114 protein-coding genes, 1 tRNA gene and 1 pseudogene (2 of these 116 only partly in view) are annotated in these 112,251 nt (G+C 70.1%); 82 read left to right on the top strand and 34 right to left on the bottom strand.

The window, feature by feature from the left end; all coding sequences use genetic code 11:
- A protein-coding gene (locus tag HZF19_RS02375; protein ID WP_208027137.1) for an ATP-binding cassette domain-containing protein crosses the window boundary here: on the bottom strand, window positions 1–369 show its beginning. Its footprint begins 672 nt before the window's first position; 369 of the gene's 1,041 nt are visible here — the first part of the coding sequence; it begins with the start codon at window positions 367–369; the stop codon falls past the left edge of the window.
- 132 nt (window positions 370–501) lie between these two features.
- Between HZF19_RS02375 and HZF19_RS02370 the strand changes: the two genes are divergently transcribed.
- From HZF19_RS02370 to HZF19_RS02360, 3 genes are all read left to right on the top strand, one after another.
- Window positions 502–990, top strand: coding sequence for a MarR family winged helix-turn-helix transcriptional regulator (locus HZF19_RS02370; RefSeq protein WP_208027136.1), 489 nt, complete (start codon window positions 502–504; stop codon window positions 988–990).
- A 145-nt stretch (window positions 991–1,135) separates the two neighbouring features.
- Window positions 1,136–1,357: a type II toxin-antitoxin system VapB family antitoxin gene (gene vapB / locus HZF19_RS17050; RefSeq protein WP_208027135.1), complete on the top strand. Its 222-nt coding sequence runs from the start codon at window positions 1,136–1,138 to the stop codon at window positions 1,355–1,357.
- Complete coding sequence (locus HZF19_RS02360) at window positions 1,348–1,761, top strand: PIN domain nuclease (RefSeq protein ID WP_235979172.1); 414 nt, start codon at window positions 1,348–1,350, stop codon at window positions 1,759–1,761. Before vapB ends, HZF19_RS02360 begins: the two co-directional genes overlap by 10 nt.
- Window positions 1,762–1,848: 87 nt before the next feature.
- On the opposite strand, the gene HZF19_RS02355 is transcribed toward HZF19_RS02360, so the two are convergent.
- Window positions 1,849–1,920: transfer RNA gene (locus HZF19_RS02355), tRNA-Arg, on the bottom strand.
- A gap of 82 nt (window positions 1,921–2,002) precedes the next feature.
- Between HZF19_RS02355 and argS the strand changes: the two genes are divergently transcribed.
- The 6 genes from argS to apgM are packed head-to-tail and all read left to right on the top strand — an operon-like array spanning window position 2,003 to window position 11,913.
- A complete protein-coding gene (gene argS / locus HZF19_RS02350; RefSeq protein WP_208027133.1) occupies window positions 2,003–3,610 on the top strand; it encodes an arginine--tRNA ligase in 1,608 nt (535 codons plus the stop codon).
- A complete protein-coding gene (gene lysA / locus HZF19_RS02345; RefSeq protein ID WP_208027132.1) occupies window positions 3,610–4,911 on the top strand; it encodes a diaminopimelate decarboxylase in 1,302 nt (433 codons plus the stop codon). Before argS ends, lysA begins: the two co-directional genes overlap by 1 nt.
- Window positions 4,908–7,991, top strand: coding sequence for a glycoside hydrolase family 2 TIM barrel-domain containing protein (locus HZF19_RS02340; RefSeq protein ID WP_208027131.1), 3,084 nt, complete (start codon window positions 4,908–4,910; stop codon window positions 7,989–7,991). Before lysA ends, HZF19_RS02340 begins: the two co-directional genes overlap by 4 nt.
- A 9-nt stretch (window positions 7,992–8,000) precedes the next feature.
- Window positions 8,001–9,305 carry a homoserine dehydrogenase gene (locus tag HZF19_RS02335; RefSeq protein WP_208027130.1) on the top strand — a complete coding sequence of 435 codons (1,305 nt, stop codon included), beginning with the start codon at window positions 8,001–8,003 and terminating at the stop codon, window positions 9,303–9,305.
- A gap of 13 nt (window positions 9,306–9,318) precedes the next feature.
- Window positions 9,319–10,716 carry a threonine synthase gene (thrC, locus tag HZF19_RS02330; RefSeq protein ID WP_208027129.1) on the top strand — a complete coding sequence of 466 codons (1,398 nt, stop codon included), beginning with the start codon at window positions 9,319–9,321 and terminating at the stop codon, window positions 10,714–10,716.
- Between the two features lie 51 nt (window positions 10,717–10,767).
- A complete protein-coding gene (gene apgM, locus HZF19_RS02325) occupies window positions 10,768–11,913 on the top strand; it encodes a 2,3-bisphosphoglycerate-independent phosphoglycerate mutase (protein ID WP_208027128.1) in 1,146 nt (381 codons plus the stop codon).
- 186 nt (window positions 11,914–12,099) lie between these two features.
- Here apgM and HZF19_RS02320 read toward each other — a convergent pair whose 3' ends face one another.
- The 4 genes and pseudogenes from HZF19_RS02320 to HZF19_RS17355 form a co-directional block, all read right to left on the bottom strand.
- A complete protein-coding gene (locus HZF19_RS02320; protein ID WP_208027127.1) occupies window positions 12,100–12,891 on the bottom strand; it encodes an ABC transporter permease in 792 nt (263 codons plus the stop codon).
- Complete coding sequence (locus tag HZF19_RS02315) at window positions 12,888–13,628, bottom strand: ABC transporter ATP-binding protein (RefSeq protein ID WP_208027126.1); 741 nt, start codon at window positions 13,626–13,628, stop codon at window positions 12,888–12,890. The genes HZF19_RS02320 and HZF19_RS02315 overlap by 4 nt, the downstream gene beginning before the upstream one ends.
- Before the next feature lie 129 nt (window positions 13,629–13,757).
- The gene (locus HZF19_RS02310) at window positions 13,758–14,108 is read right to left on the bottom strand and encodes a DUF4397 domain-containing protein (protein ID WP_208027125.1); all 351 of its coding nucleotides are present in this window, start codon (window positions 14,106–14,108) and stop codon (window positions 13,758–13,760) included.
- A 55-nt stretch (window positions 14,109–14,163) separates the two neighbouring features.
- Window positions 14,164–14,553 (bottom strand): annotated as a pseudogene (locus HZF19_RS17355) (DUF4397 domain-containing protein); the annotation flags it as partial.
- Between the two features lie 393 nt (window positions 14,554–14,946).
- On the opposite strand from HZF19_RS17355, the gene rho reads away from it, so the two are divergent.
- The 5 genes from rho (at window position 14,947) to prmC (ending at window position 19,966) form a co-directional block, all read left to right on the top strand.
- Window positions 14,947–16,680 carry a transcription termination factor Rho gene (rho, locus tag HZF19_RS02300; RefSeq protein WP_208027124.1) on the top strand — a complete coding sequence of 578 codons (1,734 nt, stop codon included), beginning with the start codon at window positions 14,947–14,949 and terminating at the stop codon, window positions 16,678–16,680.
- An 82-nt stretch (window positions 16,681–16,762) separates the two neighbouring features.
- On the top strand, window positions 16,763–16,972 hold the full coding sequence (gene rpmE / locus HZF19_RS02295; protein WP_208027123.1) for a 50S ribosomal protein L31: 210 nt from the start codon (window positions 16,763–16,765) through the stop codon (window positions 16,970–16,972).
- Between the two features lie 58 nt (window positions 16,973–17,030).
- Window positions 17,031–17,987: a hypothetical protein gene (locus HZF19_RS02290; protein ID WP_208027122.1), complete on the top strand. Its 957-nt coding sequence runs from the start codon at window positions 17,031–17,033 to the stop codon at window positions 17,985–17,987.
- A 21-nt stretch (window positions 17,988–18,008) separates the two neighbouring features.
- Entirely contained in the window at window positions 18,009–19,082 is a 1,074-nt protein-coding gene (gene prfA, locus HZF19_RS02285; protein ID WP_208027121.1) for a peptide chain release factor 1, read from the top strand.
- Entirely contained in the window at window positions 19,079–19,966 is an 888-nt protein-coding gene (prmC, locus tag HZF19_RS02280) for a peptide chain release factor N(5)-glutamine methyltransferase (protein WP_208027120.1), read from the top strand. The genes prfA and prmC overlap by 4 nt, the downstream gene beginning before the upstream one ends.
- Here prmC and HZF19_RS02275 read toward each other — a convergent pair.
- Both HZF19_RS02275 and HZF19_RS02270 read right to left on the bottom strand, forming a co-directional pair.
- Window positions 19,956–20,609: a hypothetical protein gene (locus HZF19_RS02275; protein WP_208027119.1), complete on the bottom strand. Its 654-nt coding sequence runs from the start codon at window positions 20,607–20,609 to the stop codon at window positions 19,956–19,958. The two genes, prmC and HZF19_RS02275, sit on opposite strands and share 11 nt — an antisense overlap.
- Window positions 20,610–20,760: 151 nt before the next feature.
- Entirely contained in the window at window positions 20,761–21,807 is a 1,047-nt protein-coding gene (locus HZF19_RS02270) for a zinc-binding dehydrogenase (RefSeq protein WP_208027118.1), read from the bottom strand.
- 75 nt (window positions 21,808–21,882) lie between these two features.
- On the opposite strand from HZF19_RS02270, the gene HZF19_RS02265 reads away from it, so the two are divergent.
- Window positions 21,883–22,311 carry a Crp/Fnr family transcriptional regulator gene (locus HZF19_RS02265; protein ID WP_208027117.1) on the top strand — a complete coding sequence of 143 codons (429 nt, stop codon included), beginning with the start codon at window positions 21,883–21,885 and terminating at the stop codon, window positions 22,309–22,311.
- Window positions 22,312–22,329: 18 nt separating this feature from the next.
- Here the strand turns inward: HZF19_RS02265 and HZF19_RS17045 are convergent, their stop codons facing one another.
- Window positions 22,330–23,811 (bottom strand): acetyl-CoA acetyltransferase, encoded by a 1,482-nt coding sequence (locus tag HZF19_RS17045; RefSeq protein ID WP_208027116.1) that lies wholly within the window; start codon window positions 23,809–23,811, stop codon window positions 22,330–22,332.
- Window positions 23,812–23,873: 62 nt separating this feature from the next.
- Between HZF19_RS17045 and HZF19_RS02255 the strand changes: the two genes are divergently transcribed.
- Genes HZF19_RS02255 through atpC form a run of 14 tightly spaced genes read left to right on the top strand, consistent with a single transcriptional unit; the run spans window position 23,874 to window position 34,954 of the window.
- Window positions 23,874–24,485, top strand: coding sequence for an arsenate reductase/protein-tyrosine-phosphatase family protein (locus tag HZF19_RS02255; RefSeq protein ID WP_208027115.1), 612 nt, complete (start codon window positions 23,874–23,876; stop codon window positions 24,483–24,485).
- A gap of 14 nt (window positions 24,486–24,499) precedes the next feature.
- Complete coding sequence (gene glyA, locus HZF19_RS02250) at window positions 24,500–25,744, top strand: serine hydroxymethyltransferase (protein ID WP_208027114.1); 1,245 nt, start codon at window positions 24,500–24,502, stop codon at window positions 25,742–25,744.
- Between the two features lie 15 nt (window positions 25,745–25,759).
- On the top strand, window positions 25,760–26,926 hold the full coding sequence (locus HZF19_RS02245; RefSeq protein WP_208027113.1) for a glycosyltransferase family 4 protein: 1,167 nt from the start codon (window positions 25,760–25,762) through the stop codon (window positions 26,924–26,926).
- Window positions 26,927–26,966: 40 nt separating this feature from the next.
- Window positions 26,967–27,221, top strand: a complete 255-nt coding sequence (locus HZF19_RS02240; RefSeq protein ID WP_208027112.1) for an AtpZ/AtpI family protein — start codon at window positions 26,967–26,969, stop codon at window positions 27,219–27,221.
- Window positions 27,214–27,663, top strand: coding sequence for an ATP synthase subunit I (locus tag HZF19_RS02235; RefSeq protein ID WP_208027111.1), 450 nt, complete (start codon window positions 27,214–27,216; stop codon window positions 27,661–27,663). Before HZF19_RS02240 ends, HZF19_RS02235 begins: the two co-directional genes overlap by 8 nt.
- Window positions 27,660–28,424 (top strand): F0F1 ATP synthase subunit A, encoded by a 765-nt coding sequence (atpB, locus tag HZF19_RS02230; protein ID WP_208027110.1) that lies wholly within the window; start codon window positions 27,660–27,662, stop codon window positions 28,422–28,424. The genes HZF19_RS02235 and atpB overlap by 4 nt, the downstream gene beginning before the upstream one ends.
- A gap of 37 nt (window positions 28,425–28,461) precedes the next feature.
- Complete coding sequence (gene atpE / locus HZF19_RS02225) at window positions 28,462–28,746, top strand: ATP synthase F0 subunit C (protein ID WP_268962711.1); 285 nt, start codon at window positions 28,462–28,464, stop codon at window positions 28,744–28,746.
- 22 nt (window positions 28,747–28,768) lie between these two features.
- Window positions 28,769–29,329 (top strand): F0F1 ATP synthase subunit B, encoded by a 561-nt coding sequence (atpF, locus tag HZF19_RS02220; RefSeq protein WP_208027109.1) that lies wholly within the window; start codon window positions 28,769–28,771, stop codon window positions 29,327–29,329.
- Window positions 29,330–29,349: 20 nt separating this feature from the next.
- Window positions 29,350–29,907 carry a F0F1 ATP synthase subunit B gene (locus HZF19_RS02215; RefSeq protein WP_208027108.1) on the top strand — a complete coding sequence of 186 codons (558 nt, stop codon included), beginning with the start codon at window positions 29,350–29,352 and terminating at the stop codon, window positions 29,905–29,907.
- Window positions 29,904–30,428: an ATP synthase F1 subunit delta gene (gene atpH, locus HZF19_RS02210; RefSeq protein WP_208027107.1), complete on the top strand. Its 525-nt coding sequence runs from the start codon at window positions 29,904–29,906 to the stop codon at window positions 30,426–30,428. Before HZF19_RS02215 ends, atpH begins: the two co-directional genes overlap by 4 nt.
- Window positions 30,429–30,439: 11 nt before the next feature.
- A complete protein-coding gene (atpA, locus tag HZF19_RS02205) occupies window positions 30,440–32,083 on the top strand; it encodes a F0F1 ATP synthase subunit alpha (RefSeq protein WP_208027106.1) in 1,644 nt (547 codons plus the stop codon).
- 3 nt (window positions 32,084–32,086) lie between these two features.
- On the top strand, window positions 32,087–33,067 hold the full coding sequence (locus HZF19_RS02200) for a F0F1 ATP synthase subunit gamma (RefSeq protein WP_208027105.1): 981 nt from the start codon (window positions 32,087–32,089) through the stop codon (window positions 33,065–33,067).
- 40 nt (window positions 33,068–33,107) lie between these two features.
- Window positions 33,108–34,556, top strand: coding sequence for a F0F1 ATP synthase subunit beta (gene atpD / locus HZF19_RS02195; RefSeq protein WP_208027104.1), 1,449 nt, complete (start codon window positions 33,108–33,110; stop codon window positions 34,554–34,556).
- Entirely contained in the window at window positions 34,556–34,954 is a 399-nt protein-coding gene (atpC, locus tag HZF19_RS02190) for an ATP synthase F1 subunit epsilon (protein WP_208027103.1), read from the top strand. Before atpD ends, atpC begins: the two co-directional genes overlap by 1 nt.
- Window positions 34,955–34,960: 6 nt before the next feature.
- On the opposite strand, the gene HZF19_RS02185 is transcribed toward atpC, so the two are convergent.
- Window positions 34,961–35,788: a PPK2 family polyphosphate kinase gene (locus tag HZF19_RS02185; protein WP_208027102.1), complete on the bottom strand. Its 828-nt coding sequence runs from the start codon at window positions 35,786–35,788 to the stop codon at window positions 34,961–34,963.
- Window positions 35,789–35,840: 52 nt separating this feature from the next.
- Window positions 35,841–37,502, bottom strand: a complete 1,662-nt coding sequence (locus tag HZF19_RS02180; RefSeq protein ID WP_208027101.1) for an ABC transporter substrate-binding protein — start codon at window positions 37,500–37,502, stop codon at window positions 35,841–35,843.
- Window positions 37,503–37,615: 113 nt separating this feature from the next.
- On the opposite strand from HZF19_RS02180, the gene HZF19_RS02175 reads away from it, so the two are divergent.
- Complete coding sequence (locus tag HZF19_RS02175) at window positions 37,616–38,566, top strand: MBL fold metallo-hydrolase (RefSeq protein WP_208027100.1); 951 nt, start codon at window positions 37,616–37,618, stop codon at window positions 38,564–38,566.
- Between the two features lie 28 nt (window positions 38,567–38,594).
- Here the strand turns inward: HZF19_RS02175 and HZF19_RS16180 are convergent, their stop codons facing one another.
- From HZF19_RS16180 to HZF19_RS02160, 3 genes are read right to left on the bottom strand one after another with little or no spacing between them, the layout of a single operon-like run.
- Window positions 38,595–39,899 (bottom strand): alpha/beta hydrolase, encoded by a 1,305-nt coding sequence (locus HZF19_RS16180; protein WP_208027099.1) that lies wholly within the window; start codon window positions 39,897–39,899, stop codon window positions 38,595–38,597.
- Window positions 39,900–39,957: 58 nt separating this feature from the next.
- On the bottom strand, window positions 39,958–41,418 hold the full coding sequence (locus tag HZF19_RS02165) for a class I adenylate-forming enzyme family protein (protein WP_208027098.1): 1,461 nt from the start codon (window positions 41,416–41,418) through the stop codon (window positions 39,958–39,960).
- A 34-nt stretch (window positions 41,419–41,452) separates the two neighbouring features.
- Window positions 41,453–42,601 (bottom strand): thiolase C-terminal domain-containing protein, encoded by a 1,149-nt coding sequence (locus HZF19_RS02160; RefSeq protein ID WP_208027097.1) that lies wholly within the window; start codon window positions 42,599–42,601, stop codon window positions 41,453–41,455.
- A 117-nt stretch (window positions 42,602–42,718) separates the two neighbouring features.
- Here HZF19_RS02160 and HZF19_RS02155 point away from each other — a divergent pair, with 117 nt between their 5' ends.
- The 4 genes from HZF19_RS02155 to HZF19_RS02140 all read left to right on the top strand — a co-directional run bounded on the left by HZF19_RS02155 (window position 42,719) and on the right by HZF19_RS02140 (window position 45,984).
- Entirely contained in the window at window positions 42,719–43,177 is a 459-nt protein-coding gene (locus tag HZF19_RS02155; protein ID WP_208027096.1) for a MaoC family dehydratase, read from the top strand.
- Window positions 43,178–43,327: 150 nt separating this feature from the next.
- The gene (locus tag HZF19_RS02150; RefSeq protein ID WP_208027095.1) at window positions 43,328–44,515 is read left to right on the top strand and encodes an acyl-CoA dehydrogenase family protein; all 1,188 of its coding nucleotides are present in this window, start codon (window positions 43,328–43,330) and stop codon (window positions 44,513–44,515) included.
- Between the two features lies 1 nt (window position 44,516).
- On the top strand, window positions 44,517–45,299 hold the full coding sequence (locus HZF19_RS02145) for an SDR family oxidoreductase (RefSeq protein ID WP_208027094.1): 783 nt from the start codon (window positions 44,517–44,519) through the stop codon (window positions 45,297–45,299).
- A gap of 37 nt (window positions 45,300–45,336) precedes the next feature.
- Window positions 45,337–45,984, top strand: coding sequence for a DUF7674 family protein (locus HZF19_RS02140; RefSeq protein WP_208027093.1), 648 nt, complete (start codon window positions 45,337–45,339; stop codon window positions 45,982–45,984).
- A gap of 3 nt (window positions 45,985–45,987) precedes the next feature.
- On the opposite strand, the gene HZF19_RS02135 is transcribed toward HZF19_RS02140, so the two are convergent.
- Genes HZF19_RS02135 through HZF19_RS02115 form a run of 5 tightly spaced genes read right to left on the bottom strand, consistent with a single transcriptional unit; the run spans window position 45,988 to window position 49,826 of the window.
- The gene (locus tag HZF19_RS02135) at window positions 45,988–46,266 is read right to left on the bottom strand and encodes a hypothetical protein (RefSeq protein ID WP_208027092.1); all 279 of its coding nucleotides are present in this window, start codon (window positions 46,264–46,266) and stop codon (window positions 45,988–45,990) included.
- A 7-nt stretch (window positions 46,267–46,273) separates the two neighbouring features.
- Window positions 46,274–47,461, bottom strand: coding sequence for a lipid-transfer protein (locus tag HZF19_RS02130; protein WP_208027091.1), 1,188 nt, complete (start codon window positions 47,459–47,461; stop codon window positions 46,274–46,276).
- Window positions 47,461–47,910 carry a Zn-ribbon domain-containing OB-fold protein gene (locus tag HZF19_RS02125; RefSeq protein ID WP_208027090.1) on the bottom strand — a complete coding sequence of 150 codons (450 nt, stop codon included), beginning with the start codon at window positions 47,908–47,910 and terminating at the stop codon, window positions 47,461–47,463. Before HZF19_RS02125 ends, HZF19_RS02130 begins: the two co-directional genes overlap by 1 nt.
- Before the next feature lie 11 nt (window positions 47,911–47,921).
- A complete protein-coding gene (locus HZF19_RS02120) occupies window positions 47,922–48,989 on the bottom strand; it encodes a hypothetical protein (protein ID WP_208027089.1) in 1,068 nt (355 codons plus the stop codon).
- A 9-nt stretch (window positions 48,990–48,998) separates the two neighbouring features.
- Window positions 48,999–49,826 (bottom strand): SDR family oxidoreductase, encoded by an 828-nt coding sequence (locus HZF19_RS02115; RefSeq protein WP_208027088.1) that lies wholly within the window; start codon window positions 49,824–49,826, stop codon window positions 48,999–49,001.
- Between the two features lie 105 nt (window positions 49,827–49,931).
- Between HZF19_RS02115 and HZF19_RS02110 the strand changes: the two genes are divergently transcribed.
- The 5 genes from HZF19_RS02110 to HZF19_RS02090 are packed head-to-tail and all read left to right on the top strand — an operon-like array spanning window position 49,932 to window position 54,671.
- Window positions 49,932–50,690, top strand: a complete 759-nt coding sequence (locus tag HZF19_RS02110; protein ID WP_208027087.1) for an enoyl-CoA hydratase family protein — start codon at window positions 49,932–49,934, stop codon at window positions 50,688–50,690.
- Window positions 50,691–50,704: 14 nt separating this feature from the next.
- On the top strand, window positions 50,705–51,565 hold the full coding sequence (locus HZF19_RS02105) for a CoA transferase subunit A (RefSeq protein WP_372443426.1): 861 nt from the start codon (window positions 50,705–50,707) through the stop codon (window positions 51,563–51,565).
- A complete protein-coding gene (locus HZF19_RS02100) occupies window positions 51,565–52,374 on the top strand; it encodes a CoA-transferase subunit beta (protein WP_208027086.1) in 810 nt (269 codons plus the stop codon). The genes HZF19_RS02105 and HZF19_RS02100 overlap by 1 nt, the downstream gene beginning before the upstream one ends.
- Window positions 52,374–53,456, top strand: a complete 1,083-nt coding sequence (locus HZF19_RS02095) for an NAD(P)H-dependent flavin oxidoreductase (RefSeq protein WP_208027085.1) — start codon at window positions 52,374–52,376, stop codon at window positions 53,454–53,456. Before HZF19_RS02100 ends, HZF19_RS02095 begins: the two co-directional genes overlap by 1 nt.
- A gap of 60 nt (window positions 53,457–53,516) precedes the next feature.
- Window positions 53,517–54,671, top strand: a complete 1,155-nt coding sequence (locus tag HZF19_RS02090) for an MFS transporter (protein WP_208027084.1) — start codon at window positions 53,517–53,519, stop codon at window positions 54,669–54,671.
- A 106-nt stretch (window positions 54,672–54,777) separates the two neighbouring features.
- Here HZF19_RS02090 and HZF19_RS02085 read toward each other — a convergent pair whose 3' ends face one another.
- Complete coding sequence (locus HZF19_RS02085; RefSeq protein ID WP_208027083.1) at window positions 54,778–55,977, bottom strand: amidohydrolase family protein; 1,200 nt, start codon at window positions 55,975–55,977, stop codon at window positions 54,778–54,780.
- Between the two features lie 87 nt (window positions 55,978–56,064).
- Here HZF19_RS02085 and HZF19_RS02080 point away from each other — a divergent pair, with 87 nt between their 5' ends.
- From HZF19_RS02080 to HZF19_RS02070, 3 genes are read left to right on the top strand one after another with little or no spacing between them, the layout of a single operon-like run.
- Complete coding sequence (locus HZF19_RS02080; RefSeq protein WP_208027082.1) at window positions 56,065–57,231, top strand: acyl-CoA dehydrogenase family protein; 1,167 nt, start codon at window positions 56,065–56,067, stop codon at window positions 57,229–57,231.
- Window positions 57,232–57,234: 3 nt separating this feature from the next.
- Window positions 57,235–58,302, top strand: a complete 1,068-nt coding sequence (locus HZF19_RS02075; protein ID WP_208027081.1) for an acyl-CoA dehydrogenase family protein — start codon at window positions 57,235–57,237, stop codon at window positions 58,300–58,302.
- Complete coding sequence (locus HZF19_RS02070) at window positions 58,295–59,446, top strand: acetyl-CoA C-acetyltransferase (protein WP_208027080.1); 1,152 nt, start codon at window positions 58,295–58,297, stop codon at window positions 59,444–59,446. Before HZF19_RS02075 ends, HZF19_RS02070 begins: the two co-directional genes overlap by 8 nt.
- 9 nt (window positions 59,447–59,455) lie before the next feature.
- On the opposite strand, the gene HZF19_RS02065 is transcribed toward HZF19_RS02070, so the two are convergent.
- Genes HZF19_RS02065 through HZF19_RS02045 form a run of 5 tightly spaced genes read right to left on the bottom strand, consistent with a single transcriptional unit; the run spans window position 59,456 to window position 63,509 of the window.
- Complete coding sequence (locus tag HZF19_RS02065) at window positions 59,456–60,154, bottom strand: sulfate/molybdate ABC transporter ATP-binding protein (protein WP_208027079.1); 699 nt, start codon at window positions 60,152–60,154, stop codon at window positions 59,456–59,458.
- Window positions 60,151–60,810 (bottom strand): molybdate ABC transporter permease subunit, encoded by a 660-nt coding sequence (modB, locus tag HZF19_RS02060; RefSeq protein WP_208027078.1) that lies wholly within the window; start codon window positions 60,808–60,810, stop codon window positions 60,151–60,153. Before modB ends, HZF19_RS02065 begins: the two co-directional genes overlap by 4 nt.
- Window positions 60,810–61,616, bottom strand: a complete 807-nt coding sequence (modA, locus tag HZF19_RS02055; RefSeq protein ID WP_208027077.1) for a molybdate ABC transporter substrate-binding protein — start codon at window positions 61,614–61,616, stop codon at window positions 60,810–60,812. The genes modB and modA overlap by 1 nt, the downstream gene beginning before the upstream one ends.
- Window positions 61,613–62,611, bottom strand: a complete 999-nt coding sequence (locus tag HZF19_RS02050; protein ID WP_208027076.1) for an XRE family transcriptional regulator — start codon at window positions 62,609–62,611, stop codon at window positions 61,613–61,615. The genes modA and HZF19_RS02050 overlap by 4 nt, the downstream gene beginning before the upstream one ends.
- 58 nt (window positions 62,612–62,669) lie before the next feature.
- Window positions 62,670–63,509: an LLM class F420-dependent oxidoreductase gene (locus HZF19_RS02045; RefSeq protein WP_208027075.1), complete on the bottom strand. Its 840-nt coding sequence runs from the start codon at window positions 63,507–63,509 to the stop codon at window positions 62,670–62,672.
- Window positions 63,510–63,573: 64 nt separating this feature from the next.
- Between HZF19_RS02045 and HZF19_RS02040 the strand changes: the two genes are divergently transcribed.
- Entirely contained in the window at window positions 63,574–64,485 is a 912-nt protein-coding gene (locus HZF19_RS02040) for an SDR family oxidoreductase (protein ID WP_208027074.1), read from the top strand.
- Window positions 64,486–64,555: 70 nt separating this feature from the next.
- Here HZF19_RS02040 and HZF19_RS02035 read toward each other — a convergent pair whose 3' ends face one another.
- Window positions 64,556–65,773, bottom strand: coding sequence for an acetyl-CoA C-acetyltransferase (locus HZF19_RS02035; protein ID WP_208027073.1), 1,218 nt, complete (start codon window positions 65,771–65,773; stop codon window positions 64,556–64,558).
- 139 nt (window positions 65,774–65,912) lie between these two features.
- Between HZF19_RS02035 and HZF19_RS02030 the strand changes: the two genes are divergently transcribed.
- Genes HZF19_RS02030 through HZF19_RS02020 form a run of 3 tightly spaced genes read left to right on the top strand, consistent with a single transcriptional unit; the run spans window position 65,913 to window position 68,409 of the window.
- The gene (locus HZF19_RS02030) at window positions 65,913–66,911 is read left to right on the top strand and encodes an LLM class flavin-dependent oxidoreductase (protein WP_208027072.1); all 999 of its coding nucleotides are present in this window, start codon (window positions 65,913–65,915) and stop codon (window positions 66,909–66,911) included.
- 21 nt (window positions 66,912–66,932) lie between these two features.
- Window positions 66,933–67,772, top strand: a complete 840-nt coding sequence (locus HZF19_RS02025) for an LLM class F420-dependent oxidoreductase (protein WP_208027071.1) — start codon at window positions 66,933–66,935, stop codon at window positions 67,770–67,772.
- A 4-nt stretch (window positions 67,773–67,776) separates the two neighbouring features.
- On the top strand, window positions 67,777–68,409 hold the full coding sequence (locus HZF19_RS02020; protein WP_208027070.1) for an isochorismatase family protein: 633 nt from the start codon (window positions 67,777–67,779) through the stop codon (window positions 68,407–68,409).
- On the opposite strand, the gene HZF19_RS02015 is transcribed toward HZF19_RS02020, so the two are convergent.
- Window positions 68,390–68,869: a COG4315 family predicted lipoprotein gene (locus HZF19_RS02015; RefSeq protein WP_208027069.1), complete on the bottom strand. Its 480-nt coding sequence runs from the start codon at window positions 68,867–68,869 to the stop codon at window positions 68,390–68,392. The two genes, HZF19_RS02020 and HZF19_RS02015, sit on opposite strands and share 20 nt — an antisense overlap.
- 115 nt (window positions 68,870–68,984) lie before the next feature.
- Here HZF19_RS02015 and HZF19_RS02010 point away from each other — a divergent pair, with 115 nt between their 5' ends.
- The 10 genes from HZF19_RS02010 (at window position 68,985) to HZF19_RS01965 (ending at window position 76,743) form a co-directional block, all read left to right on the top strand.
- Entirely contained in the window at window positions 68,985–69,659 is a 675-nt protein-coding gene (locus HZF19_RS02010) for a TetR family transcriptional regulator (RefSeq protein WP_235979202.1), read from the top strand.
- 30 nt (window positions 69,660–69,689) lie between these two features.
- Window positions 69,690–70,559: an LLM class F420-dependent oxidoreductase gene (locus HZF19_RS02005; RefSeq protein WP_208027067.1), complete on the top strand. Its 870-nt coding sequence runs from the start codon at window positions 69,690–69,692 to the stop codon at window positions 70,557–70,559.
- 99 nt (window positions 70,560–70,658) lie between these two features.
- Window positions 70,659–71,564, top strand: a complete 906-nt coding sequence (locus tag HZF19_RS02000; RefSeq protein ID WP_208027066.1) for a TIGR03619 family F420-dependent LLM class oxidoreductase — start codon at window positions 70,659–70,661, stop codon at window positions 71,562–71,564.
- Between the two features lie 12 nt (window positions 71,565–71,576).
- Window positions 71,577–72,356, top strand: coding sequence for an SDR family oxidoreductase (locus HZF19_RS01995; RefSeq protein WP_208027065.1), 780 nt, complete (start codon window positions 71,577–71,579; stop codon window positions 72,354–72,356).
- 10 nt (window positions 72,357–72,366) lie between these two features.
- The gene (locus tag HZF19_RS01990) at window positions 72,367–72,852 is read left to right on the top strand and encodes a nuclear transport factor 2 family protein (protein WP_208027064.1); all 486 of its coding nucleotides are present in this window, start codon (window positions 72,367–72,369) and stop codon (window positions 72,850–72,852) included.
- Window positions 72,853–72,882: 30 nt separating this feature from the next.
- Window positions 72,883–73,239, top strand: a complete 357-nt coding sequence (locus tag HZF19_RS01985) for an EthD domain-containing protein (RefSeq protein WP_208027063.1) — start codon at window positions 72,883–72,885, stop codon at window positions 73,237–73,239.
- Complete coding sequence (locus HZF19_RS01980; protein WP_208027062.1) at window positions 73,236–73,997, top strand: glucose 1-dehydrogenase; 762 nt, start codon at window positions 73,236–73,238, stop codon at window positions 73,995–73,997. Before HZF19_RS01985 ends, HZF19_RS01980 begins: the two co-directional genes overlap by 4 nt.
- Before the next feature lie 4 nt (window positions 73,998–74,001).
- Window positions 74,002–74,829, top strand: a complete 828-nt coding sequence (locus HZF19_RS01975) for an SDR family NAD(P)-dependent oxidoreductase (protein ID WP_208027061.1) — start codon at window positions 74,002–74,004, stop codon at window positions 74,827–74,829.
- A gap of 75 nt (window positions 74,830–74,904) precedes the next feature.
- A complete protein-coding gene (locus HZF19_RS01970; protein ID WP_208027060.1) occupies window positions 74,905–76,110 on the top strand; it encodes a hypothetical protein in 1,206 nt (401 codons plus the stop codon).
- Window positions 76,111–76,254: 144 nt separating this feature from the next.
- Window positions 76,255–76,743 (top strand): type IV toxin-antitoxin system AbiEi family antitoxin domain-containing protein, encoded by a 489-nt coding sequence (locus tag HZF19_RS01965; protein WP_208027059.1) that lies wholly within the window; start codon window positions 76,255–76,257, stop codon window positions 76,741–76,743.
- 48 nt (window positions 76,744–76,791) lie between these two features.
- Here the strand turns inward: HZF19_RS01965 and HZF19_RS01960 are convergent, their stop codons facing one another.
- Window positions 76,792–77,595 carry a hypothetical protein gene (locus tag HZF19_RS01960; RefSeq protein ID WP_208027058.1) on the bottom strand — a complete coding sequence of 268 codons (804 nt, stop codon included), beginning with the start codon at window positions 77,593–77,595 and terminating at the stop codon, window positions 76,792–76,794.
- A 56-nt stretch (window positions 77,596–77,651) separates the two neighbouring features.
- Here HZF19_RS01960 and HZF19_RS01955 point away from each other — a divergent pair, with 56 nt between their 5' ends.
- The 4 genes from HZF19_RS01955 to HZF19_RS01940 are packed head-to-tail and all read left to right on the top strand — an operon-like array spanning window position 77,652 to window position 82,343.
- The gene (locus HZF19_RS01955) at window positions 77,652–78,857 is read left to right on the top strand and encodes an amidohydrolase family protein (RefSeq protein WP_208027057.1); all 1,206 of its coding nucleotides are present in this window, start codon (window positions 77,652–77,654) and stop codon (window positions 78,855–78,857) included.
- Complete coding sequence (locus tag HZF19_RS01950; protein WP_208027056.1) at window positions 78,854–80,323, top strand: aldehyde dehydrogenase family protein; 1,470 nt, start codon at window positions 78,854–78,856, stop codon at window positions 80,321–80,323. Before HZF19_RS01955 ends, HZF19_RS01950 begins: the two co-directional genes overlap by 4 nt.
- Window positions 80,324–80,349: 26 nt before the next feature.
- Window positions 80,350–81,414 (top strand): Zn-dependent alcohol dehydrogenase, encoded by a 1,065-nt coding sequence (locus tag HZF19_RS01945; protein ID WP_208027055.1) that lies wholly within the window; start codon window positions 80,350–80,352, stop codon window positions 81,412–81,414.
- The gene (locus HZF19_RS01940; RefSeq protein WP_208027054.1) at window positions 81,414–82,343 is read left to right on the top strand and encodes a cyclase family protein; all 930 of its coding nucleotides are present in this window, start codon (window positions 81,414–81,416) and stop codon (window positions 82,341–82,343) included. The genes HZF19_RS01945 and HZF19_RS01940 overlap by 1 nt, the downstream gene beginning before the upstream one ends.
- Before the next feature lie 52 nt (window positions 82,344–82,395).
- Here the strand turns inward: HZF19_RS01940 and HZF19_RS01935 are convergent, their stop codons facing one another.
- Window positions 82,396–82,674, bottom strand: coding sequence for an acylphosphatase (locus HZF19_RS01935; protein WP_208027053.1), 279 nt, complete (start codon window positions 82,672–82,674; stop codon window positions 82,396–82,398).
- Between the two features lie 37 nt (window positions 82,675–82,711).
- Between HZF19_RS01935 and HZF19_RS01930 the strand changes: the two genes are divergently transcribed.
- Window positions 82,712–83,041 (top strand): hypothetical protein, encoded by a 330-nt coding sequence (locus HZF19_RS01930; RefSeq protein WP_208027052.1) that lies wholly within the window; start codon window positions 82,712–82,714, stop codon window positions 83,039–83,041.
- Window positions 83,042–83,149: 108 nt separating this feature from the next.
- Window positions 83,150–84,694, top strand: coding sequence for a class I adenylate-forming enzyme family protein (locus HZF19_RS01925; RefSeq protein WP_208027051.1), 1,545 nt, complete (start codon window positions 83,150–83,152; stop codon window positions 84,692–84,694).
- A 52-nt stretch (window positions 84,695–84,746) separates the two neighbouring features.
- Here HZF19_RS01925 and HZF19_RS01920 read toward each other — a convergent pair whose 3' ends face one another.
- The gene (locus HZF19_RS01920; RefSeq protein ID WP_208027050.1) at window positions 84,747–86,366 is read right to left on the bottom strand and encodes a hypothetical protein; all 1,620 of its coding nucleotides are present in this window, start codon (window positions 86,364–86,366) and stop codon (window positions 84,747–84,749) included.
- Between the two features lie 170 nt (window positions 86,367–86,536).
- Between HZF19_RS01920 and HZF19_RS01915 the strand changes: the two genes are divergently transcribed.
- From HZF19_RS01915 to HZF19_RS01885, 7 genes are all read left to right on the top strand, one after another.
- Entirely contained in the window at window positions 86,537–87,448 is a 912-nt protein-coding gene (locus tag HZF19_RS01915) for an SDR family NAD(P)-dependent oxidoreductase (protein WP_208027049.1), read from the top strand.
- Window positions 87,449–87,478: 30 nt separating this feature from the next.
- Window positions 87,479–88,783: an acetolactate synthase large subunit family protein gene (locus HZF19_RS01910; RefSeq protein WP_208027048.1), complete on the top strand. Its 1,305-nt coding sequence runs from the start codon at window positions 87,479–87,481 to the stop codon at window positions 88,781–88,783.
- Between the two features lie 27 nt (window positions 88,784–88,810).
- Window positions 88,811–90,070, top strand: a complete 1,260-nt coding sequence (locus tag HZF19_RS01905) for a glycosyltransferase family 87 protein (protein WP_208027047.1) — start codon at window positions 88,811–88,813, stop codon at window positions 90,068–90,070.
- A gap of 97 nt (window positions 90,071–90,167) precedes the next feature.
- A complete protein-coding gene (locus HZF19_RS01900) occupies window positions 90,168–91,298 on the top strand; it encodes an LLM class flavin-dependent oxidoreductase (protein WP_208027046.1) in 1,131 nt (376 codons plus the stop codon).
- A 5-nt stretch (window positions 91,299–91,303) separates the two neighbouring features.
- A complete protein-coding gene (locus tag HZF19_RS01895; RefSeq protein ID WP_208027045.1) occupies window positions 91,304–92,959 on the top strand; it encodes an acyl-CoA synthetase in 1,656 nt (551 codons plus the stop codon).
- A gap of 17 nt (window positions 92,960–92,976) precedes the next feature.
- Entirely contained in the window at window positions 92,977–94,377 is a 1,401-nt protein-coding gene (locus tag HZF19_RS01890) for a WS/DGAT/MGAT family O-acyltransferase (RefSeq protein ID WP_208027044.1), read from the top strand.
- Window positions 94,374–95,096: an alpha/beta fold hydrolase gene (locus tag HZF19_RS01885; protein ID WP_208027043.1), complete on the top strand. Its 723-nt coding sequence runs from the start codon at window positions 94,374–94,376 to the stop codon at window positions 95,094–95,096. Before HZF19_RS01890 ends, HZF19_RS01885 begins: the two co-directional genes overlap by 4 nt.
- 61 nt (window positions 95,097–95,157) lie before the next feature.
- On the opposite strand, the gene HZF19_RS17040 is transcribed toward HZF19_RS01885, so the two are convergent.
- Window positions 95,158–96,393 carry a cytochrome P450 gene (locus HZF19_RS17040; protein WP_208027042.1) on the bottom strand — a complete coding sequence of 412 codons (1,236 nt, stop codon included), beginning with the start codon at window positions 96,391–96,393 and terminating at the stop codon, window positions 95,158–95,160.
- A gap of 164 nt (window positions 96,394–96,557) precedes the next feature.
- On the opposite strand from HZF19_RS17040, the gene HZF19_RS01875 reads away from it, so the two are divergent.
- The 9 genes from HZF19_RS01875 to HZF19_RS01835 all read left to right on the top strand — a co-directional run bounded on the left by HZF19_RS01875 (window position 96,558) and on the right by HZF19_RS01835 (window position 106,414).
- Window positions 96,558–97,703, top strand: a complete 1,146-nt coding sequence (locus HZF19_RS01875; protein WP_208027041.1) for a CaiB/BaiF CoA transferase family protein — start codon at window positions 96,558–96,560, stop codon at window positions 97,701–97,703.
- 159 nt (window positions 97,704–97,862) lie between these two features.
- Window positions 97,863–99,032, top strand: coding sequence for an acyl-CoA dehydrogenase family protein (locus tag HZF19_RS01870; protein WP_208027040.1), 1,170 nt, complete (start codon window positions 97,863–97,865; stop codon window positions 99,030–99,032).
- An 8-nt stretch (window positions 99,033–99,040) separates the two neighbouring features.
- Entirely contained in the window at window positions 99,041–100,159 is a 1,119-nt protein-coding gene (locus HZF19_RS01865) for an acyl-CoA dehydrogenase family protein (RefSeq protein WP_208027039.1), read from the top strand.
- A gap of 109 nt (window positions 100,160–100,268) precedes the next feature.
- Window positions 100,269–101,660, top strand: coding sequence for an ABC transporter substrate-binding protein (locus HZF19_RS01860; protein WP_208027038.1), 1,392 nt, complete (start codon window positions 100,269–100,271; stop codon window positions 101,658–101,660).
- Between the two features lie 9 nt (window positions 101,661–101,669).
- On the top strand, window positions 101,670–103,724 hold the full coding sequence (locus HZF19_RS01855; protein ID WP_208027037.1) for a branched-chain amino acid ABC transporter permease: 2,055 nt from the start codon (window positions 101,670–101,672) through the stop codon (window positions 103,722–103,724).
- On the top strand, window positions 103,705–104,439 hold the full coding sequence (locus HZF19_RS01850; RefSeq protein ID WP_208027036.1) for an ABC transporter ATP-binding protein: 735 nt from the start codon (window positions 103,705–103,707) through the stop codon (window positions 104,437–104,439). Before HZF19_RS01855 ends, HZF19_RS01850 begins: the two co-directional genes overlap by 20 nt.
- Before the next feature lie 10 nt (window positions 104,440–104,449).
- Window positions 104,450–105,175, top strand: a complete 726-nt coding sequence (locus HZF19_RS01845; RefSeq protein WP_307781117.1) for an ABC transporter ATP-binding protein — start codon at window positions 104,450–104,452, stop codon at window positions 105,173–105,175.
- Window positions 105,176–105,242: 67 nt separating this feature from the next.
- Entirely contained in the window at window positions 105,243–105,644 is a 402-nt protein-coding gene (locus HZF19_RS01840; protein ID WP_208027034.1) for a hypothetical protein, read from the top strand.
- A 2-nt stretch (window positions 105,645–105,646) separates the two neighbouring features.
- Complete coding sequence (locus tag HZF19_RS01835; RefSeq protein ID WP_208027033.1) at window positions 105,647–106,414, top strand: SDR family NAD(P)-dependent oxidoreductase; 768 nt, start codon at window positions 105,647–105,649, stop codon at window positions 106,412–106,414.
- A 66-nt stretch (window positions 106,415–106,480) separates the two neighbouring features.
- Here the strand turns inward: HZF19_RS01835 and HZF19_RS01830 are convergent, their stop codons facing one another.
- Window positions 106,481–107,224: an acetoacetate decarboxylase family protein gene (locus HZF19_RS01830; protein WP_208027032.1), complete on the bottom strand. Its 744-nt coding sequence runs from the start codon at window positions 107,222–107,224 to the stop codon at window positions 106,481–106,483.
- A gap of 39 nt (window positions 107,225–107,263) precedes the next feature.
- On the opposite strand from HZF19_RS01830, the gene HZF19_RS01825 reads away from it, so the two are divergent.
- The 4 genes from HZF19_RS01825 (at window position 107,264) to HZF19_RS01810 (ending at window position 110,305) form a co-directional block, all read left to right on the top strand.
- Entirely contained in the window at window positions 107,264–108,028 is a 765-nt protein-coding gene (locus tag HZF19_RS01825; RefSeq protein WP_208027031.1) for an SDR family oxidoreductase, read from the top strand.
- Between the two features lie 63 nt (window positions 108,029–108,091).
- Window positions 108,092–108,886 (top strand): crotonase/enoyl-CoA hydratase family protein, encoded by a 795-nt coding sequence (locus HZF19_RS01820; RefSeq protein ID WP_208027030.1) that lies wholly within the window; start codon window positions 108,092–108,094, stop codon window positions 108,884–108,886.
- Window position 108,887: 1 nt separating this feature from the next.
- Complete coding sequence (locus HZF19_RS17035) at window positions 108,888–109,544, top strand: PaaI family thioesterase (protein ID WP_208027029.1); 657 nt, start codon at window positions 108,888–108,890, stop codon at window positions 109,542–109,544.
- Between the two features lie 89 nt (window positions 109,545–109,633).
- Window positions 109,634–110,305: an ABC-2 transporter permease gene (locus tag HZF19_RS01810; RefSeq protein WP_208027028.1), complete on the top strand. Its 672-nt coding sequence runs from the start codon at window positions 109,634–109,636 to the stop codon at window positions 110,303–110,305.
- Window positions 110,306–110,327: 22 nt separating this feature from the next.
- On the opposite strand, the gene HZF19_RS01805 is transcribed toward HZF19_RS01810, so the two are convergent.
- Window positions 110,328–111,779, bottom strand: a complete 1,452-nt coding sequence (locus HZF19_RS01805; RefSeq protein WP_208027027.1) for an aldehyde dehydrogenase — start codon at window positions 111,777–111,779, stop codon at window positions 110,328–110,330.
- Between the two features lie 54 nt (window positions 111,780–111,833).
- A protein-coding gene (locus HZF19_RS01800) for an acyl-CoA synthetase (RefSeq protein ID WP_208027026.1) crosses the window boundary here: on the bottom strand, window positions 111,834–112,251 show its 3' portion. The gene runs 1,217 nt beyond the window's last position; only the last 418 of its 1,635 coding nucleotides appear in the window; its start codon lies beyond the right edge, outside the window; it ends in the stop codon at window positions 111,834–111,836.

Below are 112,251 nucleotides of genomic sequence, written 5' to 3'. Positions count from 1 at the left end.
GAACCGGAGGTTCTGCTCGGCGCTCAGGTAGGTGTCGAGGGTCGTGTCCTGGAACACCAGACCGATGTGCCGGCGGACCTCCCCACGGTCGGTGACCACGTCGTGACCGGCCACCCGAGCGTGTCCACCGGTCGGCTCCGCCAGCGTGCAGAGGATCTTGATGGTGGTGGACTTGCCGGCACCGTTGGGCCCCAGGAACCCGAAGGTCTCGCCGGTGCCCACGTCGAGGTCGATGCCGTCGACCGCCCGGATCGACCCATAGGACTTCTCGAGCCCGCGGACGAGCACCGCCGAGCGGCCGGCGTCATCGGGGGTGGGGAGGGCCGTGCCGGCCGGCCGGTCGTGGGGACTGCGTCGGGGCGCGGTCATCGGTTGCTCTGGGCCGTGTCGGCGCGATGCGGGACGGGCGGTGCCATCTGAGAGCTCCTGCCGATCAGATCGTTGGTTCACCAAACGATGAGATATCAGAACTCTAGCAAGGGTGGGGGCTACGCTGGCTCCGTGGGGCGCGAGCGGTCCCGATCGGGCGAGACGGATGCCAAGGCCGGCGCGGTGGTCGACCAGCTCACGTCGCTGACGCGCCTCGTGGGCCTGTTCCGCAGGGAGTTCGCCACCCGGGTGCTGGCCGAGGACTGGGTCGTCGAGTCGGGGGTGCGCCCTCCCACCTACGGGTTGTTGCGCGTGGTCGCCCACCGGGGCCCGATCTCCCAGCGTGAGGTGAGCGAGCTGATCGGGGTCCACCCCACCGATCTGGTGGAGGTCATCGACCGCGCCGAACAGGCAGGTTGGGTGCGGCGGGACCGGGATCCCGCCGACCGTCGCCGGCACCAGCTCACCCTCACCGATCGGGGCCGTGCAGCGCTCTGCCGCTACGACGCCATCGCCGCTGAAGCGGAGGACGCGGTGCTCGCGCCGCTCACCCCCACCGAGCGCGAGCGGCTCAGAGCCCTGGTGGCCAAGGTGGTCGACGCCCACGGCGAGCGGAGCTGATCCGCCCGCCGGCTCGAAGCGCGCCAGACCGGTCGTATCCCCGTTGGCGGGGCGGACGGCAGGATGCAGGCGCCCCGTCTGGCAGTCGTGAGTTCGGCCTGTCGGCCCTTGAGGTGATATCGTTAGATATCACCTGGAGGTGGAGATGACGGACATCTTGATCAGGGACGTGCCCGAGGAGGTCGTGGCGGCGATCGATGCCAAGGCGAAGCGATTGGGGCTCTCGCGAACCGAGTATCTGCGGAGGGCACTCGAGCGAGAACGTGTCCAGGATGAGGGAGCCGTCACGGTCGAGCAGCTCGAGCGGGTGGCTTCGTTGGCCCGCGATCTGGATGACCCCGAAGTCATGTCGGGCGCTTGGTCGTGACAGGCTGGCTGATCGACAAGTCGGCCATCGTTCGGCTGCACCTCGCGTCGAATGCAGGGGAGTGGGCGAATCGGATCGAGCGCGGTCTGGTGCGGATCTCGACGGTGACCCGTTTGGAGGTCGGCTACTCCGCCCGGTCGGCGTCCGACCATCGGTCGCTTCTGGGCGCGCCGCCGATCGCATCGATGCCTGTCGAATACCTGACGCCGAGGATCGAGGACCGCGCGGTCGAGGTGCAGGCCGTGCTGGCCGAGCGCGGCCAGCACCGGGCCCCGTCAGTACCCGACCTGTTGATCGCCGCGACGGCCGAGTTCGCCGATCTCACCGTGCTGCATGCCGACGAGGACTTCGAGCTGATCGCCGGCATCACCGGTCAGCGCGCGGAGCGGCTCGACACCACCTGAGGTGCGGAACCTCCGTGGTGGCCGTACGACGATCGGGAGCGCGGCCCGGTCGTGAACGAGAACCGGGAGGTCAGCCCGTGTCTCGAGCGCCCTCGGCAGGATTCGAACCTGCGCACACGGCTCCGGAGGCCGATGCTCTATCCCCTGAGCTACGAGGGCGGGAACCTGGATCGTAGCGGTGCCACGTGGCGTGGCTGCAACGGCTTCGAAGGAGCCGAGAGGCCACCGCTACGATCGCCCGGTGATCCGTGACCAGCTTGGCGAGGCCCTGCGACGAGCCCTGGCCACGCTCGAGGTGGAGCCCATGCCCGGCGAGATCCACCTGGAGCGGCCGGCCCGGCGGGAGCATGGCGACTGGTCCACCAACGTGGCCCTCGCCACGGCGAAGAAGGCCGGGTGGAAGCCCCGGGAGCTGGCCCAGGCCATCGCCCAGCGCTTGGAGGCCGACCGGCCGGCGCACGTGGAACGGGTGGAGATCGCCGGCCCCGGCTTCGTCAACTTCCACCTGGCGGAATCGTGGCTGCACGATCTGCTCGTGGAGGTCGTCGAGCAGGGCATCACCGGCTATGCCCGCCACGACGTGGGCGCCGGCACCCGGGTGAACATCGAATTCGTGAGCGCCAACCCCACCGGTCCCCTGCACGCCGGGCACGGGCGGGGTGCTGCCTACGGCGACTCCCTCGCCCGGGTGATGGCCCGCTGCGGCTACGAGGTCCACCGGGAGAACTACCTCAACGACCGCGGCACCCAGATGCAGCTGTTCGCTGCCTCCCTCGAAGCCCGGCGCCAGGGTCGGGAGGTGCCGGAGGGCGGCTATCAGGGTGAGTACATCGCCGAGTGGGCGGCCGAGATGCCCGAGGGGGTCGACGTACTCGAGTGGGGTGAGGCCCGCGCGGTGGAGGACCACCGCCACACGCTCGCCCGGATGCACGTGCACTTCGACACCTGGTTCAGCGAGCGTTCGCTCGTGGACTCCGGTGCGATCATCCAGACCCTCGCCGATCTCTCCGAGCGCGGCGTGATCTACGAGGCGGACGGCGCCACCTGGCTGCGCAGCACCGACTTCGGCGACGACAAGGACCGGGTGCTCATCAAGAGCGACGGTGAGTACACCTACCTCCTGCCCGACATCGCCTACCACCGCGACAAGTTCGCCCGAGGCTTCGACCTGCTCATCGACGTGTGGGGAGCCGATCACCACGGCTACGTGCCGAGGATGCGAGCCGCGCTCCAGGCGCTGGGCCACGACCCCGCCGAGTTCGACGTGGAGATCACCCAGCTCGTCAACCTCCTCCGGGGCGGTGAGCCGGTACGGCTCTCGAAGCGAGCGGGCGACATCATCGAGCTGCGGGACGTGCTCGACGAGGTCGGGCCCGACGCGGCCCGGCTCACCTACCTCCTGCAGTCGATCGACAGCCCCCAGACCTTCGACTTCGAGGTGGTCAAGAGCCAGGCCATGGAGAACCCGGTCTTCTACGTCCAGATGGCCTACGCCCGCATCCGCTCCATCAAGCGGGTCGCCGCCGAGCGGGGCGTCGATCGGGTGCCGCTGGCGGATGCCGACCTGTCGCTGCTCACCCACGAGCGCGAGCTGGGCGTCCTGCGGTCGCTGTCGGAGCTGCCCGACGCCGTGCTCGCCGCGTGCCACGACCGGGCCCCGCACCGGATCACGACCTGGGTGCGCGAGCTGGCCGGCGCGTTCCACGGCTTCTACCACGACTGCTACGTGCTCAGCGACCAGGTTCCCCCTGCGCTGACCCAGGCCCGACTGTGGCTCGTGGAGGCCGCCGAGATCGGGCTGGCGATCGGCTTGGACCTGCTCGGCGTGGACGCGCCGGAATCGATGTGATGGACACGTCGTCGGCGCCGTTGCCGTGGGCGCTGCTGCCCGACAACGCGTCGGTGGGTGGCGACGGCCAGCTCCTCATCGGGGGCTGCGACACGCTCGAGTTGGCTGCCGAGTTCGGCACACCACTGTTCGTCTACGACGAGGACCACCTGCGCGCCCGCTGTCGGGAAGCGGTGGCCGCGTTCGGCCCCGGGGTGAGCTACGCCACCAAGGCCTTCCTCTGCCGGGCCATGGCCCGGCTGGCGTTCGAGGAGGGCATGAGCCTGGACGTCTCGACCGGCGGTGAGTACCACGTCGCCCGCGCCACCGGGGTGCCGCCCGAGCGGCTGGTGCTGCACGGCAACAACAAGTCGGTCGAGGAGCTGCGGGTCGCGCTCGGCGAGGGCGTGGGCCGGGTGGTGGTCGACTCCTTCGACGAGATGGCCCGCATCGAGCAGCTGGTGGCGGGCGGCCTCGCCCCGCCGCGGGTGCTCATCCGCATCACCCCGGGGGTCGAAGCCCACACCCACGAGTTCGTCCGCACCGGCCAGGACGACTCGAAGTTCGGGTTCCCGGTGTACAGCGGCGACGCGGACCGGGCACTCGCCCGGGCGGCCACGTCACCGGCGATGGAGTTGGTGGGGATCCACGCGCACATCGGCAGCCAGGTGTTCGAAGCCCAGTTCTTCGAGCTGGCGGTTGACGCGGTGGCGGGCTTCGTCAACGCGCACGGCCTGCCGGAGCTCTCGCTCGGCGGGGGGCTGGGGGTGGCGTACGTGGAGGGCGAGACGGCGCCCACCATCACCGACTGGGCCGCCGCCATCCACCGCGCCTGCGAGGCGAACGGCATCACCGCCCGGGTCACCGCAGAGCCTGGCCGGGCCATCACCGCCGCCGCCGCGGTCACCCTCTACACCGTCGGCACCATCAAGGACCTTCCCGGCATCCGCACCTACGTGGCCGTCGACGGGGGGATGAGCGACAACCCCCGGCCGGTGCTCTACGGCAGCGGTTACGAGACCTTCCTGCCTCGCGCCGTGCAGGCACCCCGGCTGAAGCTGGTGACCGTGGTCGGCAAGCACTGCGAGTCCGGCGACCGTCTGGTCGTCGACGGCCGGGTGCCCGAGGACCTGCAGGTCGGCGACCTGCTCGCCACCCCCGTGACCGGCGCGTACGGGCACTCGATGGGGTCGAACTACAACAAGGTCCTGCGGCCGGCCGTGGTGTTCGTGCGTGACGGCGACGCCCGGGTCGTCGTCCGGCGGGAGACCCTCGACGACCTGCTCCGCCTCGACGTGCTCGATCCGCAGGGGAGCGAGTGACGGACCTGTCCTTCCTCGGGACCCCCACCTGGCAGGCGCCGGAGCTGACCGCCGTCAACCGGCTCCCGATGCGCCCCCCGCTCGTCCCGTTCCCCGACGAGGACCTCGCCCGGTCCGGTGAGCGGGAGGCGTCGCCGTGGTTCCGCAGCCTCGACGGCACGTGGCGGTTCAAGCTGTTCGCCTCACCCGAGGCCGTGCCCGCGGACGTGGCCGATCCGTCGCTGCACGACGGGCTGGGTAGCGGCTGGTCACCCATCGCCGTCCCCGGGTGCTGGACCACCCAGGGCTGGGACCGGCCCATCTACACGAACATCCGCATGCCGTTCCGGGCCGTGCCGCCGCACGTGCCGGCCGACAACCCCACCGGCGTCTACCGCACCGACGTCACCGTCCCCCGGTCCTGGAAGGGTCGGCGGATCGTGCTGCACGTCGGCGGGGCCGAGAGCGTGCTGTACGTGTACGTCAACGGCGAGCCGGTGGGCATGGGCAAGGACAGCCGGTTGCCGAGCGAGTTCGACGTCACCGAGCACGTGCGACTCGGCGCGAACACCATCGCCTGCGTGGTGGTGCGCTGGAGCGACGCCAGCTACCTCGAGGACCAGGACCACTGGTGGCACGCGGGCCTCGAGCGGGAGGTGTACCTCTACGCCACCGGGCACACCCGCATCGACGACCTGCGGGTGCGCGCCGGCCTGGGGGAGGAGGGAGTGGGCTCGCTCCGGGTCCGGGCCACCGTGGGCTTCGGCGAGCGGGCCGAGCGGGTCGAAGGGTGGCGGGTCGAAGCGGTGCTGGAGACGCTCGAAGGCGCACCGCTCACGGAGGCGCCTCTCCGCGGCACCGTGCCCCACGAGAGGACCCCCTACCTGTTCTGGGGGCACCACGTCGAGCTGTCGGCCACGATCCCCGGGGTCGAGGCCTGGTCGGCCGAACGCCCAGCGCTCTACCGCCTGCTCGTCTCGCTCGTCGACCCGCAGGGTGTCACCCGTGAGGTGCTCTGCCAGCGGGTGGGCTTCCGGACGGTGGAGGTCCGGGATCGGGAGCTGCTGATCAACGGTCAGCCGGTGATGATCCATGGGGTCAACCGCCACGATCACCATCCCGAGCGCGGCCGGGCCGTGACGGTCGAGGACATGCGGGCCGACCTGCTGGCCATGAAGCAGCACAACATCAACGCGGTGCGCTGCGCCCACTACCCGAACGACCATCGTTTCCTGGACCTCTGCGACGAGCTGGGCCTCTATGTGATCGACGAGGCCGACGTCGAGTCGCACGCCTTCATCACCAGCCTCTGCGACGACCCCCGCTATCGGGGTGCGATCGTGGAACGGGTGGCCCGGATGGTCGAGCGCGACAAGAACCACCCGTGCGTGATCGCCTGGTCACTGGGCAACGAGAGCGGCTACGGCGCGGCCCACGACGCCGCTGCGGCCTGGGTGCGGCGGGCGGATCCCACCCGCCCCCTGCACTACGAGGGCGCGCTGATGTTCGATCTGGACGCGCCGGCACCGGTCACCGACATCGTGTGCCCGATGTACGCCTCGGTGGACGAGATCATCGAGTGGGCGAGATCCCGGCGCGACCGGCGCCGTCCGCTCATCCTCTGCGAGTACTCCCATGCCATGGGTAATTCCAACGGCGGCCTGGCCGACTACTACGCGGCCTTCGAGCGCTACCGCGGCCTTCAGGGCGGCTTCGTGTGGGAGTGGAAGGACCACGGGCTGGCGCACCACGATGGTGCGCACGGGGCGTTCTTCGCCTACGGCGGCCAGTTCGGCGACGAGCCCAACGACGCCAACTTCGTCGCCGACGGCCTCGTCGGCCCCGACGGCACCCCACACCCGGCACTGACGGAGCTGGCGTACCTGGCCGCACCGGTGCGGGTGCGGGCGAGCAAGGCCGACCTGCGGGCCGGGCGGGTCACCGTCGAGAACCGCCAGTGGTTCCGGGACCTGTCGTGGCTGCGGGCCGTGTGGGAGGTCACCGTCGACGGGCGGGTGGTCGACCAGGGCGAGCTGGAGCTGCCGGAGATCCCGCCGCGGTCCTCGGTCACGGTCGCCGTGCCGATCGAGCCGCTCGAGCTGCACCCCGGCGAGGAAGCCCACCTCACCGTGCGCGCCCTCACCCGCCAGGACGAGCCCTGGGCGCCGGCGGGTCATCTCGTGGCCTGGGACCAGCTCACCCTGCCGGTCGCGGGGCCACGCCATCAGCTCCCTGGCCCGCCGCCGACCCCGCTCGACACCGAAGCCAGCATCGACCCGGAGTCCGGCGCGCTCGAGTCCCTGGTGGTCGATGGGTGGGCCGTGCTCGCCTCGCCGGTGACTGTCACCATGTGGCGATCCCCCACCGACAACGACGGGCTGAAGCTGTTGCGAGACCGCACCGACGGATGGACCGACGAGTCCGCCAAGCCGCTCACCCGCTGGCTCGATTGGCAGCTCGACACGGGAGCGGTCGTAGGCACCGCGGTGCAGCACACCCACCGGCGGTCCGATGGCGCGATCGTGCTGGAAGGCAGGGTGGAGGTGCCCGAGCCCTTCGACGACCTGCCGCGGATCGGGCTGACCTTCATGACCGCGCCCGGTTTCGAACGCCTTCGGTGGTTCGGCCTGGGCCCGCACGAGACCTACCCGGATCGCCAGGCCAGCGCGGTGGTCTCACGATGGGAATCGACGGTCGCGGACCAGCTCGTGCCCTACCTCGTGCCCCAGGAGCACGGCCTGCACCTCGGCACCCGCTGGATGGCGCTCGAGCAGGTCCCCGGGGGCGAGGACCCGCGAGGGGAAGCGGTGGGCCTGCTGGTGGTGGCCACCGGCGAGCTCTTCGGGTTCTCCGCCAGCCACCATCACGCCGACGACCTGTGGCGGGCCCGGCACCTCGTCGAGCTGCGGCCGCGGGCCGAGACAGTGGTCCACCTCGACGTCGCCCACCGCGGGCTCGGCACCCTGAGCTGCGGGCCGGACACCTCTCCCCGCTACCGTGTTGGTGCCGGCACCTATGAGTGGCGGTGGCTGCTGGCGGCGTACCGACCCGGCGAGGTCGACCCTGGAACCCTTGCCCGGGCGTTGATCCACCGGCAGTAGCCTCGGCACATGGACGGTTCCCAGGTGCGCGTCGGGCTGCTCGGCTGCGGCACCGTCGGCTCGGCCCTCATCCGCCTGCTGCACCAGCAGGCCTCGAGCATCGAGGCCCGCACCGGGATCGGGTTGGTCGTCCAGCGGGTGGCGGTGCGCAACGCCTCCAGGGATCGCGGGGTCGACCTCTCCCCCGACGTTTTCACCAACGATCCCCAGCAGGTGGTCGCCGCCGGCGACGTCGACGTCGTGGTCGAGGTGATGGGGGGCATCGAGCCGGCCCGCTCGCTCGTGCTCGAGGCGGTGAAGGCCGGCAAGCCGGTGGTCACCGCCAACAAGGAGCTCCTGGCCAACGTGGGCGCGGAGGTGTTCGCCGCGGCCGAGGCGGCAGGGGTCGACGTGCTCTTCGAAGCGGCGGTGGCAGGAGGTATCCCCCTCGTCCGGCCGTTGCGGGAATCGCTGCTCGGTGAGCCGGTCGACCGGGTGCTCGGCATCGTGAACGGCACCACCAACTACATCCTCACCCGCATGACCGAGGCCGGTGCCTCCTACGCCGAGGCGCTGGCGGAGGCGCAGCGTCTCGGGTTCGCGGAGGCCGACCCCACCGCAGATGTGGAGGGCTTCGACGCCGGCGCCAAGATCGCCATTCTGGCCAGCATCGCGTTCGGGGTGAAGGTGGTGGCGGGTGACGTCTACCACGAGGGCATCGCCACCCTCACCGCCGATGACATCGCCTACGCCGTCCGGAGGAGCTACGTGGTGAAGCTGCTGGCCATCGCCGAGCAGTTCGCCGGCGACGACCGTCAGGTCGCGGTGCGGGTGCACCCGGTGCTGCTGCCGAGCACCCATCCCCTGGCGTCGGTCCGGGAGAGCTTCAACGCGGTGTTCGTCCAGGGCGGGGCGGTGGGTGACCTCATGTTCTACGGACGGGGAGCGGGCGGCGACCCGACCGCCAGCGCGGTGCTGGGTGACCTGATCGACGCGTCGGTCAACCTACGCAAGGGAACCCACGCCGGTGTCGGCGCGCTGGCGCCGGCCCGCATCCGCCCCATCGACGACCTGGAGTGCGAGTACTACCTGGGCCTCGACGTGGTCGACCGTCCCGGAGTGCTGGCCGCGGTCGCCGGGGTGTTCGGTCGCCACGGGGTGTCGATCGCATCGATGGAGCAGGAGGGCCGGGGGGACGAGGCCCGCCTGGTGTTCATCACCCACACCGCGCGGGAGCGTGACATGCAGTCGACGGTGACCGAGCTGGGTGACCTCGACGCGGTCCGCCGGGTGGGCAGCCTCATCCGGCTCCTCGGCGAGGAGGGCGGGGCATGAGGGGCGGTCGGCGGTGAAGTACGTCAGCACCCGCGGTGCGGCCCCGGTGCTGGCCTTCGGTGACGTGCTGCTCACCGGGCTGGCCCGAGACGGCGGCCTGTACGTGCCCGAGAGCTGGCCGTCGCTGGGTCCGGGTGCGCTCGAGCGCTTCGCCGAGGCCGAGTATCCCGACACCGCGCTCGAGGTGATGTGGCCCTACGTGGAGGACAGCATCGAGCGCGACGCGTTCGAGGCGATCGTGCGCGACGCCTACTCGACCTTCGACACCCCCGAGGTCACGCCGCTGTACGACCTCGGCGACGGCCTGTGGCTCCTCGAGCTGTTCCACGGTCCGACCCTCGCCTTCAAGGACGTCGCCCTGCAGCTCGTCGGCCGGCTCTTCGACCACGAACTGCGCCGGCGTGGCGAGCGGGTGACCATCGTCGGTGCCACCTCGGGCGACACCGGCTCCGCCGCGATTGAAGCCTGCCGCGACCGGGAGTCCATCGAGATCTTCATCTTCCACCCCGCCGGCCGGGTCAGCGAGGTGCAGCGCCGGCAGATGACCACCGTCGGGTCGGCGAACGTGCACAACGTCGCCATCGAGGGGACCTTCGACGACTGCCAGGACCTGGTCAAGGCGCTCTTCGCCGACCAGGAGCTGCGCGACCGCCTGCATCTGGCCGCGGTCAACTCGATCAACTGGGCCCGGGTGATGGCCCAGATCGTCTACTACGTGGTCGCCGCCGCGAAGCTCGAGCGGGGCGCCGCCCCGGTGGCGTTCTCCGTGCCCACCGGCAACTTCGGAAACGTGTTCGCGGGCTATGCGGCCCAGCGCATGGGCGTTCCCATCTCGCAGTTCGTCGTGGGCAGCAACCGCAACGACATCCTCACCCGGTTCCTGGCCTCGGGGACGATGACCATCCACGAGGTCCACCCCACGCTCAGCCCGAGCATGGACATCCAGGTGTCGAGCAACCTCGAGCGGTTGCTGTTCGAGCTCTACGGCCGCGACGGCGCGCAGGTCGCCGAGCTGATGTTGCGCTTCCGGGCAGAGGGCACCGTGACCATCGACCCGGATCGGCTGGCGCTGCTGCGCGAGCACTGGTCGGGCGCCAGGATCGACGACGACGCCACCCTCCGGGTCATCGCGGACGTGCACCGGGAGCTCGGGCTCCTCATCGACCCTCACACCGCCGTGGGGCTGGGCGCTGCCCGGGTGCTGCGCCGCGATCGCTCCGTGCCCATGGTGGTGCACGCTACGGCCCACCCGGCGAAGTTCCCCGACGCGGTCGAGCAGGCGACCGGCGTGCGGCCGCCTCTGCCCGGTCCGCTGGCCGATCTGCTCGAGCGCCCAGAGCGTTACGAGATCCTCCCCGCGGAGCCCACCACGGTGAAGCGCTACCTCGAACAGGTGCTCGCCGCCCGTTGAGCCCCGAGCCTTCCCGCGCCGCCGAGCCCGTTTTCCTGGCATGATCGAGCGATGAAGTACGTTGTGTGCGTGCCGGACGGGTGCGCCGACGAACCGGTCGACGCGCTTGATGGACGTACCCCCCTCGAGGTGGCCGACATGCCTACGCTGCGGTCCCTCGCCGCCCGGGGCGAGCTGGGCCGGGCCGCGGTGATCCCACCGGGGTTGCCGCCGGGCAGCGACGTGGGGAACATGTCGATCTTCGGGTACGACCCCGCCCGGTACCACACGGGGCGAGCCCCCATCGAGGCCGCGGCGCTGAACCTGAAGCTGGGGCCCGACCAGGTCGCCTACCGATGCAACCTGGTGACGATCGGCGCTGACGGCACCATGGTCGACTTCGCCGGTGGCCATCCGTCCTCCGACGAGGCCCGCAAGGTGATCGAGGCCCTCGATGACGAGTTGGGCGGCAGCGGGCTCGAGTTCCACGCCGGGGTCGAGTACCGCCACATCATGGTGGCACCGGCCGCATGGTCCGATGCGACCTGCATCCCACCTCACGACCTGACCGACAAGCCGGCCGTCGGGCCGACCGGCCCCGCCGCGCCGGACCTGCAGGCGGTCATGGAGGCATCGCGCCGGATCGTGGGTCGCTTCGGGCTGGAGGCCAACCAGGTCTGGCTGTGGGGTCAGGGGTTCCAGCCCCAGATGCCACCGTTCACCGAACGGTTCGGGCTGGACGCCGCGCTGTGCAGCGCGGTCGACCTGGTGCGCGGGCTGGGGGTGCTCACCGGCATCGAGGTGGTGGACGTCGAGGGGATGACGCCCGGCTACGACACCGACTACGCCGCGCAGCGGGAGTGCGCGCTCGATGCCCTCGCCGACGGGGCGGACCTGTTCATCATCCACATCGAGGCCACCGACGAGGCCGGCCACGCGGGCGACGTCGAGGAGAAGGTGCGGTCCCTGGAGCGTTGGGACTCGCTGGTGCTGGGCGACCTGGTCGATGGTCTGGATCGGCTCGGGTCGTGGCGCTTGCTGCTGCTGCCCGACCACGCCACGCCGTTGCGACTCAAGACCCACACTCCCGATCCGGTGCCGTACCTCCTCGTCGACTCGGTCCGGCCCGGACCCGGCGGCACCTACAGCGAGCGGGCGGTGGCCGGCCTGCCGGCGGTTCCCGGCCACGAGTTGATGCCACGCCTCGTCGGCCTCTGACCCACCTGCGCGGGCAGCCCACCCGCGCGAACCACACCCGCGCCCGAACCCCACCTGCGCGAACCACACCCGCGCGAACCACACCCGCGCGAACCACACCCGCGCCCGAACCCCACCTGAACCCAACTGTTCAGCGATTCGCGGCTCGGGGCCGCGCCTCGGTGAACGATCCGGTCGATGGCCCGCTCAGCTGAACCGGGTCACGTAGCCGCGCCGGCGGAACACGGCCAGCATCCGGGTGAGGAAGAGCAACCCAAGCGCAGCCACGGCGATGCAACCGACGAGGGAGTAGGCGAGTTCGTCCCAGGGCATCGGGTCACCGTCGAGGAGGGTGCGGGCTGCATCGAACGCGTGTGTGGTGGGCAGCAGCCGGGCGACCGGCTGAAGGACCCCCGGGAGCGACTCGACGGGGTAGAAGACGCCCGAGAGCGGCATGACGACGAAGAGGATCCCCCAGGCGAAGACCTCGGCGCTCTGCCCGAATCGCAGCACCAACCCGATCACGAACAGCGAGATCGACCACCCGGCCACGAGCAGCAGCGCGCCGATGGGAAGCAGCCCCCAGCCGACGTCGAGGATGTTGAACGAGTAGAAGCCGACGGCGGCCAGCGCCACCACACCGATCCCGATCGCGAGCTTGGCCATGCCGAACAGGGCGACCCCGCAGGCGTATTCGATCTCCTTCAGCGGGGTGGCCATCAGGTTCAAGATGTTGCGGGACCAGGTCTCCTCGAGGAAGCCGGTCGAGACGGCGATCTGCGACTGGTAGATCACGTGGAACAGCAGGATGCCGGCGAGCAGGTAGGCCACGCCCGCCTGCGTGTCCCCGCCGGCCTGGCGAGCGACGAAGACCCCGAGCGACCCGAACAGGAGCGCGTCGACCAGAGGCCAGACGAGCACGTCGAACAGCCGGTGAGGGCTGCGCCACAACACGAAGGCGTGCCGGCGGGCCACTGCCCGGATCCGCAACCAGCTCACCGGCTGCCCTTGTCGTGTGGCGTGCTCGCCAACTCGAGGAACACGTCCTCCAGCGAGCCGTGGCCGTATGCCCCGGCGATCTCGGCCGGCGCCCCGTCGACCACGATCCGGCCCGCCGACATGAACAGCACCCGCTCGCAGAGGCGTTCCACCTCGACCATGTTGTGGCTGGTGACCAGCAGCGCGGTGCCCTCGTCGGCTGCGAGGTCCAGCAGGCCGGCCCGCACCCGCAACGCCACGTCCGGGTCCAGCGAGGCGGTCGGCTCGTCGAGCACCAGCAGGCCAGGGTGATGCAGGACGGCCTTGCAGATCCCGACCAGGGTGCGCTGGCCGGAGGAGAGCTCGGCGCACATGCGCCCGGCGAGGTGGCCGATGTGGAACCGCTCGAGCGCCTCGTCGATGTGTGGCCCGGTCTTGCGCAAACCGTAGAAGCGGCCGAACAGGTCGAGCGCCTCGCGCACCCGGAGCCGGTCAGGCAGCGGTAGGTAGCCGGCAACGAACCCGACGTGGGCCAGGGCCTGGCTGCGTTTTCTGGGCAGCGCCAGACCGTTGATGCTCACCGTGCCCCGGTCGGGCGTGATCGCCCCGAGGAGCATGAGCAACGTGGTGGTCTTGCCGGCCCCGTTTGGACCGAGCAGCGCCACCCGTTCGCCGCTGGCGATCGTGACGTCGACATGGTCCACGGCCACCATGCCCTTGTAGGCCTTGCTCAGACCCGTCGCCTCGAGGATCCCCACCGCCGCAGTCTGCCCGTGGGGCGGTGGTCACCGCGAGGCATTTCGGGATCGCATGGCTTGGCGCGCACCGCGGGCCGCCGGTGAGACCGGCGGCCCGCGGTGAGAAGTGCCCTTCGAGCTCAGGGATGCTCAGCCCGTGACCCGGGGCTGCGCGGTGTGCGCTTGCGCCCCGGCGGTGGTCGCCGGCCCGCTCGACGCCGAGCTCGTCGGGGAGCTCGAGATGGGGAGATCGACGACGTTGACCACGGTCTGGAAGGGATTGGTGCTGCTGGGGTCGGGCAATGCGCCGACCGCGAAGACCTGGAGCAGCTTGCCCGCTGGGACCTGCACGCCGGAAAGCGTGGTCACCGTCACCGATCCGTCGGCTGAGGTGACCGTGAAGTCGTAGGACCCCGCGGGCAGGTCGGCCGTCAGGACCTCTCTTTGAGCCAGATCGTCGAGCCCTGGGCCGCCGTTGACCAGGATGTCGACCGTGGGCATCGGCCGCGTGGTAGACCGCGACCCGGCCGGTGCCCGCTGGCACGGCACTCACATCGTTGGGGTAGACCGCTAGGTTGGGGCTGCCACCGGTCAGGTTCGCGACGACCGAGATGTTCGCCCCGGCGGGCACCTCTGCGCCGTTCAGGGTGATCAGCGTCGCGCCGTCGCAGGTACCCGGGGACGCCGCATGCACCGTCAGGTCGTAGGTCCCTGCGGCGACCTCGAGCGTGGCCACGGTGCCGAACGGCACGTCGGAGAGCAGCTCGATGGTCCCGTTCGCGCACACGTCCACCGCGCCCACGCTGGGGATACCGTGCACCACCTGGACCGTGGCCTGGGTCTGCGCACCGGATGGTGACGAGGGGAGCGCGACGAGCGTCGACGCCAGCCCGAGTGTGAGCGCGGCAGCGGCGGCCACGCCGAGGGTTCGAGTCCGTGTGGACATGGATCCTGAGTTAGTGCTAAATAGGTGCCTTCCAAAGCAGACTACGGAGGCGTGCGGGCTCGCGGATGACACCGCGCTCACGAGGCCGGTCCCCGCTGTGGGGAGGTTGCTTCGGGCTGGGGCAGGCCGGTACCATTTCTTGCGTCGCAAGGGGGCTGCATCCGCTCGGTCGAGCGAGGTCGGGTGAGCAGCTGCGGCAGCACCGCCGCTCACCGCATGTTCGTGAACCACGGCGAGGTCTTCCCGCTCCTCTGAGCACCGTGCCGAAACGGATGGCCGGTTTCACGGCGGTCGCACGTGCCCCTTGATCTCCTTCTCACGGCGGGTGGCGCCTGAGCACCCAGGCGGGCCTCCCGAGCAGATCCCCACTGACAGAAAGCGAGAGAGGTGCCCATGAGCGTGGACTCCCAGCAGCTCGAACGGACGGCGCTCGAGCGCAAGGATCGAGAGGAGCTGAGCACCATCGCGATCGCGCTGGGTGGCAAGCCGAGTTCCAGAGCCCGGAAGGCCGAGATCGTCGATCTCATCCTCGAGCTGACCGGCGTGACGTCTCCGGCGTCCGAGACGACCGGCAACGGATCCACCGAGGCCAAGCCGAAGCGCACCCGGAAGGCCAAGGCCGAAACCGCGGAGGAGCCTGGAGATGCCGAGCATCTGGCGGCTGCCGGCGAGGGTGAGCCCACCGTGGCGGACGCCGAGCCCGCCGGGGCGGCGACCCCTGAGGGGCAGGTCGACACCGCCGCGCCGTCGGCGTCGGCGGGCGAAGAGGATGCCGGCACCGCTCAGCGGAGCTCGCAGGAGTCGCCGGCGGCCTCTGAAGGGCAGGAAGGTCGGGCAGACAACGGTGATCGCGAACGGCGCGCACCAGGCCAGGGCAACCGCGGTGAAGGTCAGCGGGAGGAGCCGGAGCCGGGCAACCGCCGGCGCCGGCGTCGAGGTCGGGACCGCGATCGGGATCGGGGCGAGCGTCAGGAGGAGGCGTGGCAGGGCGAGCCGGTGGAGGTCGAGGGCTACCTCGATCTGCGCGACGAGGGGTACGGCTTCCTGCGCCTGCGCGGCTACCTGCCGAGCAAGGATGATGCCTACGTCTCGGTCAAGCAGGTCCGCCAGTTCGGTCTGCGCAAGGGCGACCACATCAAGGGTGCAGCCCGGCCCGCAGGCCGCAACGAGAAGAACCCCGCCTTGCTTCGCATCGATCTGGTCAACGGTGCCGATCCGGAGCAGGCGCGCCAGCGGCCGCGCTTCGAGGACCTCACCCCGCTGTTCCCCGACGAGAAGCTGCGGCTCGAGACCCCGAACGATCCGACCAACATGACGGCGCGGATCATCGATCTCATCGCCCCGATCGGCAAGGGCCAGCGCGGGTTGATCGTGTCACCTCCGAAGGCGGGGAAGACGACGGTGATGAAGCAGATCGCCCGCTCCATCGAGACGAACAACCCCGAGGTGCACCTGATCGTGCTCCTGGTGGACGAGCGACCCGAAGAGGTCACCGACATGCGCCGGTGGGTGAGGGGCGAGGTGGCAGCCTCCACGTTCGACCGTCCCTCCGACGAGCACACCATGGTCGCCGAGCTGACCATCGAGCGGGCCAAGCGGATGGTCGAAGAGGGCAAGGACGTCGTCATCATCCTCGACGGCATCACCCGCCTCGCGCGGGCCTACAACCTGGCGGCGCCGGCGACTGGTCGCATCATGTCGGGGGGCATCGACACTGGTGCGCTCTACCCGCCGAAGAAGTTCTTTGGCGCGGCTCGCAACATCGAAGAAGGCGGGTCGCTCACCATCCTCGCCACCGCGCTGGTGGAGACCGGATCGAAGATGGACGAGGTGATCTTCGAGGAGTTCAAGGGCACCGGCAACATGGAGTTGCGCCTCGACCGCAAGCTGGCCGAGCGGCGCATCTACCCGGCCATCGATGTCGACGGGTCCTCGACCCGGCACGAAGAGCTGTTGTTCGATCGCAAGCAGCTCCAGATGGTGTGGAAGCTGCGGCGGGTGCTCAGCGGCCTCGGCGAAGGCGGCGGCGGTGCCGGCCTCGAGATGCTCATCGACCGCCTCTCCACGTTCAAGAGCAACGACGAGTTCCTGGCCGAGGTGGCCAAGGCGCCGTCGGCTGGCGCGTAGGTGCGCCTGGACGGGAGTTGCTGGTTCCCGGCGATTCCCGGCACACTGACCCGTCCCCGTCTCCCCGACTGGAGCCCCTGCGATGAAGGCAGACATCCATCCCGAGTACGTCACCGCCACGGTGCGGTGCTCGTGCGGCAACACCTTCACGACCCGCTCGACGAAGGCTGATCTCCACGTCGAGCTCTGTAACGAGTGCCACCCCTTCTACACGGGCACCCAGAAGCTGGTCGACACCGGCGGCCGGATCGAGAAGTTCGAGAAGCGCTACGGCAAGCGCCGCAAGGGCTGACCGGGAGGCCACTGTTCCTCTCGATCCTGAGCAGAAGGCGCGCCTGCTCCAGGCCAAGTTGCGCGCCCTCCTCGCTGAGGCGGGCCTCGCCGATTCTGCGGGCGCCACGCCGGAGGCGGTCGGCTTCCCCGGAGGTGCCGCGGCCCGGCACGACGATCGAGCCTTCGTCCTCCTGGACGCGCCCCGCGGACGCGGGTTGGGCAAGGCGATCGCCTGGGCCGACCAGCAGGGCGCGGGAGAGGTCCACCTCCTGACCGAGGACCACGCCGGCGTGTTCGCCCGGCAGGCTCGATACTTCCGGTTGCCGGCGACGGTGTGGCAGGTCGACGGCCGATCGGTGGAGCGGGCCGAGCCCGAGCCCCTCCGGCCGCCGGCGGCTCCCCCCGAGGCGGCGCTCGATCTGGTGGGTCTGCTCGCGGCTGAGGGTGTCGATATCGTCATCGAGCACGGTGAGGTGCGCGGCGAGATCCTCGGTCTCGAGATCGCCCGCATCGTCGTCGACGGCGCCGATGCTCGGATCGAGGTGGGCGTAGGCCGCCACGACCGTGAGGCGTTCGCGCTCGTGCACGGTGACCTGCCCACCACGGACGCGCTGCGTAGCGTGGTCGACAGCGTGCGCCGGCAGCGCCGACCTGACGATCTCGGTCATCCGTTGGCCAGGCTGGCCGCCGAGCGATGGTTGCGGGCGGCGCTGATCACGGAGCCCCATCGGGTCGGCGCCCGTTCCCTCGAGCCGGTGGAGCCCACCGTGCCCCGCGAGAGCATCAAGGACACGGCAGCCGCGGTCGCGGTCGGGGTGGACCTCGACGGGCACCCGATCGTGGTCGCCTGCTCGGTGGGCATCGACCTCGACCTCGTCCCCGCGGCCGCCGACGCCCGGGCTGCGCACGCCCCGGGGGCGCGCCTGGTGCTCGCGCTGCCCGAGCGCGACGCCCATCCCGTGACGAGGCGGCTGGCCGGGGCCCTCCACGAACCGGCGGAGCTGGTCGAGGTCATCGGCGATTGGCGGGCCTGAGGCCCATCTACCCTGGGATCCATGCACGATCGCCTCGCCGACCTCGAGAAGGAGTACGTCGAGGTCGAGGCGCGCCTCGCCGATCCGGCCGTGCTCGCCGATCAGGTGCGCTACGCGGAGGTGGCCCGTCGTTACAAGGAGTTGGAGGAGATCGTCACCCGGTACCGGCGCCTCCGGGGACTCCGCAACGATCTCGAGGCAGCGCGCGAGCTGTACACCGAGGCCGATCCCGCCGACCGGGAGCTGCTCCGGGCCGAGATCGACGCGGTCGAGCGCGAGATCGCCGAGCTGGACGAGGCGATCAAGGTGCTGTTGTTGCCCCGCGATCCCAACGACGGCAAGAACGTGATCGTCGAGATCCGGGGAGCGGAAGGGGGAGAGGAGGCGAACCTCTTCGCTCGCGACCTGTTCGAGATGTACCGGGCGTACGCGGCTCGGATGGGGTGGTCCCTGGAGGTGCTCGGATCGAGCCCTTCGGATCTCGGCGGGTTCGCGGAGGTCACCTTCCTGCTCCGAGGTCCCGGTGTGTGGAGCCGGATGAAGCACGAGGCCGGCCCCCACCGGGTTCAGCGGGTCCCCGTCACCGAGTCCCAGGGGCGGATCCACACCTCCTCGGCGACGGTGACCGTCATGCCCGAAGCCGACGAGATCGACGTCGAGATCGACCCGAACGATCTCCAGGTCGACGTCTTCCGATCCTCCGGACCCGGTGGACAGTCGGTGAACACCACCGACTCGGCGGTTCGTATCACCCACAAGCCCACGGGGATCGTGGTGTCGATGCAGGACGAGAAGAGCCAGCTGCAGAATCGGGCCAAGGCGATGCAGGTCCTGCGGGCCCGGCTCCTGCAGCGGGAGCAGGAACGCCAGCACGCGGAGCAGTCCTCGGCCCGCAAGAGCCAGATCGGCGGTGGTGGCCGATCGGAGAAGATCCGCACCTACAACTTCAAGGAGAACCGGGTCACCGACCACCGCATCGGCCTGACGCTGTACAAGCTCGACAAGGTGCTCGGAGGCGAGCTCGACGAGATCGTCGACGCGCTGCTCGCCGAGGAGCGCAGCCGCCAACTCCAGGCGGCCGGCTCCGCGGCGTGAGCGAGCTGCAGCCGGCGCCCTGGCGCGACTTCCTCCGGGAGGCGGAGCGGCGGTTGGCGCAGGCCGGGGTCGGCTCGCCACAGGTCGACGCCCGCCGCATCGTGGAGCGGGCCGGTGGCTTCGAGCCCGTCGAGCTCCTCGGTGCGCTGGACCAGCCTGCGGGCCGGCGAGCCGTGGGGTTCTTCGATCAGATGCTCGAGCGACGGCTCGCCGGCGAGCCCTTGCAGTACGTCCTCGGCCGCTGGGGCTTCCGGACCCTCGATCTGCTGGTCGACCGGCGAGTGCTCATCCCACGACCTGAGACCGAGATCGTGGTCGAGCACGCCCTCGGTGAGCTCGACCGGTTGGCGGCCGCCAAGCAGGCACCTCTGGTCGCGGTGGACCTCGGTACGGGATCGGGAGCGATCGCGCTCTCGCTGGTCGCCGAGCGATCGCAGGTGGAGGTGTGGGCCACCGATGCCTCGGCAGCCGCCCTCGACGTCGCGGGCGCGAACCTCGCCGGGCTGGGGCAGCCGGCGCTGCGGGTGCACTTGGCGGCCGGGGACTGGTTCGAGGCGCTGCCCGGGGACCTGGCCGGCACGATCGACCTGGTGGTTAGCAACCCCCCGTACGTGGCGGAGGGGGATGAGCTCCCCGCGGAGGTCGCGGGCTGGGAGCCCCGGGCGGCCCTGGTCGCCGGCCCCGCAGGCACCGAGGCCCTCGAGCACCTCCTGCGCGAGGCTCCCCGCTGGCTGGCGCGCCCTGGGGTGATCGTGGTGGAGCTCGCGCCCTGGCAAGCCGAGCAGATGTGCCGGCTGGCGGTCGAGCTCGGCTACCCGGACACCCGCGTGGAGCGCGACCTGGCTGGACGGGAGCGGGTGCTCGTGGCTCGCCTCAACTCGTGAAGGTCATGCTCTTCACCAGCCGGTCGAAGGACGGGTGGTCCGCATACACCGACTCCGACTGGACGATGTAGAGCATCGTGCCCTTGAGGACGAGCAGCGCCTTGGCCGTCGCGAGCTCGCCATTGCGCTTGAGACCCTTGACGGTGACGACCAGCGCCGGCTGTCCACGGAACGTGGTCTCCTGCACGTCCTTCGAGAGGGTCCCACCCAGCGCGTCGGCCCAGGATCCGGCGAAGGTCCGGAGCTGCTCCTGCTTCGGGGTGCTCTCATCGAGGGGAACCTGGCTGTACGAGACGCTGAGGGTCGTCTCCGCTCCGATGTCGGTGTGGATGCGATCCATCCGACCGTCGTCGGCAGGTGGGTAGGGCTGGAACCCGTCGATCACCTCACCGGGCAACATGACCGTGAAGCCGCCGTCGGCGTCGTCGAAGGACTCCCAACCGTCGTATTCCTGCCCTTTGAGGGCCGGCACCTGGTCGCGTACCGTGTCGACGACCGCGGCGTCGTCGCCGGTCATCCCGAGCACGACCGCGATCACCGCGATGAGGGCCACCCCACCGAGGCCGATCAGCAGCACGGGACCGAGTCCTCGTTTCTTGCCCGCTGCCTGCCGCACGCTGACGCTCCCCGGGAGGGTCGGCATGTCGGTCATGCTGGCGCCGCACAACCGGCAGTGGGCGACCTCCTCCCTGTGGGCCGCTCCGCATGAGGGACAGCGGTACTTAGCCATGGAGGAAAACTAGTCGCGGCTCGCGGGCTCGGGGGCGGGACCGCAGCGACCCGGAGTGGTTCCCCTAGGCGGGCTCCACGAGGATCTTGGCGTGCTCGTCGGGGCTGGCGAGGGCCCGGAACGCCTCGGGCACCCCGTCGATGGCCACGTGGCCGGTGATCAGCGGCGCCACGTCGATGGTGCCTTCCGCGATCAGCCGCAGGGTGTCGGCGAACTCGACGGGGTCGTAGCCGAACGCGAACTGGATGTTGAGCTCCTTCACCACGCCACGCATCGGTCGGATGGTGTCGGGTTGCATGCACACCCCCACCACCACGATCTGGCTCTGGCGTGGAGCGGCGCGCAGCGCGGTGTCGAGCAGGCCGGGCACACCGACGGCTTCGTAGAGCACGAGCGGCTTGCGCCCGTCGAGACGGCGCCAGGTGTCGATGGGCTCCTCCTCGCGGGGGTCGACCGTGGCGTGCGCGCCCAGTCTGGATGCCAGCTCCCGGCGGCGGGGTGAGAAGTCAGCGGCCACGATGGGCTCCACCCCCTTCAGTCCGAGGGCGGCGATCGTCGCCAGGCCGACCGGTCCGCAGCCCAGCACGAGGGCGGCCGTCCCCGGGGCGGAGCGGGAGCTGTTCACGGCGTGCATCCCCACGGCCATCGGCTCGGTGAGCGCCGCCGATCGGGGGTCGAGCCCGTTGGGCACCTTGAGCGCCAGAGGGTCGGAGAGCACCATGAGCTCCCCGTAACCGCCGGGGTAGTCGTTCGAGTAGCCGATGGCGTGGAGGCCGGTGGGGTCGAAGGTCACGGGGATGGATACGACGACGTCACCAACCCGGCAGTTGCCGGTGTTGTCGCCCAGCTCGACCACCTCACCGCAGAACTCATGGCCCATGACGACGTCGCGAGAGGGATCCATCACCTTGGGCGCCGGCATCCCCGCCGGGGCGGCTCCGGTGGCTTCCGAGGCCATCTCGACCATCTCGTCCGCGTGGTCGAGGGTGTGCAGGTCCGAGCCGCAGATGCCGCATGCGAGCGTGCGGACGAGTACTTGCCCTGGTTCCGGCTCCGGATTGGCGATCTCATCGACGACCAGCTGGCCCTGGCGCATCACCGCAGCTCGCATGACCACCCCTTTCGTGTCGGGGTCACCGTACCCGCACCCAGGGCACCGGAGGGCCTGGTGCTCTAGAGTCGCACCATGTTCGGGAGCAGGAAGAAGGCGGTCGACGGGGTCGCGAAGCTCAAGGGTGTCTCGTTCTTCGACGGCTTCACCGACGAGGAGCTCCAGCGGGTGGCGGAGCTGGCCGACGACGTGGAGGCCGAGGCAGGTGCCGTACTGGTCGATCAGGGGCGGGTCGGGTTGGAGTGCTACGTCATCCTCGAGGGCAGTGCAGGCGTGTACTACGGGGACGAGCACATCGCCACGGTGGGCCCCGGTTCGATGGTGGGGGAGATGGCGCTCGTGGAGCACCGGCCACGCAATGCCACGGTCGTCGCCGAGACCCCGATGAAGCTGCTGGCGTTCGACACCAAGCACTTCAAGCAACTGCTCGAGGAGATGCCGAAGGCGCACGACCGGGTGATGGAGACCCTCGCGGCGCGTCTGCGTGCTCGCGGCGCTGGCTGACCCGCCCCCGGCGCCCGATCAGGCCAGCGCCAGGTCCCCGGCGGCGGAGAGCACCCCTTTGACCCCGACCAGATCCTCGGCGAGGAACGCTCGCATCGTGGAGGGGTCGGTCGTGGCGCCCCAGGTCCGCCGTCCCTCCGCGGTGAGGCAGGCTGCGAGGGCCCGTTCCGGTTGGCCGTCGCGATCGTGCATCACCGTGTAGGTCTCGATCGTCACCTCGCCGTCGTGGCCCTCCGCGAGTTCGCGGCTCGGGAGGGCGTCGACCTCGTCCTGGGGCTCCGCATGGCGGAAGCGGCCCGACGGAGGGGGCTCGGTGGAGTAGATGCCGAATGCGTGCTTGGTGACGTAGCCGCCGTTGGCGGTGCACATTCCGAGCGAACCCGGGTCGTCGCGCAGGACGTCGGCCATCGTGGCGATGGCGTGCATGACGTAGTTGTTCCACGGGCCCCCGGCGAAACTCATTCCTCCGGTCACGGTGAGCTGGCGCTGGAGGCTCAGCCCGAGCTCACGAGCGGCGACCTGCACCGCGGAGGGGAAGCAGCTGTAGAGGTCGACGTGGGCTACGTCGTCGATCGTCACGCCGGCCAGGTCGAGGGCCGCTCGACCGGCGATGCGGATCGCCGGAGAGGAGTGCAGGTCGGCCCGATTGGACAGGAACCAGTGATCGTGGGCATCGGCGCCCGCGTGGATGAAGACCCATCGGTCGGGGGTCACACCGAGTGCCCGGGCCCGCTCCACCGAGCAGAGGATCAGCCCTGCACCCTGCTCGACGTTGTTGTTCGAGTTCATCACCTTCGTGTACGGGAAGCCGATCATGCGGTTGTCAGGGGACGGAGTGGCGATCTCCTCGGCGGTGTAGGAACGCTGGATCCAGGCATAGGGGTTGCCTACTGCCACCTCGGAGAAGCGAGCCCACAGCTCGGCGATCTGGCGCCGGTGCTCGGCGATCGACAGGCCCCGCTCCGCCCGGAGGGCGATGTCGAACATCGGGTACACCTGGACGGGCAGGAACACGCCTCGGGACAGCTCGACGGGGTGGACCAGGTCGTGGTCGTCGCCGATCTGGAGCGGCGGAGGCGTGCCGGGCGGTTGGGTCGTCCAGCCGAGGTCGGCGCCGGCCTTCTTGGCCTGAGTGCGGGTCCGCCAGGCCTCTCCTCCGGTGAGCAGCACCAGGTCGTTGCGGCCGGCCTGGATGTCGAGGGCCGTGCGGTTGACCACCGTCTGCACGTAGTTGCCGCCCATCACCGTGTACTCGGTGGTGCGAGGCGCGGCGCCGATCCGCTGGGCGACCAGCGCGCCCGGATCGAGGTACCGCCACGACAGCTCGTTGATCACCCGGATGGAGTCCGCCCCCGCCAGGATCCCGTTGCTGCCCGCGTCGTGCTCGGCTCGCCGCAGTGCCTCGGCCATGAGGTCCACCGGCTCGAGCGCGTCGTCACCACGGTCGACCCGCTGGGTGATCTGACCCACACCGATCAGCACCGGCAACCGTGGATCCACCGTTCCTCCTCGCTCTGGGTATCGCTCTGTCACTCGTCTTGACCGGTCGGTCAAGAGTACCGGTGGCGAGGGTCCTCACTACAATCCGCAGCATCGACGTCCTCGTGGTCTGCACCGGCAACATCTGCCGCTCGCCGATGGCCGAAGCGCTCCTGCGGCACCGACTCACCGAGCGGGGGGTCGCGGCGCGGGTGTCCTCCGCCGGTGTGACAGCGGAGGGCCGGCCGCCGTCGAGCGCCGCGGTGGAGGTGATGGCCGACTTCGGCCTGGGCATCGCCGAGCATCGCAGCAGCCTCCTCAGCCCCGAGCGGGTGGCCGGCGCCGACCTGATCCTGGCCATGGCCCGAGAGCACGTGCGCGAAGCCGTGGTGTTGGTGCCCGACGCGTTCCCGAGGACCTTCACCCTCAAGGAGCTGGTGCGGCTCGGTCGCGAGCGGGGCCCCCGCGGCGAGGGGGAGAGCATGGCGGGCTGGCTGGCCCGCATGCACGCGGGGCGCACACCCTTGGCGCACCTCGGGTCCTCACCGGACGACGACGTCGCCGATCCCATCGGCCAGCGGATGGCCGTCTACGAGCGAACCGCCGACGAGCTGGCTGAGCTCGTCGACTCCCTCGTCGAGCTCGCGTGGCACAACGCCCCCGAGCCCGACGCCTCCCGCCTCGCCCCCATCTGACCCAGGAGACCGACATGAGCTGGCCCACCGAACGCGACACGGAGGTGTTCGGGCTGATCGACCGGGAGCTCGAACGCCAGAACACCACCTTGCAACTCATAGCCTCCGAGAACTTCACGTCGCCGGCGGTGATGGAGGCCACGGGCTCCGTCCTCACGAACAAGTACGCGGAGGGCTACCCGGGCAAGCGCTACTACGGCGGCAACCAGCTCGTCGACGAGGTCGAGGAGCTGGCTCGGGAACGGGCCAAGGAGCTGTTCGGTGCGGAGCACGCCAACGTGCAGCCGCACTCCGGTGCCAACGCGAACCTGGCCGTGTACCTGGCCGTGCTGGAGCCCGGCGACAAGGTCATGGGCATGAGCCTCGACCACGGTGGCCACCTCACGCACGGCTCGCCGGTGAACATCAGCGGCCGCTACTACGACTTCGTCTCCTACGGCGTCACCCCCAGCGACGAGCGCCTCGACTACGACCGGGTGCGGGAGGTGGCCAGAGCCGAGCGACCCAAGCTCATCATCGCCGGAGCCACCGCGTACCCACGGGTCATCGAACCTGCCCCACTGCGAGAGATCGCCGACGAGGTCGGCGCCCTCCTCATGTTCGACGCCGCCCATATCGCGGGGCTCATCGCGGGCGGTGTGCACCCGAACCCGGTCCCGCACGCGGACATCGTCACCTTCACCACCCACAAGACGCTCCGAGGGCCCCGAGGGGGCTGCATCCTGGCGCGGGCCGAGCTCGGGCCGGCCATCGACAAGGCGTTGTTCCCCGGCCTGCAGGGCGGCCCGCTCGAGCACGTGATCGCGGCCAAGGCCGTGGCCTTCCGCGAGGCGATGGACCCGAGCTTCGCCTCCTATGCCGCCCAGGTGGTGGCCAACGCCTCTGCCCTGGCCGAGGCGTTGGCCCACGAGGGCTTCCGCTTGGTGTCGGGCGGCACCGACAACCACCTGATGCTCGTCGACCTGCGCCCCTTCGACGAAGAGCTGACCGGCAAGGAGGCGCAGGCGGTCCTCGACCGGGCGGGCATCACGCTCAACAAGAACACGATCCCCGACGATCCGCGCTCGCCGTTCGTCACCAGCGGCGTGCGGATCGGGACCCCCGCGGTCACCACGCAAGGCATGCGGGAGACGGAGATGGTCGCCATCGCCGGCCTCATCGCCCGAGCGCTCCGCCACCGCACCGACGAAGGCGAGCTGGCCGCCGTCCGGGAGGACGTGGCCACCCTCTGCTCCAAGTACACCCCCTATCCCCACTGAGGCGAGCCCGGGCCCGTGCCGTCGTTCGAGGCCTACGTCGCGGTCCTGGCCGTCACCGTGGTGACCACCCTGGGCCTGACCCCACTGGTGCGCCGGCTCTCGGTGCGCCTCGGCGCGGTGGTCAAGCCTGACGAGCGCCGAGTACACGAGCGGCCGACGCCGACCCTCGGGGGGGTCGCGATGATGGGCGGGCTGGTCGCGGGGATGACGGTCGCCTGGCGACTCGATGGCTTCGACGAGGTCTTCGCCGGGAACACCGAGCCCCTCGGTGTGCTGGCGGCAGGTCTGCTGATCCTCGCCGTGGGAGTGATCGACGATCTGCGCGAGGTCTCGGCTCCCGCCAAGCTCGCCGGCATCGTGGTCTCGGCCAGCGTCCTGGTCATCTCCGGGGTGAGCCTGCTCGTGCTGCGCGTGCCGTTCCAGGGCACCTTCCTGCTCTCGCCGGACTGGAGCTACCTGGTCAGCGTGCTGTGGGTGGTGGGCATGACCAACGCCATCAACCTCATCGACGGGCTCGACGGGTTGGCTGCCGGGATCGTGGCCATCGCGGCGGGCACCTTCTTCCTCTACGCGCTCCAGCTCACCGACGCGGGCCTGCTGCAGGCGGGGAACGTCGGCCCCCTGCTGGCGGTGATCATCGTGGGCATGTGCCTCGGGTTCCTGCCATGGAACCGCCACCCGGCCCGGATCTTCATGGGCGACGGTGGCGCCCTGCTGCTGGGCCTGCTGATGGCGGCCTCGACCATGGTGGTGGGGGGACGTACCGACCAGCCCTTCAGCGGCCAGTCCTTCTTCTTCTTCGCCCCGCTGCTCATCCCGCTGCTGATCCTGGGGGTGCCGATCCTCGACACGCTGCTGGCCATCGTGCGGCGCGCCACCCGCCGTACCGGGGTGGCCACGGCAGACAAGGATCACCTCCACCACCGGCTGATGCGGCTGGGGCACGGTCACTGGCGCAGCGTGCTGATCCTCTGGGCGTGGACCGCGCTGCTGTCGGGGTTCGTGCTCTACCCCACGTACTCGGGCCGTGGCGATGGGATCGTCCCCATCGGGATCGCCGCCCTCCTGCTGGCGCTGTTCACCATCCTGCACCCGAGCCTGCGAGGCTCGCGACCCGACTCCCAGGCCGCCCCCGCCGGAGCCGGGGACCGGGGATTTGCGGAGCAGGGGCACCCCGAATAGTTTGCGAACTGCTTCACAAGCTCCGGATCAGGGTTGTCTGGTGGACGTTTCGCAACGGCGCGAAGTCACGCAGCAGATGTACAAGAGCAGCGGAGGGTTCGAGCTCGCGCTCAGCCCGGTGCTCCTCGCGTTGGTCGGCCTGCTCATCGACCGCTCGCTGGGGATCACCCCGATCCTCACCGTCACCTTCGCGGTCGTCGGGCTCGCGGGAGTGAGCGTGAAGCTCTACTACGGATACAAGCTCGAGATGGAACAGCACGAGGCCTGCGCGCCATGGGCCAAGCGTCATGACTGACGCCCTCACGACCACGCTCCACGGTCCTGCCCCCGAGGGGCAGCTCGTGCGCGACATGCTGCGCCGGGCCGCGTGGGCGGCCCCGGCGCTGATCGCCGTGTTCGGGCTGATCTGGGGCGTGCCGGGCGCGCTGTCGACCAGCTACGCGATCGGGTTGGTCTGCGTGAACTTCGTGCTCGCCGCCACCGCCATGACCTACTCGGCGAGGGTCTCGGTGGCCATGATGGGCGTCGCCGCGATGTTCGGCTTCCTGATCCGGCTCGCCATCATCTTCGCCGCCGTCCTGCTCGTGCGCGACGCCTGGTGGGTCGAGCTGGTGCCCCTCGGCGTGACCATCATCGTGACCCATCTCGGCCTGCTGTTCTGGGAGATGAAGTACGTCTCCGCCTCGCTCGCCTTCCCGGGCCTCAAGCCCAAGACCCAGGAGTACACCCCAACGTGATCTTCGGTCTCGAGTTCCCCGAGTTCAAGACGATCGTCGAATGGCCGAGCGCCTTCGGCGAGGGCACGTGGTACGGCTTCAACAAGATCGCGCTCATCAACGTGATCGCGGTGGTGGCCACGGCCCTGTTCTTCTTCCTCTCGCGCAAGGGTGAGCTCGTGCCCCGCGGGCCGCAGAACCTGGCCGAGTCCGCGGTCGGGTTCCTCAAGGACGGCATCATCATGCAGACCATCGGGCCCGACGGCATGCGGTACCTGCCCTACCTCGCGAGCCTGTTCTTCTTCATCCTGATCGGGAACCTGTTCGAGATCATCCCGTTCTTCCACATGCCGGCGAACGCCCGCATGGCCAACCCGGCCCTGCTGGCGATCATCACCTGGGTGTTCTTCATCGCCGTGGGCTTCAAGCACCAGGGGCCCCTCAAGTACTTCAAGAGCGCGCTGTTCCCGCCCGGGGTGCCGGCGGCGCTCTACCTGCTGGTGACCCCGATCGAGTTCATCTCCACGTTCATCGTGCGGCCCTTCTCGCTGGCGGTCCGGCTCTTCGCCAACATGCTCGCCGGCCACATCCTGCTTGTGACCTTCAGCGTGCTCTGCATCACCCTCTGGGTGCTCGGTCCGCTGCTGGCCGTCCTGCCCGCGTCGTACTTCATGCTCGTCGCGCTCACCGGCTTCGAGCTGATGGTGGCATTCCTGCAGGCCTACATCTTCACGATCCTCGCGGCCGTCTATATCGGCGGTGCCCTGCACCCTGACCACTGAGATCTCCAGCTCACCACACGAGGAGAGACACACGACAATGAGCACCCTGTCCACGCTCGGCATCATCGCCCAGGAGACGGCGCAGAACGCCGCCGACGTCAAGGCCGCAGCAGCCGCGCAGAGCGCCGGCTACGCCTACGGCCTCGCAGCCATCGGCCCGGGCATCGGCATCGGTTACCTGGTCGGGCAGTCCGTCCAGGCGATGGCCCGCCAGCCGGAAGCCGCCGGCATGGTCCGCACCACGATGTTCCTCGGCATCGCCTTCACCGAGGCGCTCGCCCTCATCGGCTTCGTGGTGTTCATCCTCCTCAAGTTCGTCTGATCACCGACCAAAGGAGCGTCACGTGGTCTTCGCCACGGCCCTCCGGGTCGCCTCCGAGGTCTCGCAGGCGATCCAGGAGGAAGAACTCGCCAACCCGATCCTCCCGGTCGGGAACGAGCTGTTCTGGGGTGCCGTCACCTTCGCGGTGCTGTGGATCCTCATGAAGTTCGTGCTGCTACCACCGGTCCTGCGGGGCATGGAGCGCCGGGAGGAGAAGGCACGCGCTGATCTCGCCGCGGCGGAGCAGGCCAGGGAGGCTGCCGCGGCCAAGCTCGCGGAGTACCAGGCGAGCCTGGCCAGCGCCAAGGCCGAGGCGGTGCGCATCCTCGAGGACGCCCGGGCCCAGGCCGAGGCGAAGCGCAAGGCGGTGATGGCCGAAGCCGAGGCCGACGCGGCAGCGGTACGGGCCCAGGCCGCGCAGGAGGTGGCTGCCGCCAAGGCCGCGGCCCGAGCCGAGCTTCGCGAGAGCTTGGCCGACATCGTCGTCGCGGCCGCCGGCGCGGTGGTGGAGAAGCCGCTCGACCGCCAGGCACAGCTCCAGATCATCGAGGACTACGTGAACCGCGCCGGTTCGCAGAACTGAGCAGGAAAGCAGGACACGACATGGTCAACCTCCTGGTTCTCGCAGCGGAAGGCGGCGGGCACGCGGGAAACGGCTTCATCCTCCCCCACGACTTCAATGAGGTGATCTGGGGCTCATCCGCGTTCTTGGTGGTCGCGGCCCTGCTCATCTGGAAGGGTGGTCCCGCGATCCGCAACCTCTGGAACGGGCGCATCGAGCGGCTGAGCAACGAGCTCTCCGAGGCCGCCACCGCCCGGATGGAGGCCGAAGCCGCGCTGGCCGATGTCGAGGGTCGGATCGCCAACGCCGATCAGGAACGGGCACGGATCCGCTCCGAGGCTCACCAGACCGCGGCCGCCCTCGCCGAGCAGATCGCGGCGCGGGCCGAAGCGGACGCCGCGGAGCTGCGGGCACGAGTGGCCGCGGACGCCGAGGCCTCGAAGGCCCAGGCTGCCGCGGATCTCAAGGCGGAGCTCGCCGAGCTGGTCGTGGGAGCGGCCGAAGCGGTGGTGGCCCGGAACCTCGACGGCCAGACCCAGGCCGAGCTCGTCGAGCGCTACATCACCAGCCTGCGGTCGTCGGGGGTGAGCGCCCGATGAGCGATCGAACCGCCCTGTACGCGGATGCGTTCCTCGATGTCCTGGCCGCTGAGGGAAACGTCAACGAGGTTCAGGACGAGCTCTTCCGCTTCGCCCGGGTGGTCGAGGGCAACGACGATCTCCGTCAAGCGCTCGGCGACCCGCACCTCCCGGTGGAGAAGCGCCAGCAGATCGTCGAGGACCTCCTCGGTGGCAAGGCCAGCCCGATCACCGTCGCGCTGGTGTCGCTCGTGGTGGGCACCGGGCGCATCCGTGAGCTCTCCGACATCGTCGACCGCCTGCTCGCGCGCACCGCGGCATCGGGCAACAAGTCGGTGGCAGAGGTGCGCTCCGCGGTGGAGCTCACCGATGACCAGAAGAAGCGGCTGGCAGAGTCCATCAAGGAAGCCACGGGACGGGATGTGGACATCGTCGTGATCGTCGATCCCAACGTCCTGGGGGGCATCGTGACCCAGATCGGCGACACCGTCATCGACGGCTCCGTCCGGTCCCGTCTCAGCAAGCTGCGCGAGTCGTTCTGAGGAGAACGCCAATGGCTGAACTCACCATCAACACCGCCGACATCACGGCTGCTCTGCAGAAGAACCTGGCGGGCTTCCGACCGGAGCTCGAGACCAAGCAGGTCGGCCGGGTGCTGGAGGTCGGGGACGGCATCGCGCGGGTCTCGGGCTTGCCTGACGCCGCCGTGAACGAGCTGCTCGAGTTCGAGGGCGGAACGGTCGGGCTGGCCCTGAACCTCGACGAGGACTCCATCGGTGCGGTGGTCCTCGGCGACGGCGAGCGGGCCGCGGCCATCGAGGAGGGCTCCGCGGTCCGGGCCACGGGCAACATCCTCCAGGTGCCCGTGGGCGACGCCCTGCTGGGGCGGGTGGTCAACGCGCTCGGCGAGCCGATCGACGGTCGGGGCCCCATCACCGGTGCGTCGATGCGCCGGATGGAGATCCAGGCCCCCGGCATCACCGGCCGCAAGCCGGTGCACGAGCCGCTCCAGACCGGCATCAAGTCGATCGACGCCATGACCCCGATCGGCCGCGGTCAGCGTGAGCTGGTCATCGGCGACCGCAAGACCGGCAAGACGACCGTCTGCATCGACACGATCCTGAACCAGAAGGGTCAGGGCGTGAAGTGCATCTACGTCGCCATCGGGCAGAAGAGCTCGACCGTCGCCCAGACCGTGAACACCCTCCGCGAGCACGGCGCGCTCGACTACACGGTGGTGGTGGTCGCGCCCGCCTCCGACCCCGCGCCGTTCAAGTACCTCGCCCCGTATGCCGGTTGTGCCATGGGCCAGCACTGGATGGACAGCGGCGAGCACGCGCTGATCGTCTACGACGACCTGTCCAAGCAGGCGGAGGCCTACCGCCAGCTCTCGCTGCTGCTGCGACGCCCGCCCGGTCGTGAGGCCTACCCCGGCGACGTGTTCTACCTGCACAGCCGCTTGCTGGAGCGGGCAGCCAAGCTCTCCGACGAGCTGGGTGCGGGGTCGCTCACGGCTCTGCCGGTGATCGAGACCAAGGCCGGCGACGTGTCCGCGTACATCCCCACCAACGTGATCTCCATCACCGACGGTCAGGTCTACCTGCAGGAGGACCTCTTCAAGTCGGGTGTCCGCCCCGCGGTCGACGTGGGCATCTCGGTGTCCCGTGTGGGTGGCGCCGCGCAGATCAAGGCCATGAAGAAGGTCTCCGGCACCCTCAAGCTGGACCTCGCGCAGTTCCGGGAGCTGGAGGCCTTCGCCACCTTCGGCTCCGAGCTCGACAAGGTCTCCGCCGCTCAGCTCGAGCGCGGCTACCGGCTCACCGAACTGCTCAAGCAGGGACTCAACTCGCCCATGCCCGTGGAGGAGCAGGTGGTGGTGATCTTCGCCGGCACCGGCGGCTACCTCGACGACATCCCCGTCGCGGACGTCAAGCGCTTCGAGAACGACCTGCTCGACTTCATGCGCGGCCGCCACCCGGAGATCCTCCAGACCATCCGCGAGACGGGCGACCTCCCCGAGGGCGACGCGCTGGCCGGCGCGGTGGCGGCCTTCAAGGACGAGTTCGTGCCCTCCGAGACCGTGGGAGAGCAGCCTGCGGGCGAGGAGGTCGGTGACGCCGAGCTGCGGCGGGCCGGCGGCCGGGCCGAGGCCACCCTGCCCGAGGACGAGATCCACCGCGCCGAGGAAGAGGGCTAGCCCATGGCGGGAGGCCAGGAGCGCATCCTTCGCCGGCGCATCCGCAGCGTCGAGTCCACCAAGAAGATCACTCGCGCCATGGAGCTGATCGCGGCCACCCGGGTCGTCAAGGCCCAGGAGCGCGCCGCCGCGGCCCGCCCCTACGCCGAGCAGATCACCGCGGTCATCCTCGACCTGGTGAAGGCCGGTGCGGCGAAGGACAGCCCGCTCCTGCGAACCCATCCCGAGGCGAACAAGGCCGCCATCGTGGTCATCACCAGTGACCGGGGCCTGTGCGGTGCGTACAACAACACGATCATCCGGATGGCTGAGCGCGAAGTGCAGGCCTACCGCGCCGAGGGGCTCGACTACGAGCTGGTGTGCGTCGGGAACAAGGCCATCAGCTACTTCACGTTCCGCAACTACCGCATCGCGGCCCGTTTCACCGGGGTCACGGACCAGCCCACCTACGATCAAGCCCGCGAGATCGCCGGGGCCATCCGGGGACCCTTCGAGAACGGGGAGCTGCAGTCGGTGGATCTCGCTTACTGGCGGTTCGCGTCGGCCGGCTCACAGGAGGCCGTGATCCGGCGATTCCTGCCGCTGCAGGTCGAGGAGGACGGCAACGGCACCCAGGGTCCGAGCGCGGATCTGGAGTACGAGCCGTCGCCGACGGTGATCCTCGGCGAGCTGCTTCCTCGCTACGTCGAGGCTCGCATCTACTCGGCGCTGCTCGACGCGTCAGCCTCCGAGCACGCCGCTCGCCAGCGAGCCATGAAATCGGCGACCGACAACGCGGAGGAGCTCAAGATCACGCTCACCCGGGTCATGAACCGGGCTCGCCAGGATGCCATCACCACCGAGATCATGGAGATCGTGGGTGGTGCCGAGGCCCTCAAGAAGGGCAAGGGCGAGAAGGAAGACATCCTCGTCGACCATCTGATGCCAGAGCACCTCTTCGACCAGCACCTCGATCGTCTCGACACGACCCGATCGCTCCACTGACGCCAGAACGCTCCCACGTACCACAGGAGACCAAGCACCGATGACCGTCACCGAGAACCAGCCGAGCACGGGACAGCATCTGAAGGATGGCCGAGTGGTGGCCATCGCCGGTCCGGTGGTCGACGTCGAGTTCCCCCGCGGCGCCCTCCCGGAGATCAACACCGCGCTCGAGATGACCGTCACCATCGACGGCAAGGACGTCACCGTGGTGTCCGAGGTCGCCCAGCAGATCGGTGACAGCCGGGTGCGAGTGGTGTGCATGAAGCCCACCGACGGCCTCAAGCGCGGCACGCCGGTCCGCAACACCGGGCGGGGTATCTCGGTGCCCGTGGGCGACGCGGTGCTGGGCCACGTCTTCAACGTCATCGGCGAACCGCTCGACACCCCGGAGCTGGAGGGCATCTCGGAGCGCTGGGAGATCCACCGCGAGCCACCCGCGTTCGACGCGCTGGAGCCGAAAGCCCAGATGTTCCCGACCGGCATCAAGGTCATCGACCTGCTCACGCCGTACCTCGCCGGCGGCAAGATCGGCCTGTTCGGCGGCGCCGGCGTGGGCAAGACGGTGCTCATCCAGGAGATGATCAACCGGGTGGCGACCGAGCACGGCGGCGTGTCGGTGTTCGCCGGTGTCGGCGAGCGGACCCGGGAGGGCACCGATCTCTGGCTCGAGATGCAGGAGTCGGGCGTGATCGAGAAGGCCGCCCTGGTCTATGGGCAGATGGACGAGCCCCCGGGCGTGCGCCTGCGGGTCGCGCTGTCCGCACTCACCATGGCCGAGTACTTCCGTGACGTGCAGGGCCAGGACGTGCTGCTGTTCGTCGACAACATCTTCCGCTTCGTGCAGGCCGGCTCGGAGGTGTCGACCCTGCTCGGGCGGATGCCGTCCGCCGTGGGGTACCAGCCCACGCTCGCCGACGAGATGGGCGAGCTGCAGGAGCGCATCACCTCGACCCGGGGCCGGTCCATCACCTCCCTCCAGGCCGTGTACGTGCCGGCCGACGACTACACCGACCCGGCGCCGTTCACGACCTTCACCCACCTCGATGCCACCACCGAGCTGTCGCGCCAGATCGCGTCGCTCGGCATCTACCCTGCCGTGGATCCGCTGGCCTCGACCTCGACCATCCTGGCGCCCGAGGTGGTGGGTGAGCGCCACTACAACGTGGCCCGGCGGGTCCAGGAGGTCCTCCAGCGCTACAAGGAGCTCCAGGACATCATCGCCATCCTCGGTCTCGACGAGCTCTCCGAGGAGGACCGCATCACCGTCGACCGGGCGCGCAAGGTGCAGCGGTTCCTCTCCCAGCCGTTCAACGTGGGCGAGGTCTTCACCGGCCTCAAGGGCGTCACGGTGCCCGTCGAGGACACGGTCGAGTCGTTCGAGCAGCTGGTCAACGGTGACCTCGACGATCTGCCGGAGCAGGCCTTCCTCAACGTCGGTGACGCGGACTCGGCCCGGGCCAAGGCGCGCGAGCTCGAGAAGAACGCCTGATGCCGCTGCACGTCGAGCTCGTCTCGCCGGAGCGCACGCTGCTGTCGGCCGAAGCGACGATGGTCCAGGCGCGCACCATCGGCGGTGGTGACATCGCCTTCCTGCCGGGTCACGCACCCTTCATCGGCGCCCTGGCGATCCACACCTTGTCGATCCGTCTGACGGACGGCCGGCAGGAAGAGGCGGCGGTGCACGGCGGGTTCATCGAGGTGTCGAACGACCAGGTGAAGATCCTCTCGGACATGGCCGAGCTGGGTAGCCAGATCGACGTGGAACGGGCCCGCCGGGCCCAGGAGCGGGCGGAGGAGGCCATCCGCCGCGGTGACGACGTCACCGCGCAGGCGGCCTTGCAACGGGCTCAGGCTCGCCTGGCGGCGGCCGGGCGTCCCATGGCCTGAGGGCCGTCAGTCCTCGATGGTGATGCCGTCGAGGTCGCCGGCCGGCCGAGGGTAGGACATGCCGAGCGACTCGAGGGCCTCGATCAGCACCGTCGAGACCACGAGGTTGCGGTACGACTTGTGGTCCGCGGGCACGATGTACCACGGAGCCTGCTCGGTGCTGGTACGGCTGATGGCCTCCGCGTAGGCGAGCTGGTAGTCGTCCCAGAGCTTGCGCTCCTCGAGATCCCCGTGCTGGAACTTCCACTGCTTACGGGGGTTGTGGAGCCGCTCCTCCAACCGCCGGCGCTGCTCCTGGCGTGAGATGTGCAGGAAGAACTTCCGGATGATCGTGCCCTCGTCGGCGAGCATCCGTTCGAAGTCCGCGATGTGACCGTAGCGGCGCCGCCACACCTCCTCCGGGACGAGTCGGTGGACCCGCGGCACCAGCACCTCCTCGTAGTGGCTGCGGTTGAAGATGGTCAGCCGGCCAGCTTCGGGCACCCGCTGGTGCACCCGCCACAGGTAGTCGTGGGCGGCCTCGGTGTCGTTCGGGCGCTTGAAGTTGATCGCGGTCACGCCGAGCGGGTTGATGGTCCGGAAGACGTGCTTGATCGTGCCGTCCTTGCCGGAGGTGTCCATGCCCTGGAGCACGACCAGCACCTTGTGCTGGGCGCCGGCAGCGAGCAGGTTCTGCAGGTCGGCGAGCTGCTCGTTCAACTCGGCCAACTGCCCGCTCGCGCCGTTCTTGTGACTCCCGTGATGCTCGTGCTCGGAGGTCGGCCAGCTCGCGAGGTCGACCATCGTGCCGGCGGGAACCCGGTACCGCTCGACATCCACACGGGGAGTGCTCACGGTCCCTCCTCGAACGCGCCGACGGGTCGCGCCGAGTCTGGCGCACGAGCGGTCAACTTCGCAGCCAGACCTGCCACAGCGGATGGCTCCCGCCGAGCAGCTCGATGCCCTTCTGGCCTCCCGGCAGCCGGTAGTTCACCACGTTGACCAGCCGGTTGCTGGCCACGATGGAGATCTGCGCGTGGTAGAGCCAGATGTAGGGGAGATCCTCGGCGAGGTACCGCTGCACCTGCTGGTAGAGCTCCTTCTCGCGAGCCGGGTCGGTGGTCTCCCGGGCATCGTCGAGTGCGGCACCGATCCGCTCGTCGCGGTTGCGGGCGAAGTTCAGCGCGACCTCGGGGATCGGTTTGGCCGTGTTCGGGTGCCACCAGACGGAGTCGCCGATCGGGTGAGGCGAATCGAACTGCCGCCAGATCGTCGCCTGGTAGTTGCCCGTGGCGACGTTGGTGATGAGCTGCGCCTGCTCGATCGGCTCGATCTGCACGTCGATGCCCGCTTGCTCCCATTGGCTCTCCAGGAGCTGGAGGGCGCTCAGGGAGGAGGCGTCCCCGCCGCCGAGGATCTTGAACGAGAAGCGGCCGTCGTGGCGTGCCTTGACCTCCTGGGCCGCCTTCTTCGCGGACGAGAGGTCGTAGCTGGGGTGGTCGGTCTCCGTGTACCACGGGGAGCCGGGTGAGAACGGGCCGCGGGCGACCTCGTAGAAGCCGTCGTGGAGAGTGTTCACGAAGGCCTGTGCGTCGGTCGCGAGGGCCAGAGCCCGGCGGGCCTCCAGGTCGTTGAACGGCGGAGCCATGGTGTTGAGCTGGATGAACACCTCGGCCGTCTCACCGCTGACGTCGTTGAAGACCTGGAACTTGCCCTGCTCGCCCAGTTCGGCGAAATGCTCGAGCTGGCGAGCGGTGGCGGCCTGCATGATGTCGATGTTGCCGGCTTCGAGGCTCGCAGCTCGCGAATCGTTGTCGGAGAGCGGGCGGAACTCGATGCGGTCCAGGTAGGGGTAGCGGGTGCCGGAGGGGTCCACCCGCCAGTAGTCCGGGTTCCGCTCCACGATCAGCCGCGCATCGGGCACCCACTCTTTGAACACGAAGGCACCGGTGCCGACAGGGTCGGTCTTCGACCCGCTGCGAAGCCAGTCCGGGTCGGCGACCACCCCGATCTGGGTGGTGAGGGCGTAGGGGTAGTTCACCCACGGTCGCTTCATGTGCACCAGCACCTCGAGCGGGCCGCGGACCTCGAACGACTCGATCGGCTCGAACGGCGCGGAGGTGAGCACCGAGGACTTGAGGAAGTCGAAGTTCTCCTTGACCAGGGCCGCGTCGACCCTTCTGCCGTTGTGCAACCTGACACCGGGGCGTAGGCGGATGGTCCATTCCGTGTAGGTGTCGTTCGGGACGAGTGCCTCGGCGAGATCGGGCTGCGCGTGGCCGTTCGCGTCGTAGGCGGCGAGGGTGTCGAAGAAGGTCCGAGCGACCTGGAGCCCTGCCGGGCCCCACTTGCTGTTCGACGGGTTCCAGCCGTCGGACTCGGCTTCGATGCCGTAGACGATCTGCCCGCCGGGGACGGCCGTGCCGTCGTCCTCGATGACGCCGGTGTTCTGGAGCTGCTCGGTCCGGGGCGTCCCGCCCGCTGACCCGCAGGCCGCCGCGACCACGGCTGTGGCCATCAAGACGACCATGACGATCGGGCCGGGTCGGGTCGGGCCAGCGTCGCTCATCCTTCTCCCCACTGATGACGGTGCCGGGATCGCTCCACGCTAGGGGGATGCCCGTGGTCCTGCCAGGTCACGCGTCGGGCACCGCAGCCTCCCGATCCCTAGGCTCGGCGATCGTGGAGCTCGTCGAGGTGGCACCCCACGTGCACGCCTGCCTGCAGCCCGACGAAGGTCTCGGCTACAGCAACAGCGGATTCGTCGACCGGGGCGGCGGGCTCGTCGTCGACACCTTCTGGGACTTGCCCCGCACCCGGCAGCTCCTCGCGCTCTACGGCTCGATCGACCCGCGCCCGCCGCGTCGGCTGGTCAACACCCATCACAACGGCGACCACTGCTGGGGCAACCAGCTCCTCGCGCAGCTCGGCACGGAGATCATCGGGCACCGGCTGTGCGCGGCCTGGATGGTCCGAGACGTCCGACCGGAGACCTTCGTCTCGCTGTGCGACGCGGACGACGCCAGCCTCGGCCCGATGGCCGAGTTCGTTCGAGCCCTGCGGCGGTTCGACTTCCGGGGGATCGATCCCGCCCCACCCACGACGATCATCGACCGCGACACCGAACTCGACCTCGGCGGCACCGTGGCCCATCTCCTCTACGTGGGGCCGGCGCACACCGCGGGCGATGTGGTCGTGTACCTTGCCGAGGAGGGGGTGGTGTTCACCGGCGACATCCTGTTCAACCGCTGCACCCCGATCGGCTGGGAGGGCACGTTCGCCGGCTGGATCGCCGCGCTGGAGCGTCTGGAGGCGCTCGAACCAGCGGTGGTGGTGCCCGGGCACGGACCGCTGGGAGACGTGTCCTCGCTCCGCCAGCAGCGGGAGTACCTGGCCTACGTCCACGGCGAGGCCCGGCGCTCCTTCGACCAGGGTCTGCCACCCCTGGAGGCGGCCAAGCGCATCGAGCTCGGCCCCTACCTCGGGTGGAGCGAACCGGAGCGGCTCGCCTTCCAGGTCGATCGCGCCTACCGCGAGCTTCGTGGCGAGCCTTGGGATGCGCCGGTCGACGCGGGCCGGGTGTTCGCGGAGATGGCCGCGCTGCGCCAGCACCTGGCGACGCGCTCGCCTTGACGACCCGGCTGGTGGCCCGTGAGGCCGGTCAGCCGCCGCTGCCGGTCTCGATCGCCGGGGCCGTGGTGACCGTCGTGGGCGGCTCGAGTGTCGTGGTCGTGGTGGCCTCGATGGTCGTCACGGTGGTCGGCGGCGGAGGGATCGTGCTGGACGACGTGGTGGTCGACGGCACGGTGGTCGTGCCACCCGCCGAGGCGGTCGTGGTCGTCGTGGGTCGGGTCAGCCGCCGGCGCTGCTCGAAGGTCGGTGGGGGTCCACCGGTGTAGTTCGGGGCGCTGGCCAGGTCGATCGACGACGCCTCCGCTGGCCGCGGCGGCCGTTGGGGGAAGCGGTCGTTCAGCCATCGGAGCACCTCCGATGCAGCCTGCTCGCCCAGCCTGCTCAGCCGCTTGCCGCCACTCGAGTCGAACCCGTGGCTACCGCCCTTGATCACCACGGTGGTCGCCTGCTGCCCAGCGGAGCGGAGCCGTTCGGCAAACTCGTTCTGGTGCTCGATGATGAGGTTCCAGTCCCGGTCGCCGGTGATGAACAGGGCCGGGCCTCGTGCCGCGCTCGCGCTGGCCATCGCGTCGGCGTGATCCCAACGGTCTCGCACCTGGGGATCCTTGCTGTCGTCGGGACCTCCGTAGTACTGGGTCGAGTACTGCATCGAGCCGTCGTAGGTGTGGTAGAAGCCGATGAACCCGTTCACCTCGTCGGAGATGTCGGGCCACAGCTCGGGCCCCTGGAAGTACGGCTCATCCGGGTGGGTGTAGGCGACCGATCCCAGGCGGGCCCCGGCCGACATACCCTGCACGACGATGCGCTCCCGGCGGATGCCGGTGGCGTTCGCGATCCCTCGCAGGTACTGCACCGCAGCCTTGATGTTCTGCTCGGGGCGGGGGAACACCGGACGCTCGCCGCCGGGTGTGAAGAGGTGGTAGGCGGGCATGAGCACCACGTAGCCCTCGGCGAGCAACCGGCTGGCCCAGGGGCGCATTCCGGTCGGTCCACCGCTCACGCCGCTGCCCCCGTGGACGACCATCACCGCCACGTCGCGCTGGTCTTTCTCGGGTCGGCACAGCTCGCCCTGAAAGGCCTGCGCCGCGGAGGGCGGAGTGTAGGTGACCTGCTTGCACTCCCCGGGAGCCACCCCGGGATCGGGGAGCGGATCGGGGCCCTGGTCGGGCGGGGCGTCAGAGCTGTTCGCCGCGGCCTGCTCCCCGCTCGCGCCGCCGGAGGACCCGCCTCGACCCGCGGCCTCGCTACAGGCCGCGGAGAGCAGGCTCAACGACGCCAGGATCGCAGCCAGCAGGAGCGCGGGAGATCTGCGGGTCGGGGGGACGGAGGGCACAGCGCTCACCATTCTGGCGTGCCGGCGAGCTCTGTCGGTCGCACGCCCGCTCCGGCGGTCACGGCGCATGGCGGTCGCGGGTGAGGCCCGCCACCCGGTGTGCGAGCGCCTGCCGGTCGAGCTTCTGCATGGCGGTGAGTGGCAGCTCCTCCACGATCTGGATCGCCTCGGGCAGCTTGTAGCTGGCGAGCTGCCGTCCAGCGAAGGCCTGCAGCTCCCGGAGGGTGGGTGGGCGCTCGGGATTCCGGGGCACCACCACGGCCACGCCGAACTCGCCCATGACGGGGTCGGGGGCCGGGGCCACGGCCACCTCGGCGACCTCCGGGTGGGAGGCGAGCACCCCCTCCACCTCCACCGGGTACACGTTGTAGCCGCCCCGGATGTACATCTCCTTCTTGCGACCCGCCAGATGCAGGCAACCGCGCTCGTCCAGCCAGCCGAGGTCGCCAGTGCGCAGCCATCCGTCGACGATGGTGGCCGCGGTGGCATCCGGGTCGCGCCAGTAGCCCCGCATCATGCACGGTGAGCGCAGATACACCTCGCCCACCTCGCCCGATGGGAGGACCCGTCCGTCGTCCGAGCGGATCTCGAGCTCGACCGAGCGGCGGGGGCGGCCCACGGTGTGGAGGGCCTCCTGGTCGTCGGCGTCGAACCCCGTGCCCGTGCCCACCCCACCCGACTCGGTCGACGAATAGCGGATCGAGTAGCTGGCGCCGATCCGCCGTCTGGCCTCCTCCACCAGCGCCGGTGGCGAGAAGGCTCCACCCATGACGATCGTCTGCACCGACGACAGATCGAAGGATTCGAAGTCGGGGTGTCGCAGCAGCAGCGCGAGCTGCGGCGCCACCCCGCCGATGCTGGTCATCCGGTGCTCACTCACCAGGCGCAGGACGTCCGCGGCCCGCCAGCGTTCGAGGAGGTGGGTGGTGGTGCCGAGCCGCAGGTACCAGGGGAGCTTGGTCATGAACCCCACGTGTGCGAACTGGGTGGCGGCGACCTGATGGCCGCCCCCTCCCCAGGTCTGGGGATCGTCCCAGCCGGGCACGTCGCTGCGGGCGATCGCGTCGAGCTCCCGCTCACCGAACACCGCGCCTTTCGGGGTGCCGGTGGTGCCGGAGGTGAACACGATGGCGACGACCCGCTCAGGATCCGGATCGAGTGCGGGCACCGGGTTGCCGGGTCGCGAGAGCCGATCGACGTCACCCTCGGCCAGGACGATGCGGGGCTCCGCGACGGCCAGCACCCGATCGCGCTCGGCGGCGGTGAGGCGGGGGTTGACCCCGGCGGTGATGGCGCCGACCTTGGTCGCGGCGGTGTAGGCGATCACGTAGTCGACGTCCGAGGGGAGGGTGAGCGCCACCACGTCGCCCTCGCCGATGCCGGCCGCGTGGAGGCCCGCGGCGAGCGAGTCGGAGCGGTGATCGAGCCCGGCATAGGTGAGGGCCGAGCCATCGGGTCTCACGAAGGCGGCGAGCTCGCCGAAACGGGCGCCTGCCGCCCGCACGATCTCCCGGAGCACGGGCAGCAGTTGTAGCCGATGGCCCGCCGGGGGATCACTCGACGCCGAGGATCAGCGTGCCGTTGGAGCAGAACCAGCCGCCGGTGCCACTCACACAAGCCAGCTTGGCATCAGGCACGAGGCGCTCGGGGGGGTGCTCCTGGCGGAGCTGGCGGGTCGCTTCGACCAGGAGGAACAGGCCGCGCATGCCGGGATGGCATGCCGAGAGCCCGCCGCCGTCCGGGTTGGTCGGCAACGAGCCACCGAGGCGGAGCGCACCGCTCTCTGCCAAGGCCCCACCTTCGCCCTTCCCGCAGAACCCGAGATCCTCGAGGGTTACGAGCACCATGTAGGTGAACGCGTCGTAGATCGTGCAGACGTTGATCTCCTCGGGCGTGACCCCTGCCCGCTCGAATGCTGCCTTGCCGGCGATCGCGGCCGGCGAGACCGTGAAGTCGGGCCACTCGCTCATGGTGGTGTGCGAGACGTGCTGACCGTGGCCGAGGATCCACACCGGCGCCTTCGCGGTGTCAGGCACCCGATCCTCGGCGGCGAGGATCACCGCGCATCCCCCGTCTGATCGGATGCAGCACTGCAGCTTGGTGTACGGGTCGGCGATCATCTCGCTGTTGAGCACGTCGTCGACCGTGATCGGATCCCGGTAGTACGCGTCGGGGTTGAACTGCGCGTTGTAGCGAGCCGAGACCGCCACCTCCGCGAGCTGCTCGACGGTGGTGCCGTACTCGTGCATGTGCCGACGGGCGGCCATGGCGTACTTGGCGATCAGCGTGTGCCCGTAGGGCACCTCGAACTGGATGGGGCCGCGGCCGCCGAAGGATAGGTTCGCCGTTCGCAGCCGCTTCTTGAGGTCGGCCCGGGTGGTGGAGCCGTACACCAGGGCCACCACCTCGGCATGTCCTTGGGCGATGGCGTCCGCGGCGTGACCGGCCATGACCTCCCACGTGCCCCCGCCCACCTGGGTGGAGTCGACCCACGTGGGCCGCAGGCCCAGGTACTCGGCCAGCTCGATCGGTTGCAGGGTGCCGATGCCGTTGGACGCCAGCCCGTCGATGTCCTCCTTGGCCAGCCCCGCATCGGCGATGGCCCGGCGGACGGCCTGGCCGTGCAGTTCCCAGTTGGTGCGGTCGTCGACACGCCCGGTGTCTGACAGCGCGACGCCCACGATGGCGACCCGTCGGGTCATCCGTCCTCCTCGTCTCGGCGGTGGCCGTACGGCCCGGGCGACAGACTATGACACGGATGTCAGGTCCGCCGGAGACAGGTGCCGGGCCTGCCTGCCGGGAGCGCGATGATCTCGCCCATGGCACGGACGACCTTCGACGGGCTGGACGCGCTGCGCGCCGCGGCCGGCCAGCACCTCGGCTACAGCGACTGGTTAGAGATCACCCAGGACCGCATCGACCTGTTCGCCGAGGCGACCGGTGACCACCAGTGGATCCACGTGGACCCCGAGCGGGCGGCGGCAGGCCCGTTCGGCGCCACGATCGCCCACGGGTACCTGACCCTCTCGCTGTCGAACGCCCTGCTTCCCCAGATCATGGAGGTCCGTGGCATCTCGATGGGGGTGAACTACGGGGTCAACAAGGTGCGGTTTCCGGCCCCGGTCAAGGTCGGCTCGCGTATCCGGGCCGGCGCCGAGCTGGTGGCGGTGGAGGAGATCGCCGGTGGTGTGCAGACGACGATCCTGGTGACCATCGAGATCGAGGGGGGCGAGAAGCCCGCCTGCGTGATCGAGTCCCTCAGCCGCTTCCTGGTCTGAAGACTCCCCCCACGAACTCCCTCCCCCCACGAACTGTTCATGGATTCGCGGTCGGAGGCCACGTGAGGCTGAGCAGTTCGGGGGAGGGGGTCCGGATCTGTGGCGCCACCTGGGATCTGACGGGTCGTCAGAGGTAGGCTCGGCGCTGCCATGGACCTCAGCTTCACCCCAGAGCAGGAGCGGTTCCGCAAGGAGGTGCGCTCGTACCTCGACGACCTGCTCCACGGGGAGTTCGCCGAGATCCGCGGGCGCGGCGGGCCCGGCGACGAGCACTCCTGCTTCGAAGAGCGGCTGGCCTGGGAGCAGCGGCTGGGCGCCGATGGCTGGACCTGCGTCGGCTGGCCGGCCGAGTTCGGTGGCCGCGGCCTGCCACTCCATCAGCAGGTCATCTACTTCGAGGAGTACGCGCGGGCGGGCGGCCCCGGACGGCTCGGGCACATCGGGGAAGGACTCATCGGGCCGACGCTGATCCACTTCGGCACACCCGAGCAGCAACGACGCTTCCTCCCCCCGATCCGCCTCGGCCAGGAGCTGTGGTGCCAGGGCTACTCGGAGCCGAACGCGGGATCGGACCTCGCCAACATCCAGACCCGCGCCGAGCTCGACGGCGACCGCTGGGTCATCAACGGTCAGAAGGTGTGGACCTCGCTCGCCACCTGGGCGCACTGGTGCTTCGTGCTGGCCCGCACCGATCGCGACGCGCCGAAGCATCGGGGCATCTCCTTCCTCCTGGTCCCCATGGACGCCCCGGGCATCGAGATCCGCCCGATCGTGCAGATCACCGGCTCGTCGGAGTTCAACGAGGTCTTCTTCTCGGACACCCCCACGCCGGCCGATCTGGTCGTCGGTGGGGTGAACAACGGCTGGAAGGTGGCGATGGGCCTCCTCGCCTTCGAGCGGGGGGCGTCGACGCTCGGCCAGCAGTTCGCGTTCATGCGGGAGTACCGCGAGGTCCTCGAGGCCTGCCGGCGCAACGGTCGAGCCGGCGATCCGGCGGTCCGCCAACGGCTGGCGGAGATGTGGAGCCGGCTGGAGATCATGCGGCTCAACACCCTGCGCATGCTCACCATGGCCGACCGGCCCGAGCTGAGCGGCCCCGCCTACATCTCCAAGCTCTACTGGGCCAGCCTGCACCGGGATCTCGGCGAGCTGGCGGTGGACGTGCTCGGTCCCGAGGCCATGATCGCGGCCAGCACCCCCTTCGAGCCGACGGCCGCGCAACGGCTCTTCCTCTACAGCCGGGCCGACACCATCTACGGCGGCGCCAACCAGATCCAGCGCAACATCATCGGCGAGCGTGCCCTCGGGCTCCCGCCTGAACCGAAGGTGAACGGCTGAGGTGCCCTCGTCCCCGCCACCGTACGTCCCTGCCCACGGCCTGCTCGACGGCAAGACCGCAGTGGTGACCGCGGCTGCTGGCACCGGCATCGGGTTCGCGGTCGCCAAACGCTGTGCGGAGGAGGGTGCCCGGGTCCTCATCAGTGACATCCACGAGCGCCGGTTGGCGGAGGCTGCCGAGCGGTTGGGAGAGGTCAGCGGCGAAGTCCCTCCCACCGTGGTGTGCAACGTGGCCGTCGAGCAAGACGTGCAGCGGCTGTTCGAGGTGGCGGTGGCTGAGCTCGGTCACGTCGACGTGATGATGAACAACGCGGGGCTCGGTGGTACCGCCAACCTCGTCGAGATGACCGATGAGCAGTGGTTCTCGGTGCTCGACGTCACTCTCAACGGGACGATGCGCACCACCCGCGCCGCGATGCGCCACATGATGCCGAGGGGGAGCGGGGTCATCGTGAACAACGCCTCGGTGGTCGGCTGGCGGGCCCAGGAGGGCCAGGCACACTACGCGGCCGCCAAGGCCGGGGTCATGGCCCTCACCCGCTGCGCGGCGCTGGAAGCGGCCCACGCCGGGGTGCGGATCAATGCGGTCGCCCCCAGCCTGGCCATGCATCCGTTCCTGGCCAAGGTGACGACCGAGGAGCTGCTCGAGCAGCTCGCGGCCCGCGAAGCGTTCGGTCGCGGTGCGGAGCCGTGGGAGGTCGCCAACGTGATGGTGTTCCTGGCGAGTGACTACTCCTCCTACATGACCGGTGAGGTGGTGTCGGTCAGCAGCCAGCATCCCTGAGGCCCGGGCGCTAGGCGAGTCCTAGGCTGCGCTGCGGATGCTTCGTCGCGACCAAGCTCTGGACCTGCTCATCGAGGCGTGCCCGTCGTTCCTCGCGGCCGATGACCTGCACGCCTTCAACCGCACCTTCGAAGAGCACGGCCAGCCAGATCTGTTCATCCGGGTGGTTGCCTTCTCACAGCATCTCGTCACGCTGGTCGAAGCGGGGGAGACGGCCGAATGGCCGGCAGTCGCCACGGCGGTCGACCAGGTACTCATGGAGGGTGACCCCGAGGCCGTGGAGCTCATCGAGCTCGGGCTCGTCGAGAACCTCCAGAACATCGTCTCCCACCACGACGTCACGGTCACTGGGGAGCGCATCGAGTCCCTCCTCGGTCCCCGGGGCCGCGAGTGCTGGCGACGGCGAGCAGAGCTCTGGGCGCAGGCGAGCGTGCACGTCGGGGACACCGCACCGACGGAGACGGACTACGACCGGGTCACCGATCCCGACCTGCGCCTCTACTTTCGAGCCAACACCCGGGCGCTGCCGGACGGCCGGCTGATCAGCGCCACCGACGTCCTGAAGCATGAGCAGCGCGCCCTGGACCGCTTGCGCACCCACCAACGACGCGCGCTGCGATGGCTGCTCGCGGGTGCGCTGCTGCTGGGCTTGGCACTCGTGCTGGCGACCTCCACGCTGCGCTGACGGTCAGCGACCCTGGTGCCGCCGGGCCTGCGCCAGGCCCCGTTCCCAGCCCCGGGCGATACCAGCTCCGGTGCCCACGGCCGACAGCACGACCACGCCGGTGAGCAGACCCTGCACCACCACCCGGAACCACCACCCGATCGAACCGGGTCGCCAGCCCAGGAGCAGGAGCTGGGGGAGGAACAGCACGACGCTGAGCAGGACCGCGGACCAGAAGACCGGATCGCGGCGAACCGGGCGGAGGAACCCTCGCCAGTGCCAGTCGGCTCCCCGGGAGGCCATCGGGCCGTCAGCGCTTGAGGATCACCGAGCTGCCGTGCCCGAACAGGCCCTGGTTCACGGTCAGCCCGACCCGGGCACCGTCGACCTGGCGTTCGCCGGCCTCGCCGCGCAGGTGCCAGGTGACTTCGCACACCTGCGCCAGCGCCTGCGCGGGGATGGCCTCCCCGAAGCAGGCCAGGCCGCCACTGGGGTTCACCGGTATCCGGCCGCCGATCGTGGTGTCGCCGTCGTTGAGGAGCCGCTCCGCCTCCCCTTCCTTGCAGAGCCCGATGTTCTCGTACCAGTCGAGCTCGAGCGCGGTGGACAGGTCGTACACCTCGGCCAGATCCAGGTCGTCGGGCCCGAGCCCCGCCTCCTCGTAGGCCGCGGCGGCGATGGCGTCGCGGAAGTGGCGTTCGGGCAGCGGGACCACCGCGGCGGAATCGGTGGCGAAGTTCGGCATCTCGATGATGGTCTGAGGATAGGTCGGGGTGACGGTCGAGACCGCCGCGATCCGCACCGGGCTCGTGGTGTGCCGGCGTGCGAACTCCAGGCTGGTGAGCACCACGGCCGCTGCGCCGTCGCTCGTGGCGCAGATGTCGAGGAGCCGGAGCGGATCGGCGACCACCGGGGACGCCATGACCTCCTCGACGGTCACCTCCTTGTGGTACCGGGCGTAGGGGTTTGACAGGCCGTGCCGCGCGTTCTTCACCTTCACCCGGGCGAAGTCTCCGCTCGTCGCCCCGTAGAGCTCCATGCGCCGACGGGCGTAGAGCGCGAAGTAGGTGGGGTTGGTGGCGCCGAGGAGGCGGAAGCGCAGCCAGTCCGGGTCGTCCTGGCGTTCGCCGCCCACCGGCGCGAAGAAGCCCTTGGGCGTGGTGTCGGCGCCCACCACGAGGGCCACGTCGCAGAACCCGGCGAGGATCTGGGCCCGGGCCACGTTCAGTGCCTGGGCACCCGACGCGCACGCCGCGTAGCAGCTCGCCACCCGGTTGCCCTTCCAGCCGAGGGCCTGGCTGAAGGTCGCCCCGGCGATGAAGCCGGGATAGCCGTTGCGGATGGTGTCGGCCCCGGCCACGTACTGCACGTCCCGCCAGCTCAGGCTGGCGTCGGCGAGCGCGGCCTGGGCGGCGTGCACCCCGTACTCGACGAAGTTGCGGCCCCACTTGCCCCACGGGTGCATGCCCACGCCGAGGACGGCCACCTCCCCTGTCATCAGCGGGCCCCCTCGGTCACCGGACGCCACTTCCAGACCAGGTATTCGTGCTCGTCGTCCTCGAACAGCGTGTCGATCACCAGTTCCACCTCGGTGCCGACGGCGAGGTCCTCCAGCCGGACCTCCGGGACGAGTTGTCCCAGCACCACCATCTTCTCCTCGGCCAGCTCCACCGCGGCGAGCGAGAAAGGCTCGAACGGGTCGGTGGTGGGCACGTAAGGCGGCGGGGGCTGGTAGCACGCATTGGTGTACGACCAGATGCTGCCCCTCCGGCTGAGCTCGACCTCTTCGAAGTCGCGCCCCGTGCAGTCGGGGTTCTTGCAGAAGCTGGTCTCGCGGGGGAACGAGTAGGTGCCACAGGTCGCGCAGCGGGTGCCGAGCAGGGCGGGACGATCAGGATCGGTGGTGAACCAGCCCTCGACCGCGGGCACTCGGGTCTTGTTGCTCACGGCTGGTCACGCTACTCGACCGCCCCGGATTCTGACGACTCGTCAGTTTCCTGGCCGAGGGTCGCCAGTCGGGCACGGATCCCGCTCGTCTCCCGGGACAAGCCGAGTGCCGCGCACTCGCGCCAGGCGCGTTCGTAGAGCCGCCGGGCGGAGAGCACGTGGCCGCGTGCCTCCGCGAGCCGGGCTTCCTCGAGCCGGGCCACCGCCGCGGCAGGACGTGCACCGAGCCGGTCGAGCTCCTGCACGGCCCGGATGGCGGCGGGCTCGGCGCGCTCGGCCTCGCCTTCCTCCCGCCACACCACCCCGCGGGCCAGGTCGAGCTGCGCCGACCAGTACGACCGTCCGGTGGCCACCACGGGGACGCCGGCCTCGACGAGGTAGCGCATGGCGGTCATGAGGTCGCCGCCCGCCGCGAGCAGCCGGGCCATCGTGGTCAGGAGCGCGGCCGCCACCGCGTTCGCCCAACGCTGCTCGGGTCCCCGGCCGGGCGCGGCGAGACGGGGCGCCACCTCCTCGGTGAATCCGACGGCTTCGAGCAGCCGGCCCTGTGCGGCGACGACGAGCGCTCGGTCGGCTTCCACCATCGCTGCCAGGGCACTGCTGTGTGCTCGCCGGGCCAGGTCGGCCGCGGCGTTCACGAGCAGGTGCGCGTCGTCGAAGCGCCCGCGTGCCGCGGCCAGCATGGCCTGTCCTCGGGTGGCGGCCAGCCGGCTGTCGAGCGGCTGCTCGGGGCGGGCCAACCAATCCAGGTAGACGGATGCCGAGTCCCAGCGTCCGGTCAGCAGATACAGGTCCGCGAGGAGCCGGTGGTGCCAGTGGCCGCCGGCGACCTCGGCGACCGACGCCGTGCCGGGCAGCCGGGCCAAGCCGTACTCGAGCCAGGCGATGGCGTCGGTGTAGAGCTCCTGCTCGGCCAGCGCGGCGCCCACGAGCAGGGCCGTTGCCGGCACCAGCTCCTGCTGGGTGGCGTCGGCCTCGAGGGTAGCCGCGACCGCCGGGCCTTCGCGGACGATCTGGTCGTAGGCACCTCGCCCGAACGCGGCCCGCAGGTCACGGTAGGTGCGCCCCGCGATCAGCATGCATCCTGTCTACCCGTCTCCCGGGGACGGTGATGCGCCGGTCACGCTGGTCGCGTCGGCGTTGGCAGCCGAGAGGAAGAGCGGTCGTTCGCCGCCACCGTGCACCACCAGGTTGGCGCCGCTGACGTAGCCGGCGAGCGAGGAGGCGAGGTACAGGCAGGCATCGCCCACGTCCACAGGTGTGCCCATACGCCGCAGGGGGATGGTGTCGGCCACCGCCGCCACCCCATCGGTATCGCCGTAGTGCAGGTGGGCCTGTTCGGTCTCGATGTAGCCGGGCGTGACCGCATTGACCCGCACCTTCGGTGCCCACTCGACCGCCAGTGTCGTCGTGAGGCTCAACAAGCCGGCCTTGGCCGCGCCGTAGGCGGCGGTGCCGGGCGAGGGGCGGAGCGCGCTGACGCTGGCGATGTTGATGATGGACCCCCCGCTCTCCTGTTCCTGCATCACGGCGTTGGCGGCCTGGGCAACGTGCAGCGGGGCCAGCAGGTTCAACCGGACGATCGACTCGGAGAATCGAGGCGAGGCGTGCGCGGCGTCCGCCCGCGGCGAGCCCCCGGCGTTGTTCACCACCACGTCGAGCCGGCCGAAGCGTTCCACCGCGAACGCCACGATGGCGGCAGCCTGTTCGGGGTCGCGCACATCGGCGGCCACGAAGGCCGCATGATCGCGCTCGACAGCCACCGGACTCTCGGGCTCGTTGCGGGCCGAGACCACCACTGCGGCGCCCGCCTGGAGGAAGCGGGCGGCGATGCCTCGACCGACCCCTTTGGTGCCGCCGGTGACGAGGACGACGGAGCCACTGAGATCCAGGGGGTTTCCGAGTGCGCCGGCCATGTCGAGCTCCTCCGGGGATTCGCAACGCAGGTGTTGATCGCCTACCTTGCCACACCGAGCTGACGCCCCATCAGAAACGGTGGGGCAGTGTCGGATGGAGCCGCCATGGGCATCACATCGTCGATCGAGGACGGCATCGCGGAAGTGGTCATGGAGCACCCACCGGTGAACGCGCTGACGGTCGCCGGCTGGTTCGAGCTGGCCGACATCGTGCGCGGGCTGGGTGAGGACCGCAGTGTGCGGGCCGTGATCCTGCGGGCCGAGGGCAAGGGCTTCAACGCCGGGGTGGACATCAAGGAGATGCAGGCCACCGAGGGCTTCGACGCCCTCATCGGCGCCAACCGCGGCTGCTTCGCGGCCTTCGCCGCTGTGTACGAGTGCGCGGTGCCCGTGATCGCGGCGGTGCACGGCTACTGCCTGGGCGGAGGCATCGGCCTGGTGGGCAATGCCGACATCGTGGTGGCGTCCAGGGACGCGTACTTCGGCCTCCCCGAGGTCGATCGGGGGGCGCTCGGTGCGGCGACCCACCTGGCCCGGCTGGTGCCCCAGCACAAGATGCGAGCCATGGTCTACACGGCCACCACCGCCACGGCCCAGGAGCTGCACCAGTTCGGATCGGTGCTACAGGTGGTCGAGCGGGAGGAGCTCCGCCCGGCGGCGATCGAGGTGGCCCGCCAGATCGCCACGAAGAGCCCGACGGTCATCCGGGCGGCCAAGGAGTCGTTGAACGGCATCGACCTGTGGGACGTGAAGCGCAGCTACCGCTTCGAGCAGGGCTTCACCTTCGAGCTGAACCTGTCGGGCGTGGCCGACGAGGCGCGCGACGCGTTCGTCGAGGGGCGCGACGCCGACTTCACCAAGTAGGAGTGCTGATGGCGCTGCCCGACAAGCGCATGACCGAAGAAGACGTGATCGCCGAGCTCCGTGACGGCATGACGATCGGCATCGGCGGCTGGGGGTCCCGCCGCAAGCCGATGTCATTGGTGCGGGCGATCCTGCGCTCGCCGTTGCGAGACCTCACGGTGGTGAGCTACGGCGGCCCGGACATCGGCCTGCTCTGCGCCGCCGGCAAGGTCCGCAAGGCGATCTACGGATTCGTCTCCCTGGACTCGATCCCCCTGGAGCCGCACTTCCGCGCTGCCCGCCAGGCGGGAGCCTTGGAGGCCATGGAGCTGGACGAGGGCATGTTGCTGCTCGGCCTGCAGGCCGCGGCCTGGCGGGTTCCCTTCCTCCCCACCCGGGCCGGCCTGGGATCGGACCTGCTCACGGCGATGCCCGAGATCCGCACGGTCCGCTCGCCCTACGAGGACGGCGAGGAGCTGGTGGCCATGCCGGCGATCCAGCTCGACGTGGCGCTCATCCACATGAACCGGGCCGACCAGGCCGGCAACGGGCAGTTCCTCGGACCGGACCTGTACATGGATGACTGGTTCAGCCTGGCTGCGGATCGCACGTTCCTGTCCTGCGAGCAGGTGGTGCCCACCGAGGACTTCGCCCGGTTCGGGTCGTTCCACACGCTGCGCATCAGCCGACTGAACGTCGACGGCGTCGTCGAGGCGCCCAACGGGGCGCACTTCACCGAGTGCCCACCCGACTACGGACGCGACGAGGCGTTCCAGAAGCAGTACGTGGCGGCGGCGTCCTCAGAGGAGACCTGGTCGGCGTTCGCCCGGGAGTGGCTCGAGTTCGAGTCGGAGGTCGAGTACCAGAAGGCGCTGGCGGCGAGGAGGCAGGGCTGATGGGTGGGTCGGTCGAAGCGGTCCCGGGGGCGACCAGGGCCGAGGTGTGCGTGGTCGCGGTGGCCGAATGCTTCCGCGGCGATGGTGAGCGGCTCTGCAACCCCATCGGCACCATCCCCATGATCGGCGGTCGCCTGGCCCGGGAGACCTTCGAACCCTCGCTGGTGATGACCGACGGCTTCGCCATGTTCACCTCCTCGTGCCTGCCTCCCGGCGTGAACCCCTACCGCAACGTCGACGGCAGGCTGGAGCTCGACGAGGTGGTCGAGAGCTGGAACCCCTACCCGCAGATGTTCACCGTGCTGTGGAACGGCAAGCGCCACGTGATGATGGGAGCGAGTCAGATCGACCGCTACGGCAACCAGAACATCGCCTGTATCGGTGACTGGCATCGCCCCCGAGCCCAGCTGCTGGGCTTCCGGGGCGCGCCGGGTAACACGATCAACCACACCACGAGCTACTGGGTACCGAACCACAACCCGAAATCCTTCGTCGAGAAGGTCGACGTGGTGAGCGGGGTGGGCTACGACCGGGCCGCCGCGCTGGGCCCGCGGGCGGCGCGGTTCCACGAGATCCGCCGGGTGGTCTCGAACCTCGGCGTGTTCGACTTCGAGACTCCCGACCATCGCATGCGGGTGCGCAGCGTGCACCCGGGCGTGTCGCTCGAGGAGGTCCAGGAGGCGACGGGCTTCGAGCTCGCGGTCGCCGAGGACCTCGACGAGACCCGGCTCCCCACCATGGAGGAGTTGAGGTTGATCCGCGATGTCATCGATCCTGCAGGGCTGCGCACGACCGAGGTCAAGAACTGATGTCGGCCTCGGCCGGCCCGCCGCCGGGTCGGCGAGCGCTGCACACCCGCGCCTGCGAGCTGTTCGGCGTGCGCTACCCGATCGTGCAGACCGGCATGGGGTGGGTGGCCGGGGCGCGGCTCACTGCAGCGACCAGTGCGGCCGGCGGTCTGGGCATCATCGCCTCGGCCACCATGACCTGTGCCGAGCTCGAGCGAGCCATCCGGGAGGTCAAGGCGCGCACGGACAACCCCTTCGGCGTGAACCTGCGCGCCGACCAGCCCGACATCGACGATCGGATCACCCTGCTCATCCGCGAGGGGGTCCGGGTGGCCTCCTTCGCCCAGGCTCCCCGGCGGGAGACCATCGCCCGGCTCAAGGATGCAGGCGTGGTCACCATGCCGACCGTCGGGGCCAGGCGGCACGCGGAGAAGGTGGCGGAGTGGGGCGTGGACGCCGTCATCGCCCAGGGCGCCGAGGGAGGCGGGCATACGGGCTCGGTGCCGACCTCGCTGCTGCTGCCCCAGGTGGTCGATGCCGTGGACATCCCGGTGCTCGGCGCCGGTGGCTTCACCGACGGGCGAGGGCTGGTAGCTGCGCTGGCGTGGGGCGCCGACGGCATCGCGATGGGCACTCGCTTCCTGCTCACCCGTGAGTCCACGGTGCCCGAGCTCATCAAGCAGATCTACCTGAGCAAGACCGTCAACGACACCGTGGTCACCAAGGCCATCGACGGGTACCCGCAGCGGGTGATCCGCACCGAGGTGGTCGACGAGCTCGAGCGCTCGTCAGTGCTCACCCGTCTCCCCAGGGCGGTGCGCAACGCGCTCGCCTTCCGCAGGCTCACCCGGACGAGCTACCGGGACCTGCTCCGAGAGGGCCTGGCGATGAAGCGCAACCAGGATCTCACCTGGAGCCAGCTCGTCATGGCCGCCAACGCGCCCATGCTGATCAGGGCCACCCTGGTGGACGGGCGCCCTGAGGTGGGGATCCTGCCCACCGGGCAGGGCATCGGCGTGATCGAGGACCTGCCCTCGGTGGCCGAGTTGATCGAGCGCATCATGGCCGAGGCCGGCCGGGTCCTCGCCACGCTGACGGGCTGAGAGAAGCGGGAGGGCCGGGCGGCGGTCGCCGCCCGGCCCTCCGTTCCAAGCTCACTGCAGGTGGGTCAGCAGAAGCGGAACCACTTGCAGAGGATCTTCACGATGATCGCCACGATGATGGCGACGATTCCTCCACCGCCGTCGCTGGGCGGAGCCGTGGTGGTGGTCGTCGGCGGAGCCGTGGTGGTGGTCGTCGGCGGAGCCGTGGTGGTGGTCGTCGGCGGAGCCGTGGTGGTGGTCGTCGGCGGAGCCGTGGTGGTGGTCGTCGGCGGAGCCGTGGTGGTGGTCGTCGGCGGAGCCGTGGTGGTGGTCGTCGGCGGAGCCGTGGTGGTGGTCGTCGGCGGAGCCGTGGTGGTGGTCGTCGGCGGAGCCGTGGTGGTGGTCGTCGGCGGAGCCTGGATCGCAGTGGTGTTCAGGACCTGGTTCGGGTCGGTCGGCGTGCAGTTCGCGGTGAGTGGCGTGGTGCCCAGCACCGCGTTCGACACGATGCTGCTGAACGTCTTCCACTGGATGGTCTGGCCGGCCGTACCGGGCTTGATCGTCTGCACGATCGTGGCCTTCGGGATCTGGATGGCCGTGGACGAGATCGGCCCCGTGAAGGTCAGAGACAGGTGCGTCGCGCTGACCGACCAGCTCGGGGTCACGTTCCCCCCGGTGAAGGTCACGCTGTCGACGCTCTGGACCTGCGAGGGGATCGGGATGTTGATGGTCGCGCTGTTGATCGTCACGGTCAGTGAGAGGGTCGGGAGCCCGGATTCGATGTCGAGGGTGACCTGCCCACCTGCCGTGGCGGGGTCGGGCGTATCGGTCACCGTCACCGGGACGGTGGCGCTGAGGTTGATGCCCAGGGCCGAGCAGTTCGCAGCCACGTTCGAGGTCTGCGAATCGGCGCCGGCCCCGCTGGGGGAGCGAGCGATCACCATCGCCGCGATCGCCAGCGCGGCGGCGGTGATGATCGCCAGTCTCCGGCGCGACAAGGCGCGCGACGGCATCGAAAAGGCGGTGTTCATGAAGCTTCCTCCCCGGTGGCCTCGGATCGCCCCAGCCACCCACGCTTGTATCGCCACCGTGCCAGCCCCCTGTGTTGGAGGTCACATAGGCACAATGACCTATCTAATGGGAAAGCCGTCTTTCCGCAAGGTTTTTCTCGCCGTCGGGGCAAAGTTCCCCGCAGGCACGCGCGTAGCGTCAAAAGAGACTCACGAAGGGTGGTGATATCGACCCGAAGATCGGCTACATGCGCACGTCAGGTGTCGTCCCGAACACTCCCTGCCTGCGAGGTCACGGACCGCGACCGGGACCTCACGGCGAGTCCCGCCGGTCAGTCGAAGTCGAGGCTGAGCATCTCGATGGCGTTGCCCCGGACGATCTTGTAGACGGTCTCGTCGTCGAGTCCCGCGAACATCGCCTCGGCGATCTGCTTGGTCTCCGGCCAGGTCGAGTCGGAGTGGGGGTAATCGGTCTCGAAGGTCACGTTGTCCACGCCGATCTCATCCAGGCTGCGCAGGCCGTGCGTGTCGCGGAAGAAGCAGCCGTACACCTGGCGCCGGTAGTAGGTCGACGGCGGCTCGGGCACGAGCGACCGATCGAAGGCCCAGCCACGGAACTGGTTCCACACGTCGTCGGCCCGCTCGAGGATGTAGGGCAACCACCCGATCTGACCCTCCGAGTAGGCCAGCTTCAGTCGGGGAAAGCGCACCAGCACGCCGGAGAACAGGAAGTCCGACAGCGAGCCCATCGCGTTGTTGAAGCTGAGGGTCGCCTGCACCGCTGCGGAGGCGTCGGGAGAGGTGGCCGGCATCTTCGAGGACGACCCGATGTGCATGCAGACCACCGTGTCGGTCTCCTCGCAGGCGGCGAAGAACGGGTCCCAGTAGCGGTCCCTGTCGTGGACACTCGGCAGGCCGAGGTGGTAGGGGATCTCGCTGAAGCAGACCGCATGGACCCCCCGGGCCGCGTTGCGGCGCACCTCGGCCGCAGCCTCGTGGACGTCCCAGAGCGGGACGATGCACAGGGGGATGAGTCGGCCGCCGGTCCCAGCCGACCACTCCTCGACCATCCAGTCGTTGTAGGCCCGCACGCACAGCCCGGCGAGCTCACGATCCTTGGCCTCCAGGAACGTCTGGCCGCAGAACCGCGGGAAGGTCGGGAACGAAAGCGAGGCCTCGACCCAGTTGATGTCCATGTCCTCGAGCCGGGCTTTCTGCTCGTAGCAGCCGGGTCGCATCTGCTCGTAGGTGATCGGCGTGAGGGTGACCTCGTCCTTCGGGTAGCCCGCCGCGGCGATGATGCGCCGGTGGGGGACGGTGAGGTCCTCGTAGACCCAGAAGTCGGTCTCGACACCGTCCTCGTCGTCGAGGTCCCAGGTGTAGGTGGTGCCGTTGAACTGGAGGTTGCTCACCTTCCTGCGCTCGACCCGAGGGCCGATGTCGAGGTAGCGGGAGGGCAACCGGTCGGTCCAGACGTTCGGCGGCTCGATCACGTGATCGTCGACACTGATGATCTTCGGTAGCTCGCGCACCAGCGGCCCTCCTGTGACGAGCAGCGGCGAGAGCCCAGTGTAGGCGAGGATCTGACGACTCGTCAGGTTCGGTGTCAGACTGGCCCCGTGGACCTGACGTGGAGCGAGCGCGAGGAGCGCTTCCGTGACGAGTGCCGAGCGTGGTTGGCGGCGAACGTCCCGCCCGAGCCCCTGCCGTCCGGTGACACCCGGGAAGGCTTCGCCCTGCACCTCGAATGGGAGCGCAAGCTCTACGAAGCCCGGTGGGCGGTGGTGTCCTGGCCCCCGGAGTACGGCGGCCGGGGTGCGTCCTTGTGGGAGTGGCTGATCTTCGAGGAGGAGTACTACCGGGCCGGCGCGCCGCAGCGGGTCACCCAGAACGGCGTCTTCCTGCTCGCGCCCACCCTGTTCGAGTTCGGGACCCAGGCCCAGAAGGACCGCTACCTCCCCCGCATGGCCGCGGCCGAGGATCTCTGGTGCCAGGGTTGGAGCGAACCGAACGCCGGCAGCGACCTCGCCGGCATCAAGAGCCGGGCGGTGCGGGACGAGGCAGCCGGCGGCTGGCGGCTGACCGGGCAGAAGACCTGGACCACCCGAGGTGCCTTCTGCACCCACCTGTTCGGCTTGTTCCGCACCGACCCCCAGGCCGAGCGCCATCGAGGCCTCACCTACTTCCTGGTCCCGTTGGACACCGATGGGGTGACCGTCCGGGGTGTTGGCCGGCTGGATGGGGACGAAGGCTTCGCCGAGGTGTTCTTCGAGGATGCCTTCGTGTCCGACGACTGCGTGCTCGGCGGGGTGAACGAGGGCTGGAACGTGGCCATGGCCACCACCTCCTCCGAGCGGGGGCTGACCTTGCGTAGCCCAGGCCGGTTCACGGCCACGGCAGCCCGGCTCGTCGAGCTGTACCACCAGCGCGCCCGCGAGGCTGACCCGAGTGTGCGAGACGACGTGATCCAGGGCTGGATGGATGCCGAGGCGTACCGGTTGTACACGCTGGCCGACGTGACCAACATCGTCGAGGGGCGCCCGCCGGGAGCGCGCTCAAGCCTCAACAAGATCTGGTGGTCCGAGCTGGACGTGCGGCTGCACGAGACGGCTCTGGCACTGCTCGGCGCGCACGGCGAGCTCGTGGCCGGCGCGCCGGAAGCGGTCGAGGGGGGAGCGTGGATGAAGGGCTACCAGTTCGCGCTCTCCGGGCCGATCTACGCCGGCACCAACGAGATCCAGCGCAACGTGATCGCCGAGCGGGTGCTCGGCCTACCGAGGAGGTGAGCGATGCGCTTCGCGTTCACCGATGAACAGCTCTGGTTCCGCGACGCGGTGCGCGACCTGCTCGACAAGGAATGCCCTCCGGAGGCGGTGCGGTACGCCTGGGTGAACCACGACGGCCGGGCCGACCATGCGTGGGAAGCCCTGGCTGAGATGGGGGTGATCGGTCTCACCGTCTCCGAGGCCTACGGCGGGTTGGGCCTCACCGACCTGGACCTGGTGCTGCTGCTGGAGGAGACCGGTCGGGTCGCGCTGCCCGAGCCCATCGTGGAGACCACTGCGGTCGCGGCGCCGTTGCTCGAGGCGGTCGGGAGCGACGATCTCAAGGCCGCGTGGCTGCCCAGGATCGCCGCCGGGGAGGCCATCGTGGCGGTCGGGTTCGTGGGCACCCCGTTCGTGCTGCACGCGAACGTGGCCGATCTGCTGGTGTTGGAGCGGGAGGACCGTCTGTTCGCCCTGCCAGCCGATCGGGCCACGATCGAGCAGCAGCCCAGCGTCGACGGTGCCCGCCGCCTCTACACCGTGGACTGGAACCGCAACGACGAGATCCCACTCGTGTCCGGTACGGAGGGATGGCACCAGGTCAACGCCGCCTTCGATCGCGGTGCGCTGGGCACCGCCGCCCAACTGCTCGGGCTGGCCGATCACTTGCTCGCCGTCACCGTCGACTACGTCAAGCAGCGTGAGCAGTTCGGCGTGCCGGTGGGCAGCTTTCAGGCCGTCAAGCACCACCTGGCCGACGCGCTGCTGCAACTCGAGTTCGCCCGCCCGGTCGTGTACCACGCCGCCTACTCGATGGCCCATGGCCTCGACACCCGGTCGCGCGACGTGTCGATGGCGAAGTGCTATGCGTCGCGCGCCGCATCCCTGGTGGCTCGCAAGGCACTGCAGTGTCACGGTGCCATCGGCTACACGGTCGAGTACGACCTGCACCTGTGGATGAAGCGGGTGTGGGCGCTCGCCGCGTCGTGGGGTGACGCCTCGTACCATCGCCGCCGGGTCGCGCTCGACGTGCTCGGCCCACCGACCGGCCCGAGCGGTCCGGAGCTTCGGAACAGGAGTGCCCATGCCTGAGGCCTACATCATCGACGCGGTCCGCACGCCGGTGGGCCGGCGTGGTGGCGGGTTGAGCCAGGTCCATCCCGCCGATCTCGGCGCGCATGCCATCCGGGCGCTGATCGATCGCACCGGCATCGATCCTCGCGGTGTCGATGACGTGATCTTCGGTTGCGTGGACACCATCGGGCCGCAGGCCGGCGACATCGCGCGCACCTGCTGGCTCGCTGCCGGGTTGCCCGAGGAGGTGCCGGGCACCACCGTCGATCGCCAGTGCGGCTCGTCGCAGCAGGCGGTGCACTTCGCCGCCCAGGCGGTGATGAGCGGCACCGCGGACCTCGTGGTGGCGGGCGGGGTGCAGAACATGAGTGCCATCCCCATCTCGTCGGCCATGCTCGTCGGTGAGCAGTTCGGCTTCCCCGACCCCTTCAGTGGCTCGGAGGGCTGGCGCGACCGGTACGGCACCCAGGAGATCAGCCAGTTCCGCTCGGCCGACATGATCGCCGAGCACTGGGAGATCTCCCGCGAGGACATGGAGGAGTTCGCGCTCGAGAGCCATCGCCGGGCCGTGCGAGCGATCGACGAGGGGCGGTTCGACCACGAGATCGTGCCCCTCGGCGAGGCCACGGTCGACGAGGGGCCTCGGCGCGAACCCGACATCGCCAAGATGAAGAGCCTCCCCACCTTGCAGGAAGGCGGTCGGGTCACCGCTGCGGTGGCCAGCCAGATCTCCGACGCCTCCGCGTGCCTGCTCATCGCCTCCGAGCAGGCGGTGGCCGACCATGGTCTCACGCCCCGAGCGCGCATCCACCACCTCTCGGTGCGCGGCGCAGACCCGGTGTGGATGCTCACCGCCCCGATCCCCGCCACCGAGCACGCGCTGCGCAAGACCGGCCTGACCCTCGACGACATCGACCTGGTCGAGATCAACGAGGCGTTCGCCTCGGTCGTGCTGGCCTGGGCCAAGGAGTCCGCCGCGGACCTGGCCAAGGTGAACGTCAACGGGGGTGCCATCGCGCTGGGGCATCCGCTCGGCGCCACCGGGGCTCGCCTGATGACCACTCTGCTCAACGAGCTCGAGCGGACCGGTGGCCGCTATGGCTTGCAGACCATGTGCGAGGGCGGCGGCCAGGCCAACGTCACCATCATCGAGCGCCTCTGACCCGGTGGCTCATGCGTCCTGATCCGGCGTGCGAGGCCGCCGACGTCGCTCGATCGCCGTGACGACCCCATGGTCGTAGGTGATGAGGGTGTCGGCCAGCTCGTCGGCCTCGGCGGGATCGTGGGTGACGAACAAGGCCGGAACGCCTGCGGTGTCGACGAGGTCGCGCACCAGGTGGCGCAGGTCTCGGCGGGTGGGCTGGTCTAGGGCGGAGAACGGCTCGTCGAGTAGCAGCAGTCGCGGCGTACGGGCCAGGGCCCGGGCGAGTGCCACCCGTTGGCGTTGCCCCCCGGAGAGCTGCCGAGGGTGCCGAGCGGCCAGCTCGGCGGCGCCCACCCGCTCCAGCCATGTCATGGCGGTCTGGCGCCGCGCCCGGCGATGGTCACCGGGCACCGCGAGGGCGACGTTGTCCACGGCGGTGCGGTGGGGTAGCAGGAGCGCGTCCTGGAACACCATGCCGACCCGGCGCTGCTGGGTGCGCACGTGCAACCCACGCCCGGCATCGGCGACGACCTGCCCGCCGATGTGGATCGTGCCCTGATCCGGCCGCTCGAGCCCGGCGATCAGAGCGAGGGTGAGCGACTTGCCCGCCCCGGACGGGCCGACGACCACGGCCAGGCCCGCCTCGACCGTGAAGCTCACCTCGAGCCGGAACTCGCCCAGGTCGCGGCGGACGGCCACCGCCAGCGCGCACCGGTCAGGGATCACGGCACGGTCGCCCGGCCGAGGCGACCCACGGCGAGCAGGGCGGCCACCGCGACCCCCGACAGGACGATCGCCAGGAGGGCGGCGCGGTCGTCGTTGCCGGCCTGGACCGCGTCGTAGAGCGCGATGGGCATGGTCTGGGTGCGGCCGGGGATGTTGCCCGCCACCATCACCGTGGCGCCGAAGTCTCCGAGGGCTCGGGCGAAGGCCAGGGTGATCCCCGCCAGCACCCCCCGCCGCGCTATCGGCAGGGTGACCTGGAGCGCCACTCGCCACTCGGGGAGGCCCACGGTGCGGGCTGCTTGCTCCACCCGGGGGTCGACCGCCTCGAACGCAGCCCTGGCGGCGCGTAGGCAGAACGGGAAGGAGGCCACCGTGGCGGCGATCACCGCGCCGGTGAGGGTGAACGCGATCGGCGACCCGAAGATCGACTCCCAGGCCCGCCCGATGGAGGAGTCGCGGCCCAGGGCGACGAGCAGGTAGTACCCGAGCACCGTGGGCGGCAACACGATCGGCAGGCTGGCCACGGCTTCGAGCAAGCCACGCCCGCGAAACCTCGCCTTCGCCAGCAGGTACCCGCCGGCCGTGCCGGTGACGGCCACGATGGCCGTCGCGGTCAGCGACACCCGCACCGAGAGCCACAGGGGTGTCCAGTCCATCAGCGGGCCTGCTCGCCGGGCAGGACGAACCCGTAGCGGTTCATGACCTCGCGGCCGGCCGGCGAGCCGACGAAGGCGGCGAACCGCCGGGCGGGCTCCGCCCGGGCGGGGTCGGTCGAGGTGACGACCAGGGCCTGCTCCAGGGGTCGGTGCAGGGCGGGGTCCACGAGGGCCCAGGTGCCGTCCTGACGGGTGACCACCAGCGACAGGGCGACGATCGCGGCGTCCGCGTTCCCACTGGTGGCCAGCCGGAGGGTGTCGGAGACGTTCTCACCCAGCACCAGCTTGGGGGCCACCCGCTCGTACACCCTGGCGGCGCGCAGCGCGTCCTCGGCGGCCACCCCGTAGGGGGCGTGCTCGGGGTTCGGGATCGCCACCCACTGGACGCCAGGAGCGGCGAGCCCGTCGAGGGTGGTCGGCCCGCTCGGCTCGGCGGTGTAGACGACGATGCGCCCGAAGGCGTACGTGGACTTGGTGGAGCGATCGGCCTTGCCTGCCGCGATCACGTCGTCGACGAGCTCCACGTCGGCGGAGGCGAACACGTCGAACGGCGCGCCGTTGCGGATCTGCTGGGCGAGCTGGACGGACGAGCCGAACGAGAAGGTCACCGCGGTACCGCTCTGGGCCTCGAAGGCCCTTCCCAGCTCCGCGAAGGCCAACCGCAGGTCTGCGGCGGCGGCCACGGTGATCGCCGACGTCGGGGTGCGGGAGCTCTCGCCCGCGGTGGCGGTGCTGCCGGTCGAGGCGCACGCCGGGAGTCCGAGCGCGACTGCCCCGGCGAGGATCAGGTGGCGGTACCAGCTCACGCCACGCGCCGGCCGAGCACGGCCACGTCGTAGCCGGGCAGGGAGCCGAGCCGGCGGGCGAACGCGGACGAGACCAGCTCGTCCAACACCGCAGCCAGGGGTTGCTCGGCGAGCAGGTCCCGCGGGCACCACAGCTGCACCGTGTGCTCCTCGAAGGCCTCGAAGCGAAGGCCCGCCGCGATCGCCGCGGGTTCGGTCGTGACCCCGGCGTTCGCGGCTCCGGCGGCGAGCAGTTGGCAGGCCGCGACGTGGCCGCCCACCCGTGGGCCCTTGGGCTGGCGCAGGCCCACCCGGTGCAGCCATCGGGTGAACGCCGCCTGGGAGGCTGCGGATCGCTCGCGCTGGGCCACGACCCCTCCGGCGCCGACGACGTCGGCAGCCGAACCGAGGTGGTGGTCGAACGCCAGCCCGACCCGCCACCTGGCCAGCTCGTACGCCTCGATGCCCTCGGTCGGGGTGGGGATCCGGTCCGAGCGCTCGTGGACCGTGGCGGCATGGGCTCGGCCGTCCAGCAGGGCCCGGCGGGCGTCGCCGCTCGAGGACCTGGCCCACAGCACGCCTGCCCGCTTCGGGGCCGTGCCGGCCAGTAGCCCCAGCGCGGGCTCGCATCCTGCCACCACTACCGCCGACGGCTGCGCGGCGGGCAGCAGCTCCACCCCCGAACCCGTCCAGCGGCCGTCGGGGACCACCCCGTCGAGCTCCTCCAGGGCAGCGACCGGTACCGCCGCCAGTCGGTCTCGCACCCGTCCCACCCGCACCGGGCCGATCGGCAACGAGTCACCGATCACCGCCACCGCGTCGAGGTGGGCCTCGTGGCCGCCGAAGAGGTGCTCGACGGGCATGCCCAGGACGGAGGCGATCGCCAGCGCCGCAGAAACGCTGGGCTCGTGCCGGCCCGACTCCACCGCGGACACCAGTTGGCGCGAGACCCCGGCCCGCTCAGCCAGCTGCGCCTGCGACCAGCCCAGCTCCATCCGGCGTTCCCGAACCCGCATGCTCGGATCCTAGCGAGCAGCCAGGATCCTGGATCGATCGGACGGGTCGGCAGGACCGTCAGCGCACGAGCAGCGCGGCCCAGCGGTCCAGGACCGGCAGCACCTCGTCGCGAGTGGCCGACGGCAGGCGGAAGACGCACTCGGTCACACCGATGCGCTCGAAGTGCTCGAGCTTGCCCGGGTCGGGGATGGACCCGAAGGGCACCACCTCGAGCTCCTCGGGGTCGCGCCCGGCCTCCGCCCACTGCGCCCGGAGCTGCGGCAGCGACGACGAGAGCCCGGCGCCGCCGATGGGGATCCACCCGTTCGCGTACTCGACGATGTGGGCGAACAGCTTCGGGCCGGCTCCACCTCCGAGGAGGATCGGCGGGTGCGGACGCTGCACCGGCTTGGGCCACGACCAGCTCGGGGCGATGCGGGTGAACTCACCCTGGTAGCCACCCACGTCCTGGGTCCACAGCGAGCGCATGGCCAGCACCCGTTCCCGGCACACGGCCCGGCGGTCGGCCATGGCCACCCCGTGGTCCTCGAGCTCGTCCTCGTTCCAGCCGAAGCCGATCCCGAACACGAACCGCCCCCCGGAGACGAGGTCGAGGGTGGCGATGGCCTTGGCGGTGACGATGGGGTCGCGCTGGGCAGGCAGGGCCACGCCGGTGCCGAGGCGGATCGACGAGGTGACCGAGGCTGCGGCAGCCAGCGCCACCAGCGGGTCGAGGGTGCGCGCGTACTCCTCGGGGAGCTCGGCATCCCCGGTCGGGGGCGGGGTGCGCCGGCTCACGGGGATGTGAGTGTGCTCGGGCAGGTAGATCGATCCGAAGCCACGGGCCTCTGCCTCGCGAGCCAGCTCGACCACGTCCATCGACCGGTCGGTGGCGAACATGGTGACCCCGAAGCGCATGGCGGCACTCTACGCGGGCGCTGGCAGATGTGATGACCCGTCAGATTTCGGGCATGATCGCTTCATGAGCGGAATCTGTGAAGGTCGGGTCGTCATCGTCACCGGCGCGGGGCGCGGTCTCGGCCGGGCGCACGCGCTGGAGTTCGCCCGGCAGGGAGCCCGGGTGGTGGTCAACGACCTCGGGGCGGAGATCGACGGCACGGGCAGCTCGACCGGGCCGGCCGGGGAGGTGGTGGAGGAGATCCGGGCCATGGGGGGTGAGGCGGTCGCCAATGGCGCCGACGTCGCCGACTGGGAGCAGGCGGGGGCGATGGTGGCCCAGGCGATCGAGACCTTCGGCCGGCTCGACGTGCTGGTGAACAACGCCGGGTTCCTGCGCGACCGGATGCTCGCCAACATCTCCGAGGAGGAGTGGGACGCGGTGATCCGGGTGCACCTGAAGGGCCACTTCGCCCCGGCTCGTCACGCCATCGCCCACTGGCGTGACCGGGCGAAGGCGGGTGAGCAGGTCGAGGGCCGGGTCATCAACACCAGCTCGGGCGCGGGTCTCATGGGCAGCGTGGGGCAGGGCAACTACTCGGCGGCCAAGGCCGGCATCGCCGCGCTCACGCTTGTCCAGGCGGCCGAGTGGGCCCGCTACGGGGTCACGGCCAACGCCATCGCCCCTGCCGCCCGCACCCGCATGACCGAGCAGGTGTTCGCCGAGACCATGGCCGCGCCGGCCGAAGGGCAGTTCGACGCCATGGCTCCCGAGAACGTCTCGCCGCTGGTGGTGTGGCTGGGCTCGGTGGACTCGGCCGGGGTGACCGGTCGGGTGTTCGAGGTCGAAGGGGGCAAGATCAGCATCGCCGACGGCTGGCAACACGGCCCGAACTTCGACAAGGGGGCACGCTACGAGCCGGCGGAGGTGGGTGCGGTGGTGAACGATCTCCTCGCCGAGGCCCCGCCGCCCGCGCCCGTCTACGGCGCGGGATGACCGGCCGGCGCGACGCGGGCGAGGGGTCCGCCGAGATCGAGCGGGGAAGCTGACCGGCGGGGCTCGCTGGTCAGCTCAGGCGCTCGATGATCATGGCCATGCCCTGGCCGCCGCCGACGCACATGGTCTCCAGGCCGATGGTCTTGTCGGCGTCCTGCAGGCCGTGGATGAGGGTGGTCATGATGCGGGCGCCGGTCATGCCGAACGGGTGACCGATCGCGATCGCGCCGCCGTTCACGTTGAGCTTGTCCCAGTCGATGCCGAGGTGGCGGGCAGAGGGGATCACCTGGGCTGCGAACGCCTCGTTGATCTCCACCAGGTCGACGTCGTCGATGGTCATGCCGGCACGCTTCAGCGCTTGCCGGCTGGCCTCCACCGGACCCATGCCCATGATCTCGGGGTTCAGCCCGCTGACCCCGCTCGACACCACCCGGGCCAGCGGCGTGATGCCCAACTCCGCGGCCTTGGTGTCGCTCATCACGATCACCGCGGCCGCCCCGTCGTTGAGCGGGCAGGCGTTGCCCGCGGTCACCCGGCCGTCGGGGCGGAAGGCCGGCTTCAGGTTGGCCAGCGCCTCCACGGTCGTTCCAGGGCGGATGCCGTCGTCCTTGGTGACCAGCACCTCGTTGCCTTCGATGTCGGTGGCGGGCAGCGGGGTGATCTCGTGCTCCCAGAAGCCGCGCTCGAGCGAGGCGGTGGCCCGCTGCTGGGACAGGGCCGCGAACTCGTCCATCTCCTCGCGGCTGACCTGCTCGTACTCGGCTACGTTCTCCGCGGTCTGGCCCATGGCGATGTAGATGTCGGGCAGGCCCGCGGGCGGCTGCCAGTCACCCTTGCTTCCCTGCGAACGCTCCATCGTGCGGGCCTCGGCATCCGCGAACGCCGGGTTGTGGGGGCCGGTGTCGGCTGCGCCGTGCATGTAGCGGCTCACGGTCTCCACCCCGGCGGCGATGAACACGTCACCCTCGCCGGCCTTGATGGCGTGCGCCGCCATACGGATGGTCTGCAGCGACGACGAGCAGTACCGGTTGACGGTCACCCCGGGTACCTCGTCGAGCCCCGCGAGCACGGCCGCCACCCGGGCGATGTTGTAACCGGACTCGCCCCCGGGCTGGCCGCAGCCCACCAGCACGTCCTCGACCAGCGTCGGGTCGAGTTGGGGCACCTTGCCCAGCACGTCCTTCAGGATGAACGCGGTCATGTCGTCGGGCCGCACATTGACCAACGACCCCTTGTTGGCTCGACCAATGGGCGTGCGGGCGGTGGCGACGATGACGGCTTCGGGCATGGTTTCCCCCTTCGAGCGGTTGGCAGAGCCCTTGTCTAGCGCGGCGAGGCGGGCGGGCAAACCTGAGGCGGTGGCGCGGTGGCGAGACGCCGCGGCATTGACTAGAACGTGTTCTAAATCGTGCAGAGGGGGGTTCGTCATGGCGCTGGCCGTCATCCGTTTCGACATGCGAGCACCGGGCATGGATCCCGCGGCCACCTCCCGGCTCTACTCGGCGGCACTCGAGATGGGGAAGTGGGTCGACGAACAGGGCTTCGACCTGCTCGTGCTCTCGGAGCATCACGGCGCCGACGACGGCTTCCTGCCCTCCCCGCTGGTGATGGCCGCGGCGATGGCCGGGGCGACCGAGCGGATCCCCCTCAACGTCGCGGCGTTGCTCGTCCCCCTCCATGACCCGATTCGCCTCGCCGAGGACATCGCCGTGCTGGACCTCCTCTCCGGTGGGCGGGTGTCGATCGTGGCCGGGCTGGGCTACCGGCCGGTCGAGTACGCGATGTTCGACCGCCAGTGGAGTTCCCGGGGCCGGCGGATGGACGAGTGCCTCGAGACCATGATCAGGGCCTGGAGTGGTGAGCCCATCGATGTCGGCGGCCAGACCGTGCGGGTGACACCGCGCCCGCTGCAGCAACCGCACCCGATGCTGATGATCGGCGGTTCGGGCAAGGCCGCGGCCAAGCGGGCCGCCCGCTTCGGGCTCGGCTTCTTTCCACCGATCGGCGACGAGGAACTCAGCGCGCTCTACGTCGCGGAGTGTGAGCGGCTCGGCAAGACGCCGGGACTGGTGCTCGCACCACATCCCGATCAGCCCGGGACGCTCTTCGTGAGCGAGGACCCCGACCGGGCCTGGGATCAGCTCGGCCCGTACCTGCTGCACGATGCGGTCACCTACCACAGCTGGCAGACCGCGGACGTACGGTCGTCGGTGAACTCGGGGGCCACCACCGTCGAGGAGCTGCGGGCCGAGGGCGTCTATCGGATCCTCACCCCGGACGAGTGCGTCGAGTTGGCCGGCGCGCTCGGCCCCATGGGAGCGCTCACCAACCATCCGCTCTGCGGTGGGGTGCCTCCCGAGCTGGCCTGGGCCAGCCTGGAGCTGTTCGCCGAGAAGGTCCTGCCCCGCATCCGCAACGTCGTCTGAAGCGGCTGGAGGGGATCGACCGTGAAGTTCGCCATCACGTTCGGCCAGCTGCATCCGGCGTACTGGCTGGAGACGGTGCGTGAAGCCGACCGCCTGGGCTACGAATCGGCCTGGCTTCCCGAGCACCTGGTGTTCCCGGTGGAGATGCGCGGCCAGCTCGTACCGGGGGAGGAGCACCCGCCCGTCCCGCCCAGCACACCCGTCTACGAGCCGGGCGCCTACCTGTCCTTCGTCGCCGCGCAGACCACCCGGATCCGTCTCGGCACCTTCGTCTACCTGCTCGGCATCCGCCACCCCTTCGTGGGGGCCCGCGCCTTCGCCACCCTCGACGTGCTCTCGGGTGGCCGAGCCGAGGTCGGGGTGGGAGCGGGATGGATGACCACCGAGTGGGAGGCGGTCGGCCTCGACCCCGCGACCCGCGGCCGGCGCCTGGACGAAGCCATCGAGGTGTGCAAGCGGCTCTGGACCGAGGAGGTGATCGAGCACCACGGCGAGTTCTTCGACTTCGCGCCGGTGATGTTCGAGCCCAAGCCGGTCCAGCACCCCCACCCGCCGATCGTTGTCGGCGGCGAGAGCGATCGGGCCCTGCGCCGTGCCGCCCGCCTTGGTGACGGCTGGATCGGGATGTCCCACACCCCGGAGTCCGTCGTCCCGCAGGTACGCAAGTTGCGAGCCTTCGAGGAGGAGTACGGGCGCGCCGATCGACCCGTGCAGGTGACGGTGATGGGTGCGGTACGCGATCCCGCGGACCTCGAACGGTGGGCCGAGGCCGGCGTCGACCGGTTGATCGTCGTGCCCTGGACCCGCTCACGGGAAGCGGTGGACGGGCTGCGCCGCTTCGCGGACGACTACCTTCGGTGAGCTCATGCCGGTCGACCTGCGAGACCTCGTCGCCCCCGGTCACACCGCGTTGGTGACCCAGGAGTGCCAGAACGGGGTGATCGGCGAGCCGGCCGCGTTGCCGCAACTTGCCGAGATCGCTCGCCGGCGGATGATTCCCAACGCGGCCCGCCTGGCTGCCGCCGCTCGCCAGGCCGGGGTCCCGGTCGTGCACTGCGTGGCGGCCCGGCGTCCCGACGGTAGGGGCTCGAACCACAACGCCCGGCTGTTCATGGGCATGTTGAAGACCCCTGTGCCCCTCACCCCGGGCACGCCGGCGGTGGAGGTGATCCCCGAGATCGGCGTGGCCGAGAGCGACGTGGTGCTCACCCGCCTCCACGGCCTCGGCCCCATGGGTGGCACCGACCTCGACGCGGTGCTGCGCAACCTCGGGGTCACCACCATCGTGGGGGTCGGCGTGTCGGTGAACGTCGGGATGCTCGACTTCGCGTTCGACGCGGTCAATGCCGGCTACCAGATGGTGATGCCCCGCGACGCGGTGGCCGGCATCCCCGAGGACTACGCGGAGGCGGTGCTCGACAACACCCTGTCGCTGGTGGCCACCCTGCCCGCGGCCAGCGAGATCCTGGGTGCCTGGCTCAGCTCGAGGGGGTCCTGATGGGCTGGCCGTCGAGGCCCAGCACGTACCACACCCCGTCCATCCCCTGGCCGTTCGTGTCACCGGGGGCCCGGTCGCCGCTGAAGCGGTAGAGCGGGTGGCCCTTGTAGACGATCTGGAACGTGCCGTCCGGGAGCGGCACCTGCTCGAAGTCCGTGATGTCGAACTGCGCTGGTGGTTCGACGGCATCGGCCACGAACGGCGGCCAGGTCCGGGCACAGGCATCGACGCAGGTCGGCACGCCGCCGATGTCGTTCAACGTGACATACAGCGTCATGCCCTCGGTGTCCACCAGGATGTCGCCGAGCGGGCTGGGTGTCACCGCGATCGCCTCGGCGGGTGGTTCGGTGTCCTCCACGACCACCCCGTCGCCGCCGACCGAACCATCGTCGGACGTGCTGCACCCGGCGAGCAGCGCCAGCGTCAGCACGACCATCGACCAGCGGGACCGGGTGCGCATCGAGCTGCCTCCCTCCTCCGGGTGGCGGATCCTCCGCCTGTTCCGCCTGCACCGTAGCCCGAGCTGACGTATCGTCAGTTGCAGGGGGTGGAGGGCTAACGTGAGGCGGGTGAGCATGCCCTCCCCGGACGTGGCCGACGACGAGCTGCGGGCCGCGGACGGCCGGGTGCCGGGCCGCCGGGGTCGGGCCACCCGCCAGCGCCTGCTCGAGCGGACGGCCGAGATGCTGCGGTCCACCTCGTACCGGGACCTGAAGGTCGTCGACATCGCCCGCGGGGCGGGTACCTCGCCGGCGACCTTCTACCAGTACTTCCCCGAGGTGGAGAGCGCGATCCTCGTGCTGGCGGAGGAGATGTCCCAGGCGGGCAGCGCCCGGCTCAGCGGCGTGGTGCGGGACGGGAACTGGAAGGGCCGGCCCGCCTACGAGACCGCGATGGGGGTGGTGGAGGAGGTCATGGCCTTCTGGGAGGAGCACCGCGCGGTGCTCCGGGTGGTGGACCTAGCCACCGACGAAGGCGACCAGCGCTTCCGCAAGATCCGGGTGGCGCTCCTCAACGGGTTGACCAACGCGCTGGCCGAGGTCATCGAGGCCGCGGCGAAGAGCGGCCGCCATCCCGCCGACCTCGACCCCATGGCCACCGCCGGCGTGCTGGTCTCGATGCTCGCTCACGTGGCCGCCCACCGCTACGGCTTCGAGTTCTGGGGCATCCGCACCGATGATTTGCAGCGGAGCATGGCCCGCATCGTCTACACGACCGTCACCGGTCAGCGGCCACCGGCGGGCACCTAGCCCCTTGCCGGTGGCGCCTACCATCGCCCGATGCGTTTCGGCATCCTCCCCCCCTACCGAGCGGGTGTCACCGCCGACCCGGCCTGGATGGCCCGCTTCGCCAGGCACGCGGAGGCGGTCGGGTTCGAGTCCCTCTACACCGTCGAGCACGTCGTGGTGCAGGCCGGCTACGCGGCCCGCTACCCCTATGCCGCGGGCGGGCGCATGCCGCTACCCGACGAGTGCCCGATCCCCGATCCGCTTGACCTGCTCGCCTTCCTGGCGGGGGTGACCGAGCGCATCGTGCTGGCCACCGGCATCCTGGTCCTGCCCGAGCACCATCCCGTGCAGCTCGCCAAGCGACTCGCGACCATCGACGCGCTCTCCGGTGGCCGGCTACGCCTCGGTGTCGGGGTGGGGTGGATGCGGGAGGAGATCGAGGCGGTGGGCGTGGACTTCGAGAGCCGTGGGGCCCGCACCGACGAGGCCATCGAGGCCATGCGTGCTCTCTGGCGTGAGGAGGAGGCGACGTATCGGGGGCGTTTCTTCTCCTTCGAGCGGGCGATCAGCAGACCCCGACCTGTGCAGCCCGGCGGCGTGCCGATCCACGTCGGCGGCCATTCGGCGGCAGCCGCCCGCCGGGCGGGTCGGGTCGGTGACGGGTTCCAGCCTCTCGGGCTCGATGGCAATGCACTCGCGGAGCGGATGTCGCTGGTGCGGGCCGCAGCGCTCGAGGCCGGGCGCGACCCGGAAGCCATCGAGCTGTCACTGGGAGGGCTGCTCGACGTGATCGGGCCCGACGACGTCGAGCGGGCCGAGGAGCAGGGCGCGGCGCGCCTGGTCATCTCGACCCGGGAAGGGGACCTGGCGCGCCTCGAAGCGCAGATGTCGGCGTTCGCCGAGCGGGTCATCCACCGCTGAGCCCACCGCAGTCGCAGTCCTACCGGGACGGGTGGCGCGAAGAGCCCGGACCTGCGAGAGTGCGGAACGAGAACACGTTTCTATTGTTTGGGGAGGGCGGTGGCCGCAATCATCCCGCCGGGTCGGCTCGTCTACGGGATCCAGCTTCCGGTGCAGTCGCAGAGCACCCGGTACGCACAGGCCTGGGAGGCGACCTGCGGCATCGACGAGCTGGCCACCATCGCCCGGGCATGCGACGCCGCAGGGTTCTTCTACGTCGCGGTGTGCGACCACGTGGCCATCCCTCGCCCCCACGACGAGGTGATGAGCACGACGTGGTGGGACACCCTCACCACGCTCGGCTACTTGGCGGCGGTCACCGACCGCACCCGCCTGCTCAGCCACGTCTACGTCCTGCCCTACCGACACCCGCTGATGACGGCCAAGGGGTTCCTGACCCTCGACACGGTGTCGAAGGGACGGGCGATCCTGGGTGTCGGCGCCGGTCACGTGCGCGACGAGTTCGAGCTGCTAGGTGTCGACTTCGATCGCCGCGGCCAGCTCCTCGACGAGGCGATCGACGTGGTCCGGGCCGCGTTCACCGACGAGTACCCGCTCCATGACGGTGAGACCTGGCCGGTGCGCGACGCGGGCCTGCGACCCCGCCCGGTGCAGCCCGGCGGGCCACCGATCTGGGTGGGTGGCTCGTCGCGGGCGGCGCTGCGCCGGGCCGCGGATCGGGGCGACGGCTGGCTCCCGCAGGGACCGCCCGAGATGGGCATGAAGGCCGCAGTGCAGTTCATCCGGGACCGGCGGGGCGACGTGCCCATCGACATCGGGGTGAACACCGGCCCGATCGACATGACCCGATCACCCGAGGAGATCGCAGCCGGGCTGCGCCGGTTCGCGTCGATCGGCGTGAACCAGCTCCAGGTCATGTTCCGGGCATCGTCGGTGGGTGAGTACTGCGAGCTGATCGAAGCGTTCGGGCGCGAGGTGGCGCCCTTGCTCGACGACCAGGAGTGACGAGGAGGCGTCGTGTTGCTGGAAGGCAAGGTGGCCATCGTCTCGGGGCTCGGCCCGGGCATGGGCCGGGACATCTCGCTGGCGCTGGCGCGCGAAGGCGCTGACATCGTCATGGCCGCGCGCCGTGAGGACCGGATGGCCGCGGTGGCGGAGGAGGTCGAGGGGCTGGGCCGGCGGGCGGTGTGCGTGCGGACCGACATCTCCAGCCGGGTCGACTGCGACCGCCTGGCGGAGACCGTCCGGCGGGAGCTGGGCACCGCCCACATCCTGGTCAACAACGCCTTCCACGACGGCAACTACAAGTCCTTCGAGGACTCCGACCTCGACGAGTGGAAAGCCACCTTCGACGTCAACCTCTGGGGCACCCTGCAGCTCACGAAGGCCGTGCTCCCACTGCTCAAGGAGCACGAGGAGAGCCACATCGTGATGATCAACACCATGTCGGTGCACCTGGTGGAGCCGAACTTCGGGGCGTACGCGGCATCCAAGGGGGCGCTCGCCACCGCCACCCGCACGTTGGCTCGGGAACTCGGGCGCGACGGCGTACGGGTGAACGGCATCCACCCCGGCTACATCTGGGGCAGCTCGGTGGAGTGGTACCTCAACCACCTCGCCGAGCAGAACGGCACGAGCTTCGAGGAGGAGTACGCCAAGGTCGCGGACCAGACCTGCCTCGGCTACATCGTGCCCTCCTCGGAGATCGCCGGTGCCGTGCTGTTCTTCTCGTCGTCCCTCAGCCGAGCGGTCACCGGCCAGAGCCTCCCGGTGAACGGCGGGCACTACCTGCAGTGACCCCGGTGGCGTGCCCGGACCGGCGGTCGTGACGAGCGGCAGCGACCCGATCCCCGACGAGCGGGCCATCGCCAACCTGGTCTTCGGTTTGGCCGAGGCGATCGACGACGCGGACCTCGACCGGGTCGAGGAGCTCTTCGGTGAGGCGACCTTCACCCTCGCCGGCCGCGAGCCCCGTGCCGGCGGTGCGGCGTTCCGCCGGGTGATCGAGCAGGGCATGCGCTTCCATGACGGCTCGCCCCGGACCCTCCACGTGGTCAGCAACCTCGTGGTCGAGGTGGGCGGCGACCGGACAGTCGCCTTGTCGAGGTCGGTGGTCTCGGTGCTCCAAGCCGTGCCTCCCGCCTTCGGGCTGCAGGTGGTGATGGCTGGCCGCTACCACGATCGGTTCGTGCGCGACCCCGCCGGGGGGTGGCGGTTCGCCGAGCGGATGATGTTCGTGGACCTGGTGGGCAACACGTCGTTCCACAGCACCACCCGCTTCGACCCCAAGTAGAACGCGTTCTCGTTCCGCTAGCGTGAGCCCATGGTGAAGCTCGTCGCGTTCCTGAAGCGCAAACCGGGGTTGACCCTGGAGGAGTTCTACGACCACTGGGAGAACCGTCACGGCCCGCTGATCGCCAACACCCCGGAGCTGGCCCGCCACATCGTGCGCTACGAGCAGCACCGCCGGACCGCCCTCGCCGGCTGGATGGGCACCGAGGGTTTCGATGGGGTCACCATCCAGTGGATGGTGACCCCGGCAGCGTTGGAGGCGTTCATCGCCGAACCGGCCTACGCCGAGCTCATCGCCCCGGACGAGCAGCGCTTCCTCGACACCGACTCGCTGGTGTGGATGGTGACCAGCGAGCCGACCATCGTGATCGACGGGCCCCCGGCATGAGCGGCTCGTTCGCTGGGAAGGTCGCGCTGGTCACCGGCGGAGCGTCGGGCATCGGGCGAGCGACGGTGGAGCAGCTCGCGGCCGCCGGCGCCAGGGTGGTGGTGGCCGACCTCGACGACGTGCAAGGTGCCGGCGTCGCCGACGCGGTCCATGCCAGCGGCGGGGAGGCGGTCTTCGTGCGCACCGACGTCGCCGTGCCTGATGAGGTGGAGGCGATGGTCGCTGCCACTCTGGACCGCTTCGAGCGACTCGACGTCGCCGTGAACAACGCCGGCCGTCCAGGCGCCTATGCGGCGCTCACCGACCAGACCCTCGAGGACTGGGAGCGCACCCTCGCGGTGAACCTCACGGGCACGTTCATGTGCCTCCGGGCCGAGATCAGCGCGATGGTGACCGCGGGCGGCGGTGCGATCGTGAACGTCGCCTCCGCCGCGGGGCTGATGGGCTTCGCTCACCTGCCCGCGTACGTCGCCAGCAAGCACGGGGTGATCGGTCTGACCAAGAGCGTGGCCTTGGAGTTCGCGAGGAGTGGCATCCGGGTCAACGCGGTGTGCCCTGGCAACGTGCGAACCCAGATGCTCGAAGGTTTCGCCGGCGGCGACGAGCAGACCCTGCAAGGGATGGGTCGCATGCAGCCCATCGGCCGTCTGGGCACACCGCAGGAAGTGGCGGAAGCGATCGTGTGGTTGTGCTCCGATGCGGCGTCGTTCGTCACCGGCCATGCCATGGCGGTGGACGGGGGAGTGCTGGCGACGTGATCGGATGGCTGCGGATCCGCTCCCGGTACGCGCGCTGATGGCACTGCTCGACGGGCAACGGGTCGCCGTCACGGGCGGCGGATCGGGCATCGGGGAGGCGACCGCGCACCGCCTCGTGGCCGAGGGCGCCCGGGTGGCGGTGCTCGACGTCGACGGCACCGCCGCGCAGCGGGTCGCCCGGGACCTCGATGGTGTGTCCGTCGAGGTGGACGTCGCCGACACCGATGCCATGCAGGAGGCCATCGCCGGCGCGGCCCGCGACCTGGGCGGGCTGACCGGCCTGGTCAACAACGCGGGGATCGGCAACCTCAAGGCGCTGGACGAGTACGCCGAGGCCGAGTGGGAACGGCTGATCGCGGTCAACCTGAAGGGCGCGTTCAACGGCATCCGGGCAGTGGTGCCCCACCTGCGCGCCTCGGGCGGGGGGAGCATCGTGAACGTGGCGTCGGTGAGCGGGGTGCGCCCCACGAGGGGCGAGGCCCCCTATGCGGCGGCCAAAGCGGGGGTGATCGCACTCACCCGGAGCGCGGCCCTCGAATACGGCCCTGAGGGCATCCGGGTGAACTGCGTGTCCCCGGGGTTCATCCGCACCCACCTCACCGAGTTCGCCTTCGCGAACCCCGCGTGGATCGAGACCCTCGAGCGGCGGACGCCGCTTCGCCGGGCCGGTACCGCCGAGGACGTGGCGAAGGTCGTGGCGTTCCTGTGCTCGGATCTGGCTGGCTACGTCACCGGTCAGAACCTGCTGGTCGACGGCGGCAGCATCCTGCCGAGCGCGCAGGTCGATCACCTGCTCGGCGAGCTGCTCGGCGATCCCCAGCGCGACGCCTGACCGGTCGCGCGACCCGAACCGTGGGCGTCGGACCTGACGTGCGGCGGTTCGGCAACGGTTCGTACGATCACGCCAGTGACGACCGTCCCCACCGACGATCGCCCCGCCCAGCTCGAGTCGCCGGAGACCCGCGCCGCGCCTCCCGAGACGGCGAGGGAACGAGCGCGCCCCGCCGCTCGCTCCCGGCTCCTGCGGGGCGTGCGGTTCCCCGTCGCGGTGTACGTCGGGTGGCGCCTCTACCAGCTCGCGGCTCTGCTGCGGCAGGACGGATCAGGCGTGTACACCGCGTTCAACTACGACGGCGAGCACTACCTGCGCATCCTGCACTACGGCTACTGGAACCCCCGGCCGGTGATGCCGAGCCACGCGTTCTTCCCCGGGATCTCGTGGCTGGCGACGCCGCTCTACTGGCTGACCGGGTCCGACGCGATCGCGGTGCACGTCACGGTCACCCTCACGGGACTGGCGGCGTTCGTGACGGTATGGGGAGCAGCGAAGGCGTGGAAGGGCGAGCGGGTCGCCCGGCTGGCGGTCGCGCTGCTCGCACTCTTCCCGGCATCGCTGTTCCTGTGGGCCTTCTACTCGGAAGGGTTGTTCATCGCCCTCGGGGCCGGCGCCATCTGGGCCGACCGGCGGGGGCGGCACGGCATCGCCGCGGCGTGTCTGGTGGCCATCGGCACCACCCGCTCGATCGGGGTGGTCGTGCCTGCGGTGCTGGTGCTCGCTCGGATCATCCGCCAGCGCCGGGTCGATCGGTGGGCGGTCACCTACGCGATTGCAGGGGTGGTGGGCCTGAGCCTCGTGCTGCTCACGATGTGGCACCAGGTCGGTGACCCGTTCGCCTGGGCGAAGGTGCAGGACGACTGGGGGCGGGAGCTGAGCTGGCCGTGGAGCTCGGTGGCTCAGGGGTTCGCCAACCTCGATCCGGAACCCTCGACGGTGATGGTGCCGGCGCTGGTGGCGCGCAACCTCGACCTGTGGTGCGTACCGATCGTGCTGGCGGCGATCGCCTATGTGGCGTTCAGCAGGCGTGACCGGTTCCCCATGGAGTCGTGGGTGCTCGGCGTGGCCATGATCGCGCTGCCCCTCTGCTCGAGCGTGCTGGCGAGCTTCAACCGGTTCGTGCTGGCGGACTGGGTCATCTACCCGGTGTACGCCTCGATCGGCTACCGGCTCCCGAGCTGGCTGCGCTGGCCGCTGCTGGCGGTGCTCGCTGGGGTGGCCCTGTGGACGAACTGGGTACTGATCGGCCGCTTCGCGGTCAATCGGTTCGTAGGCTGACGCCCCCGCCCCTCCCGGTCCCGCCCCCATCGAACTGTTCATTGATTCGCGGTCTGCGACCGCGTGGAGCTGAACAGTTCATGGTCGGGGGGTGGGGAGGGCGTGCCTCCGAGAGTGTCCCTGGGTCCTGGTGAGATGGCCGCCATGGACCACGACCACACCATCGCCGAGCTCGCCACCCACCAGCATGCGGTGGTGGCCATGCGCCAGTTGCGGGCCCTCGGCGTTCCTCGCTGGCTGATCGATCAGCGTGTCCGGCGCGGGCAGCTGGTCCGCCTCTCCCCCCGGGTGCTGCGGGTCGCGGGCTGCGCGCCGACGCCACACCAGCTGGCACTGCGGGAGTTGCTGGTGGAGCGCCCGATCGACGAGGTCCAGAGTGACCTGTACCACTCGAGCGTGAGCGATCGGGCACGCGACGCGCAGCGCCGGCGTCGGCTCGAGGGGGCGGGGTGGATCGTGGTTCCAGATCCCCGAGTTCGATGTCTGGTACCGCCCGGATCGGGTGATCGCCGCCATCCGGGAGGCCGAAGGTCTGGCTCGGTAGCGCCGCGCGGTCGCGTGACTGTCCGTCGCCGGACGATCCCGCACGCGGAACTGTTCAGCGGTGCGCGGTCGGGTACCGCGGATGGGTGAACAGTTCGGAGGTTCGGGGTGGTTGGTGGACGGGGTCAGCTCGGGCGGTTACCAGAGCTGGTCGGCGTAGGTGTCGGTGCCGGGGATCGTGGGGATGAACGGTGCCACGTAGGAGACTTCACCGAGTCCCCCGTCGCGCACCGCGTCGCCCAATCCGGCGAAGGTGCCCCAACACTCGCGGGGGTCGCCGTCCACGAAGCACATCAGCAGCATCCGCCGCTCCACACCAGGGTTCTCGGGTTGGAACACCGGGGCGTCCGCCGGGAGGGGGATCGGGGTCAGCGCGCACGTCAAGGCCCATGGGGTCCCGGCCATGAGCGAGGGCAGGCACTGCTCCCGCAGCCAGCCCGACATCGCTCGGGGCTCCGTCGATTCTCGGCGATCGACCATCACCGCCACCAGGCCACCGAAGGGATGGTCGAGCGCCAGCGCGGCCGGCACACCGTCGGCATCGCGCGACAGCGCCCACCGGTGGACGTACATGAGCGTGTGTACGTGGTCGCGATGCTCGAACATCCGTCCCGCCGGGTGCAGCCAGTTCACCTGGGTCGTCCCCCAGGTGATGGCCTCCTGCTCGTGACCCTTCAGGATCCAGTAGGTCGCCAGGTAGGAGCCCGCGGCGATGTCCGGCAGGAAGGGGGTCGTAGCCGGGTAGCGCAACTCCTTCAGCGGCCGGGTGGCCACCCAGCGCCGGCCGGCGAACCAGAGGGGCCCGATCAGGCACCCGGCGTAGAAGTGGTCGCGCTCGTACCATCGGTTGTAGGCCACCTCGTGGCCCCGATGCGGCTCGACCAGCGTGAACAGGGCGGCGCCGGCCTCGATCGACTCGTGTGGGATCGCCGGGTAGTCCATGCCCGCACCCTATCCCGCCACTAGAACCTGTTTCATTTTTGGGCTAGGATGCGGCCATGGAGGACCTCCCCAAGATCATCTCGGTCGACGACCACGTCATCGAGCCACCGAACGTCTGGCAGGACCGGCTCCCCCAGAAGTACAAGGAGGTCGGCCCCCACATCGAGCGCCATCCGGTGAAGTCCATGACCTTCATCGGCGGCAAGTTCGCCTACGAGATGGGCGAGGAGGGCGAGGGCCCGCTCGCCGACTGGTGGGTGTTCGAGGACAAGGCGATCCCCCACACGCGGCTGGCGGCCGCCGTGGGGGTGCCGCGGGAGCAGGTCACCGTCACCCCGATCACCTACGAGGACATGCGCCCAGGCTGCTACGACCAGAAGGCCCGCCTCGAGGACATGGACCTCAACTGGACAGAAGCCCAGATGTGCTTCCCCACGATGCCGCGCTTCTGCGGCCAGACCTTCACCGAGATGAACGACCGGGAGCTCGGCCTGCTGTGCGTGCAGGCCTACAACGACTGGATGGTCGACGAGTGGTGCGCGGGCACGAACGGCCGGCTGATCCCGCTCATGATCATCCCCTTGTGGGATGCGGAGCTCGCCGCCGCGGAGGTCCGCCGGATGGCGGCCCGAGGGGTGACCGCCACCTGCTTCAGCGAGATCCCGCCGTTCCTCGGCCTGCCGTCGATCCACTCCGGCTACTGGGACCCGTTCTTCGCTGCCTGCGACGAGACCGGCGTGGTGGTGAACATGCACATCGGCTCGTCATCGAAGATGCCCTCCACCTCCGAGGACGCGCCCCCGGCGGTCGGCTCCACGATGACCTTCACCAACTGCATGATGTCGATGGTCGACTTCCTCATGTCCGGGGTGCTGCCGAAGTTCCCGAACCTGCGGCTCGCCTACGCGGAGGGCCAGCTCGGTTGGATCCCCTACATCCTCGAGCGGGCCGACAAGGTCTGGGAGGCGAACCGCGGCTGGGGTGGCGTCGGTGACCTGGTGCCGAATCCGCCGAGCACCTACTACGCGCAGCAGATCTACGCCTGCTTCTTCGACGACCAGCACGGGCTCACCCCTGATGCGCTGGACAAGATCGGGGTGAACAACATCCTCTTCGAGACCGACTACCCCCATTCCGACAGCACCTGGCCGCACACCAAGGAGACGGCCTGGAAGCTCATGGGGCATCTCCCGCCCGCCACCATCCGTCGGCTGGTCCGGGGCAACGCGATCGATCTCTACCGCCTCGACCTAGCGGTATGAGCGCCGAGTCGGACGGTTACCGCCTGCTCGTCGGTGGCGAGTGGGTCGACCCGGGGAACGGCAGCTACCCGATCGTGAACCCGGCCACCGAGGAGGTGGTCGGCCACGCCCCCAACGCGTCGATCGCCGACGCCGAGGCCGCGGCGAGCGCCGCCGCCGAGGCCTTCCCCGCGTGGTCGCGCACCAAGCCCGAGCAGCGGGCGCAGCTCCTCGACCGGGCGGCCGATCTGCTCGAGGCCCGCTTCGAGGAGCTGGTACCCCTGGTGCAGGCGGAGACCGGCGCCACGCTGCGGGTAACCAAGACCATGCAAGTGCCCACCGCCGCCACCCGCCTGCGCCGCTACGCCCAGGGTATCGAGCAGGAGCTGATGATCCCGATCGAGCCCGGGATCATGCCGACCACCGCGCTGGGCCCCGGCGGCATCATGGGTGGCGTCGCCCGGCGGGCTCCCGTGGGGGTGGTCACCTGCATCACCTCCTACAACTTCCCGCTGGTGAACATGGCCGGCAAGCTCGGCCCGGCGCTCGCCATGGGCAACACCGTGGTGGTCAAGCCCGCTCCCCAGGATCCCCTCGCCATCGTGAAGCTCGGTGAGGTCTTCCAGGAGGCGGGATTCCCGCCCGGGGTGGTCAACATCGTGGTCTCGGAGAGCCCCGCGCCGGCTGAGGCCCTGGTGGCGTCCCCGCACGTCGACATGATCAGCTTCACCGGCTCCACCGCGGTGGGCCAGCGCATCGGCGAGGTGGCGGGGGGTGACATGAAGCGGCTGCTGCTCGAGCTGGGTGGCAAGGGCGCGGCCATCGTGTTCGACGACGCGGACCTGAAGACCGCGGTCGGGGCCATCAGCTCGGTGTGGGCGTTCCACTCCGGCCAGATCTGCACGGCACCAACCCGGGTTCTCGCCCAGCGCGGCATCTACGACCGGCTGGTCGAGGGGCTCGCGGCGGCGGCCGGTCGGCTGAAGGTCGGCGACCCGCTGGAGCCCGACACGGTGGTCGGCCCGGTGATCACCGGCGCGCACCGCGAGCGGGTCGAGGGCTACATCCGCTCGGGCCGGGAGGAAGGCGCCACGGTCGTCGTCGGCGGTGAGCGCCCCGACATCGGTGGCCGGGGCTTCTACGTGGCGCCCACCCTCATCGCCGACGGCAAGCCCGGTATGCGGGTGGTGCAGGAGGAGATCTTCGGCCCGGTGGTGGTGGTGGTGCCCTTCGACGACGAGGACGAGGCGCCTGCCCTCGCCAACAGCACCGACTTCGGCCTGTACGACTACGTCTTCTCGACCGACACGGCGAAGGCGTTCAGCGTGGCCAAGAAGCTGCGCACGGGCAACGTGGGCATCAACTCGGTGCAGCGCAACCACGAGATGCCCTTCGGCGGCTTCAAGAAGAGCGGTGTGGGACGCGACGGCGGGCGGTTCGGCTTCCACGCCTACAGCGAGCTCCAGTCGATCGTCTGGCCGGGCTGAGCAGGCTGACGAAGGGAAGGACGGCCATGAGAGGGGTGGTCTTCGACGAGAGCGGCTTGGTGGTCGCCACCGACCTGTCGACCCGTGACCTGCGCGCCGGCGAGGTCCGGGTGCGGATCGAAGCGGCGGGGGTCTGCCACAGCGACGTGAGCGTGATCGACGGAACCATCCCGTTCCCGACCCCGGTGGTGCTCGGTCACGAGGGCGCGGGGGTGGTCACCGAGATCGGCGAAGGCGTCACCGGCCTGCAACTCGGCGACCACGTGGTGATCTCGACCCTGTCGAACTGCGGCGCCTGCGCCGCCTGCGACAGCGGTCGCCCCACGCACTGCCGCGAGTCGATCGGGAAGATGTCGGCCCCGTTCCGCCAGGGTGACCGCAAGGTGTTGCAGTTCGCGAACATCGGGGCGTTCGCCGAGGAGACCATCGTGAAGGGCCGCCAGTGCGTGCCGATCAGCAAGGAGGTCTCCTTCGAGGTGGCTTCCCTGCTCGGCTGCGGGGTGATCACCGGGGTGGGCGCGGTGTTCAACCGGGCGAAGGTCACCCACGGCCAGAGCGTGGTGGTGATCGGTGTCGGTGGCATCGGGCTGAACGTCATCCAGGGCTGTGCCCTCGCCGATGCGTTGCCGATCATCGCGGTCGACACCAACCCGAAGAAGGGCGAGCTGGCCAAGCAGTTCGGGGCCACCCACTTCATCGACGCCTCCCAGGTCGACACCGCGGAGGCGGTGAAGGAGATCTGCCCGAACGGGGTCGACGTGTCGTTCGAGTGTGTGGGTCATCCGGCGCTCATCCGCCAGGCGATCGACCTGCTCGACTGGGGTGGCACCTGTGTGATCCTCGGCGTGCCCAAGTTCGGCACCGAGGCGGCGTTCCAGGTGAGCACCCTCTACAACGACAAGACGATCATGGGGTGCCGCTACGGCGCGGGCCGTCCGCACAAGGACATCCCGCTGTTCGTCGAGCTGTACCTGGCCGGCAGGCTGAAGTTGGACGAGCTGGTGACCCGCACGTACCCGCTCGAGGACGTGCAGCGCACCATCGACGACATGCACCACGGCGAGCTGGCCCGTGGTGTGCTCACGTTCTGATGCCGCTCTCGGCGGAGCTGCAGGAGCTGGCCGCCAGGGTCAGCAACTGGGGCCGGTGGGGTGAGCAGGACGAGCGGGGCACCGCCAACCTGATCGATGCGGAGGCCGCCCGTCGCGGCGCGGCGGCGGTGCGCACCGGGTGGTCCATCAGCCTGACCATGCCGCTCGGTGCGGGCTCGCCGCAGGAAGGCGGTGCGCCCAGGCGGTTCAACCCGGTGCACTCGATGCTCACGCTAAACGAGACCTACACCGGCAGCGTGCACGACGCCTGCTTCAACGACGACATGGTGGTGATGGCCCTCGCCGCGGGCACCCACATCGACGCGTTGGCGCACGTGACCTACGACGGCTCGATGTACAACGGCTTCCCAGCGGAGTCGGTCACGGCGGCGGGTGGCGCCACCCGGTGCGGGGTGGACAAGATCGGCCCGGTGGTCACCCGGGGGGTGCTGCTCGACGTGCCAGCGGTGAAGGGCGTCGAGCGACTCGAGCCGGGCTACGCGATCACCGCCGAAGATCTCGATGCCGCCGTCGAGCGAGCGAAGGTCGACCTCGAGCCGGGCGACGCGGTGCTGGTGCGCACGGGGCACATGCAGCTCTACCGCCAGGGCGACGTGTGGGGCTACAACCACGACTGCCCGGGCCTGTCGACCAAGACGATCGAGTGGGTGCACGACCACGACATCGGGGTGATCGTCGACGACACCTACGTGTTCGAGGTGTGGCCCCCCGAGGACTGGGCGTCGATGATGCCGGTGCACATGATCCACCTGCGCGACATGGGCCAGCTCCAGGGGCAGAACTTCGATCTGGAGGATCTCGCCGCGGCGTGCGCGGAGGATGGGATCTACGAGTTCCTCTTCACCGCGACACCCGAACCGGTGAGCGGTGGGTGCAGCGCCCCGGTCGCCGCGGTGGCCACACGCTGAGGCGCGCGGGTGGCGCAGGCGCTCGCCCGCGACGGCCCGCCACCGCCGCCGGTCAGCGGACGATGTCGAAACCCCGGATGCCCTCGGGCGCCTCGCCGGTGACCTCGACGTCGTCGACCTGCGCCCGTGGTGGTCCCTGGTGGCACCAGGCCACGAGTGCGTCGACGCGGTCCGGGGGTCCCTCGAAGACCGCTTCGACCCGGCCGTCTGGCAGGTTGCGCACCCAACCCTGTACCCCGTGCTGGCGGGCGTGCTCCCGGCAGGAGTCACGGAACCACACCCCCTGCACCCGGCCGGAGACCACGACCCGCCTGCGAACGATCTCGGTCATCGGATCCATGATGTCCGGTCCCGTTATGGTGCCTCGCATGTACCTACGCATCGACCTGGTCACCGGCGAGCTCTCGCTCGAGGAGCCGGACGACTTCAGCCGCTTCCACCTCGAGGACCCGGGCAACCGCTCACCGGAGGAGGTCGCGTCGCTGCTCCAGCACCGCGACGTGGGCCGGCCGGTCGAGGGTGACCCCGACCGGGTGTGGATCTCGGTCGACGCGGTTCGACACCTGTCGGCGGGCGCGGTGGGGAAGGACTGGCCCGCGGGGTTCGAGGGCATGCTCGTCTACGCTCGCTCGAAGGGGTTCCTCGACGAGGCTGGCACCCACGTGCGGGCTCACGTCGTGCGACCGGCGCCGAGCTGACGGGTCGGGCACGGGTCACCGCTGCCGGCCATCCCGCTCCTGCCTAAACTGACGGCCCATCAGATCCGGGGCCGGCAGCCCCGACCATCCCGGCACGGAGGAGGGCCGATGCTCGAAGGGCGCACGCTGTGGGAGCTGGTCGACACGAGAGCCAGGCTCAGCCCCGACGCACGGATGGCCGTCGACGAGAGTGGCCGCGAGCTCACCTTCGCCGGGTTCCGCGACCGCGCTGAGCGCACCGCGGCGGCACTGGCCGAGCGAGGCATCGGTCCGGGCGACGTGGTGACCTGGCAGCTGCCCACCTGGCTCGAGTCGATGGTGCTGGTCGCCGCGATCGCCCGCGTCGGTGCCACCCAGAACCCGATCCTGCACATCTACCGCGAGCGTGAGGTCGGCTTCTGCGTCCGCCAAGCCGGAGCGAAGCTGCTGGTGGTGCCCTCCAGCTTCGCCAACTTCGACTTCCAGGCCATGGCCAGCGGCATCGCCGAGCAGAATCCCGGGCTCGAGGTGCTGCTGTGCGATCGCTCGCTGCCCGAGGCTGATCCGTCGTCGCTGCCGCCTCCCCCGGCGAGTGGCCAGGAGGTGCGGTGGCTGTTCTACACGTCGGGCACCACCGCCGACCCCAAGGGCGCGCAGCACACCGACGAGACCATCCACGCCGTGGCTCGCGGCATGGCCGAGCGGCTCGCGGTCACCGACGCCGACCGCAACGCGCTGGCTTTTCCGTTCCCCCACATCGGGGGCATCACCTGGTTGTTCACCAGCCTCATGACCGGCTGCCAGAACATCCTCTTCCAGGCCTTCGTGCCGGACCAGGTGGTGGAGATCCTCGGCAAGGAAGGCGTGACCCTGGCCGGTTCGGGCACCGTGTTCCACCAGGTGTACCTGGCCGCGCAGCGGGCGAGCGACACCCCGATCTTCCCACAGGTGCGAGGGTTCCCCGGGGGCGGCGCTCCCAAGCCTCCGGCACTGCACCAGGAGATGAAGGAGGCCTTCCCGAACTCGGCGGGCATCCTGTCGGGCTACGGGCTCACCGAGGCACCGATCCTCACCATGGCCGCCGTCGACGACTCGGACGACGACCTGGCCAACACCGAGGGCTCGCCGATGCCGGGCGTGGTGCTCAAGCTGGTGAAGACCGACGGGACGATCGCGGCCATCGGCGAGGAGGGTGAGGTGCGGGCCAAGGCTCCCCAGTTGATGCTCGGCTACCTCGACCCTTCGTTGAACGACGAAGCCTTCGACGAGGAGGGCTACTTCCGCACCGGTGACCTCGGAGTGCTCAACGAGCGCAACATGCTCACGATCACCGGCCGCCTGAAGGACATCATCATCCGCAAGGGTGAGAACGTCTCGGCCAAGGAGGTCGAGGACCACCTCTACAAGCACCCCAAGGTCGCCGACGTGGCGGTGATCGGGCTGCCCGACCCGGTGAGCGGGGAGCGGGTATGCGCCGTGGTGACCACGGCGGAGGGCGAGGAGCCGCTGGCCTTCGACGAGATGGTCGAGTTCCTCAAGGGTGAGGGCTTGATGATGATCAAGGTCCCCGAGCAGCTCGAGATCGTTGACGCCATCCCCCGCAACCCGGCGGGCAAGATCCTCAAGCGGGAGCTACAGGAGCGCTACCGGGACAGCCAGCCGAACCGCCGCTGAGCAGCGCCGAGGGGACCTCAGGGTGAGCTGAGTAGCCGAGCGGTTCCGCCCCTCAGCCGCCGGCCGCGGCTTCGCTGCCGCCCCAGACCGTGGTGGGGGTGTTCGTCTGCGAGCCGGGGGTCAGGTCGTAGCGGTCCCGCACCCCACTGCCGGCACACCCACCGCCGTCCGTGCCCGAGCGCTGGCCCATGGTCCGATCCAACAGCGGGGTCGCGCCCGAGAACATGCCCCACGGGCTCTCGCAGCCCGGCACGATCCACACGTGGTTCATCCACCCTGCCGTCCCGTCGGCCTTGCGACCACCCATCGCCGCGCACTCCTCGGGGGTGGTGGTGGAGTCGCCGATGACCCCCCGGGCACCCACGCACAGACCGACATGGCGGTGGAAGTGGTCGTTGGGGCCGGTGAAGCCCTGGGTGGGCTCCACCTCGCTGTCGTGGAGGATGTAGTAGGAGAGCCCCACCACGGAGGCGTCCGGGCCGTCGCCGTCGTAGAGGATCATCTCGGGCTTGTCGATCTCGAACCTGTCGTCCACGTAGCGGAAGTTCATGTAGTGGGCGGCGATGCCGGGGAGGTAGGGGGTGACCTTTACCCAGCCAGCCGCCATCGCATCGGCGGCGGTGGGGTAGCGCAGCGCGGTCTGGCGGGCGATCTCGAGCTCGGCCTTGAGCTGATCGCACTGCGCCTGGTCGGTCATGGCGATCCACGGTTGGGGGCCGAGGTGGCCTCCCATGCCGTGGTTGTCGTCACCGCTACCCCCCGTCCCGTGGGCGTGCGCCCCGCTGCCCGAGTACTGCGGCAACCACCGGAGCCACTCCGTGTACACCTCGTCGCTGACCTCGGCGAGGGCCACGATGACCGCCGAATCCTTGACCTCACCTCCGGGCTGGGTGGTCTTGGCGATGAGGCGGTCGAGCTCCGGCGAGCCCTCGATCGCCACCGGGGTCGGGGTGGTCGACGAGTGGTCGTCGGTGAGGTGGGCGCCACCCATGATGTTGTCGATGCCCGCGACGGTGGTCTCCTGCCAGTAGGACGCCGGGTTGATGTCCAGGTCGCAACGGTTGGCGGCGATCGAGGCCATCTGCGCATCGTGGGCCACCCCGGAGCCGTGGACGTGGCCGGCGGCCGCCTCGCCGTCCGCGTGGACGTGGTTGGCGGTCTCCGGATCGGCCAGCGCGAACGAGGTGGCGACGATCGCCAGGACGGGCACGATCGAGGCCACGGCGAGGGTGGCGTCGGTGAGCTTCGCCCCGAGTCGCGGGCGCCAGAGCAGCGCGCCGGAGCCCAGCACCAGCAGAGCCTCGAATGCGGTGGTGAGCTGGTCGACGGTGCGGGCCTCTTCGGGTTCGCCCGCGTGCGCCCCGACCGGCAACCCGGTGGTGCGGCTCCAGGCCCACAGGCCGATGATCGCGAGGTTCACCACGATCACCGCCTGCAGCAGGTGGCGGCTCGGCCGGGCGATCAGTGCCACCGCGGCCAGCACCTGCAGCCAGCCCATGATGGCGAAGGCCCATCCCTCGAGCGCTCCCTGCTGGGCGTGCTGGGGCACCATCACCAGGTGCACGACGCCCGCGCACAGGGAGAGGACGGCGAGCACGGAGCGTGCCGGGAGGCTGTAGGCCACCGCGGCCTGGTGCTCGGGTGATGGCGTGGCCTCGACCGTGGCGGCCATGTGAGCTTCCCCCTTGTGGCATCGGACGGGGTGTGCCCCCGGTCACCGGATGCCACCAGGCTCGCCCAATTTCACACCCAGTGCAAGCAGGGCGGCCGGATTTCGGGCGCCGCGGACCACATCGGTAGGATCTGACGACTCATCAGGACTGCGGAGGACCAGAGGGAACCATGGGACTGCTCGACGGCAGGGTTGCGATCGTCACCGGCGCGGGCCACGGCATCGGTCGAGGGCACGCGCTGGAGCTGGCGAAGGAGGGGGCCCTCGTGGTGGTCAACGACCTGGGGGCTTCGCTCAAGGGTGAGGGTGCGGGCCGCGACGCGGACCTGACCGTGAAGCTCATCGAGGAACGTGGCGGCAAGGCCGTCGCCAACTACGAGGACGTGGCCGACTTCGACGGGGCGGGCCGGATGATCCAGCAGGCCGTCGAGGTGTTCGGCCGGCTCGACATCCTGGTCAACAACGCCGGCATCGCTCGCGACGCCACCATCTGGAGCATGACCGAGGAGGACTGGGACAAGGTCATCCGGGTTCACCTCAAGGGCACCTTCGCGCCGACCCACCACGCGGTGAACCACTGGCGGCGCCTGAGCAAGGCGGGCGAAGACGTGAGCACCGGCCGCATCATCAACACCACCAGTGGCGCGGGGCTGGTCGGCAACTTCGGCCAGGCCAACTACACCGCGGCCAAGGCGGGGATCGCGGCGTTCACCCAGACGGTGAGCCTGGAGGTGTTCAAGATGGGCATCACCGTCAACGCCATCGGTCCCGCGGGTGCGACCCGCATGGCGGCGTCGATCCCGGGCGCGGGCATCGAAGCTCGCGAGCCCGACGAGTTCGACGAGTGGGACCCGATGGATCCCTCACTGTCCTCACCGCTCGTCGCCTGGCTGGCCAGCGACCAGGCCGCACACGTCACCGGGCAGGTGATCCGAGCGGTCAAGGACGAGATCGTGCTCATGAAGGGCTGGAGCAACGGCAACTCGATCCGCAAGCCCGGCAAGCGCTGGGATCCGGCGGAGCTCACCGCGCTCATGAACGCCGACGTGTTCGGCTGCCGAGCCCCGGGCTTGCGGTACTGAGCTCGTGCGGGCACGCCGGCCGGGGACCTCGTGAGCACCCAGACGGTCGGTGAGCTCCTCGGGCGATGCCTGCTCGCAGCGGGCGCCGGCCGGGTGTTCGGCTCCGCCGAGTCGGGCATCCGCCGGATTCCCGGTCTCCGCCACGTGGTCGTCTCGGAGCCGGCCCTGGCGGTGCTGCTCGCCGACGCCGCCGGCCGGCTCGGTACCGGCCCCGGGGTCGCCCTCCTCCCGGGCGGCCGGCTGCATCTGGGCTCGCAGCCCGGCGAGCCGGCCGAGCACCTGGTGCTCGACGACCCGTCGCTGATCCCCTCGGTGATCGCCGGGTGGAGCCTCGGCCGGGTGCACGCCTCCGTCGACCTGGACCTCTCGCTCGATCTCGACGCCCCCGCCCCCGCGCTCGAGCCGCTCCGGTTCGACGAGACGAGCGGTGAGATCCTCACCCTCTCGCCGACCCTCGCCGGGCTGCACTCGATGGTGCTGGCCGGCCCGGGGGTGCTGCGAGCGGGTCAGGTCGAGGCGCTGCGGTCCTTCGCCGCGCAGGCCGCGGTGGGGGTCGTCAACACCTGGGGAGCGAAGGGGGTCTTCGCGTGGGACAGCCCGTTCCACCTCGGCACCGCCGGGCTGCAGGCCCGGGACTTCGAGCTGGCGGGCCTGGCCCATGCCGAGCTGCTGATCGTCGTGGGCGTGGACCCGCTCGAAGCGCCCCGCGACCGGTGGGGAAGTGGCGGGCAGGTGCTGGAGGTCGAGCCCTGGCAGCTCGCCGCGCTGGCGTGGCGATGGGAGCGGCCCGAGCGGGTCCCGGAGCGACCGGCGCTCTACACCCGGTTGGCCGCCGCGCTGGCGCCGCTCTACGACGCGGGCGGGCTGCCCCTCAACCCGGCGAGGGCCGCGGCGGGGCTCGCCTCCGCCCGCCCGCCCGGCGGTCTGGTCGTGGCGGACCCTGGGCCGGCAGGGTTGTGGGTGGCGCGGGCCTTCCCGACCACCGAACCCGGCAGCGTGGTGGTGCCCGCCGCGTTCGTGCGGGGCTTCGCCGCGGCCGCTGCCGTACTGGCCGGGCTCGACGGTCGACCGGCCGTCGCGGTGGTGACCGAGCCACCCGACGGGGCGACCCTCGAGTTGCTCTCGCTCGCCGATCACTGGGGCGTGCCTCTGACCCTCGAGGTCTGGGGAGCCGAGGTCGAGGGCGCCGCCGTGCCCTCGGCGGCTGCACACGCCGAGCGGCTCGCGCAGGCCCTCGATGAGCCCGGGGTCAAGGTGCTGCTCGTCCCGGTCGACTTCGCTCACACCCGTACCCTGGTGGAGGTCGCGGGCGAGGTCGTCGCGTGGACGGTGTGACCCCCGGCAGGAAGGAGCGAGGGGGCCGTGCTGACCGGGTGCCGGGGGGTCGAGACCAGGGGTCTGCCGTTCGTCGGCTTCGCCTGCGTGATGGCGATCTGGTTGCTGGCCCCGTTGCTCCTCGCCGATCGGGTGGCGCAGGACGCGGTGCCCTTCGTCGTGGCCGGTGAGCTCGTCTCCTCCGATCCCGGAGGCGTCTACGCCACCGATGCCACCGACCTCTACGACCTGCCGCCGGCGTTCGCCCGACGATCCTGCGAGTTGACACCCGCCGACGTCGAGTGCGGTGACGTGAACGTCGCCTTCCTCAGTCCGCCCCAGACGCTCCCGTTCCTCGATGCCCTCGCTCGTATCGGGTCGGGTGAGCTGGGCATCCTGGTGATGCGCCTGCTCGGGGCCGGCGCGCTCGTGGCCGGCATGGTGGTGCTGTGGCGCAGGCTCGCCCGCCGCACGCGGCGAGCTCCCGTGCTGCTGCTGGTGACCGCGCTGGTCCTCACCCCGTTCGCCACGGTGCCGGTGGCGCTCGGGCAGACCTCCCCGCTGCTGTTCCTCTCGGCGGCGATGGGGGTGGGCATCGCCGAGCGGGCTCGGGGACGGGCCGCGTTCGTGCTGGTGTGGTGCGCCACGATCGTCACCAAGCTGGTCCCGGCCGCGATGGGCGTCGTGCTGGTGGCCCAGCGCCGCTGGCGCACCCTGGCGTGGGCGGCCGGTGTGCTGGTCGTGCTGACGGCGCTGACCGCCGCGTTCTACCCCGTCGATCTGTTCGGGCAGTTCGTCGAGGCCACCCGCCGGAGCTCCGAGCTCACCATCAGCCACCACTTCAACCGGGCCGCCGACGGGCTCCTGCGCCGGTGGTGGCCAGGCTTCGGGAGCGCCCCCTGGCCGGTGCTGCTCCTCGGCCTGCGGCTGGCCATCGTGGCGGTGCTCGGCTGGGTCGGGATGCGTCGCACCACCGACGACGAGCAGTGGGCCTTCGCCTGGCTGGCCTTGCTGTTCATCTCGCCGCTCCTGTGGGGGCACTACCTGTGGGTGGTGCCCGGAGCCGTGGGCCTGGCGTTGGCGAGCCGGCCGCAGCTGGAGGACCGGACGCTGGCCTTGCTGCCCGGGTTCAGTCTGGCCGTGAGCGCGTTCGCCACCCCCAACGTGTTCCAGGGGCCGCTGCCGTGGCTGCAACTCGCGACCCTGGTGGCGGCGCTGATCGTGGTGGCGCTCCTGCCGCGGCCTGATCCGGTCGCGAGCGGCGTCGCTCGTACTCACACTCGACCGCAAAACGAGAACGTGTTATAGTCCCTGGAGCGCGCTCGGTCGCCGCCGGAACCAGGGCAGCGACGGCGCCCCAGTGAACGGCGCCCCAGTGAACGGCTCCCCAGTGAAAGGACCTGGCATGGAATTCGGCGTGTTCGCCCAGCTCTTCGTCCCCCGGTACGAGCGCGACGTCGACCCGATGGCCGAGCACAAGCGCATCATGCGCAACGTCGAGGTCGGCATCGCCGCCGACCGCACCGGCATCAAGTACGTCTGGTGCCCGGAGCACCACTTCCTCGACGAGTACAGCCACATGCCCGGGCCCGAGGTCTACCTGTCGTTCATCGCCGCGCAGACCGAGCGGGTGCACGTCGGCTCGGCGATCTTCAACATCACGCCGAAGGTGAACCACCCGGCCCGGGTGGCCGAGACCGTGGCGCTGCTCGACCACGTCACCAAGGGTCGCTTCGAGTTCGGCACCGGGCGGGGCTCGTCCACCACCGAGGTCTACGGCTTCGACATCGACGATCTCGACGAGACCACGGCCATGTGGGACGAAGCAGTGCGGGAGATCCCGAAGATGTGGAAGCCCGGCCCCTACTCCTACGAGGGCCGGTACTTCCGCATGCCCGAGCGCGAGGTGTTCCCCAAGCCCTACGGTGCGGCGCACCCGCCGATGTGGGTGGCGGCCGGCAGCCCCGGCACGTTCTCGAAGGCCGGCAGCATGGGCCTCGGTGCGTTCTGCTTCACCCACGGCACGCCGAGCAAGATCGAGCCGCTGATCAAGTCCTACAAAGACGCGGTGGCCGACGCGACACCCGTCGGGGACTACGTGAACGACAACATCATGGTGGTCACCAACATGCTCTGCATGGAAGACCGCGAGAAGGCCTTCGAGACCGCGGTCAACATGGGGATGAACTACTACACGAGCCTCCAGATGCACTGGCTCGACAACATCCCCAAGCCCGACGGCTTCCCCCAGTGGCCCGAGCTGGTGCCCGAGCCGACCATCGACCAGCTGAAGAAGGCGGTGGAGATCGGCATGGTGGTCGTGGGCGACCCCGACGACTGCGCCAAGGCCGTCCAGCGGTGGGTCGACATCGGGGCCGATCAGCTCTGCTTCAGCCCGACGACCAACAACCTGCCCGCGGAGGTGGTGATCGAGTCCATGGAGCTGTTCGGCAAGGAGGTCATCCCGCAGTTCGACAAGGACCCGGTCCATCGCAGCACCCGTATGCGGGAGAAGGCCGGGTATACGCTCGGCTGAACACTGTGGCCGAGCTCGACACCTTCAACCTCGCCGACATCTGGGAAGCCGTCGTCCCGCGCGTCGCCGAGCGGGAGGCGTTGGTCGTGGTCGGTCGGCGCCCTGACGGTTCCGACCTCCGGCTGACCTACGCCCAGCTCGATGCCCGCGCCAACCAGCTCGCGCACTGGATGGCGGCGCGCGGGGTCGGTGCCGGTCAACACGTCGGGCTCTACCTCACGAACGGCAACGAGTACCTCGAGGCGATGCTCGCGGCCTACAAGCTGCGAGCCGCGCCCATCAACGTCAACTACCGCTACGTCGAGGACGAGCTGTGCTACCTGTTCGATGACGCCGATCTGGTCGGCGTCATCCACGACGCGGGGTTCGCCGAGCGCGTGGAGGCGGTGCGCGGTCACCTGCCAGGCCTCGGCTGGACCCTGGCGACGGGTGAGGCCTACGAGCAGGCGCTCGCCGGGCAGCCCGGCGAAGCCGGCTACGGGCCCCGCAGCAGCGATGACCCCTACGTGATCTACACCGGCGGCACCACCGGGATGCCGAAAGGGGTGGTCTGGCGGCAGGAGGACGCGTTCTACTCCTGCATCGGTGGCGGCGACCCGATGCGGCTGCTCGGCCCGGTCGAGCGACCCGCCGAGCTGCTCGACCGGATCATCGACGGCACCTTCGTGTACCTGCCGGTCGCTCCCCTGATGCACGCCGCCGGTCAGTGGACCGCGTTGTCGTGGCTGTTCGCCGGCGGAAAGGTGGTGTTGCTGCCGGGGTCGCTCGATCCGGTGACCGTCTGGCGCACGGTGGAGCGGGAGCAGGTCAACCTGCTCACCGTGGTGGGTGACGCGGTCGTGCGGCCCCTGCTCGACGCCTGGGACGAGCACGGGCCCTTCGACGTCTCGACGCTGTTCTCGGTGGGCTCCGGTGGGGCGCCCCTGTCGCCGGCGTTGCGGGAACGGTTCACCACGACGCTCCCCAACGTCATGATCACCAACGGCTTCGGCTCGTCCGAGACGGGCGCCCAGGGAGCGTCGCGCACCACCGGGCCGACCGAAGGCGCCGCGTCGGAGGCGGTGGTGTTCCAACCCATGGACGACACGACCGTGGTGCTCGACGAGACGACGCTCGAGCCCGTCACTCCCGGATCGGGCCAGCAGGGCCGCGTGGCGCGAACGGGCCACATCCCGCTCGGCTACTACAACGACCCCGCCAAGACCGCGGAGGTCTTCGTGGAGGTGGGCGGCCGCCGCTGGGTGCTCACCGGTGACCTGGCCACGGTGGAGGCGGACGGGTCGATCCGGCTCCTCGGCCGTGGCTCGCAGTGCATCAACACCGGCGGGGAGAAGGTCTTCCCCGAAGAGGTCGAGGCCGTGCTCAAGACCCATCCCGACGTCTACGACGTGGTGGTGGTCGGGATCCCCGACGAGCGGTGGGGCCAGGCGGTGGCGGCCGTTGTGCAGCCGGCGCCGGGCGCCGCGCCCACGCTCGAGACCCTGGCCGGCCACGCCCGCGGCCATCTCGCCGGGTACAAGCTGCCCCGGAGCGTGGTGCTGGTCGACGAGGTGGTGCGGTCGCCCGCGGGCAAGGCCGACTACCGGTGGGCCAGGCAGGTGCTCGAGGGGTCGGCCACCACCGGCTCGTCATCCACCGGCCCTTCACCTCCGCCCGGCTGAGTGGGAGACTGCGGCGGATGAGGCGGATGGGCAGTGTCGACGCAGCGTTCCTCTACGGCGAGACCCCGGCGTGGCACATGCACGTGTCGGCCGTGCTCATCGCCGATCCCACCACCGCACCGGGCGGGTTCTCGGTCGAGGAGCTGAAGCGGCGGATCGGGCACCGTCTCCACCTCGCCCCGCAGTTCCGGTGGCGCCTGGTGGAGGTGCCCTTCGGGCTGGGTCGACCCGGCTGGGTGGAGGACCCGGACTTCGACATCGACCAGCACGTCCGCCGTATCGGCCTGCCTGCCCCCGGCGGTCCGGAGCAGCTCGGCAACCTCATCGGCGACCTGGTCAGCCTCAAGCTCGACCGGCGCAAGCCGCTGTGGGAGTTCTGGGTCATCGAGGGGCTCGAAGGTGGGCGCATCGCCGTGCTGGCCAAGGTTCACCACTCGATCATCGACGGCGTCTCCGGCAGCGAGCTGGCAGCCGTCCTGTTCGACCTCGAGCCCGACCCACCGTCGGACGGCGATCCCCCACCCCGGGTCTTCGAAGAGGTTCCCAACCCGTTCGATCTGCTGCTGCGCGGCGTCGCCGAGACCCTGCTCACGCCGTGGCGGGTGGCTCGCCTGGCCGAGCAGAGCCTCCGTCAAGGCTTGAAGTTCCTCGGGTTCCAGCGCCAGTCGTATGCGCCGGTGGCTCCCTTCCAGGCGCCCCGGACGTCGTTCAACACCGAGCTCACGCCGCACCGACGGTTCGCCTACGCGACGGTTCCCCTCGACGAGGTCCGCCGGATCAAGAAGGTCTTCGACGTGAAGGTCAACGACGTGGTGCTGGCCTTGTGCTCCGGTGCGCTGCGACGCTACCTCGTCAAGAACGACGAGCTGCCCGATCAACCGCTCATCGCGCAGATCCCGGTGTCGATGCGCGCCGAGGACGACCGCACCGAGGTCGGCACGAAAGTGGGTGCGATGTTCGCCTCCCTCGCCACCGACGTCGCGGACCCGGTGCTGCGGCTGCTCTCGATCCACGAGAGCACCAAGAACGCCAAGGAGATGCAGCGGACGCTCGCGGCCGAGAAGATCATGGGCATCACCGAGGCGGCCCCGCCCGCATTGATCTCGCTGGCGGCCCGCATGTACACCGCCGCGCACCTCGACCGGCGCACGCCGCCCATCATGAACCTGATCATCTCGAACGTTCCCGGGCCGCCGTTCCCGCTGTACGTCGCCGGCGCGGAGATCGAGTCGCTCTACCCGATGGGCCCGCTGCTGTACGGCACCGGTGTCAACGTCACGGTGTTCAGCTATCGCGATCGTGTCGACTTCGGCTTCATGGTGTGCCGGGAGGCCGTTCCCCAGCCGTGGATCCTCGCCGAGGGCATCGAGGAGACGTTCCTGGAGCTGCGAGCCGCGGCCGACGCGGTGAGCCGATGATCGATCCGCGACAGCGGGACGCGTCGGGCGAGCCCGCCCAACCCCCAGGGCTCCCCGTCCCCCTCGGGCGCCGGGTGGAGCTGCCCGGCCGGGGCACCACCTTCGTACGTGAAGTGCCCGGCCCGCCGGGCGCGCCGACCCTGGTGCTCCTCCACGGCTGGATGGCTTCGGGGGGCATCAACTGGTACCGGGTCTTCGAGCCGGCCGGGGAGCGCTTCCGGGTCCTGGCGCCGGACCTCCGGGGCCATGCTCGAGGTCTCCGCTCGTCGCGCCGGTTCCGGCTCTCGGATTGCGCGGACGACGTCGCCGCCCTCCTCGAGCAGCTGGGGGTGCGCTCGGCCGTCTTCGCCGGCTACTCGATGGGCGGGCCGGTCGCCCAGTTGATCTGGAAGCGCCACCGAGGGCTGGTGGACGGTCTCGTCCTGTGCGCCACCAGCCACTCCTTCGTCCCCGGGATCCGGGAGCGGATGATCTTCTCGTCCTTGATGGCCGCCGCGGCGGGCACCACCCGCATCGGCGGTCTCATGACCGCGCTGCCCGCTTCGCTGGTGAAGCAGTGGGTGCCGACCCAGCAGGCCAAGCTGGCGTTCTCGATCCCGCACGCCTCGATCCATCGCATCGAGGACGGGCACGTGGCCTGCGCGTCGCCGGGATTCGCCGGTGCGTTGCTCGCGGCCTGCGAGGACGTCCGCACCGCCGCGGTGCCAGCGGGCACCTGAACGCCCGGCCCTCTGTGGGGCGAGCTCGAGGCGGCGCGACGCCGCCGGCGACGCGGTCGGGTCAGGCGGTGGCCGGGACCGGTTCCAGCCGCGGCCCCGGTGTGAACCGCACCGGCATGTGCTTGATGCCTCCGATGAAGTTCGACCGGAGGTACTCGGGCTCGCCCGCCAGCTCGATGTCGGGCATGCGGGTGATGATCTCCTCGAAGATGATGCGCAGCTCCATGCGGGCCAGGTTCGCTCCCAGGCAGTAGTGGGGGCCGCCGCCGCCGAAGCCGATGTGGTCGTTGGGGGAGCGTTCGATGTCGAAGCGGAACGGGTCCTCGAACACCGTCTCGTCGCGGTTGGCGGAGATGTGCCACATGACGACCTTGTCGCCTTTGCGGATGAGCTTGCCGCCGAGCTCGTAGTCGCGCATGGCGGTGCGGCGGAAGTGCAGCACCGGCGTGGCCCACCGCACGATCTCCTCGACGGCTGAGGGCAGCAGGTCGGGGTTGGCCTTCAGCTTCTCGAACTGGTCGGGGTTGTCCATCAACGCCTTCATCCCGTGCGAGGTGGCGTTGCGGGTGGTCTCGTTGCCGGCCACGGCGAGCAGCATGAAGAACATGTCGAACTCCGTCTCGCTCAGCCGATCGCCGTCGATCTCCGCTCCGAGCAGGCGGGAGACGATGTCGTCGCGAGGGTCCTTGCGCTTCTCCGCCGCGAGGGTGTTGGCGTACAGGTAGATCTCAGCGGCGGCCTCGCTGGCCGATTCGCGGTCCCCTTCGAACTCGGGGTCGTCGATGCCGATCATCCGGTTCGTCCACTCGAACAGCTTGTGGCGGTCCTCCTGGGGGACGCCCATCAACTCGGCGATGGCCTGGAGGGGCAGCTCCGCCGCCAGTTCAGTCACGAAGTCGCACTCGCCGCGCTCGATGACGTTGTCCACGATGAGCCGGGCCTTGGTGCGCAGACCGGTCTCGAGCAGCCCGATCATCCGGGGGGTGAACCCCTTGTTGACCAGGAGCCGGTACCGGGTGTGCCGCGGGGGGTCCATGTAGAGCATCATCTCCCGCACCATCTCACCCTCAGGGGTGATGTCGGGGATGCTGATGCCCTGCTCCGCCGACGAGAAGGCCTCGTAGTCACGGTTGACGGTGATCAGGTCGGCGTGACGGGTGATGCACCAGAACCCGGGACCGTCAGGCTCGGGGTGGAAGTGGACCGGGTCCTCCCGGCGCAGGACCTTGAACATCTCGTGGTGCCGACCCTCGCGGAACACGTCGGGATCGAGCAGGTTGACGTCGCTGAGCTCCACGTTCGGCCCCTTTCGGCTCCCGGACGAGAACAGATTCTACTTTTTCATCGGCGGCGACCACCCGGTCGTTGAGCGCCATGACGGGTCGTCCTGGACCGCAGGGCGGTCACTACGATGCGTCGCCGGTACGGGCGGGCAGCGCGACGAGCAGGGGGACGACAGGCATGGCCGGGCCACTCGAGGGGATCCGGGTCGTCGAGCTCGCCGGCCTCGGGCCGGCGCCGTTCGGGGCCATGGTGCTCGCCGACCTGGGCGCGGACGTGGTGGTCGTGGACCGCCCGGACCACGTGCTCGGCGCGTCCCCGGAGACGGCCAAGGGCAACGTCTACGCCCGTGGGAGGCGTTCGATCGCGGTCGATCTCAAGCGCACCGAGGGCGTCGAGGTCGTGCGCACGCTGGCCCGTGCAGCGGACGTGCTCGTCGAAGGCTTCCGGCCAGGGGTCATGGAACGGTTGGGCTTGGGGCCGGAGGTCCTGCGCGCCGACAACCCGCGCCTGGTGTACGCCCGCATGACCGGGTGGGGCCGGCATGGCCCGCTGGCCGACCGGGCCGGGCACGACCTCAACTACCTGGGGCTGGCGGGCCCTCTGGCTCACATCGGCCGGCGCGGGCAGCCACCGACGCCCCCGTTGAACCTGGTGGCGGACTTCGGTGGCGGGGGCATGCTCCTCGCGCTCGGGGTGTGTGCGGCCCTGGTCGAGCGGGCGACGTCCGGTGAGGGTCAGGTGGTGGACGCAGCGATGGTCGACGGCGTGGCCCTGCTCGCCGCCCCGATCGCCAGCGCCTACATGCTCGGGTACTTCAACACCGAGCGGGGGACGAACTGGTTGGACTCCGGAGCGCACTACTACGAGGTCTACGAGACCGCCGACGGGGGTTGGTTGTCGGTCGGGGCCATCGAGCCGGCGTTCTACGCGAACCTGCTCCGGGGGCTCGGCCTGGCGGATGAGGACCTGCCCGACCAGCACGATGCGTCCCAGTGGCCGGCGATGAAGGAGCGGTTCGCCGCCGTGTTCCGCACCCGCACCCGGGACGAGTGGATGGAGGTCTTCGCCGAGCTGGATGCGTGCGTCGCCCCGGTGCTCACGTTCGCCGAGGCACCGCGGCACCCGCACCTGCGGGCCCGGTCCACCTACGTCGACGTCGAGGGCATCGTGCAACCCGCGCCCGCGCCGCGCTTCGACCGCACACCGGCCTCGCTCGGCCGGCCGCCGGCACCGGCGGGTCAGCACACTGATGAGGTGCTCGCCGAGGCGGGCTACGACCCACAAGCCATCGCCGTGCTCCGTCAGCAGGGTGCGGTGGCGTGAACGACTACCACGAACTGTTCATGTGTGCGCGGCCGAGGCCGCGGATCGATGAACAGTTCGGAAGGGAGGAGATCTGACGGCCCGTCACATTTGGCCTAACCTGACGGGCCGTCACGTCCCGGGCCGGGGTCCGATCGAGGTGGGAAGGGGAGCCGAAGCGTGCATCTCGCGTACACGCCCGAGCAGGAGGCGCTGCGCCAGGAGCTGCGGGCCTACTTCGCCCGGATCGTCACCCCCGAGGTCGAGGAGGAGATGGCCCGCGGCGAGATGGGCGGACCCCACTGTCTCGAGGCGGTCAGGCAGATGGGGCGCGACAACTGGTTGGCGGTGAGCTGGCCGGAGGAGTACGGCGGCCGCAACCTCTCGCTGCTCGAGCAGTTCATCTTCTTCGAGGAGGCCCACGGTGCGAACGCGCCGGTCCCGTTCCTGACCGTGAACACGGTCGGCCAGACGATCCTGCAGTACGGCACCGACGAGCAGAAGCGATGGCTGCTGCCGGGGATCCTCCGCGGTGAGACCCACTTCGCCATCGGGTACACCGAGCCCAACTCGGGTACCGACCTCGCCTCGCTCCAGACCCGGGCGGTTCGCGACGGTGACGAGTGGGTGATCAACGGGCAGAAGATCTTCACCAGCCTGGCGGGCTTCGCCAACTACATCTGGCTCGCGGCCCGCACGGACCCGGACGTCCCCAAGCACAAGGGCATCACGATCTTCGTGGTCCCGACCGACACCCCGGGCTTCTCATGGCAGCCCATCGAGACCCTCGGCGGCGCCGACACCACCTACACCTTCTACGAGGACGTGAGGGTGCCCGATGCCAACATCGTCGGCGGACTGAACAACGGGTGGAGCCTGATCACCAACCAACTCAACTACGAGCGGGTGTCCCTCGCCATCCCCGCCTGGGCAGGCCGGATCTTCGAGAAGGTGGTCGCCTGGGCCAAGCAGCACCAGACGCCCGGCGGTGGGCGGGTGATCGACCAGGAGTGGGTGCAGATCTCCTTGGCGCGCTGCCGGGCGAAGATCGACTACCTGACGCTGCTGAACTGGAAGGCGGCGACCTCCGACCAGCTCGACCCGGCGCTGGCGTCGGCGACGAAGGTCTACGGCACGGAGATGTACATCGAGGTCTACCGAGCCCTGATGGAGATCCTCGGACAGGCCGGGTACCTGCGGCGGCACTCGCCCGGGGCGGTGCTCGCGGCCCACCTGGAGCGGGCCTACCAGGGCACCCTGATCCTGACCTTCGGTGGTGGCACCAACGAGATCCAGCGGGACCTCATCGCGCTGTTCGGCCTCGGCATGCCGCGCACGCCCCGGATGTAGGAGCGGGAATGGACTTCACCTTCACGGAGGAACAGCAAGCGATCGCCGACCTGGCCGGCCGGATCCTGGGCGACCGGGTGACCCATGAGCGCCTCGCGGCGATGGCCGCGGCGAACCAGTCCCTCGATCGCGAGACCTGGGACGAGCTGGCCAAGGCCAACCTGCTCGGCATCTGCCTGCCGGAGCGCGACGGAGGCAGTGGGTACGGCATCCTCGAGGCCTGCCTGGTGCTGGAGCAGGTCGGCCGCACCGTCGCCCCATTGCCGTACCTGGCGACCGTGGTCAGTGGGGCCATGCTCATCGCCCGCTTCGGCTCGGACGACCTTCGGGCCCGGATCCTGCCCGGGGTGATCGACGGTTCGGTCATCCTGACCGCCGCCCTCGGCGACCGGCACGAGGTCATCGCTCGCCCGGACGGCAGCGGCTGGCAGCTCGGCGGTGACGCGTGGTTCGTCCCGTGGGCCGAGCAGGCCCGGTACCTGTTGGTGCCCGCCCGTACACCGGCCGGCGAGGTGCTCGTCTGCGTGGTGGAGCCGGACGGCGCCGGGGTCTCGGCCGAGCCCCTGCTCACGACCTCAGGGCTGCCCGAGGCCCACCTCGCCTTCATGGGCGTGTCGGTGGGCGCGACCGATCTGCTCGGTGGCCCGGCGGGCGGCCGGCAGGTCCTGGACTTCCTCGTGGAGCACACCACGGTCGGGCTGTGCGCGTTGCAGGCCGGCGTCAGCGAGGGAGCGCTCCGGCTGACGGCGAGCTACACCTCGGAGCGGCATCAGTTCGGCAGTCCCATCGCCACCTTCCAGGCGGTCGCGCATCGAGCGGCAGATGCCTACATCGACACCCAGGGGATCCGCTCCACGATGTGGCAGGCGGCCTGGCAGCTCGCGGCCACCGATGCCGGCGAGTGGCCTGGGGCGGCCGACGCCATCGACGTGGCGAAGTACTGGGCTGCCGACGGTGGCCAGCGGGTGGCCCATGCCGCGCAGCACCTCCACGGCGGGATCGGTGTCGACATCGACTACCCGCTGCACCGCTACTTCCGATGGGCGAAGCACCTCGAGCTGACGCTCGGCGGTGCGACGACCCACTTGCGGGCCCTCGGCGCGAGGCTCGCCGCTGAGCCGGCATGAAGGGTCGATGCCGATGGCGGTCGCGCCGGCCCATCCACGAACCGGCTGCACTACGGTGCGGTCTCTTCACCTCGGAGGGGGATGATCGGTGAAAACTCGTCTGCTTGCCGTGAGCCTCGTCCTCGCGTTGGTCGCCTCCGCGTGCGGCTCACGGGCGTCGCGGCAGGAGGTCCAGTCGGCGGATGCCAACTCGGGGCGCTCCGGCAATGCCCAGAACAGCACCGGTGGCCCGGCAGCCGGGCCTGGAGGGACGAGCCAGCCCGGCATGTTCGGCACCTTGCCCTCCCCCTGCGGCCCGGGCGAGGCATCCGGGGCGACCGACATCGGCGTCACCGACACCGAGATCAAGGTGGTGACCATCGCGGATCCGGGTGGCGCCAAGCCCGGCCTGAACCAGGGCGTGTTCGACTCGATGAAGGCGTTCGAGAAGTGGTGCAACGAGCAGGGCGGCATCAACGGCCGCAAGCTCAAGGTCGAGCTGCGCGATGCCAAGCTCACCGAGTACCAGGCGCAGGTGAAGTATGCGTGCGAGAACGCGCTGGCGATGGTGGGCAGCATGGGAGTGCTCGATCAGACCGGCGCGCAGGACCAGGTCGACTGCGGCCTGCCCAACGTCGCCGCGGCGGCGGTGAGCCCTGAGCAGACCGGCGCCGACTTCACCTATCAGCCCTTGCCGAACCCGGTGGACTCGTACCTGGTGGGCCCCGCGCAGTGGGTGGCGAGGACCTACCCAGATGCCATCAAGAACGCCGCCGCCCTGCGGACGAAGCTGAGCATCACCGAGACCCAGAGCGACCGCCTCATCGAGGCCTACAAGACGGCAGGGTTCAACTTCACCTTCGTCGACTCGGCCAACATCGGTGAGACGAACTGGGCGCCGCTCGTGCTCTCGATGAAGAACCAGGGTGTCACGTACATGACGCTGACGTCCTCGTTCGAGGAGATCATCCCGCTGCAGCGGACGATGGACCAGCAGGGTCTGCACCCGGTGGTCGAGCTGGAGGCGAACTTCTACAACCTCAAGTACCCGCAGCAGGCCGGGTCGGTCGCCGACGGCACCTTCGTGCGGCTGACGACGTGGCCCTTCGAGGAAGCCGACGAGAACCCGGCGATGGCCGAGTACCTTCGGGCTTTGAAAGCCGCGGTGCCCAACGCCGAGCCCGAGTTGCTCGGCGTCCAGGCCTGGTCCGCGGCGCTGCTGTGGGCCACCGCGGTGAAGGAGCTCGGCTCTGAGGTGACCCGCGCCGCTCTGATCGAGAAGCTCTCCCAGGTCCACCAGTGGGACGGCGGCGGCCTGCACGGCACGAGTGATCCCGGGGCCAACAAGCCGGCGCCCTGCTACATCATCATGAAGGTCGAAGGCGGAGGGTTCGTGCGCCAGTACCCCAAGCCCGACACCGACGCAGCGGTCTACGACCGCGGGCACGGGTTCGACTGCAGCCCCTCGAACACCGTGGCGCTCACCGGCAACTACGGCTCAGGGGCGAGAGCCAAGCGGTAGGAGCACGCCGTGAGCGACTTCGTCTCCTTCACCATCCTGGGCCTGGTGACCGCGTCGGTGTACGCGGTTGCGGCGAGTGGCCTGGTCGTCACCTATACCACCTCGGGAATCTTCAACTTCGCGCACGGTGCCATCGGGATGATGGGCGCGTTCATGTACTGGCAGCTCCTCGAGTGGGGGGTGCCGACCATCCCCGCCATCGCCCTCGTGCTGGTCGTCTTCGCACCGGCGTTCGGGGCCCTGATCGACCGGGTGATCATGCGAGGTCTCGAAGGCACCTCCGAGGTGACCAAGACGGTGGTCACGGTGGGCCTGCTCTTCGGGCTGATCGCGCTGGCCCCGATCATCTGGCCTCCCACCCGTAACCGGGTCGTCGGGGAGTTCTTCGGAGGGAGCAAGTTCCAGATCGGCGACGTCTTCGTCTCGTATCACCAGGTCGTGGTCATCCTCATCGCCGGTCTGGTCGCGGTCGGGCTGCGCCTCCTGCTGTACGGCACCCGCACGGGCATCGCCATGCGGGCCGTCGTCTCCAACCGGGACCTCGTCCGGCTCAACGGTGGGCGGCCCGGGCGCTCGTCCGCGGCGAGCTGGGCGCTGGGCTCCGCGCTCGCCGCTCTGTCCGGGATCCTCATCGCCGACCGACTGGGCCTGGAGGTGCTGGCGCTGACGCTGCTGGTGGTGAACGCGTACGCGGCGGCGATCGTCGGCCGCCTCGTGAGCCTGCCGATGACCTTCCTCGGGGCGGCCATCCTCGGGCTGGCACAGTCCTATGCCGTCGGGTATCTCCCGCAGAACCCCGACTGGCTGCCCGACGGCATCGACATCGTGACCTCCCTGCGGCTCGCCATCCCGGTGGTGATGCTGTTCATCGTCTTGCTGGTGCTGCCCCAGGCGCCGCTGCGGGCTCACGGAATCATGCGCAGTCGGGAGATCGTCGCCCGCCCGACCATGCGCAGCGCCCTGGTGGCGGCGGCGGTCCTCGTCGTCGCCGTCGCGGTGGTGTCCAGCTTCCTCGATGCCTCCCAGACGATCTCGTGGAGCAAGGGGCTGGCCCTGGCCATCATCATGCTGTCGCTCGTGCCGCTCACCGGATACGGCGGCCAGATCTCACTCGCCCAGATGAGCTTCGCCGGCCTCGGGGCGTACGCCATGGCCACGTGGGGGCCCGGAGGCAACCCCATCGGGCTCTTGGCCGCCTTCGCGCTGCCCGCGCTCGTCGGCGCCCTGGTGGCCCTGCCCGCGGTGCGGCTCCGGGGCATCTACCTCGCACTGGCCACGCTGGCCTTCGCGGTGTTCATGGATCGGGTGGTGTTCACCCAGGACGCCATGTTCCGTGGAGGCTCGAAGGCCATCGCCCGGCTCTCGTTCCTCGGGTTCGGTTTCGAGAGCGACCGCGCGTACATGATCCTGATGGCGTTCGTGTTCGCTAGCCTCGGGGTGGGGGTGGTCTGGTTGCGCCTCGGACCGTTCGGGCGGCGGCTGCAGGCCATGAAGGACAGCCCTGCCGCGTGCGCCACCCTCGGTCTGAACCTGACGGTGACCAAGCTGCAGGTCTTCATGCTCTCGGCGGGCATCGCCGGGATCGGCGGGGCCATGCTGGGAGGGCTCCAGAAGACCGCGACCGTGAGCCAGTACGACACCCTGCAGAGCCTGCCCGTGCTGCTGATGGCGGTGGCGGGTGGTATCGGGATGGTGAGCGGCGCGCTCCTGGGCGGGCTGCTCTACGCGTCGTTCCCGATCATCGCGGACGCGATCCCCTCGCTCGCCAACTTCCTGGTGGTGGCACCGGGTCTGATCGGCATCAGCCTGGGCCGCAACCCGAACGGCCTGATGAACGAGATCCTGGTGCGTACGGAGGCGCTCCGCCGCCGGCTCGGAGCCGGGCGAGCGGAGCGAGCCCCCCTGCCCGAGGAGTCCCGACGACCGGTCTCGCCCATCGGCCCGGTGATGGACGTCGAGATGCTCGGCATCGACCGGCCGTTCACCGCTGCAGATCTGGCCCAGATCGACCTGATGCTCGGTGTCGACGAGGAGGAGCTCGCCCATGGCGCTCCTCGAGGTTAGGGAGATCACGGTCAGCTACGGCGGTCACCGGGCGGTGGACCAGGTGTCGCTCGAGGTCGACGTGGGACGGGTGACGGGGTTGATCGGGCCGAACGGCGCGGGCAAGACCACGCTGTTCAACGCCGTCACCGGGCTGCTCACCCCGCTGTCGGGACGGGTGATCCTCAACGGCATCGACGTCACCGAGTCGGCACCCCACGACCGCGCGCAGCGGGGTCTGGCCCGTACGTTCCAGCGGTTGGAGCTGTTCGGCTCGTTGACCGCGAGGGAGAACCTCCAGGTCGCAGCGGAGATCCCGAGGCGTTGGGGCTCGCACACCGAGAGCGCGGAAGCGAGAGTCGAGGCGGTCATCGAGCTGGTCGGGATGCACGCCTTCGCCGACACCAGGGCCGACGTGTTGACCACCGGTCAGGCCCGGCTCGTCGAGCTGGCTCGCGCGCTGGTGACGAAGCCCAAGGTGCTGCTGCTCGACGAGCCCGCGTCCGGTCTCGACGCGACCGAGACGGAGGAGCTCGCCCGCCTGCTCACGACGCTGGCGAGCAACGGCACCGCGCTGTTGCTGGTGGAGCACGACATGGCGCTGGTGATGCGCACCTGCCAGCGGATCTTCGTGCTCGACCACGGGCGCCTGATCGCCGACGGGCCGCCCGAGCAGATCCAGCGCGACGATGCCGTCGTCGAGGCGTACCTGGGGCCGATGGGGGTCGAGGCATGAGGGTGGACCGGTGAGTGGCCGCCCCGCCGCCGAGGCACCGCCGTTGCTGGAACTGCGCGGCGTGCACGCGGCGTACGGTCGTATCGAAGTGCTGCGCGGTGTCGACCTTTCGGTGCCGGAGGGGAGCGTGGTCGCGCTGCTCGGCCCGAACGGGGCGGGCAAGACGACGACCATCAGTGTGTGCAGCGGGCTGATGGTGCCCACCAAGGGGTCCGTGTACGTCGCCGGACGCCGGGTGAACGGTGCCTCGCCGGATCAGCTGGCGAGAGCCGGCCTCTGCACGATCCCTGAAGGGCGGAGCGTCTTTCCGAACCTCACGGTCGAGGAGAACCTGGCGATGGTGACCTTCGCCGGGCGGCGGTCCTTCGCCGAGGTCTCGGACGAGACCTACGGGCGCTTCCCGCGCTTGAAGGAGCGGCGCCGACAGCTGGCGGGCACGCTCTCAGGTGGTGAGCAGCAGATGCTCGCGCTGGCCCGGGGGCTCGCCAGCGATCCGGCGCTGCTGCTGCTCGACGAGCTCTCGATGGGGCTGGCGCCGCTCATCGTGGAGGAGCTCTACGACGCGGTACGCCAGATCGCCCGCACCGGCGTGTCGATCCTGGTGGTGGAGCAGTTCGCGCGCACCGTGCTCGGCGTCGCCGACCTGGCTGCGATCATGTTGCACGGTGAGGTCGTGAAGCTGGGAGCCCCGAGCGAGCTGGAGGAGGAGCTCTCGGCGGCGTACCTCGGTGGCTGAGGGCGCTGGCGGAAGTCGATCGGCTGGAGGAGACGTGCCTCGTCATGAGGCGCACACGGGAGGAGCGATGGAGAGCAACCGGCAACGCATCGAGGAGTTCAAGGACGAGCTGGCGTCCATGGACCTGCGTCCTCCCGAGGACGCCAACGAGCGACTCTGGCTCATCGCCGGGATGGTGCTGCCCGTCCTCGGGCTGATTGCCATCCTGATCGGCTGGTGGGGGGCGTCGGGCACCGCGTACCCCGCCGAGCAGTTCCCCTACCTGATCTCGGGTGGCGTACTGGGGTTGGGGTTGATCATCGCCGGCGCGGCGCTGTTCGTCCGCTACTCGCTCACCCGCTACGTCCGCTTCTGGCTCATCCGCATGGTGTACGAGCAGCGGGCCCAGGCCGATCGCAGCGTCGAGGTGCTCCAGAACATCGAGTCCATCCTGCGCGCCGCCACCAGGTCACGCCAGAAGGTCGACTGACCGTGCCCTTCTCCGGTCGCACTGCGCTGATCACCGGTGCCGGTAGCGGGATGGGCCAGCTGTCCGCCTGGCGGTTGGCTGCGGCGGGCGTGCGGGTCGCCGCCATCGACGTCGACCGCCGAGGGCTCGAGCTCACCGCCCGCCACGCCCCCCAGATCCATCCCATCGTCTGCGACGTGCGCGACCACGACGCCGTCGAGCGGGCGGTGTGCGAGATCGAGGACCGGTGGGGACCGCTCGATCGAGTGGTCAACGCGGCGGCCGTCGCTCCCGCGGGCCTGCTCGTCGAGCAGCCGGTGGACGAGATCGAGGAGCTCCTGGCGGTCAACGTGGTCGGCTTGCTCAACGTCACCCGGCTCACGCTGCCCGGGATGCTGGAGCGGGGGAGTGGGGATCTCATCCAGTACGGGTCCCTCGCCGGCTGGCTGCCGAGCCAGCGGCTCGGGGGATACTCGGCCAGCAAGGCCGCGGTGGTGTCGCTGACCGAGACGCTCTGGCACGAGCACCGCGGCAGTGGCGTGCGCATCGTGTGCGCCTGCCCGCCGGTGGTCGATACGCCGTTGCTCGACCAGATCGGTGATCGTGGCCCGAGAGCGCTGGCGCGCACACCACGTATTCGTCCCGAGGAGGTGCTCGACAGCATCGAGCAGGCGCTCGACGAGGGCCGGCCGTTCGCCTTTCCGGGACGGGGCACGGCGACCCTGTGGCGGCTGCGCCGGTTCGCACCGGGCCTGCTGTGGGCTCGCATCGACGCGCTTGAGCGGGCCTGAGCGTCCCTCGGCTCGGGCGGACCACGTCGACGGCAGGAGCGGGGCCGCCGGACGGGGTGGTCGCGCTCAGCGCTCGATGATCTCGGGGGCCCCGAAGGTGGCCGTCATCAGGGGGGTGCCGGTGCTCATCAACGCCCGCTTCGGCAGCCCGAGCGCCCGGAGCTCGCCGGCCATGGGGTGGCCGTCACCGAGGTACAGGGTGGCACCGCCCGGGCGGGCCCGCAGGTGGCGGCTCCGGGTGACCCACGGGGTGCGCCGGAGGACCCCGTCGGCCCAGGAGTAGCAGGCCATCTCGACCTCGCCGCCGGGCAGCGGAACCCATCCCGGGGCCACGTCGAAGGCCAGCACGGGCTCGCCGCCCTCGCTGATGCGGCAGCGGGTGAAGCCCCCGCTCTCCAGGTAGTCGATCTCGGTCACCCACTTGGGGAAGCCCCACAGGCCGCGACCGACCCGGCAGGTGAACTCCTGGTTGACGGGCAACCGGTGGATGAACGTCGTCACCCGGGTGAGCGACGGCCGGAATCCCGGCTCGGCGTCGTGAGGCTCCACCACCAGCGCCACCGCGAACTCGTGGTAGGGACCCAGGTCGTTGTCGGTGTACTGCACGGCGGACAGGGCGCAGATGGCTCGATCACCGCGCTGGCGTGCCACCCGCAGGCCGGAGTAGTCGATGAGCGACTGGGCGGCAGCGGCGTCCACGAGGAACTGGGCGGCCACCATCTTGGCCGAGCGGACCTCGACCGGCACCGCGATGCGCTCGCCGTCGAGCTCGAAGCTGTTGGGGGTCGGGGCGGCTCGGGTGAGGGTCACGACCAGAGACTAGAACACGTTCCAGTAGGCTGGCCTGCCATGCGAACCGTCGTGGTTACCGGCTCGGCATCAGGGATGGGCGCGGCCATCAGGCGCCGCCTCGAGGCGGATTGCGACCGGGTGCTCGGAATCGACCTGCAGGGGGAGGAGATCGAGGCCGATCTCTCGGCCCCCGACGGGCGAGCGGCGGCGATCGACGCCGTGGAGCGCCTGAGCGGCGGCACCCTCGACGCGGTCGTCGCCTGTGCGGGCCTCGGCCCCACCACCACCCCGGTGTCGCGGATCGTGGCCGTCAACTACTTCGGCGCCATCCGCCTGCTCGACGGGCTCTTCCCGATGCTCGCCGGTGGGCCGTCGCCCGCCGCGGTCGCCATCTCCTCGAACTCGATCGGCCTGGTGCCCATGGACGACCCGTCGCTGCTGGATGCCATGCTGGGAGACGACGAGCTGGCCGCCTCGGAGCTCGCCGCCCGTTTCGACGGGGCGTCGGTGTACGGCATGACCAAGCAGGCGCTCGCCCGGGCAGTCCGCCGTCGGGCCCAGAGCTGGGGGCAGCAGGGGGTGCGGCTCAACGCCATCGCCCCTGGTCCGGTGCTCACGCCGTTGCTGCAGCAATCGATCGACGACCCGGTCCTCGGGCCGCTCGTCGATGCCCTGCCGGTCCCGCTCGGCCGGCGTGCCGAGCCCGACGAGATCGCCGGGCTGGTGGCGGTGCTGTTGTCGCCGGTGGCGTCGTTCGTCCACGGCAGCATCCTCTTCGCCGACGGGGGCACCGATGCGCTGGTGCGGCCCGACCACGTGTGAGCGCACCCGGTGCGCCTGCTGGGGGTGCTGGCACGACAATAGAACACGTTCTAGTGTCGCCCCATGAGTGATCCTCATCTGCTGTTCGAGCGCGATGGTCACGTCGCGATCGTCACCCTCAACCGGCCGGAGAAGAAGAACGCGCTGAGCAGCCAGATGCTCGTGCGGATGTACGACGCCTGGGTCGAGATCGATCGCGACCCGCAGATCCGGGTGGCGATCGTCACCGGCGCCGGCGGCAACTTCTGCTCGGGCGCGGACCTCAAGGCCATGGCGGCCGGCCATCCGGACGACGAGTACACGAAGCGCTTCGCGCAGGACGGCGACCTGCACTGGAAGGCCCTCCTGCGACACTTCGTTCCCGGCAAGCCGATGATCGCCGCGGTCGAGGGGTACGCGGTGGCCGGGGGCACGGAGATCCTCCAGGCCTTCGACATCCGGGTGGCGGGGGAGAGCGCCCAGTTCGGGGTGGCCGAGGTGCGCCGGGGGCTGTTCCCCCTCGGCGGCTCGACCGTCCGGCTCAGCCGGCAGATCCCCTACACGGTGGCAGCCGAGCTGCTGCTCACCGGGCGGTTCATGCCTGCAGAGGAGGCCTTGCGGGTCGGCCTGATCGGCCACGTCGTCCCCGACGGGAGCGCGCTGGACAAGGCGAGGGAGATCGCGGCGCAGATCGCCGAGAACGGCCCGCTCGCGGTGCAGGCGGTGCTCAAGTCGATGCGGGCCACGAGGGAGATGCCCGAGAAGGTCGGCCTGGCATACGAGCTCGAGATCGGCTCGCCCATCTTCCAGACCGAGGACGCGATCGAGGGACCGACCGCGTTCGCCGAGAAGCGCAAGCCGCAGTTCAAGGGACGTTGACGTGGATGTCGAGGAGCTCGCGGACCTGAGCCGGGTGCTCATCGATCGGTTGGTGACCACCGAGGCGCCGCCCGGCGTGCTGGAGGAGGTGGCCGGGCTGGTGCGCCAGGCCACGGCATTGCTCGAGCAGCACGTGCCCGACGGCCCCCGCAACCTCTACGAGCGCTTCGGCGACACCGACGACTACCTCGACCTGTTCCGGCTGAACCCCGTGATCGGCAAGCTCAACCCGGTGGCGCCCCGGTTCGAGATCGAGGTCTCCCGGGACGGCCCAGGATGGAACGGCACCGAGGTGACCGCTCGCACCAACCTCGGACTGCTCTACGAGGGGCCGATGGGCATGGTGCACGGGGGCATCATCGCCTCGCTGTTCGACCAGTTCCTCTCCATCGCCAACATCGACAACGGGTTCGGCGCGTTCACCGGCACGCTGACCGTCCGGTACCGCAACCCCTGCCCGCTGGGAGTCGACCTGCGCTTCCAGTGCCGTACCGACCGGGTCCAGGGGCGCAAGGTGTTCGCGGTGGGCGAGCTGTATGCCGCGGAGACACTGGTCGCCGAGGGGGAAGGGGTCTTCATCCAGCCATCGTCCGAGCGGCTGGCCGCCATCGTGGCCGACTCGGAAGCGGCGCAAGGCCCGCCGGGTCGTCAGCGCTAGCGCCTCCCTGCTGCCGTTCTCCGATCCCGAGCACGGGATCCGGGCCGGGCGTAACGTTTGGCGATGGGGCCTCTCGCAGGACCACCACGATGACGAGGGAGCAGAAGGCTCTCGCCGCCTTCGGGTCCTCGGTGGGGGTGGGGCTGCTCCTCATGGCCAGGTGGTCGATCCTCGGCGGTCTCGTGTTGGCCGTGCTCGGCCTGTGCGTCACCGTGGCGGGGCTGCGGGTCACGCATCCGAAGGGCTCTGCTCGCCCCACCCTCGCGGGCGTCGGCCTGCTCGGCGCGCCCGCGCGGCCGACATCGCCGAGGACCGAAGAGGACATCGCCGCCCAACGGTCCGAGCTCGAACGGCGGCGTATCGAGAGCGAGCGCCGAGCCACCGAGCGGGCCGAGCGGCGCCGCCACACGGAGGCACTCCGAGAGGAGCGCCGCAGGGAGCAGGAGGCCGCTGCCGCCCGCCGGGAGGCCGCGAGGCGCGAGCGTGAAGCGGCGGAGCGGGCGGAGCGCGAGCGTCGTGAGGCGCAGGAGCGGGCGCGGGTCGAAGAACAGCGCCGGGCACACGAAGCGGCAGAGCGGGCCGAGCGTGACCGCCAGCAGCTCGAGGGTGCGGTCACCGACACCGAGACGGCCACCGACGAGGGGATCCTCGCCGTCAGCCAGATGGCCGCGCTGGAAGACGACAGCGATCTGGACCAGGTTCAGCGCCAGCGCGTCTACCTGCTCAACAAGGTGCGCCTCAGGCTGAGCGACTACGAGTAGCTGGTGTCGCCGGCTGCCGGCGTCAGCTCAGCTCGAAGCCGCCCGGGAGCAGGATCGACTTGTCCTCGAGATAGGCTTCCAGCCCCTCGGGGCCCAGCTCACGGCCGACACCGGAAGCCTTGAACCCGCCGAAGGGCGCACCGAAGTCCATGCCGAGGTTGTTGACCGCGTAGGTGCCCGTGCGCACCCGCTTGGCGATCTCGATGCCCCGGTTCACGTCGGCGGTGTAGACGGAGCCGGACAGTCCGTAGTCGCTGTCGTTGGCGATGGCCACCGCGTCGTCCTCGCTGTCGTAGGGGATGAGGGAGAGCACCGGCCCGAAGATCTCCTCCTGGGCGATGGTCATCGAGTTGTCCACGTCCGCGAACAGGGTCGGCTCCACGTACCAGCCCCGATCGAACCCGGCGGGCCGACCGCCACCGACCACCACCGTGGCGCCCTCGTCGCGGCCCTTGGCGATGTAGCCCTCCACCCGGTCCCGCTGGCGTTCGGCTACCAGCGGCCCGCACTCGGTGCTGGGGTCGAGCGGATCGCCGACCTTGAAGTTGCCGACCGCCTCGGCCAGGGCGTCCTTCACCTCGTCGTAGCGGGACCTCGGGGCGAGAATGCGGGTCTGGGCCACGCACGCCTGCCCGTTGTTCATGAGCGCGAAGGGCATGAGGGTCGGCAACGTGGCGTCGAGGTCTGCGTCGTCACAGATGATGGCCGCGGACTTGCCCCCGAGCTCGAGGGTCACTCGCTTGAGCTGCTCGCCGCAGATGGCGCCGATCCGGCGGCCCGCTGCAGTGCTGCCGGTGAAGGCCACCTTGTCGACATCCGGATGGCGCACCAGGTGCTCACCGACCTCGCGCCCGGCGGGCACGATGTTGACCACCCCGGCGGGCAGGCCGGACTGCTCGAGGATCTCGGCCAGGGCGAAGGCGTCGAGCGGGGTCTCCGGCGCGGGCTTGATGACCATGGTCGCCCCTGCGGCCAGTGCCGGCCCCATCTTCAGCATCGTGATGAAGAGCGGCACGTTCCATGGGATGATGCCGGCCGCGACGCCTACCGGCTCCCGCCGGACCAGCACCTGCCCCAGCATGCCGGCGCGGGTTTCCTCGAACTGGTAGCTGCGGGCGAGGCCGACGTAGGTGTCGAGTACCGCCGTCGCCGCGTACACCTGCCCCATCTGGCTGAAGGAGATGGGCGCGCCGTTCTCGTTGGTGATGAGCGTGGCGAAGTCGTCCATCTGCGCCATCACCGCGGCGGAGATCGAGGCCATGATGTCGGCTCGCTCGGCCGGGCTCATGCGCGGCCAGGGGCCGAGATCGAAGGCTTCGCGCGCCGCGGCCACCGCCCGGTCCATGTCGGCCTCGGTGGCCTCGGGCACCCGGCCGACGACCTCGAGCGTCGCCGGCGAGACCACCTCGAGGGTGCCCGTGCCGGCGGGCTCCACCCACTTGCCTCCGATGAAGAACTTGTCGTAGGTCTTCACGGCTCTCTCCCCCCTTGTCGGCGTCTCGACGCCGGTTTGCTGGCTCTACGTTGGTCAGGCTCCGCTGCTCGCCGACTCGGCGAGCTGCTTGGCCCACGGGTAGTCGGGCTTGCCGCTCGGTGAGCGGACGATCTGGTCCACCAGGTGGAGCTCCCTGGGCACCTTGTACCCCGCCACGTGGTTGCGGCAGTGCGCGTCGAGCTCCTCGAGCGTCGGCCGTCGGCCCTCCCGTGGTTGCACGACCGCCGCCACCCGCTGGCCCCAGCGCTCGTCGCTCACGCCCACGACGACGGCGTCGAAGACGTCGGGGTGGGCCTTCAGCGCTTGCTCGACCTCTTCCGGGAACACCTTCTCGCCTCCGGTGTTGATGCACACCGAGCCCCGACCGAGGAGGGTGATCGTGCCGTCGGCCTCGACGGTGGCGAAGTCGCCCGGCATGGCATAGCGGCGACCGTCGGCGGCGATGACGAAG

Source organism: Rhabdothermincola sediminis, from assembly GCF_014805525.1.
Classification (GTDB): Bacteria; Actinomycetota; Acidimicrobiia; order Acidimicrobiales; family Acidimicrobilacustridaceae; genus Rhabdothermincola; species Rhabdothermincola sediminis.
The sequence above is the reverse complement of the archived record's forward strand: the minus strand, read 5'-3'. Positions and strand labels throughout refer to the sequence as shown.

What these genes read in the sequence shown, in the direction of transcription:
- vapB (WP_208027135.1), top strand. Translation starts at nt 1,136, where the DNA reads ATGACGGACATCTTGATCAGGGACGTGCCCGAGGAGGTCGTGGCGGCG.
- lysA (WP_208027132.1), top strand. Translation starts at nt 3,610, where the DNA reads ATGGACACGTCGTCGGCGCCGTTGCCGTGGGCGCTGCTGCCCGACAAC.
- HZF19_RS02335 (WP_208027130.1), top strand. Translation starts at nt 8,001, where the DNA reads ATGGACGGTTCCCAGGTGCGCGTCGGGCTGCTCGGCTGCGGCACCGTC.
- apgM (WP_208027128.1), top strand. Translation starts at nt 10,768, where the DNA reads ATGAAGTACGTTGTGTGCGTGCCGGACGGGTGCGCCGACGAACCGGTC.
- HZF19_RS02310 (WP_208027125.1), bottom strand. Translation starts at nt 14,108, where the DNA reads ATGCCCACGGTCGACATCCTGGTCAACGGCGGCCCAGGGCTCGACGAT.
- rho (WP_208027124.1), top strand. Translation starts at nt 14,947, where the DNA reads ATGAGCGTGGACTCCCAGCAGCTCGAACGGACGGCGCTCGAGCGCAAG.
- rpmE (WP_208027123.1), top strand. Translation starts at nt 16,763, where the DNA reads ATGAAGGCAGACATCCATCCCGAGTACGTCACCGCCACGGTGCGGTGC.
- prfA (WP_208027121.1), top strand. Translation starts at nt 18,009, where the DNA reads ATGCACGATCGCCTCGCCGACCTCGAGAAGGAGTACGTCGAGGTCGAG.
- HZF19_RS02275 (WP_208027119.1), bottom strand. Translation starts at nt 20,609, where the DNA reads ATGCCGACCCTCCCGGGGAGCGTCAGCGTGCGGCAGGCAGCGGGCAAG.
- HZF19_RS02270 (WP_208027118.1), bottom strand. Translation starts at nt 21,807, where the DNA reads ATGCGAGCTGCGGTGATGCGCCAGGGCCAGCTGGTCGTCGATGAGATC.
- HZF19_RS02265 (WP_208027117.1), top strand. Translation starts at nt 21,883, where the DNA reads ATGTTCGGGAGCAGGAAGAAGGCGGTCGACGGGGTCGCGAAGCTCAAG.
- glyA (WP_208027114.1), top strand. Translation starts at nt 24,500, where the DNA reads ATGAGCTGGCCCACCGAACGCGACACGGAGGTGTTCGGGCTGATCGAC.
- HZF19_RS02235 (WP_208027111.1), top strand. Translation starts at nt 27,214, where the DNA reads ATGACTGACGCCCTCACGACCACGCTCCACGGTCCTGCCCCCGAGGGG.
- atpE (WP_268962711.1), top strand. Translation starts at nt 28,462, where the DNA reads ATGAGCACCCTGTCCACGCTCGGCATCATCGCCCAGGAGACGGCGCAG.
- HZF19_RS02215 (WP_208027108.1), top strand. Translation starts at nt 29,350, where the DNA reads ATGGTCAACCTCCTGGTTCTCGCAGCGGAAGGCGGCGGGCACGCGGGA.
- atpH (WP_208027107.1), top strand. Translation starts at nt 29,904, where the DNA reads ATGAGCGATCGAACCGCCCTGTACGCGGATGCGTTCCTCGATGTCCTG.
- atpA (WP_208027106.1), top strand. Translation starts at nt 30,440, where the DNA reads ATGGCTGAACTCACCATCAACACCGCCGACATCACGGCTGCTCTGCAG.
- HZF19_RS02200 (WP_208027105.1), top strand. Translation starts at nt 32,087, where the DNA reads ATGGCGGGAGGCCAGGAGCGCATCCTTCGCCGGCGCATCCGCAGCGTC.
- atpD (WP_208027104.1), top strand. Translation starts at nt 33,108, where the DNA reads ATGACCGTCACCGAGAACCAGCCGAGCACGGGACAGCATCTGAAGGAT.
- atpC (WP_208027103.1), top strand. Translation starts at nt 34,556, where the DNA reads ATGCCGCTGCACGTCGAGCTCGTCTCGCCGGAGCGCACGCTGCTGTCG.
- HZF19_RS02180 (WP_208027101.1), bottom strand. Translation starts at nt 37,502, where the DNA reads ATGAGCGACGCTGGCCCGACCCGACCCGGCCCGATCGTCATGGTCGTC.
- HZF19_RS02160 (WP_208027097.1), bottom strand. Translation starts at nt 42,601, where the DNA reads ATGACCCGACGGGTCGCCATCGTGGGCGTCGCGCTGTCAGACACCGGG.
- HZF19_RS02155 (WP_208027096.1), top strand. Translation starts at nt 42,719, where the DNA reads ATGGCACGGACGACCTTCGACGGGCTGGACGCGCTGCGCGCCGCGGCC.
- HZF19_RS02150 (WP_208027095.1), top strand. Translation starts at nt 43,328, where the DNA reads ATGGACCTCAGCTTCACCCCAGAGCAGGAGCGGTTCCGCAAGGAGGTG.
- HZF19_RS02140 (WP_208027093.1), top strand. Translation starts at nt 45,337, where the DNA reads ATGCTTCGTCGCGACCAAGCTCTGGACCTGCTCATCGAGGCGTGCCCG.
- HZF19_RS02135 (WP_208027092.1), bottom strand. Translation starts at nt 46,266, where the DNA reads ATGGCCTCCCGGGGAGCCGACTGGCACTGGCGAGGGTTCCTCCGCCCG.
- HZF19_RS02130 (WP_208027091.1), bottom strand. Translation starts at nt 47,461, where the DNA reads ATGACAGGGGAGGTGGCCGTCCTCGGCGTGGGCATGCACCCGTGGGGC.
- HZF19_RS02120 (WP_208027089.1), bottom strand. Translation starts at nt 48,989, where the DNA reads ATGCTGATCGCGGGGCGCACCTACCGTGACCTGCGGGCCGCGTTCGGG.
- HZF19_RS02115 (WP_208027088.1), bottom strand. Translation starts at nt 49,826, where the DNA reads ATGGCCGGCGCACTCGGAAACCCCCTGGATCTCAGTGGCTCCGTCGTC.
- HZF19_RS02110 (WP_208027087.1), top strand. Translation starts at nt 49,932, where the DNA reads ATGGGCATCACATCGTCGATCGAGGACGGCATCGCGGAAGTGGTCATG.
- HZF19_RS02100 (WP_208027086.1), top strand. Translation starts at nt 51,565, where the DNA reads ATGGGTGGGTCGGTCGAAGCGGTCCCGGGGGCGACCAGGGCCGAGGTG.
- HZF19_RS02095 (WP_208027085.1), top strand. Translation starts at nt 52,374, where the DNA reads ATGTCGGCCTCGGCCGGCCCGCCGCCGGGTCGGCGAGCGCTGCACACC.
- HZF19_RS02075 (WP_208027081.1), top strand. Translation starts at nt 57,235, where the DNA reads ATGCGCTTCGCGTTCACCGATGAACAGCTCTGGTTCCGCGACGCGGTG.
- HZF19_RS02070 (WP_208027080.1), top strand. Translation starts at nt 58,295, where the DNA reads ATGCCTGAGGCCTACATCATCGACGCGGTCCGCACGCCGGTGGGCCGG.
- modB (WP_208027078.1), bottom strand. Translation starts at nt 60,810, where the DNA reads ATGGACTGGACACCCCTGTGGCTCTCGGTGCGGGTGTCGCTGACCGCG.
- HZF19_RS02050 (WP_208027076.1), bottom strand. Translation starts at nt 62,611, where the DNA reads ATGCGGGTTCGGGAACGCCGGATGGAGCTGGGCTGGTCGCAGGCGCAG.
- HZF19_RS02045 (WP_208027075.1), bottom strand. Translation starts at nt 63,509, where the DNA reads ATGCGCTTCGGGGTCACCATGTTCGCCACCGACCGGTCGATGGACGTG.
- HZF19_RS02040 (WP_208027074.1), top strand. Translation starts at nt 63,574, where the DNA reads ATGAGCGGAATCTGTGAAGGTCGGGTCGTCATCGTCACCGGCGCGGGG.
- HZF19_RS02035 (WP_208027073.1), bottom strand. Translation starts at nt 65,773, where the DNA reads ATGCCCGAAGCCGTCATCGTCGCCACCGCCCGCACGCCCATTGGTCGA.
- HZF19_RS02030 (WP_208027072.1), top strand. Translation starts at nt 65,913, where the DNA reads ATGGCGCTGGCCGTCATCCGTTTCGACATGCGAGCACCGGGCATGGAT.
- HZF19_RS02020 (WP_208027070.1), top strand. Translation starts at nt 67,777, where the DNA reads ATGCCGGTCGACCTGCGAGACCTCGTCGCCCCCGGTCACACCGCGTTG.
- HZF19_RS02015 (WP_208027069.1), bottom strand. Translation starts at nt 68,869, where the DNA reads ATGCGCACCCGGTCCCGCTGGTCGATGGTCGTGCTGACGCTGGCGCTG.
- HZF19_RS02010 (WP_235979202.1), top strand. Translation starts at nt 68,985, where the DNA reads ATGCCCTCCCCGGACGTGGCCGACGACGAGCTGCGGGCCGCGGACGGC.
- HZF19_RS02005 (WP_208027067.1), top strand. Translation starts at nt 69,690, where the DNA reads ATGCGTTTCGGCATCCTCCCCCCCTACCGAGCGGGTGTCACCGCCGAC.
- HZF19_RS01985 (WP_208027063.1), top strand. Translation starts at nt 72,883, where the DNA reads ATGGTGAAGCTCGTCGCGTTCCTGAAGCGCAAACCGGGGTTGACCCTG.
- HZF19_RS01980 (WP_208027062.1), top strand. Translation starts at nt 73,236, where the DNA reads ATGAGCGGCTCGTTCGCTGGGAAGGTCGCGCTGGTCACCGGCGGAGCG.
- HZF19_RS01975 (WP_208027061.1), top strand. Translation starts at nt 74,002, where the DNA reads ATGGCTGCGGATCCGCTCCCGGTACGCGCGCTGATGGCACTGCTCGAC.
- HZF19_RS01965 (WP_208027059.1), top strand. Translation starts at nt 76,255, where the DNA reads ATGGACCACGACCACACCATCGCCGAGCTCGCCACCCACCAGCATGCG.
- HZF19_RS01960 (WP_208027058.1), bottom strand. Translation starts at nt 77,595, where the DNA reads ATGGACTACCCGGCGATCCCACACGAGTCGATCGAGGCCGGCGCCGCC.
- HZF19_RS01955 (WP_208027057.1), top strand. Translation starts at nt 77,652, where the DNA reads ATGGAGGACCTCCCCAAGATCATCTCGGTCGACGACCACGTCATCGAG.
- HZF19_RS01950 (WP_208027056.1), top strand. Translation starts at nt 78,854, where the DNA reads ATGAGCGCCGAGTCGGACGGTTACCGCCTGCTCGTCGGTGGCGAGTGG.
- HZF19_RS01945 (WP_208027055.1), top strand. Translation starts at nt 80,350, where the DNA reads ATGAGAGGGGTGGTCTTCGACGAGAGCGGCTTGGTGGTCGCCACCGAC.
- HZF19_RS01940 (WP_208027054.1), top strand. Translation starts at nt 81,414, where the DNA reads ATGCCGCTCTCGGCGGAGCTGCAGGAGCTGGCCGCCAGGGTCAGCAAC.
- HZF19_RS01935 (WP_208027053.1), bottom strand. Translation starts at nt 82,674, where the DNA reads ATGACCGAGATCGTTCGCAGGCGGGTCGTGGTCTCCGGCCGGGTGCAG.
- HZF19_RS01930 (WP_208027052.1), top strand. Translation starts at nt 82,712, where the DNA reads ATGTACCTACGCATCGACCTGGTCACCGGCGAGCTCTCGCTCGAGGAG.
- HZF19_RS01925 (WP_208027051.1), top strand. Translation starts at nt 83,150, where the DNA reads ATGCTCGAAGGGCGCACGCTGTGGGAGCTGGTCGACACGAGAGCCAGG.
- HZF19_RS01920 (WP_208027050.1), bottom strand. Translation starts at nt 86,366, where the DNA reads ATGGCCGCCACGGTCGAGGCCACGCCATCACCCGAGCACCAGGCCGCG.
- HZF19_RS01915 (WP_208027049.1), top strand. Translation starts at nt 86,537, where the DNA reads ATGGGACTGCTCGACGGCAGGGTTGCGATCGTCACCGGCGCGGGCCAC.
- HZF19_RS01900 (WP_208027046.1), top strand. Translation starts at nt 90,168, where the DNA reads ATGGAATTCGGCGTGTTCGCCCAGCTCTTCGTCCCCCGGTACGAGCGC.
- HZF19_RS01890 (WP_208027044.1), top strand. Translation starts at nt 92,977, where the DNA reads ATGAGGCGGATGGGCAGTGTCGACGCAGCGTTCCTCTACGGCGAGACC.
- HZF19_RS01885 (WP_208027043.1), top strand. Translation starts at nt 94,374, where the DNA reads ATGATCGATCCGCGACAGCGGGACGCGTCGGGCGAGCCCGCCCAACCC.
- HZF19_RS01875 (WP_208027041.1), top strand. Translation starts at nt 96,558, where the DNA reads ATGGCCGGGCCACTCGAGGGGATCCGGGTCGTCGAGCTCGCCGGCCTC.
- HZF19_RS01865 (WP_208027039.1), top strand. Translation starts at nt 99,041, where the DNA reads ATGGACTTCACCTTCACGGAGGAACAGCAAGCGATCGCCGACCTGGCC.
- HZF19_RS01850 (WP_208027036.1), top strand. Translation starts at nt 103,705, where the DNA reads ATGGCGCTCCTCGAGGTTAGGGAGATCACGGTCAGCTACGGCGGTCAC.
- HZF19_RS01840 (WP_208027034.1), top strand. Translation starts at nt 105,243, where the DNA reads ATGGAGAGCAACCGGCAACGCATCGAGGAGTTCAAGGACGAGCTGGCG.
- HZF19_RS01825 (WP_208027031.1), top strand. Translation starts at nt 107,264, where the DNA reads ATGCGAACCGTCGTGGTTACCGGCTCGGCATCAGGGATGGGCGCGGCC.
- HZF19_RS01820 (WP_208027030.1), top strand. Translation starts at nt 108,092, where the DNA reads ATGAGTGATCCTCATCTGCTGTTCGAGCGCGATGGTCACGTCGCGATC.
- HZF19_RS01810 (WP_208027028.1), top strand. Translation starts at nt 109,634, where the DNA reads ATGACGAGGGAGCAGAAGGCTCTCGCCGCCTTCGGGTCCTCGGTGGGG.